This window comes from Novosphingobium oxfordense (genome assembly GCF_044029435.1).
GTDB lineage: Bacteria > Pseudomonadota > Alphaproteobacteria > Sphingomonadales > Sphingomonadaceae > Novosphingobium.
The window spans coordinates 3,504,251-3,619,593 of sequence record NZ_CP147005.1 but is presented as its reverse complement, the minus strand read 5'-3'; the positions used below and the strand labels follow the sequence as shown (position 1 = coordinate 3,619,593).

General features: G+C 65.9%; 90 protein-coding genes and 3 tRNA genes (1 of these 93 cut by a window edge). 41 read left to right on the top strand and 52 right to left on the bottom strand.

What is annotated here, in order from left to right; all coding sequences use genetic code 11:
- Positions 1-33 precede the first annotated feature (33 nt).
- Entirely contained in the window at positions 34-1,023 is a 990-nt protein-coding gene (locus WBP07_RS17195; protein ID WP_395392839.1) for an ROK family protein, read from the top strand.
- A gap of 57 nt (positions 1,024-1,080) precedes the next feature.
- On the opposite strand, the gene WBP07_RS17190 is transcribed toward WBP07_RS17195, so the two are convergent.
- From WBP07_RS17190 to accD, 7 genes are all read right to left on the bottom strand, one after another.
- Positions 1,081-2,544 carry a carboxylesterase/lipase family protein gene (locus WBP07_RS17190; protein WP_395392838.1) on the bottom strand — a complete coding sequence of 488 codons (1,464 nt, stop codon included), beginning with the start codon at positions 2,542-2,544 and terminating at the stop codon, positions 1,081-1,083.
- Positions 2,541-3,329: a GDSL-type esterase/lipase family protein gene (locus WBP07_RS17185; RefSeq protein ID WP_395392837.1), complete on the bottom strand. Its 789-nt coding sequence runs from the start codon at positions 3,327-3,329 to the stop codon at positions 2,541-2,543. Before WBP07_RS17185 ends, WBP07_RS17190 begins: the two co-directional genes overlap by 4 nt.
- Positions 3,330-3,331: 2 nt before the next feature.
- Positions 3,332-6,718 (bottom strand): glycosyl hydrolase 2 galactose-binding domain-containing protein, encoded by a 3,387-nt coding sequence (locus tag WBP07_RS17180; RefSeq protein ID WP_395392836.1) that lies wholly within the window; start codon positions 6,716-6,718, stop codon positions 3,332-3,334.
- Positions 6,719-7,113: 395 nt separating this feature from the next.
- Positions 7,114-8,061 (bottom strand): acetyl-CoA carboxylase carboxyltransferase subunit alpha, encoded by a 948-nt coding sequence (locus tag WBP07_RS17175; protein ID WP_395392834.1) that lies wholly within the window; start codon positions 8,059-8,061, stop codon positions 7,114-7,116.
- Between the two features lie 32 nt (positions 8,062-8,093).
- Positions 8,094-9,443 (bottom strand): acetyl-CoA carboxylase biotin carboxylase subunit, encoded by a 1,350-nt coding sequence (gene accC / locus WBP07_RS17170; protein WP_395392833.1) that lies wholly within the window; start codon positions 9,441-9,443, stop codon positions 8,094-8,096.
- A gap of 13 nt (positions 9,444-9,456) precedes the next feature.
- Positions 9,457-9,912 (bottom strand): acetyl-CoA carboxylase biotin carboxyl carrier protein, encoded by a 456-nt coding sequence (accB, locus tag WBP07_RS17165; protein WP_395392831.1) that lies wholly within the window; start codon positions 9,910-9,912, stop codon positions 9,457-9,459.
- Positions 9,909-10,757 (bottom strand): acetyl-CoA carboxylase, carboxyltransferase subunit beta, encoded by an 849-nt coding sequence (accD, locus tag WBP07_RS17160; protein WP_395392830.1) that lies wholly within the window; start codon positions 10,755-10,757, stop codon positions 9,909-9,911. Before accD ends, accB begins: the two co-directional genes overlap by 4 nt.
- A gap of 478 nt (positions 10,758-11,235) precedes the next feature.
- Here accD and WBP07_RS17155 point away from each other — a divergent pair, with 478 nt between their 5' ends.
- From WBP07_RS17155 to WBP07_RS17140, 4 genes are all read left to right on the top strand, one after another.
- Positions 11,236-11,652 carry a secondary thiamine-phosphate synthase enzyme YjbQ gene (locus WBP07_RS17155; RefSeq protein ID WP_395392829.1) on the top strand — a complete coding sequence of 139 codons (417 nt, stop codon included), beginning with the start codon at positions 11,236-11,238 and terminating at the stop codon, positions 11,650-11,652.
- A 64-nt stretch (positions 11,653-11,716) separates the two neighbouring features.
- Complete coding sequence (locus tag WBP07_RS17150) at positions 11,717-12,589, top strand: cytochrome b/b6 domain-containing protein (protein ID WP_395392828.1); 873 nt, start codon at positions 11,717-11,719, stop codon at positions 12,587-12,589.
- Positions 12,586-13,350, top strand: coding sequence for a molybdopterin-dependent oxidoreductase (locus WBP07_RS17145; protein ID WP_395392827.1), 765 nt, complete (start codon positions 12,586-12,588; stop codon positions 13,348-13,350). The genes WBP07_RS17150 and WBP07_RS17145 overlap by 4 nt, the downstream gene beginning before the upstream one ends.
- Positions 13,351-13,472: 122 nt before the next feature.
- Positions 13,473-14,852: an L-serine ammonia-lyase gene (locus WBP07_RS17140; RefSeq protein ID WP_395392826.1), complete on the top strand. Its 1,380-nt coding sequence runs from the start codon at positions 13,473-13,475 to the stop codon at positions 14,850-14,852.
- 202 nt (positions 14,853-15,054) lie between these two features.
- Here WBP07_RS17140 and WBP07_RS17135 read toward each other — a convergent pair whose 3' ends face one another.
- Positions 15,055-15,666 (bottom strand): LON peptidase substrate-binding domain-containing protein, encoded by a 612-nt coding sequence (locus WBP07_RS17135; RefSeq protein ID WP_395392825.1) that lies wholly within the window; start codon positions 15,664-15,666, stop codon positions 15,055-15,057.
- 14 nt (positions 15,667-15,680) lie between these two features.
- A complete protein-coding gene (locus WBP07_RS17130; RefSeq protein ID WP_395395825.1) occupies positions 15,681-16,580 on the bottom strand; it encodes a tetratricopeptide repeat protein in 900 nt (299 codons plus the stop codon).
- 214 nt (positions 16,581-16,794) lie between these two features.
- Here WBP07_RS17130 and WBP07_RS17125 point away from each other — a divergent pair.
- A tRNA-Gly gene (locus WBP07_RS17125) sits at positions 16,795-16,869 on the top strand.
- Between the two features lie 48 nt (positions 16,870-16,917).
- Positions 16,918-16,992, top strand: a tRNA-Gly gene (locus WBP07_RS17120).
- Positions 16,993-17,175: 183 nt separating this feature from the next.
- On the opposite strand, the gene WBP07_RS17115 is transcribed toward WBP07_RS17120, so the two are convergent.
- Positions 17,176-18,333, bottom strand: coding sequence for an aminotransferase class I/II-fold pyridoxal phosphate-dependent enzyme (locus WBP07_RS17115; protein ID WP_395392824.1), 1,158 nt, complete (start codon positions 18,331-18,333; stop codon positions 17,176-17,178).
- A gap of 127 nt (positions 18,334-18,460) precedes the next feature.
- Between WBP07_RS17115 and WBP07_RS17110 the strand changes: the two genes are divergently transcribed.
- A complete protein-coding gene (locus tag WBP07_RS17110; RefSeq protein ID WP_395392823.1) occupies positions 18,461-19,525 on the top strand; it encodes an aldo/keto reductase in 1,065 nt (354 codons plus the stop codon).
- 424 nt (positions 19,526-19,949) lie between these two features.
- Here WBP07_RS17110 and WBP07_RS17105 read toward each other — a convergent pair whose 3' ends face one another.
- The 3 genes from WBP07_RS17105 to WBP07_RS17095 all read right to left on the bottom strand — a co-directional run bounded on the left by WBP07_RS17105 (position 19,950) and on the right by WBP07_RS17095 (position 22,794).
- Entirely contained in the window at positions 19,950-20,750 is an 801-nt protein-coding gene (locus tag WBP07_RS17105) for an SDR family NAD(P)-dependent oxidoreductase (RefSeq protein ID WP_395392822.1), read from the bottom strand.
- A 29-nt stretch (positions 20,751-20,779) separates the two neighbouring features.
- Positions 20,780-21,532 (bottom strand): SDR family oxidoreductase, encoded by a 753-nt coding sequence (locus WBP07_RS17100; RefSeq protein ID WP_395392821.1) that lies wholly within the window; start codon positions 21,530-21,532, stop codon positions 20,780-20,782.
- A 152-nt stretch (positions 21,533-21,684) separates the two neighbouring features.
- Positions 21,685-22,794, bottom strand: coding sequence for a helix-turn-helix transcriptional regulator (locus WBP07_RS17095; protein ID WP_395392820.1), 1,110 nt, complete (start codon positions 22,792-22,794; stop codon positions 21,685-21,687).
- A 124-nt stretch (positions 22,795-22,918) separates the two neighbouring features.
- Between WBP07_RS17095 and WBP07_RS17090 the strand changes: the two genes are divergently transcribed.
- The 5 genes from WBP07_RS17090 to WBP07_RS17070 all read left to right on the top strand — a co-directional run bounded on the left by WBP07_RS17090 (position 22,919) and on the right by WBP07_RS17070 (position 27,446).
- Positions 22,919-24,037 carry an LLM class flavin-dependent oxidoreductase gene (locus WBP07_RS17090; RefSeq protein WP_395392819.1) on the top strand — a complete coding sequence of 373 codons (1,119 nt, stop codon included), beginning with the start codon at positions 22,919-22,921 and terminating at the stop codon, positions 24,035-24,037.
- A 2-nt stretch (positions 24,038-24,039) separates the two neighbouring features.
- Positions 24,040-25,203, top strand: a complete 1,164-nt coding sequence (locus WBP07_RS17085; protein ID WP_395392818.1) for a sulfotransferase family protein — start codon at positions 24,040-24,042, stop codon at positions 25,201-25,203.
- Entirely contained in the window at positions 25,203-26,012 is an 810-nt protein-coding gene (locus WBP07_RS17080; RefSeq protein ID WP_395392816.1) for a sugar phosphate isomerase/epimerase family protein, read from the top strand. The genes WBP07_RS17085 and WBP07_RS17080 overlap by 1 nt, the downstream gene beginning before the upstream one ends.
- Before the next feature lie 4 nt (positions 26,013-26,016).
- A complete protein-coding gene (locus tag WBP07_RS17075; RefSeq protein WP_395392815.1) occupies positions 26,017-27,252 on the top strand; it encodes a DUF1214 domain-containing protein in 1,236 nt (411 codons plus the stop codon).
- Positions 27,253-27,370: 118 nt separating this feature from the next.
- Positions 27,371-27,446 (top strand) — tRNA-Thr (locus WBP07_RS17070).
- Between the two features lie 136 nt (positions 27,447-27,582).
- On the opposite strand, the gene WBP07_RS17065 is transcribed toward WBP07_RS17070, so the two are convergent.
- The 11 genes from WBP07_RS17065 to WBP07_RS17015 form a co-directional block, all read right to left on the bottom strand.
- Complete coding sequence (locus tag WBP07_RS17065) at positions 27,583-28,782, bottom strand: HlyD family type I secretion periplasmic adaptor subunit (protein WP_395392813.1); 1,200 nt, start codon at positions 28,780-28,782, stop codon at positions 27,583-27,585.
- Positions 28,779-30,950 (bottom strand): type I secretion system permease/ATPase, encoded by a 2,172-nt coding sequence (locus WBP07_RS17060; protein WP_395392811.1) that lies wholly within the window; start codon positions 30,948-30,950, stop codon positions 28,779-28,781. The genes WBP07_RS17065 and WBP07_RS17060 overlap by 4 nt, the downstream gene beginning before the upstream one ends.
- Positions 30,943-32,379: a TolC family protein gene (locus WBP07_RS17055; protein WP_395392809.1), complete on the bottom strand. Its 1,437-nt coding sequence runs from the start codon at positions 32,377-32,379 to the stop codon at positions 30,943-30,945. The genes WBP07_RS17060 and WBP07_RS17055 overlap by 8 nt, the downstream gene beginning before the upstream one ends.
- Positions 32,380-32,450: 71 nt before the next feature.
- Positions 32,451-43,124, bottom strand: coding sequence for an Ig-like domain-containing protein (locus WBP07_RS17050; RefSeq protein WP_395392807.1), 10,674 nt, complete (start codon positions 43,122-43,124; stop codon positions 32,451-32,453).
- A gap of 598 nt (positions 43,125-43,722) precedes the next feature.
- Complete coding sequence (locus WBP07_RS17045) at positions 43,723-46,119, bottom strand: TonB-dependent receptor (protein ID WP_395392806.1); 2,397 nt, start codon at positions 46,117-46,119, stop codon at positions 43,723-43,725.
- Entirely contained in the window at positions 46,031-47,011 is a 981-nt protein-coding gene (locus WBP07_RS17040; protein WP_395392805.1) for a FecR family protein, read from the bottom strand. The genes WBP07_RS17045 and WBP07_RS17040 overlap by 89 nt, the downstream gene beginning before the upstream one ends.
- Positions 47,008-47,643 (bottom strand): RNA polymerase sigma factor, encoded by a 636-nt coding sequence (locus tag WBP07_RS17035; RefSeq protein WP_395392804.1) that lies wholly within the window; start codon positions 47,641-47,643, stop codon positions 47,008-47,010. Before WBP07_RS17035 ends, WBP07_RS17040 begins: the two co-directional genes overlap by 4 nt.
- A gap of 391 nt (positions 47,644-48,034) precedes the next feature.
- The gene (locus tag WBP07_RS17030; protein WP_395392803.1) at positions 48,035-50,416 is read right to left on the bottom strand and encodes a GH92 family glycosyl hydrolase; all 2,382 of its coding nucleotides are present in this window, start codon (positions 50,414-50,416) and stop codon (positions 48,035-48,037) included.
- 132 nt (positions 50,417-50,548) lie between these two features.
- A complete protein-coding gene (locus WBP07_RS17025) occupies positions 50,549-51,235 on the bottom strand; it encodes a response regulator (RefSeq protein ID WP_395392802.1) in 687 nt (228 codons plus the stop codon).
- Positions 51,232-53,883, bottom strand: a complete 2,652-nt coding sequence (locus tag WBP07_RS17020; protein WP_395392801.1) for a DUF4118 domain-containing protein — start codon at positions 53,881-53,883, stop codon at positions 51,232-51,234. Before WBP07_RS17020 ends, WBP07_RS17025 begins: the two co-directional genes overlap by 4 nt.
- A 296-nt stretch (positions 53,884-54,179) precedes the next feature.
- Positions 54,180-54,464 (bottom strand): hypothetical protein, encoded by a 285-nt coding sequence (locus WBP07_RS17015; protein ID WP_395392800.1) that lies wholly within the window; start codon positions 54,462-54,464, stop codon positions 54,180-54,182.
- A gap of 141 nt (positions 54,465-54,605) precedes the next feature.
- Between WBP07_RS17015 and WBP07_RS17010 the strand changes: the two genes are divergently transcribed.
- The gene (locus WBP07_RS17010; RefSeq protein WP_395392799.1) at positions 54,606-56,489 is read left to right on the top strand and encodes a potassium transporter Kup; all 1,884 of its coding nucleotides are present in this window, start codon (positions 54,606-54,608) and stop codon (positions 56,487-56,489) included.
- 203 nt (positions 56,490-56,692) lie between these two features.
- Here WBP07_RS17010 and WBP07_RS17005 read toward each other — a convergent pair whose 3' ends face one another.
- Entirely contained in the window at positions 56,693-57,703 is a 1,011-nt protein-coding gene (locus tag WBP07_RS17005; RefSeq protein ID WP_395392798.1) for a bile acid:sodium symporter family protein, read from the bottom strand.
- A 32-nt stretch (positions 57,704-57,735) separates the two neighbouring features.
- Positions 57,736-58,758 (bottom strand): aldo/keto reductase, encoded by a 1,023-nt coding sequence (locus WBP07_RS17000; protein WP_395392797.1) that lies wholly within the window; start codon positions 58,756-58,758, stop codon positions 57,736-57,738.
- Between the two features lie 387 nt (positions 58,759-59,145).
- Between WBP07_RS17000 and WBP07_RS16995 the strand changes: the two genes are divergently transcribed.
- The 9 genes from WBP07_RS16995 (at position 59,146) to WBP07_RS16955 (ending at position 71,038) form a co-directional block, all read left to right on the top strand.
- Complete coding sequence (locus WBP07_RS16995) at positions 59,146-61,575, top strand: TonB-dependent receptor (RefSeq protein ID WP_395392796.1); 2,430 nt, start codon at positions 59,146-59,148, stop codon at positions 61,573-61,575.
- A gap of 254 nt (positions 61,576-61,829) precedes the next feature.
- Positions 61,830-62,402 (top strand): hypothetical protein, encoded by a 573-nt coding sequence (locus WBP07_RS16990; RefSeq protein WP_395392795.1) that lies wholly within the window; start codon positions 61,830-61,832, stop codon positions 62,400-62,402.
- Between the two features lie 169 nt (positions 62,403-62,571).
- On the top strand, positions 62,572-63,849 hold the full coding sequence (locus WBP07_RS16985; protein WP_395392794.1) for a CynX/NimT family MFS transporter: 1,278 nt from the start codon (positions 62,572-62,574) through the stop codon (positions 63,847-63,849).
- 113 nt (positions 63,850-63,962) lie between these two features.
- Positions 63,963-65,165 (top strand): SRPBCC family protein, encoded by a 1,203-nt coding sequence (locus WBP07_RS16980; protein WP_395392793.1) that lies wholly within the window; start codon positions 63,963-63,965, stop codon positions 65,163-65,165.
- A 336-nt stretch (positions 65,166-65,501) separates the two neighbouring features.
- The gene (locus WBP07_RS16975; RefSeq protein WP_395392792.1) at positions 65,502-65,987 is read left to right on the top strand and encodes a VOC family protein; all 486 of its coding nucleotides are present in this window, start codon (positions 65,502-65,504) and stop codon (positions 65,985-65,987) included.
- A 277-nt stretch (positions 65,988-66,264) separates the two neighbouring features.
- Positions 66,265-67,047 carry a 4,5-DOPA dioxygenase extradiol gene (gene ygiD / locus WBP07_RS16970; protein ID WP_395392791.1) on the top strand — a complete coding sequence of 261 codons (783 nt, stop codon included), beginning with the start codon at positions 66,265-66,267 and terminating at the stop codon, positions 67,045-67,047.
- Between the two features lie 40 nt (positions 67,048-67,087).
- Positions 67,088-68,200, top strand: a complete 1,113-nt coding sequence (locus WBP07_RS16965; protein ID WP_395392790.1) for an acetamidase/formamidase family protein — start codon at positions 67,088-67,090, stop codon at positions 68,198-68,200.
- Between the two features lie 78 nt (positions 68,201-68,278).
- The gene (locus WBP07_RS16960; RefSeq protein ID WP_395392788.1) at positions 68,279-69,091 is read left to right on the top strand and encodes a TauD/TfdA dioxygenase family protein; all 813 of its coding nucleotides are present in this window, start codon (positions 68,279-68,281) and stop codon (positions 69,089-69,091) included.
- Between the two features lie 171 nt (positions 69,092-69,262).
- On the top strand, positions 69,263-71,038 hold the full coding sequence (locus WBP07_RS16955) for a bifunctional metallophosphatase/5'-nucleotidase (protein WP_395392786.1): 1,776 nt from the start codon (positions 69,263-69,265) through the stop codon (positions 71,036-71,038).
- Here the strand turns inward: WBP07_RS16955 and WBP07_RS16950 are convergent, their stop codons facing one another.
- The 4 genes from WBP07_RS16950 to WBP07_RS16935 form a co-directional block, all read right to left on the bottom strand.
- On the bottom strand, positions 71,039-71,752 hold the full coding sequence (locus WBP07_RS16950; protein ID WP_395392785.1) for an SDR family NAD(P)-dependent oxidoreductase: 714 nt from the start codon (positions 71,750-71,752) through the stop codon (positions 71,039-71,041). It lies immediately after the preceding gene.
- Positions 71,745-72,956, bottom strand: a complete 1,212-nt coding sequence (locus WBP07_RS16945; protein ID WP_395392784.1) for an MFS transporter — start codon at positions 72,954-72,956, stop codon at positions 71,745-71,747. The genes WBP07_RS16950 and WBP07_RS16945 overlap by 8 nt, the downstream gene beginning before the upstream one ends.
- 179 nt (positions 72,957-73,135) lie before the next feature.
- Positions 73,136-74,215 (bottom strand): PLP-dependent cysteine synthase family protein, encoded by a 1,080-nt coding sequence (locus tag WBP07_RS16940; RefSeq protein ID WP_395392782.1) that lies wholly within the window; start codon positions 74,213-74,215, stop codon positions 73,136-73,138.
- A complete protein-coding gene (locus WBP07_RS16935) occupies positions 74,212-76,245 on the bottom strand; it encodes a M3 family metallopeptidase (RefSeq protein ID WP_395392781.1) in 2,034 nt (677 codons plus the stop codon). The genes WBP07_RS16940 and WBP07_RS16935 overlap by 4 nt, the downstream gene beginning before the upstream one ends.
- Positions 76,246-76,467: 222 nt before the next feature.
- Between WBP07_RS16935 and WBP07_RS16930 the strand changes: the two genes are divergently transcribed.
- On the top strand, positions 76,468-76,860 hold the full coding sequence (locus WBP07_RS16930) for a hypothetical protein (protein WP_395392779.1): 393 nt from the start codon (positions 76,468-76,470) through the stop codon (positions 76,858-76,860).
- A gap of 7 nt (positions 76,861-76,867) precedes the next feature.
- On the opposite strand, the gene WBP07_RS16925 is transcribed toward WBP07_RS16930, so the two are convergent.
- Positions 76,868-77,926, bottom strand: coding sequence for an LD-carboxypeptidase (locus WBP07_RS16925; RefSeq protein ID WP_395392778.1), 1,059 nt, complete (start codon positions 77,924-77,926; stop codon positions 76,868-76,870).
- Between the two features lie 97 nt (positions 77,927-78,023).
- Here WBP07_RS16925 and WBP07_RS16920 point away from each other — a divergent pair, with 97 nt between their 5' ends.
- Together WBP07_RS16920 and WBP07_RS16915 are read left to right on the top strand one after the other, a co-directional pair.
- Positions 78,024-78,899 (top strand): TIGR00730 family Rossman fold protein, encoded by an 876-nt coding sequence (locus WBP07_RS16920; protein ID WP_395392776.1) that lies wholly within the window; start codon positions 78,024-78,026, stop codon positions 78,897-78,899.
- Positions 78,900-78,903: 4 nt separating this feature from the next.
- Positions 78,904-79,410 (top strand): GNAT family N-acetyltransferase, encoded by a 507-nt coding sequence (locus WBP07_RS16915; RefSeq protein WP_395392774.1) that lies wholly within the window; start codon positions 78,904-78,906, stop codon positions 79,408-79,410.
- 104 nt (positions 79,411-79,514) lie between these two features.
- Here WBP07_RS16915 and thiD read toward each other — a convergent pair whose 3' ends face one another.
- The 3 genes from thiD to glmM all read right to left on the bottom strand — a co-directional run bounded on the left by thiD (position 79,515) and on the right by glmM (position 81,912).
- Positions 79,515-80,279: a bifunctional hydroxymethylpyrimidine kinase/phosphomethylpyrimidine kinase gene (thiD, locus tag WBP07_RS16910; protein WP_395392773.1), complete on the bottom strand. Its 765-nt coding sequence runs from the start codon at positions 80,277-80,279 to the stop codon at positions 79,515-79,517.
- A 65-nt stretch (positions 80,280-80,344) separates the two neighbouring features.
- Positions 80,345-80,572: a DUF1272 domain-containing protein gene (locus tag WBP07_RS16905; protein ID WP_395392772.1), complete on the bottom strand. Its 228-nt coding sequence runs from the start codon at positions 80,570-80,572 to the stop codon at positions 80,345-80,347.
- The gene (gene glmM, locus WBP07_RS16900) at positions 80,572-81,912 is read right to left on the bottom strand and encodes a phosphoglucosamine mutase (protein WP_395392771.1); all 1,341 of its coding nucleotides are present in this window, start codon (positions 81,910-81,912) and stop codon (positions 80,572-80,574) included. The genes WBP07_RS16905 and glmM overlap by 1 nt, the downstream gene beginning before the upstream one ends.
- A 134-nt stretch (positions 81,913-82,046) precedes the next feature.
- Here glmM and WBP07_RS16895 point away from each other — a divergent pair, with 134 nt between their 5' ends.
- Both WBP07_RS16895 and WBP07_RS16890 read left to right on the top strand, forming a co-directional pair.
- A complete protein-coding gene (locus tag WBP07_RS16895; RefSeq protein ID WP_395392770.1) occupies positions 82,047-83,339 on the top strand; it encodes a dicarboxylate/amino acid:cation symporter in 1,293 nt (430 codons plus the stop codon).
- Positions 83,340-83,395: 56 nt separating this feature from the next.
- On the top strand, positions 83,396-83,953 hold the full coding sequence (locus WBP07_RS16890) for a flavin reductase family protein (RefSeq protein ID WP_395392769.1): 558 nt from the start codon (positions 83,396-83,398) through the stop codon (positions 83,951-83,953).
- Positions 83,954-83,981: 28 nt separating this feature from the next.
- On the opposite strand, the gene WBP07_RS16885 is transcribed toward WBP07_RS16890, so the two are convergent.
- Positions 83,982-84,590: an HNH endonuclease gene (locus tag WBP07_RS16885; RefSeq protein ID WP_395392767.1), complete on the bottom strand. Its 609-nt coding sequence runs from the start codon at positions 84,588-84,590 to the stop codon at positions 83,982-83,984.
- A gap of 298 nt (positions 84,591-84,888) precedes the next feature.
- Between WBP07_RS16885 and gluQRS the strand changes: the two genes are divergently transcribed.
- From gluQRS to WBP07_RS16860, 5 genes are all read left to right on the top strand, one after another.
- Positions 84,889-85,734, top strand: a complete 846-nt coding sequence (gene gluQRS, locus WBP07_RS16880; protein ID WP_395392766.1) for a tRNA glutamyl-Q(34) synthetase GluQRS — start codon at positions 84,889-84,891, stop codon at positions 85,732-85,734.
- The gene (locus tag WBP07_RS16875) at positions 85,731-85,964 is read left to right on the top strand and encodes a hypothetical protein (RefSeq protein WP_395392765.1); all 234 of its coding nucleotides are present in this window, start codon (positions 85,731-85,733) and stop codon (positions 85,962-85,964) included. The genes gluQRS and WBP07_RS16875 overlap by 4 nt, the downstream gene beginning before the upstream one ends.
- Positions 85,965-85,968: 4 nt before the next feature.
- Complete coding sequence (locus WBP07_RS16870; RefSeq protein ID WP_395392764.1) at positions 85,969-86,538, top strand: cob(I)yrinic acid a,c-diamide adenosyltransferase; 570 nt, start codon at positions 85,969-85,971, stop codon at positions 86,536-86,538.
- A 64-nt stretch (positions 86,539-86,602) separates the two neighbouring features.
- Positions 86,603-87,472, top strand: a complete 870-nt coding sequence (locus WBP07_RS16865; protein WP_395392762.1) for a 3-hydroxyacyl-CoA dehydrogenase family protein — start codon at positions 86,603-86,605, stop codon at positions 87,470-87,472.
- A 97-nt stretch (positions 87,473-87,569) separates the two neighbouring features.
- Positions 87,570-87,890 carry a hypothetical protein gene (locus WBP07_RS16860; RefSeq protein WP_395392761.1) on the top strand — a complete coding sequence of 107 codons (321 nt, stop codon included), beginning with the start codon at positions 87,570-87,572 and terminating at the stop codon, positions 87,888-87,890.
- Positions 87,891-88,062: 172 nt separating this feature from the next.
- Here WBP07_RS16860 and WBP07_RS16855 read toward each other — a convergent pair whose 3' ends face one another.
- Both WBP07_RS16855 and mutS read right to left on the bottom strand, forming a co-directional pair.
- Complete coding sequence (locus WBP07_RS16855) at positions 88,063-88,281, bottom strand: hypothetical protein (RefSeq protein WP_395392760.1); 219 nt, start codon at positions 88,279-88,281, stop codon at positions 88,063-88,065.
- 23 nt (positions 88,282-88,304) lie between these two features.
- Complete coding sequence (gene mutS / locus WBP07_RS16850; protein ID WP_395395824.1) at positions 88,305-90,899, bottom strand: DNA mismatch repair protein MutS; 2,595 nt, start codon at positions 90,897-90,899, stop codon at positions 88,305-88,307.
- 151 nt (positions 90,900-91,050) lie between these two features.
- On the opposite strand from mutS, the gene WBP07_RS16845 reads away from it, so the two are divergent.
- A complete protein-coding gene (locus WBP07_RS16845) occupies positions 91,051-93,315 on the top strand; it encodes an NADP-dependent malic enzyme (protein ID WP_395392759.1) in 2,265 nt (754 codons plus the stop codon).
- A gap of 222 nt (positions 93,316-93,537) precedes the next feature.
- Here WBP07_RS16845 and WBP07_RS16840 read toward each other — a convergent pair whose 3' ends face one another.
- From WBP07_RS16840 to hisN, 10 genes are all read right to left on the bottom strand, one after another.
- Positions 93,538-94,287 carry an SDR family NAD(P)-dependent oxidoreductase gene (locus WBP07_RS16840; protein WP_395392758.1) on the bottom strand — a complete coding sequence of 250 codons (750 nt, stop codon included), beginning with the start codon at positions 94,285-94,287 and terminating at the stop codon, positions 93,538-93,540.
- An 11-nt stretch (positions 94,288-94,298) separates the two neighbouring features.
- Positions 94,299-95,180: an aldose 1-epimerase family protein gene (locus WBP07_RS16835; protein WP_395395822.1), complete on the bottom strand. Its 882-nt coding sequence runs from the start codon at positions 95,178-95,180 to the stop codon at positions 94,299-94,301.
- Positions 95,181-95,233: 53 nt separating this feature from the next.
- On the bottom strand, positions 95,234-97,642 hold the full coding sequence (pheT, locus tag WBP07_RS16830; RefSeq protein WP_395392757.1) for a phenylalanine--tRNA ligase subunit beta: 2,409 nt from the start codon (positions 97,640-97,642) through the stop codon (positions 95,234-95,236).
- Positions 97,643-97,662: 20 nt separating this feature from the next.
- Positions 97,663-98,778 carry a phenylalanine--tRNA ligase subunit alpha gene (gene pheS / locus WBP07_RS16825; protein WP_395392756.1) on the bottom strand — a complete coding sequence of 372 codons (1,116 nt, stop codon included), beginning with the start codon at positions 98,776-98,778 and terminating at the stop codon, positions 97,663-97,665.
- A 235-nt stretch (positions 98,779-99,013) separates the two neighbouring features.
- Entirely contained in the window at positions 99,014-99,886 is an 873-nt protein-coding gene (locus WBP07_RS16820) for a helix-turn-helix domain-containing protein (RefSeq protein ID WP_395392755.1), read from the bottom strand.
- Between the two features lie 208 nt (positions 99,887-100,094).
- Positions 100,095-100,454, bottom strand: coding sequence for a 50S ribosomal protein L20 (rplT, locus tag WBP07_RS16815; protein WP_395392754.1), 360 nt, complete (start codon positions 100,452-100,454; stop codon positions 100,095-100,097).
- A gap of 13 nt (positions 100,455-100,467) precedes the next feature.
- Positions 100,468-100,671 (bottom strand): 50S ribosomal protein L35, encoded by a 204-nt coding sequence (rpmI, locus tag WBP07_RS16810; RefSeq protein ID WP_021232722.1) that lies wholly within the window; start codon positions 100,669-100,671, stop codon positions 100,468-100,470.
- A 206-nt stretch (positions 100,672-100,877) separates the two neighbouring features.
- Positions 100,878-101,651 carry an SDR family oxidoreductase gene (locus WBP07_RS16805; RefSeq protein WP_395392753.1) on the bottom strand — a complete coding sequence of 258 codons (774 nt, stop codon included), beginning with the start codon at positions 101,649-101,651 and terminating at the stop codon, positions 100,878-100,880.
- 10 nt (positions 101,652-101,661) lie between these two features.
- Positions 101,662-102,096: a gamma-glutamylcyclotransferase family protein gene (locus WBP07_RS16800; RefSeq protein WP_395392752.1), complete on the bottom strand. Its 435-nt coding sequence runs from the start codon at positions 102,094-102,096 to the stop codon at positions 101,662-101,664.
- 10 nt (positions 102,097-102,106) lie between these two features.
- Positions 102,107-102,889, bottom strand: coding sequence for a histidinol-phosphatase (gene hisN, locus WBP07_RS16795; RefSeq protein ID WP_395392751.1), 783 nt, complete (start codon positions 102,887-102,889; stop codon positions 102,107-102,109).
- Between the two features lie 173 nt (positions 102,890-103,062).
- Between hisN and WBP07_RS16790 the strand changes: the two genes are divergently transcribed.
- A complete protein-coding gene (locus WBP07_RS16790; protein ID WP_395392750.1) occupies positions 103,063-104,007 on the top strand; it encodes a helix-turn-helix domain-containing protein in 945 nt (314 codons plus the stop codon).
- A gap of 103 nt (positions 104,008-104,110) precedes the next feature.
- Here the strand turns inward: WBP07_RS16790 and WBP07_RS16785 are convergent, their stop codons facing one another.
- Together WBP07_RS16785 and glpX are read right to left on the bottom strand one after the other, a co-directional pair.
- The gene (locus WBP07_RS16785) at positions 104,111-105,046 is read right to left on the bottom strand and encodes a ribose-phosphate pyrophosphokinase (RefSeq protein WP_395392749.1); all 936 of its coding nucleotides are present in this window, start codon (positions 105,044-105,046) and stop codon (positions 104,111-104,113) included.
- A gap of 199 nt (positions 105,047-105,245) precedes the next feature.
- Positions 105,246-106,220, bottom strand: a complete 975-nt coding sequence (glpX, locus tag WBP07_RS16780; RefSeq protein ID WP_395392748.1) for a class II fructose-bisphosphatase — start codon at positions 106,218-106,220, stop codon at positions 105,246-105,248.
- Positions 106,221-106,287: 67 nt separating this feature from the next.
- Between glpX and WBP07_RS16775 the strand changes: the two genes are divergently transcribed.
- Positions 106,288-106,794 carry a hypothetical protein gene (locus WBP07_RS16775; protein ID WP_395392747.1) on the top strand — a complete coding sequence of 169 codons (507 nt, stop codon included), beginning with the start codon at positions 106,288-106,290 and terminating at the stop codon, positions 106,792-106,794.
- Between the two features lie 271 nt (positions 106,795-107,065).
- Here the strand turns inward: WBP07_RS16775 and WBP07_RS16770 are convergent, their stop codons facing one another.
- Together WBP07_RS16770 and WBP07_RS16765 are read right to left on the bottom strand one after the other, a co-directional pair.
- Positions 107,066-108,373 carry a homoserine dehydrogenase gene (locus tag WBP07_RS16770; RefSeq protein WP_395392746.1) on the bottom strand — a complete coding sequence of 436 codons (1,308 nt, stop codon included), beginning with the start codon at positions 108,371-108,373 and terminating at the stop codon, positions 107,066-107,068.
- Between the two features lie 86 nt (positions 108,374-108,459).
- Complete coding sequence (locus tag WBP07_RS16765; protein WP_395392745.1) at positions 108,460-109,332, bottom strand: hypothetical protein; 873 nt, start codon at positions 109,330-109,332, stop codon at positions 108,460-108,462.
- A 367-nt stretch (positions 109,333-109,699) separates the two neighbouring features.
- Between WBP07_RS16765 and WBP07_RS16760 the strand changes: the two genes are divergently transcribed.
- The 5 genes from WBP07_RS16760 to WBP07_RS16740 all read left to right on the top strand — a co-directional run bounded on the left by WBP07_RS16760 (position 109,700) and on the right by WBP07_RS16740 (position 112,924).
- The gene (locus tag WBP07_RS16760) at positions 109,700-110,368 is read left to right on the top strand and encodes a TonB family protein (RefSeq protein ID WP_395392744.1); all 669 of its coding nucleotides are present in this window, start codon (positions 109,700-109,702) and stop codon (positions 110,366-110,368) included.
- A gap of 71 nt (positions 110,369-110,439) precedes the next feature.
- Complete coding sequence (locus WBP07_RS16755) at positions 110,440-111,213, top strand: MotA/TolQ/ExbB proton channel family protein (protein ID WP_395392743.1); 774 nt, start codon at positions 110,440-110,442, stop codon at positions 111,211-111,213.
- 109 nt (positions 111,214-111,322) lie between these two features.
- Positions 111,323-111,856 (top strand): ExbD/TolR family protein, encoded by a 534-nt coding sequence (locus tag WBP07_RS16750; RefSeq protein WP_395392742.1) that lies wholly within the window; start codon positions 111,323-111,325, stop codon positions 111,854-111,856.
- Positions 111,857-111,879: 23 nt separating this feature from the next.
- On the top strand, positions 111,880-112,314 hold the full coding sequence (locus tag WBP07_RS16745; RefSeq protein ID WP_395392741.1) for an ExbD/TolR family protein: 435 nt from the start codon (positions 111,880-111,882) through the stop codon (positions 112,312-112,314).
- Between the two features lie 187 nt (positions 112,315-112,501).
- On the top strand, positions 112,502-112,924 hold the full coding sequence (locus WBP07_RS16740) for an ExbD/TolR family protein (protein ID WP_395392740.1): 423 nt from the start codon (positions 112,502-112,504) through the stop codon (positions 112,922-112,924).
- A 45-nt stretch (positions 112,925-112,969) separates the two neighbouring features.
- On the opposite strand, the gene WBP07_RS16735 is transcribed toward WBP07_RS16740, so the two are convergent.
- Positions 112,970-115,343, bottom strand: the 3' portion of a protein-coding gene (locus tag WBP07_RS16735) for a ligase-associated DNA damage response DEXH box helicase (protein WP_395392738.1). It continues 122 nt past the right edge of the window; 2,374 of the gene's 2,496 nt are visible here — the last part of the coding sequence; the start codon falls outside the window, past its right edge; the stop codon is at positions 112,970-112,972.

Genomic DNA, 115,343 nt, shown 5'->3' with positions numbered 1-115,343 from the left:
ATGCCATGATAAGGCCCTAAGCGGCGCGCACCGATGGGGAAGCGCGCACGCGACTGGAGAGGGTTCTATGACGCGCACCTCGCGCAACGGCCGGGCAGCAGCGTGAGCTTGCGCATCGGTATCGATTTCGGCGGCACCAAGATCGAGGCGGCCGCCCTCGACGAGCAGGGTACGGTCATCCATCGGCAGCGGACGGAAACGCCCGACCGCTATGACGTGGCGCTGTCCACGCTGCGCGACCTTGTCGCCGCCGTGGAAGGCCACCTTGGGCGCCGCGCGCTCGTCGGCATCGGCACCCCCGGTTCGGCGGTGCAGGGCACCGGGCTGATCCGCAATGCCAACTCCGTCTACCTCAACGGTCAGCCCTTCCAGCGCGACCTTGAGCAGACGCTGGGCCGCGAAGTGCGGCTGGCTAACGATGCCAACTGCTTTGCCCTTTCCGAAGCCGTGGACGGCGCGGCCGCGGGCAAGGCATCGGTGTTCGGCCTGATCATCGGCACCGGCTGCGGCGGCGGACTGGTGATCGACCGCAAGGTGATCGGCGGCGCACACGGCCTCACCGGCGAACTGGGGCACATGCCTCTGCCCGATCCTCAGCCCGACGAACTGCCCGCGCCCGCCTGCTGGTGCGGGCTGCGCGGCTGCTTCGAATCCTGGGTTTCCGGCACCGGCTTCCGCCGCGCATTCGTGGTTGCAACCGGGCGCGACCTCAGTTCACCGGCCATCGTCGAGGCCGCGCTGAATGGCGATCCGGACGCGAGAGACGCGCTGGACCGCTATCGCGACCGACTGGCGCGCGGCCTTGCCGTTGTCGCCAACCTGATCGATCCGGATACGATCGTACTGGGCGGCGGCATGTCGAATGTCGCGCCGATCTATGAGGGGCTTGCCGAGGGCGTGCGCGCGCGCAGCTTCTCCGGCGCGTGGACCGGCGACGTGGTGCAGGCGCGCTGGGGCGACAGCTCCGGTGTGCGCGGCGCGGCGCTGCTGTGGACTGTCGAGGAAGCCGCGGCGGCTTTATGAGCTTTTCACACGGAGGCTCGGGGGAAGACCGCCGCGCCTCCGTGTGAAATCCTTAAGTCAGGGCGCCGCGCGCAAGGCGCAAGTCTGCGCCGACAAACCGTTCACCCGCCGCGCGCCGGCCGCCGTCAATTCAAGGCTCGTCGCCTGCGCACCAAAGCCCGGCCATGCGGGTAGCCCCGGCCCATTCGGATCGCCGGTTTTCGCGAAGTTGGTCCAATAGGCCGCCAGCGGCGCCACGGCATCCGGCGCGGCCCCATCGTCCGCCAGCACGAAGCGGATCTCCGAACCGTGGGTCACCGGCTTATCCCCAGGGCCATCGATATCGAACTGATAGTGCCATGTCGCACCGCCCGTCCGCACGCGCTCGGCAGCGACATGCAGCGAAGGACAGCGGAAAGTAAGGTCGTTGGCCAGCCGCAGGTCAAGGTCCGCTGGCGGCGTACCGCCCGGCGCCAGCCCATAGGCCGCCATCGCCTTCTGGGCATTGGCGCCGAACCCCTGCTCGATCGCGCGCTGCGGCGTACCGTAGAGGCCGAGTTCGAGCCGGTTGTTGCCAAGGATCAGCGGAATGTCGCTGCCCACCCCACGCGCAAGCGAGGCGGCTGGAGTTTCCTTCAGCACGACACCATCGACCACGGCCTGAAGCCAGATGAAGCTGTCATCGTCGAGCCCGGGCACGTCGGCATGCTCGCTCGCCTCGATCAGCGCCTTCGCCGGCAACGCGCGGAGCTGTGCGGCGGTGGCGTGGGTGGGCGCACCAGCGGCCGTGGCGATGATCTCGCCCAGCGCCTCGCTCTCCTTCAGCGAGCGCGGGGGCAAGCCAAAGCCGGCCGTGCCGCTTTCCTCGATCGCCTTGTGAAACAGGCCCTTCGCTCCGGGCGAGAGCAGTTGCAGCCCTACATCCTGCGCACCGGCGGATTCGCCGAAGATCGTGACGTTCTTGGGATCGCCGCCGAAGCGCGCAATATTGGCCTGCACCCAGCGCAGCCCGGCTTGCTGATCCATCAGCCCGTAGTTGCCCGAATGCGCGCCCAATGCGGCGTGCGATAGGAAGCCGAGTGCCGAGAGCCGGTACTGCACGCTCACCAGCACCACGCCGCGCGCGACGATCGGGGAATCTCCGGGACCGGGCCCGCCACCTGCACGATTGCCGCCGCCGTGGATCCACACCATCACCGGCATCGACTTGGCCGGGTGCAGTGAGGGCGTCGCCACGTCGAGGTAGAGGCAGTCTTCCGACTGGTTCACCGCCGCATCGTGGTTCCAGCCGTAATCGATCTGGAGGCAGGCCGGCGCCGACTTCATCGTCTGCCGCACGCCCTGCCAGTGCTTCACCGGCTGCGGCGCGCGCCAGCGCAAGTCACCCACCGGGGGTGCGGCGAAGGGGATGCCCCGGAATACCGCGCGGTCATCCGGGCCGGTTTCGCCCTGGATCGTGCCGGCATCGATCTGGACAACCGGCGACGTCGCCGCCGCCGGTGTAACAGCCGTCAGCGCCAGCGCCGCGAACGCCAAACTCATGGAATATTCGCGGCGGGAAGCGGGCGCGGGGCGGGCTTCAGCATGGCCGCCTTGAACGCCGCCTCCGCCACCTTATTCATTACTTCATATCCGGCAACCGTGGGGTGCACGTGGTCAGACGTCAGCCCGTCGCGCGCGCCAAGGCCGGACCCCTTCATGGCCGTCCAGTAATCGGCGTAGACCGATCCCGTCTTCGCCGCATAGCTCTTCAGCCAGGTGTTGAGCTTGACGATATGCATCCCCGTTTCCAGCCCCGGCCGCCACGGAAACTGGTCCGCCGGCGGGATCGAGGCGAGGATCACGCGAATGCCGTGCGCCTGCGCCAGTTCCACCATCGAGCGGTAATTGCCCTGAATCGCCTCGTCGCTGATCGGGCCGGTGTTGCTGGCGATATCGTTGGTGCCGGCCATGATCTGAACGACATCAGGCTTCAGGTCGATCACGTCCTGCCGGAAGCGCAGCAGCATCTGCGAAGTGGTCTGCCCGCCGATGCCGCGCCCGATCCGACCGGGCGTAAAGAACGCGCGGTTGAGATCGTACCAGCCCTGCGTGATCGAATCGCCCATCAGCACGATGCGCGGACGCGGCGCCTTGGCGGCATCCACCGCATTGGCATCGCGATAGCGCGCGGTCCACGCCCAGTCGGTATGCAGCCGATCCTCCGCCGCCTGCATGCCTGCCTGCGCGTTTGCGGCGGCAGGCGCGGTGGGCGCGGGCTGGGCCCTGGCCGATACCGGCAGAGCCAGCGCGGCCAGGGCGAGAAGCGAAGCGGATTTCAGATTCACGATCAGTTTCCTACGGCAAGGGTCCGGGGCTCAACGTTCCAGCCGCGCAGCTTGACCGACGGTGAATTGCCCGCCGCATCCTTCGGCGCGGTGATCGTCACGCTACGGGTTTCGCCCGGAAGCAGCGAGACATAGTTGTCCGAGAAGTAGGCCGGAAGCACCTGCTTGCCCTTGGCATCGAACAGCGTGAGCTTGGTCTGGATCGCGGCGATCTTGCCGGGATTGGTCAGCGTGACCTCGATCTTCGTGTCGTTGCCATCGGTGCTGACCTTGGCCGCGCCGGTCAGCGGCACCGGCGCCATCGCGCTCAGCGCCTGAAGCGCATCGTCGCTGGCGGCCTGCCAATAGAAGTTGTCCGAAAGCCGCGTGCCCGCGCCGTCCAGCGCTTCCAGACGCACCAGCACCGGCCCCGAAGCCATCAGCGGGGCGAGGTCGAGCGTGAAGGCCTCCGCCACCTTGCCGGCCACCGCGTCCACCCTGGCATCGCGCGTGGCGAGCGTACGCCCATCCAGCGCCTGCACCGTCGCCCGCACCGTCACGCCCGGCAGTGCGGCCATGCGGTTGTTGACCAGGATCACCTTGTGGTCAGGCAGGTTCATCTGCACGTGCACCGGCTCCGACGCCTTCTTCATGCCGTAGAACGCGCCGTGGGTGTCGTAATCGGACGAGAACACCTGCCAGGCCGAGCTGGGCCAGGCCGGCTGCGTCATCCACAACATGCGGCCCGAATTCTGGGTCCAGAGGCCGGCATTCATGCCTTCGAAGATCGCGCGGTAGCTTTCGTATTCCAGCATCTGCGCCTTGCGCTCGAAATCGGGCAGGCTGGTGGCCTTGCCGAATTCACGGTCCATAGCATCGGTGAAGCTCTTCACCGCGCCGTTCCCGGTCTGGTGCCAATCGTGATAGGCCCAGGTATCGCTGACCGGCCAGCGCTCACTCGCCGGGATCGCGCGTTCCCACGATTCCAGCGTGGGGAACGAAGGCGTGCCGACTTCCACCGCGAAGCCCTTCGAATATTCGGTGAAGTACTTCTCCGGCTCACGCCAGTTGTACGGCCCGGAATCGTGCAGGTTGATGCGGTTGGAAGAGGCCATGTAGAGCCGCGTGCCGTCTTCCTTGCGGAGAAGCTCGTCCAGCCCTTCGTTGAGGATCGGCTGCGGCACGCCTTCGTTGCGGCCGAACCACAGGACGATCGAGGGGTGGTTGCGGAAGCGTGCAACCACGTCCTTCGCATTGTCCAGGAACAGCGTCGGGTCCTGCGCCTCGATATTGTAGTCCTGCGTCGATTCCCAGAAATCGCTCATGACCATCAAGCCGTATTCGTCGGCCAGATCGAAGAAGCTGGCCTGCGTGTTCTGGCCCACCCAGTTGCGGATCACGTTGACGTGCGCGTCCTGGTGCAGCTTGAAGTAGGGCTCCAGATGCGCGCGATCGACGCGCTTCATGAAGTCGTCCATGCCCACCGAGCCGCCGCGCGCGGCGATGCGCACGCCGTTGACGCGGATGACGAGGAAGGGCGAGAGGCCCTCATCCCCGGCGATCGGAGTGACGGCGGGCGACTTTTCCGCACCCGGCGCGAACGAATAGGCCCAGCCACCCGGCACCTGCCGGATCGCGTCGTGGCGCTCATCGACGATGTGTTGGCCCAGCTTGCGGGCCTTCTCCAGGTCCACGGTCACGCGGTCGAGCTTGCCCTCGCCGTCCACCAGCGACATTTCGTAAGTGACCTGACGCATGCCGAAGCGCACGTCCTTGCTGTCCGAAGGCTGGCCGTCGATCGCGGTTGTCAGGTGCAGCATGTGCAGCGCCGGGGCGCCATAGCCATTCGGCCACCAGAGCTTCGGGTTCTTCACCGCCAGCGCGGCGTCGGTCTCCGGCGAGAAGCGCACGTCCATCGACTGGCGCGCCGGCACGGTCACGCTGCGCTCGACCGTTACGTCGTCGAACGCGGCGCGCACGGTGGCGTTGACCGGGCGGTCGGACAGGTTGGCGACCGGCACGGTGATTTCGATATCGGCCACGCTGTTGTCCGCATTGGGGAGCGTGGTGACGACTTGCGGATCGCCAATCCGCGCATCTCCGCTGGCGAGCAGTTGCACGTCCTGCCAGAGGCCGGTCTGGCGATCGCGGATGGTCGGGATCCAGTCCCAGCCTTCCGATGCACCGAAGGTCGGGCCGTCCAGCATCATCATGCCGCCGTTCTCACCGACGCCGGCGGTCAGCGATTCTTCATGGGCAACGCCGGGGCGCGGCGGCGACGAAACGCGCACGGCAATCGCGTTGCGGCCCGGCTTCAGCAGCGGCGAGACATCGAACTTGCCGCGCACGAAGGCGCCCTTGGTGGTGCCGACTTCGATGCCGTTGACCCATACCTGCGAGGCGAAGTTGACGCCGTTGAGCAGCAGTTCGAGGTGGCGGCCGGAAGCACCGGCAGGAAGATCGAACTCGGTGCGGTACCAATAGTCCTGATGCGCCAGCTTCTCGGGGATGACCAGGTTGTTGAGGCCATGCGCCGGGTCCGGATAGACGCCGCGATCGACCAGCGTGGTCAGCACCGTGCCGGGAACGGTCGCCGCGTACCACTTGGCATCGCCGAAGCCGGGGCGCGAGATTGCGGCGGCATCGCCGTTCACATCCGGCGCGGCGGCGAGCGTCCATTTCTGGAGCGTCCACTTGCCCGCGCCTGCCTCCGCCAGCGGCGCGACTTGCGGCACCGGCTTGGCGACCGGCTTGTCCGGCGCGGCACCGCGCGGCAGCGTCGATGCGGGCTGCGGGGTAACCTGACCCTGCATCTGGCGCACCTGCAATGGCCAGCGCGGGCTGGTTTCCGCGAACTGGATCAGCGCCGGATTGGGCGGCGTGGCAGCAGCGGCATAAGTCCCGGCATCGAGACGCAGGCCGGCAATGTGCGCAGCAGGCGCCGGAGCCGATCCGACCAGCAGGCGCGCGGGCTGCGCGTTCAGCGACTGCGCGAGCGTGGCGACAGCTTTGCCATCGACCGAAAGGGTCAGGCCCTTGGCCGTGCTGACAAGTGCGAAACGATGCCATCCGCCACTGCGCAGCGCAGCGCCTCCGGCGGTCTGGCCATTGGCGCTGAGCACCGGCTTGCCGCCGGTCACTGCAACCGAGACGAGCGCGGTATCGCTGTCCTTACCGGCCAGGGCGGCCAACGTGCCGCCTTCATTGCCATCCAGCGATGCCCAGAACGAGAGCGTCCAGTCGCCCGCCGGCACGGTCACGTCGCGCGACCATACGGGGCTGGCAGGAATCACGGCGAGATCGAAAGGCCCGGCGACTTGGGCGGTTGCGGCCTGCGATGTGGCCAGCACCGCCATGGCGCAAGCCGTCATCCATACCGTGCGCGCACGCAGTTTCGCCCCGTTTCTCATCCTCTTCCCTTTCAATGTCGCAGCCCGTTTCGGGCTTTCGCGGACACCAAACACGTCCCTGCGCAAAAGCCAAATGTTTTTATATAATCGGTTGCGGATAGATGGGTGTTTCGGTTGATCGCGCGGCGCTCTCGCATCGTCACCCGTGACCGCCCACCAAACAACTCTCTCGCTCAAAGCCGCCCGTCATCCCCGCGAAGGCAGGGATCCCGCTTTTCTTCGCGGCGTGGAGAAAAAGGAAGCGGGCACCCGCCTTCGCGGGGGCGACGAGGTATGTGTTGAACGGGAGTGCCTGACGCGCAACGTCGAACAGTCCACCCGGCCAAAAACGCAAACGGCGCGGAAAGAGCCCTGCTCTTTCCGCGCCGTGCGAAGTCTTGGATCGAAGCCTGAACTCAGGCCCGGCCGATCTTCAGGAAGCGTTCCTCGCGGCGGGCCAGCAGTTCGCTGGCCGGCAGTGCGCGCAGCACGTCCAGTTCCTGTTCCACCGCGTCGAGCAGCGCCTTGGCGGCCCGCCCTGCGTCGCGATGCGCGCCGCCGGTCGGCTCGGGCACCACACGCTCGATCACGCCCAGCGAGAGCAGGTCCTGCGCCGTCACCTTCATCGCCTCCGCCGCGTCGGGGGCCTTGTCCGGCGTGCGCCAGAGGATCGACGAAGCGCCCTCGGGCGAGATCACCGAATAGATCGAATGTTCCAGCATCAGCACGCGGTCGGCCGCAGCCAGCGCCACGGCGCCACCCGAGCCACCCTCGCCGACGATGGCCGAAACCATCGGCACCGGTACGCCAAGGCATGCCTCGATCGAACGGGCAATCGCCTCGGCCTGGCCACGTTCCTCGGCCTCGACGCCGGGGAAGGCACCGGCGGTATCAACCAGCGTGATCACCGGCAGGCCAAACTTGCCGGCCATTTCCATCAGGCGGATCGCCTTACGATAGCCTTCGGGCTTGGCCATGCCGAAGTTGTGACGGATGCGCGAAGTGGTGTCCGAACCCTTCTCGTGGCCGATCAGCATGACCCGGCGGCCGTTCAGACGGGCCAGGCCGCCGATGATCGCCTGATCCTCGCCATAAAGACGGTCGCCGCCCAGCGGCACGAACTCGGTAAAGCCCAGCGCGAGGTAGTCCACGAAGTGCGGACGCTGCGGATGGCGCGCCACTTGCGTCTTCTGCCAGGGCGAGAGCTTGGCATACGTGCTGCTCAGCAGCGCCGCGCTCTTCTTTTCCAGACGGCCGATCTCGGACGCGATGTCGAGTTCGCTGCCGCTGGCGGTGGCGCGCAGTTCGGCGATGCGCGCTTCCAGCTCTGCAATCGGCTTTTCGAATTCAAGAAACGAGATCATGCTCTATCCGTTCAGGCCTGTTGTCGCGCGCCTCAGGAGGCGCGCTTCGCCAGCCAATCTTCCAGCCACTTGATGGTATAGTCGCCGCTTTGGAACTCGGGATCGTCCAGCAGCGCCTGGTGCAGCGGGATCGAGGTTTTCACACCGTCGATCACCATCTCCTCCAGCGCGCGCTTCAGGCGCATGATCGCGCCCTTGCGGGTACGGCCCGAGACGATGAGCTTGCCGATCATCGAATCGTAGTACGGCGGAATGCGGTAACCGGTGTAGAGCCCCGAATCGACGCGCACGTTCATGCCGCCCGACGCGTGATAGCTGGTCACCTGGCCCGGCGAAGGCGTGAAATTCCACGGGTCTTCGGCGTTGATGCGGCACTCGATGGCGTGGCCCTTGAACTCGATCTCTTCCTGGCGGAACGAAAGCGGGTTGCCTTCGGCCACGCGGATCTGTTCGCGGACAAGGTCGACGCCGGTGATGGCCTCGGTCACCGGATGCTCCACCTGCAGGCGGGTGTTCATCTCGATGAAGTAGAACTCACCGTTTTCCCAGAGGAACTCGATGGTGCCGGCGCCGCGATAGCCCATGTCGGCCATCGCCTTGGAGACGATGCCGCCCATGCGGTCGCGCTCTTCGGGGGTGATGACCGGCGAAGGCGCTTCTTCCAACACCTTCTGGTGGCGGCGCTGCAGCGAGCAGTCGCGCTCGCCCAGGTGAACCGCTTCGCCCTTGCCGTCGCCAAAGATCTGGAATTCGATGTGGCGCGGGTTGCCGAGGTACTTTTCCATGTAGACGGTGGCGTCGCCGAAAGCGGCTTTCGCTTCCGACCGGGCCTGGCCCATCTGGCTTTCAAGTTCCTCGGCCGAATTCACGACCTTCATGCCGCGACCGCCGCCGCCCGAAGCGGCCTTGATGATCACCGGGTAACCGATCGTCTCGGCCAGCGCGCGCGCTTCCTCGAACTCCTCGATCGCGCCGTCCGAACCCGGAACCAGCGGCAGACCCAGCGCGCCGGCGGTGCGCTTGGCTTCCACCTTGTCGCCCATCGTGCGGATGTGCTCGGGCTTGGGGCCGACCCAGATCAGGCCATGCGCCTCGACGATCTCGGCGAACTGGGCGTTCTCGGACAGAAAGCCGTAGCCGGGGTGGATCGCGTCGGCGTGGGTGATCTCGGCCGCGGCGATGATCGCCGCGACATTGAGATACGAATCCTTCGCCGCCGGCGGGCCGATGCAGACCGCATGGTCGGCAAGGCGCACATGCATGGCGTCGGCGTCGGCGGTGGAGTGCACTGCGACGGTTTCGATGCCCATCTCGCGCGCGGCGCGGTGGATGCGCAGCGCGATCTCGCCGCGGTTGGCAATCAGGAGGCGCTTGATGGCCATCAGATTACGGTCCTCAGGCGATCACGACGAGCGGCTGGTCGAATTCGACCGGCTGCTGGTTCTCGATGAGGATCGACTTGATCGTGCCGGCCTTGGGGGCGACGATCTGGTTCATCACCTTCATGGCTTCCACGATCAGCAGGATGTCGCCCGCCTTGACCTGCTGGCCAACGCTGATGAAGTTCGGGGCGCTGGGCTCCGGCGCGAGGTAGGCGGTGCCCACCATCGGCGACTTCACGGCATCGACCGGAGCGGCCGGGGCCGCTTCGGCGGCAGGAGCGGCAGCGGCAGCCGGGGCCGCTGCGGGGGCGGGATAGCCCATGGCCGGGGCGGCAGCGGCGAAGACCTGCTGCGCGACCTGGCGCGTGACCTTGATCTTGCGTTCGCCGTCCTCGACCTCGATCTCGGTCAGACCGGTTTCAGCCAGGAGCTCGGCGAGCTCGCGTACCAGCGCGCTGTCGATGTTCACGCAACTTCCTTTCGTTCAAGATAACCGAGCAGCGATGCCAGCGTGCCTTTGAGGTCCTTGCGGTGGACCACCATGTCGACCATGCCGTGGGCATGGAGGTACTCGGCGCGCTGGAAGCCGTCGGGGAGTTTCTCGCGGATAGTGTCCTGGATCACGCGCTGGCCGGCAAAGCCGATAAGCGCGCCCGGTTCCGCAATGTGGATATCGCCCAGCATCGCGTAGCTGGCGGTGACGCCGCCGGTGGTGGGATCGGTCAGGACGACGATGTAGGGCAGGCCCGCGCGCGCCAGGCGGCGGATCGCGACGGTCGCCTTGGGCATCTGCATGAGCGAGAGGATACCCTCCTGCATGCGTGCGCCGCCCGCGGCGGTGAAAATGACGTAGCCGCAGTTCTCGGCAATGGCGCGTTCCGCGGCTTCGACGAAGGCCTCACCCACGGCCATGCCCATCGATCCGCCCATGAAGGCGAAGTCCTGCACGCCGAGGACGACCTTGCGGCCCTCGATCGTGCCCAGCGCATTGGTCAGCGCATCCGGGAACGGGTTGGCGGCGCGAGCGGCCTTGAGGCGATCCGAATACTTCTTGGAATCGCGGAAATTCAGCGGATTTTCCGGCACGCGCGGCGCGGCCAGCACGCCGTAGCCGGCGTCGAGCAGCTGGTCGAAGCGCTGCTGCGCGCCGATGCGGCCATGATACTGGCAGCGCGGACAGACCGAGAGGTTGTCCTCGAACTCCTTGGTGAAGAGCATCTCGCCGCAACCGGGACACTTGGTCCACAGGTTGTCGGGCGTATCCCGCTTCTTCAGGTTCCCTAGGGAATTGCGTACTTTGCTAAGCCAACTCATGACCAACCCTTGCGTGAGACCCGAGCGGCCCGGTGATTGTCCGGGCTCATCTCGCGGCCGTCCGGAAGCCGTGTGAATGCGCCGATTTCCGGCATATCCTGCGACCGAACGATCCTTGCGGACGACAGACACCGTGCCGGTCTGCCGGCCCGTCGCCGAGCGCGGCAATACGCGGCAGATATGGGTAGATCAATCGCCTGCGCGACCGGACATGGACAAAAAGTGCCATGCGGGCGCAAGGTTCCCACTGTGGGACAGTGCTGAAGGGCGCAGGAATCCGGGATTTCCATGGTCCTGACGCCGCCCCTGTAAAGTTACATGGTAGCCCTGAATCTTTGCTGCATCCCACTGCCTTCCCATTACGTCAAGTGAGAAATTTTCCGTCCTTGGAAGCCCCCGCTGTTGCTCAAATGAGACATATTTGCTCACCGATCTTCGGGTTGATCGGGGGAAGTCCTGCGATCAGGATGGCTTCCGCATGAAACAGGCAACCACGATCCTTACCTTCGACACCCCAGGCCGGGGCCTTACCGATATCACGCGGGCGATTGCCGACTGGCAGCGAGACAGCCGCATCGGCGAGGGTCTGCTGACGCTGCTGTCTCGCCATACGTCCGCCTCGCTGCTGATTCAGGAGAATGCGGCGCGCGAGGTGCGCGGCGATCTGGTGGCCTGGCTGGACCGGCTCGCGCCCGAAGGCCCCTATTATGCGCACGACGACGAAGGGCCGGACGATATGCCAGCCCATCTGAAGGCCACGCTGACCGGCGCGAACCTGTCGATCCCGGTGATCGGCGGACGCATGGCGCTGGGCACATGGCAGGGCATCTATCTGGCGGAGCATCGCCGCGCGCCCCATCGGCGGCAGGTGGCGCTGCATCTTTCCGGCCAGTAACTAGTACCCCCCTGCCTGTAACTTCGCGCTGTAACCGGCTGACCGCACGGGACGAACTGAAAGCATGAGCGAGATCGCCCCACCCGCCGAATCGGCCCCTCTCGCCAAAGAGGTCCCGCAGGCCGGCGATCTGGTGAAGCGCCACCGGCTCTCCACGCGAATCTGGCACTGGACCAACGCGGTCACGCTGCTGATCATGCTGATGAGCGGGCTGATGATCTTCAATGCCCATGCCCGCCTCTACTGGGGCGAATACGGCGCAAATTTCGATAGTCCCTGGCTGAAGATCGGCTCCGCCCGGATCGGCGCGCGCGAATATGGCTATCTGCAAGTGGCGGGGCAGCGGATCGAGACGACCGGATTGCTCGGCTATTGGAAGGACCCGGACGGCACCCCGCACCGCCGCGCCTTTCCCTATTGGGCAACGATTCCTTCCAACTACAGCCTGGCCGATGCGCGAACCTGGCATCTGGCCTTTGCCTGGGTGCTATCACTCGGGCTGGCGGGCTATCTGATCTGGTCGCTGATCAACCGCCACCTTCAGCGCGACATTCACATAAGGCGCGGCGAGTGGCGGCTTCGGCATATCTGGCAGGAAGTGAAGGATCATGCCCGCCTGCGCCTGCCCACCGGTGCGGCGGCGCTGCACTACAACACGCTTCAGAAGATCGCCTATGCCGGGGTGCTGTTCGGCCTGCTGCCGCTGATGATCCTGACCGGGCTCGCCCTCTCGCCCGGCACCGACGCGTGGCTGCCGCTGGTGACGGAAGTGTTCGGCGGGCGGCAGACGGCGCGGTCGATCCACTTCCTCTGCGCCTTCGCGCTGGTGGCGTTCTTTATCGTCCATATCGCCATGGTCGTGCTTGCCGGGCCGTTCAACGAACTGCGCTCCATGGTGACGGGCTGGTATCGCCTGCCGAAAGAGCGAAACCGATGAGCAAGCTGATCCTCTCCAGAAGGCGGCTGATTCAGGCGGGCGCCGTTGGCGCGGGCGGATTGCTGCTCTCCGGCTGCGACCGGCTGACGCGCGATCCCAAAGTTCTCGATTTCCTCGGGCAAGCGGAGGACCTGCACCGCGTCACCCAGCGTGGCCTCGCCGGCGACGCCCTCGCTCGCGAGTTCGCCGAATCGCAGATGTCGCCCACCTTCCGCGCCAACGGCAGCCTTGCCGTCGCTGATCCGGTCTACCGCGCCCATTTCGCACAAGGCTTCTCGCAATGGGCGCTACGCCTGGACGGCATGCTCGAACGGCCGCTCATGCTGCCGCTGACAGCGCTGAAGCAGTTCCCCCAGCGTACCCAGATCACCCGTCACGACTGCGTGGAGGGCTGGAGCGCGATCGGCAAGTGGACGGGCCCGCGCCTTGCCACCTTGCTCGATCTGGCACGACTGCGGCCGGAGGCGCGCTACCTCGTGTTCCACTGCGCCGATCTCTACGGCGGGCGCCCTTACTACGAATCGATCGATCTGGTGGACGCGTTCCATCCGCAGACGATTCTGGCCTGGGCCATGAACGGGCGCCCGCTGGAAGAGCAGCACGGCGCCCCGCTGCGCCTGCGCGTGGAGCGCCAGCTGGGATACAAGCACGCCAAGTTCGTCACCCGCATCGAAGCAGTTGCCGCGCTCGACGGGATCTACGGCGGCAAGGGCGGGTACTGGGAGGATAACGGCCGCTACGCGTGGTATGCCGGGATTTAGTCGGCTGGACCCCAGCATCCCCCATTGCATCCCGGCCTATCTGGCCTATCCACGCTGCTTCAAAAAAATATCGCGAGAGCGTGCCCCCCCGTGACTTCCCCCCTCAATCGTGAGTTTCCGTCGTGATTTCCGCGCTCGATCTGTTTCGTATCGGCCTTGGCCCCTCCAGTTCGCACACCGTAGGCCCGATGCGCATCGCCGCGCGCTTCCTTCAGGGGCTGGAGGCCACCGGACAGTTCGACGCCATCGCCCGCGTCCGCGTGGACCTGCAAGGCTCGCTGGCGCTGACGGGTGAAGGCCACGGCACGCCCGACGCCTGCCTGATGGGTCTGATCGGCTTCGAGCCCGAAACCGCCGAGCCGGCCGAAGCCCACGCCGCCGCCGCTGCTGTACGCGAAAGCGGTCGGATCGTGCTGCTGGGCCGCCATGAAATCGCGTTCGACTGCGCGCGCGACCTGATCCTCGACTTCGATCATATCCCCGATCTGCACCCTAACGGCATGGTGCTGACGGTGTGGGACGCCGCTGGCGAAGAACTGGCGCGGGGCGAGTATTTCTCGACCGGCGGCGGCTTCTATTCCAGCCGCCACCAGCTGGAACAGCCTGCGCCGGACGATCAGGTGGTCAACGGCCCGCCGGTCCGCTTTCCGTTCACCTCGGGCGCCGAGCTGCTGGAAGTCTGCGCGACAAGCGGTCTCGATATCGCCGAAGTCATGCTGGCCAACGAAGCCGCGCGCCGGCCTGAGGAGGAGACTTTCGCCGGGCTCGACATGATCGCCGATGCCATGAACTTGTGCATCGATCAGGGGCTGACCAAGGAAGGCCATCTGCCCGGCCCGCTCAAGGTCCGCCGCCGCGCCCGCGCCATCCACCAGAAGCTGATCGCGCGCCCGCAGGACAACCAGGCGGAAACGCTGATGGACTGGCTGAACCTCTACGCCATGGCGGTGAACGAGGAGAATGCCAGCGGCGGCCGCGTCGTTACCGCGCCCACCAATGGCGCGGCGGGCATCGTCCCCTCGCTGCTGCGCCAGTATTGCAGCGACGGCAACGTGGCGATTCCCGTGAAGGCGCGCCGTTATCTGCTCACGGCGGCCGGTATCGGCCTGCTCTACAAGCAGCGCGCATCGATCTCCGGCGCGGAGATGGGTTGCCAGGGTGAAGTGGGCGTGGCCTGCTCGATGGCGGCGGCCGGTCTCGCGGCGGTCTGGGGCGGCACCCCGGTGCAGGTCTGCGCGGCGGCGGAGATCGGCATGGAGCACAACCTCGGCCTCACCTGCGATCCGGTGGGCGGGCTGGTGCAGATCCCCTGCATCGAACGCAATGCCATCGCGTCGGTGAAGGCGGTGAACGCGGCCAAGCTGGCTTTGCATGCGGGAGAGACGCCGCGCGTGTCGCTCGATCAGGTGATCGAGACGATGCGGCAAACCGGGCTCGACATGTCGAGCAAGTACAAGGAAACCAGCCAGGGCGGATTGGCGATCAACGTCGTCGCCTGCTGAGCCGGGTCTATTGAGGCGCGCCTGCTGAACCTTCAGCTGCCAACGACGCACCTATCCCAAAACTCCCCGTCATCCCCGCGAAGGCGGGGATCCCGCTATTTGCGACGGGGAGAAAGGAAGCGGGGCCCCCGCCTTCGCGGGGGCGACGAGGTTCGGTGATGCAAGGGTTGTGGCAGCACAAGTCCGACCGGACGGCTGCGCCCTACTGCAACGTCGCCCCACCCTCATCGTCGTCATCCGCGCGGCGGCCGAAGAACTGCATCAGTTGCACCAGCAACTCGCACCGCTCCGGCAGGCTGGACGCTTCCAGCAGCGCCTGCTTGGCCGCCGCATCGAACGGCGCGATCTGCGAGACGCCGTTGATCAGCGAGCGATCGTCCAGCCGCGCCACTTGATCCCAGTCCACCGCATAGCCCTGCGCATCGGCGAACCGACGCGCCTCGCGCTCGAAGCTCGCGCGCTCGACAGCGGCCAGCACCTCATTGTCGTCATCGACCAGCAGTTCCGCCTCGATCTGGCGGAACGGGGTGGAGACATCGAGTTCGCGCAGCAGGCGAAAGCGCGATTCGCCTTCGAGCAGGATATTGAACCGGCCATCCTCCAGCGCCTCGACATCGCCGATGCGGCCAAGGCAGCCCACGAAGTAGAGCGGCGCGCCCTCCGCCGGGCGCTGCGGCTGGATCATGCCGATGCGGCGATCCCGCGCCAGCGCATCGCTGATCATCGCGCGATAACGCGGCTCGAAGATATGGAGCGGCAATTGCAGCCCCGGATAGAGAACGGCGCCCGGCAGGGGAAAGATGGTGATCCGCACGGGCGCCGCTCCGATCAGCCGAACAGCACGGTGGAGAGCTTGCGGCGCGTGGCGGCAACCCAAGGATCTTCCAGGCCGACCGCCTCGAAGATCTGGAGCAGCTTGGCGCGCGCGGCGCCTTCGTTCCACTCGCGATCGGCAGCGACCATGCGCAGCAGCGTGGCGGCGGCATCGTCGCGCTCACCCGCCGCGAACGCCGCGTTGGCGAAAGCAAGCTGTGCGTCCATGTCGGCCGGACGTTCGGCAGCGGCGGCGCGCAGTGCGGCCAGTTCGCTGTCCTCCGGCTTGTCCTTGGCCAGTGCCAGCGTCGACCGCGCACGCTCCAGATGCGGATCGGCGGCGAGTTCCGGCTCAAGGCTGGAAAGCACCTGCTCCGCTTCCTCGATTCGCCCGGCGAGGACGAGGCCGCGCACGAAGCCCGCGATCACTTCCGCATTGTCCGGCGCGATCTCCAAGATCTGCATGAAGATCGACGCGGCACGCTCGCCATCGCCGCCGGCCAGCGCTTCCTCGCCCATGGCGATCAGCGGCGCGATGTCCTGCTGCGGCTCGTCGCCCGCCTGGACGGGAAGCTGCGCCAGAAGCTGATCCAGCATCTGCTTCAGCTGCGATTCGGTGCGCGCGTTGGTCAGGTCTGCCACCGGCTGCCCCTGGAAGATCGCGTAGACCGTGGGGATCGAGCGAACCTGGAACTGCCCGGCGATGAACTGTTCCTCATCGACATTGAGCTTGGCCAGAATCACGCCCTTGTCGGCATATTCGGCGGCGACCTTTTCCAGAACCGGGGTCAGCGCCTTGCACGGCCCACACCATTCCGCCCAGAAATCCAGGATCACCAGCTTCGTCATCGACGGTTCGGCAACGGACTGGCGGAAGCGGTCCACCGCCTTCTGTTCGTCGAGGTTGAGACCCATGCTGGCCAAGATTCTTGCTCCCATGAATGCGTGCGTAAATGCTTTCGAGGGCCCTAGATCGGCCTTCGCGACCGATTTGTGAAGGGTTTATGGGCTTGTTGCAGGGCTTCGTACGATTCTTTCAATTTTGCTCTTGCCGACCCCAAAAAGCACTGCTAGTGGGCCGCCTCCACCCCGGACCTGCCGGTTAATCCAGCGGGTCTCGAACGTCAGAGCGGGCGTAGCTCAGGGGTAGAGCACAACCTTGCCAAGGTTGGGGTCGAGGGTTCGAATCCCTTCGCCCGCTCCAGTTCACATACGGGAATTCCGGTTTTTCCGGAAGGTCTCGAACGCCAGAGCGGGCGTAGCTCAGGGGTAGAGCACAACCTTGCCAAGGTTGGGGTCGAGGGTTCGAATCCCTTCGCCCGCTCCAGTTCGACAATCAGCGAAATCGAACCCTCGCTTTGTAGAGCGTTACGCGGCAAGCCGCTTCACTTGGCGGTTCGAATCCCTTCGCCCGCTCCAGTTCGACAGTCAGCGAAATCGCAGAAGACGAAGCGCAAAAGCGCTTCGCTCGGCGTTTCGCCTCCCCACGATCAGACGCGATTCGCTGCCCTCATCCCCGCGCGGCGAACCATTCGGCCATGCGTTCGATCGCCTGCTCGATCAGCGGCGTCGAAACCGCGAAGCTCATGCGGAAATGGCGGTGGCCGTCCACGGGATCGAAATCGATCCCCGGCGCAGTAGCAACGCCCGTGTCGCGCAGAAGCTGGCGGCAGAAGGCCAGGCTGTCATTGGTCAGGTGGCCGATGTCCGCATAGATGTAGAACGCCCCGTCCGGCGGCGCGATCTCGCTGAGGCCCAGACGCGGCAGCGCCGCCAGCAGCAGTTCGCGATTGCGCGCATAAGTATGCAGGTGGCCTTCCAGCTCCGCCGTCTCATCCATGGCGATCAGGCCGGCATGCTGTGCCAGCACCGAAGGTGTCAGAAACAGGTTGTTCATCCGCGCGCGCGCCGGCGCCACGACCTCAGGCGGCACCACCAGCCAGCCCAGCCGCCAGCCCGCCATCGAATAGTATTTCGAGAAACTGTTGACGATCACCGCCTCGGGCAAATGCTGCAAGGTGGACTGCGCAGCATCGCCGTAGGTCAGCCCGTGATAGATCTCGTCCGACACCACGCGGATGCCCTTGCGGCGGCACACTTCGGCAATGGCGGCCAGTTCCTCCGCCGCGATCACGGTGCCGGTGGGATTGGCCGGGCTCGCGAGGATCAGTCCATCCGGCACTGGGTCTAGCGCATCCAACGCGGCGGCCGTCACCTGATAGCGCTCGGCCGGGCCGCACGCCATTTCCACCGGCTCCAGATAGAGCGTCTTCAGCGTGTTGCGGTAAGCGACGTAGCCCGGCCGCGCCAGCGCTACCCGCGCGCCGGGCGCGAACAGGCTGGTCAGCGCCAGCACAAAAGCGGGCGAGGCGCCGCAGGTCAGGATCACCTGCTCGCGCTCCACTGCAACGCCATAGGCATCGGCGTAGTGGCGCGCGATGCGATCCAGCAGTTCGGTGCTTTCCCAATAGCCGCCCGGATCGCTGTCCAGCACCTGGTGCGCCGCGGCGATCGCCGCTGCTGGCGCCCCGGTGGAGGGCTGCCCATATTCCATGTGGATGACGTCGCGCCCCTTCGCCTGCAATTCATAGGCAAGGCAGCCGATCGCCATGGCATGAAAGGGATCCACCTGGGCGATCTTGCGGGCAATCTTCTGCGGGGCGTTCATAATCGCGTGCTAGGCCGCTTGGAACTTGCAGGCAATCCCGCTTGCCCGTGACCGCAGACCCGCTCCATTCCTGTGGCCCGCCACCCCGGCAAGCGCCACATACCGCCGCGCACCAAGGAGAGTACACTTGCCTACTCAGCTCGATCACTATCGCCTGCTTGGCCGCTCGGGCCTGCGCGTCTCCCCCCTGTGCCTCGGCACGATGACTTTCGGCGTCGGCCCCGGCGGCTGGGGCTCCACCGACGAGGAAGCGGCGCGGATGCTGGACATCTACGCCGATCGCGGCGGCAACTTCGTCGATACCGCTGACTTCTACGGCCAGATGGGCGGTTCCGAACGACTGCTGGGCCAGATCGTGGGCGACCGGCGCGAGAAGCTGGTGATCTCCACCAAGTATTCGATCACCACCAGCCCCGGCGATCCCAATGCGGCGGGCAATTCGCGGCGCAACATGGTCCGTTCGGTCGAAGCCTCTCTGAAGCGGATGAAGACCGACTGGATCGATCTGCTCTATCTGCACATGTGGGATTTCCGCACGCCGGTGGATGAGATCCTGCGCGCGTTCGACGATCTCGTCCGCAGCGGCAAGGTGCTCTACATCGGCCTGTCCGACACGCCGGCATGGCAGGCGAGCCGGATGCAGGCCATTGCCGAAGTGCGTGGATGGACGCAATTCTGCGCCTTGCAGATCCAGCACAACCTGATCGAACGCACGGTCGAGCGCGAACTGATCCCGATGGCGCGCGAGATGGGACTGGGCGTTTGCCCATGGTCGCCGCTGGGTGGCGGCGTGCTGACCGGCAAATACACCAATGCCGATATTGCCGCGCCCGCTGGCGAAATGATGGGATCGCGCAAGGCCATCAACGTCGCGACCGGCCGGTTGAGCGAGCAGAATCTGGCGATTGCGCAAGTCACGGTCGAAGTGGCGAAGGATATCGGCTGCACGCCGGCGCAAGTGGCGCTCGCCTGGCTGCTGGCCCATCCCGATGTCGATTCCCCGGTGCTGGGGGCCCGCACGCCGGCGCAGTTGGAAGATAACCTTGGCGCGCTGGATGTAACGCTTTCCGAAGAGCATCTTGCGCGTCTCGAAGCCGCGAGCGCGGTGCCCCCGGTCTTCCCGATGGACATGCTCAGCGGCCCGGCGGAGCATATCATGACCGGCGGCGTAACCGTCGAAACGCGCCGCTGAGGGGGCTTCGGATACCGACTAAACGGAGCGTGATCTTGCTCACGGATTTCGCACCGGTGAAGTGCCATAAGCGGGCATCCGAAACGGCGCCGTGAACCACCGTTTCGGATTCACCCCATGCCTGCCAGCCGGCAGCGTATGCGGGTGAGCTAGCGGTATATTGGCGGCACCGATGCCTGTTTGCGCCCGATACTTGGGGTGGGGGTTGCGCGGCGGAGGAACTGTCTGGCTGGACGACCGGCCATCCGGCACTGCCGGAACGCGGCATCGGCCCGCATCGCTTGCGGACGCGCGACGAATCCGGGGGGAATTCGTCGCCCCGCAGCGATTTCTCACCGGGGGGTTTTGTCCGCAAGGACGGGTGAGAGCGGGCCGATGCTGCGTCTAGGCTACTGCTGGACGCTGGCAATCGGCCCGCCAAGGCCTAGCCCGGATTGGCGCTGGCGATGCCGGGACGCTCTGCCCCCATCCCCGAAAAACCGATCGAATATCCGCCGTCCACCGGCAGGACCACGCCGGTCACGTAGGCGGCCTCATCGCTGGCGAGATAGAGCGCGGCCTGCGCGATGTCCTTCGCCAGCCCCCAACGCCCCATCGGAATGCCTGCCAGCACCGGAAACTCTGCCGGGGGCTCGGCATGGGTGCGCGAGGCCTCCACCAGCCCCGTCCACATCGTGCCGGGCGCGATGGCATTCACGCGGATGCCCTGGTCCGAATAGTCCAGCGCCGCCGCCTTGGTCAGCTGGTTCACGCCCGCCTTGGCCGCGCCGTAGACCGAATGGTGCTTCCAGCCGATCACGCCCGAGGCCGACGTGGTGTTGACGATCGCCCCGCCGCCGGTCTTCAGCATGGAGATTATGCCATACTTCATGCCCAAGAACGCGCCGCGCAAGTTGGTGGCGTGAACCCGGTCCCACGTCTCCAGCGATTGCGTGTGCAGCGGCGCCATCGGCCCGCCGAATCCGGCATTGTTACAGAGCACGTCGAGCCGGCCGAAGCGATCCTCTGCCGCGAGGATCATCGCCTGCACTTGCGCCTCGTCGGAGACATCGCACTGCACACCCACCGCGTCGCCGCCGAGCGATGCCGCCACTTCGTCCTGCTTGCCCGAGATATCGGCCAGCACCAGCTTCGCGCCTTCCGCGTGGAACAGTTCGGCCATCGCCCGGCCCATGCCCGAACCCGCGCCGGTGACGATGCAGACTTTATCCTGAAGCCTTCCCATGATCTTTCTCCCTCTTAAGCTCCGGATTCTCAGGCGCTGGTGTCGATAGTCGGACGGATCGAGATCTCGGAGATGTTCGTCCGGCGCGGCATGGCGAGGATGAAGACCAGCGCCTCGCCGATATCGCGCGGCTTCACGGCGCCTTCCTTGCTGACATGCGCCTTGATCGCGGTGCGCCACTGCGGGTCGGAGATCGAATCCGCCACTTCCGTCTCGGTCGCGCCGGGCATCAGCGTGGTGACGCGGATGTTCTTGCCGCCCAGTTCCTGCCGCATGCCGTCGGTCATCATGTTCACCGCGTGCTTGCTGGCCGAATAGGCGCTGGTCATCGGACCGCCCTTGCGCCCGGCGAGCGAGGAGATGGTGATGATGTCGCCCACGCCCTGCTCCAGCATGTGCGGCACGGCGGCGGCGCTTGTGTAGACGGTGCCCATCAGGTTGATGTCGATCACCCGGCGGTAGATCGCGGTATCGCAGTTCTCGATCCCGCCGGCTTCCATGATCCCGGCCGAGTTGATCAGGATGTCGATCCGCCCGAATGCGGCGACCGTCTTCTCCACCGCCCCGCGCGCGTCTTCTTCCAAGGTCATGTCACCGGGGACTGCCAGCGCCTTGCCGCCAGCCGCCTCGATCTGGGCGACCAGCCCCGAGAGCCGCTCCACCCGGCGCGCGCAGACGACCACGGTCGCCCCCGCCTCGGCAAGGCAGAGCGCCGCCGCCTCCCCGATCCCCGACGACGCGCCGGTTACGAGCGCGACCTTTCCTGCAAGCTGGCCCGACATGGCTTCTCCACTCTCCCAACGCGGCGCCTTGCGGCCGCTTTCGTATCCATTGGCTGGAGGGTGGCGGGTGCGAAGTCAACGGAAAATGCTGAACATCTGTTCAAATCGCTGCTGCGGGGTGAAGGAAATGTATCCAACTGCCGTATTGTAGCTCAAGCGATCGCCAGCACACTGCGATGAATGAACCGCACCAGATCCGCCTGCCCCCGCGCCCCGGTCTTGGCATAGATCCGCTTCGAATAAGTCCGCGCCGATTCCACCGTCAGCCCCACTTCCGGCCCCGCCTCGGCAATCGACAACCCGCGGCTCAGGGCCAGTGCCAGTCGCGCCTCACTCGCGGTAAGGTCGAACAGTTGCGCAAGCTGCCCGCACCTATCCGCCGAAGACCAGTGATCGGCATGCAGGTAGCAAAGCACCGCCGGCGCCGCCCGTGTCGTGCCTGTACGCCGCCCCGAAGGCACCAGCAGCAGATCGAGCCAAGGCTCCCGGCACAGGACCAGCGCACGCGGCCGGGCGTCCGGATCGCGCGCAAGGTCACCGATCGCCTCGGCAAGCTGCCGCCGCAGCTTGGTATCGTGGGCACTCAACCGGCCGTCCCGCGTCCGCGTCAGGCCGTTCGAACCCGCCAGCATTCGCGTACCCAAGGGATCGGCATCGAGCACCCGCCCCTCGCCATCGAGCGTCACCCAGCCGAAGTTCATCCGCCGCACCGCCTCGCGCTCAATCTCGGCCCCCATGCGCTCGCGCTCCAGCGCCACGAAGCTGCCCAGTGCTGCACGCAGATGCGGGGCAAGGTCTTCCAACAGGCCGTCGATATCCGGCGCGAACTCGCCATCGCGCCGGGTAATCGTGATCCAGCCGTTCACTCCGCCGGCCTCCGCAAAGCGGATCATCCGCATGTGATTCATGCCCGATGGCGCGAGAAGCTGGTCGAGATAGGCATCGTGGCGCGGATCGCCGAAGCGCAGCAATTCGTGCAGCGCATGGGTCCGACCCTCCTGCATCGCGTGATAGGGCATCGGATCGCGCAGATAGAGGCTCTCGCGATAGAGCCGTGAAATCGGCGGCGGAGAGGGCTGGCCGGAATAGAGATGGATCACCCGCGCCTCCGGCGTGCCCAGCGGCAGCGGACGAAACACCAGGCTGGCATAGTCCGCCGCGACACGTGCGCGCAGAACATCGAGGAAGCGCCGCCACGGCGGGTCTTCCACCAGTCCCTCTATCAGCGGCACAAGCAGCGCCGCGTCCTCTCCTTGCAGCATTTTCGTGATCCCCAAATGGGAATTTGCCTTGGGCGAGGGCTAACCCACAACCGGCCCCGGAGACAACGAGCGGCGCCGAACCATCACCCCAGCGGTGCGGACGCTGCCTGAGAGGGATGAGCCAATGAAAGTGCAGCCCGCAGCCTTCCTGCGAACCACCCTGCCACTCGGCATCGACATGGCGCAAGACTACGATTCGGGCCGCTACCACTCGATCTGGCTGCCCGATCACATGGTCAGCTTCTGGCCCGATTCGATCTGGACGCCGGAGTTCACCGATCTCGCCAAGGCATCGCCCAGTCCGCACCGCCATCTCGACGGGCTGGCCGTCGCCGCTGCCACCGCCGTGCTGACGAAGAATACGCCGCTGGCGACCACCGTGGTCGATACCGTGCGCCGCCACCCCTCATTGCTGGCGCAGACGGCGCTGACGATCAGCCACTTGTCGAAGGGCCGCTTCATCCTGGGCCTCGGTTCGGGCGAGCTGGAAAACACCGTCCCCTACGGCTTCGATTTCGACAAACCCGTGGGGCGGCTGGAAGAAGCGATCAAGGTCATCAAGCTGCTGTGGCATGCGGACGGCCCGGTCGATTTCGAAGGGCAGTTCTTCCACCTCCACCACGCGCGGATGGACACGGAGTTTTATGACGGCAAAGCCCCGCCGATCTGGCTGGGCGCGGCGGGGCCGCGCATGCTTGCGATCACCGGGCGAGAGGCAGATGGCTGGTGGCCGGCGGGATCATGGACGCCGGAGGACTATGCGGCGAAGCTGAAGGTCATCCTCGACGCGGGCGACGCGGCGGGGCGCGACATGAGCCACTTCACCCCCGCAATCACGCAAATGTGCCTGATCGGCGAGCCCGACGAAATCGACGAAATGCTGCGCGCGCCGATGGTGAAGTCGATCATCCTGATGATGACCGCGAAGGACCTTGCGCAGTTCGGTTACGAGCACCCGATGGGCGTGGACTGGCGCGGCATCATGGACTTCGATCCCGTCCGCCTCAGCCGCGAGAAGATGCTGAAATTCTGTGACGAGATGAACCCGCAGGCGATCCGCGACGTGCTGCCCACCGGCACGCCCAAGGAAGTGGCACGGAAGATCAAGGGCTTCGCCGATGCCGGGATGCGCGTCTACAAGCTGATGGAATATGGCGCGATGGGCGGCATGAAGTTCTCCGCCACCAGTGCCGCCAAAGTCCGCGAGACCGAAGACGAAATCGCGCGTCTGGTGGAGGCTTGAGCATGGCCGATCTGAACGCGCAGCAATTGCTGCGGGAAGCGCGGCAACGCACCGGCCTGTCCGACTGGGCAGATGAAGGCTTTCCCGAACGCTTCGCCCTCGCCGTGGACCACATCAACGGCATCGCCATGGATGCGGCAGGGCGCGCCGCAGCAGCGGAGAACGTGCTCTGGCTGCTGACAGACCGCCTGCGCTTCTTTGAGGACCGCAAGCGCTTCCCTCTGGCGGAGGAAGTGATCGACCGCCCCATGTTCGTCAGCGGCGAACCCCGCTCCGGCACGACCTTGATGCACGCTCTGCTAGCGGTCGATCCCGGCGCGCAGGCGCTGCGGTTCTGGGAGGTCATGCACCCCTCGCCTCCGCCGGGCACGATCGAGGGCACGGATACCCGCATCCCGCAGGCCGATGCCGAATGGCGCGAGATCAACGCCAAGATGCCGCGCTGGCTGCACTGCCACCCCTACAACGACATGCTGGGCAACGGCCTGCCGGAGGACGAGCGCACCTGGGCCTTCGACTTCCGGGTGATGACGCCCACCGCATGGTGGCGCGTGCCGATGCAGAACCTCTCCTTCGGCCTGCCCACCGATCCGCCCGCGCAATACCGCATCCACAAGGCCATGCTGCAGGCGCTGCAATACCGGCGCCCGCCGCGCCACTGGGTGCTGAAGGGCTTCCATACCACGCGGCTGGACGCCTTCTTCGACACCTACCCCGATGCTTCCCTCGTCTGGCTGCACCGCGACCCGGTGATGGTCGCCGCCAGTTCGACGATGATGATGGCGGACATCATGGATGGGATCGTCGGCAAGATCGATCTGGTGAAGGAAGCCCGCGCCCATCTGGAGCGCGTGCGCTGGTCGATCGGAAATACGATGGCCCATCCGCTGGCGAACGATCCGCGCATCCACCATGTGCGCTATCGCGATTTCGTGGCCGATCCGATCGGGACCATCCGCGACTACTACGCCTTCGCCGGCCGCCCCTTCACGCCCGAAGCGGAAGATGCGATGCGGCGCTACCTTGCCGAGAACAAGGGCGATCGCCACGGCAAGTTCCACTACTCGACGCAAGTGCTGGTCGATGCCGGCTACGACATCGACGCATTGAACGCAGAGTTCGCCCCCTTCCGCGCCCGTTTTGGCGTAGAGATCGAGCAGCGCTGATGCACCCCCGCGTCAGCCTGCATCAGGTGGCGATGGTGGACCGGGAGACCGGCCCCTTCCTCCAGTTTTGCTGCGAGATCGGGGTGCAGCATGCCACGCTCGTTTCGCCGCGACTGTTACAGGCAAGCGAGCTTCGTGCTGCGCGCGAAGCGGTGCAGCATGGCACGATCCAAATCGGCTGCATCAACCACCCCTTCGCGCTCCAGCCCGACCTAGAACGCCACACCGAACGCGCTGCCAATGGGCTGATGCAAGTGATCGACATGGCCGCCGAACTCGGGGCGCCGTCGATCTACCTCATCACCGGCGGACGCGGCGCGCTGCTTTGGGAACAGGCGGCCGAGCGCTTCGCGGACCTGCTCGCCCCCTGTCGCGAACACGCTGCGCGGCAAGGGGTCGCGCTACTGGTCGAGAACGCCTCACCGCTGACAGTGGACATCCACATCGCCCACACCCTGCCCGATGCCCTGCGCCTCGCGCGGCTCGCCGAGATAGGCCTCTGCGTCGACCTCCATGCCTGCTGGTTCGAGGCGGACTTGCGTGAGAAGCTGGCCGAAGCCTTGCCGCTCACCGGCCTCGTGCAAGTCAGCGACCATGTCCCCGGCGATCGCACCACGCCCTGCCGCGCCGTGCCCGGAGACGGCGCGGTGCCGCTGGAAGCGATCCTGCGCGACGTGCTGGACCTTGGCTATACCGGCCTGTTCGACCTCGAACTGCTCGGTCCGCGTATCGAGGCGGAAGGCCCCGCCAAAGCCTGTACCCGCGCGGCACACACCCTTTCCAACCTCCTCACCCAGCTGGGAGCCTGACACGATGGCCTATGGCGACGGAACAGACGACGCAGCCCTCAAGACCGCATGGGACACCTTCTGCGAACAGCTGAAGCACGCGGGCATGTCTGCCTTCAAGGACGCCAACCCGGCAAACCCGCTCCAGCGCGCCGATGCCTTCCGATTCCTTACCCAAAACCTCGGCCAAGCCTTCGACCTCGCTCTGGAAACGCACGATCCGGCCTTCCCGCAGATCCACTGGTTCACCACACCGACGATGAAACTGGGCGGCGACCTGGCCGACTTCACTTATCGTCAGGCATGGATCTCCGGCGATCACGTCTACCGCCTCAGCGGCCGGCGCGGCACCGCCCGTTGGCTCAACGTCACGGTGCAAGGCGCCCGCCCGGACAAGATCCCCGGCACCGACTGGCCCAGCCTGCACGAACCCTTCGGCGACATTCCCGAGGCGAACCTGTTCGGCCACCAGATCGAAACCGACGCCGATGGCCGCTTCGAAGTAATCATCGGCGGCCAGCCGCAGGAGAAGAACTGGCTTCCCACCACGCCCGGCTCGCGCAAACTGTTCATCCGCGAAGCCTTCGACGCCTTTGGCGAGACGCCCACGACGCTCACCATAGAGCGGATCGGCATGGCCGCCCCGCGCCCCCTGCCCTCGCCCACACAGATGGTGGAAGCAATGGATTGGGCAGGCCAGTTCGTCACCGGCCTGATGCGCGACTGGCCCGAACATGCCTGGCTCACCTCGCGCGGGGTCTGCGATCCGGCCAGCCTCAACACGTTCCCCGCAGACAAGGCCGCCAACGACGCCAGCGACGCCAAGCGCGGACGCATGGCCGCGCACATGGTCTGGCACCTCGAACCCGAAGAGGCGCTGATCGTCGAGATGGACTTTCACGAAGGCTTCTGGCTGTTCGGCATGGGCGGCGCGCTGATGGGATCGATGGACTTCCTCCACCGCCCCGTCAGCCACACCCCTGCGCGCACGAAAGTGGACGAAGACGGCGTGGTCCGCCTGATTCTCGCGCATCGGGACCCAGGGCTCCACAACTGGCTGGACACGCAGGGCTTTTCGGACGGAAACCTCACCTACCGCAACCTGATGAGCCAGCAACCGGCGACATTCCGCACGCATCTGGTGAAAGCGGCGGACTTGGCCGACCACCTGCCGAAATCCACCGCAAAGGCCGATCCCGACGCCCGCGCGGCCATGCTGCGGGAGCGATATCGCGCCATCAAACTACGCTACGGCCTGTGACCGGAAAGAAATCCGAAAAAGTTCATCGCCTGTGGTTGCAAAGCCCCTTGCGCGATCCTGCGGCGCTCGGTAAAGGCGCCCCCTGCCCATGGCCGGCTTGCCGGTTCACATCAGGCATGCCGCTTTAGCTCAGTTGGTAGAGCACATCATTCGTAATGATGGGGTCACGTGTTCGAGTCACGTAAGCGGCACCACTTTCCAATACGATCAGACGCTCAAACCGCCGTCTAGAGCAGTTTGTAATCCGATTGCATCGGATCAACTGCTCTAAGTTTTTGGCTTGCCGCGTTTTCCGAGTCATCAGGTGATTCCACCTGATTAGAAAACGCTCTAGCGCTCGCGCATGGCTTCGCGGGCTTTGTTGATCGGCTTCATCAGGTATTCCAGCACGGTCTTGCGGCCGGTGCGAACTTCCACCGTGGCCACCATGCCCGGCATGATCGCGTGGCTGCGGCCGTCGCGCGTGGTCAGGCTGGACTTCGCGGTGCGCACGTAGACGCGGTAGTAGACCTGATCGCGATGTACTTCGTCCTGCAGCGTGTCCGGCGAGATGCGATCCACCGTGCCTTCCAGCGTTCCGTAGATGGAGGGATCGTAGGCGGTGATCTTTACCGTCGCGGTCTGGCCGGGGCGGATGAAGGCGATATCCCGCGGGGACATGCGTGCTTCTATCAGCAGCTGTTTTTCCAGCGGCACGATCTCCATCAGCGTGCCGCCGGGCTGGACGACGCCGCCGATCGTGGTGATCTCCAGATTCTTGACGATGCCGCGCACAGGGGAGGTGAGCGTCGTGCGGTCCAACTGGTCGCGCCGGCCGCCGATCACCTGCACCACCTGATCCAGTTCGGCGCGGGTCTTCGCATAGTCCGCGCTGGCGTCGATCACGAACTGGTTGCGCAGTGAATCCAGTTTGGCCTGAATCTCGTTTTCCTGCCGGCGAAGCTGGATGATCTCCACCTGATTGGCCGCCCCCAGTTCGACCAATGGCGCAGTCATCGCCAGTTGCCGGCGGGTGAGCGCCAGTGACTGGCTGAGGCTGGCCGTCGCCACTTCCAGATTGCGCCGGCGGGAGTGCATCAGTTCCATTTCGCGCCCGACAAGGCCGGGCACTTCCTTCACGTCCGGCGGGAACTGCGGTTGGCCGCCGCTGATTTCAGCCTCCAACCGGGCCGAGGCGGCTTCCAGCGAGCGGGCCTTGGCCTCCGCTTCGCCCAGCATCGAGCTGAAGCGGGCGCGGTCCAGTCGGGCCAGCTTCTCACCGGGGCGGACGATATCGCCTTCGTGGACGTAGATGCCGTCGACGATGCCGCCTTCCAGGCTCTGGATCGTTTGCGATCGCGATGGCGGCGTCACTTTGCCGGGGCCCGTCGCCACCTCGTCCAGCACGCCGAAATAGGCCCAGACGAAGAAGGCCAGCACCCCGGTCGAAAGGATCGGGATGATGCGCAAGCGTTCGAGCGCGTGCAGCCACCGGCTCTCGCCCTCGCTGCCGGGTGCATCGAACGCATCGCTGGCGGTAAGGCTGGTCATGCCCGCTTCTCCTGTCCCGCCCCTGCACCTGCACCTGCACCAGCTCGGCCAGCCCCGGCGAGCACCGGCAAGACTGCGCTTTTCGGCCCGTCCAGCGTCACCCGGCCGTTGTCCATCAGCACCACCCGGTCCACCAGATCGAGCAGGCCGGGGCGATTGGTGGTGACGATCAAGGTGCGGCCACGCAGCCATTGGCCAAGGTTGGTGACGAGGCTGCGTTCGCTGATCTCGTCCAATGCGGCCGAAGGCTCATCCAGCAGCAGGATATTGCTCTTGCGCAGCAGCACACGGGTCAGCAGCAGGGTCTGGCGTTGACCACCGGAAAGCCCCACGCCGCCTTCCTGCAACAGCAGGTCCAGACCCTGCGGCTGGTTCTGGACGAGGCCGATGCCACCAGTGACGGCGAGCGTCCGCAGGATTTCCTCGTCACTGACGCCCGGGGATCCGACCACGAGGTTTTCGCGGATCGTGCCGAGGAAAAGCTGGGCATTCTGGCCCAGATAGGCGGTATCCCGGCGAACGTCCGCCGGACTGATCAGGGGCAGGCCGGTGCCGTCCAGCAGCGCCTCTCCCGCAGTCGGCAGGGCCAGTCCCGCCAGCAGGCGTAGCAGGGTGGACTTGCCAGCGCCGATCCGGCCCAGCAGCGCAACCCGCTCCCCGGCGGCGATCGACAGGTGCTCGATCTTCAGCGCGACCGGGGCTTCGGGATCGTAGGCGTAAGTCACATCGCGCAGCTCGTAATGGCCGCGCAGCGACGGACGGCGCAGCAGCCCGCGTTCGGGATCGTGGTCGACCGGCTTGGTGAACAGCTCCTCCAGCCCGGCCAGCGCGATCTTGGCGTTCTGCCAGCGGGTGAAGATCTGGCCGAAGGGAACGAACAGCACCAGCGCGCGGCTGGTCAGGATCGAACAGGCGATCAGTGCGCCCATCGTCATTTCGCCATCCATCACGCGGAACGATCCGGCGACGATCACCACCGTGTAGGCCAGCTGTTGCAGCGTCTGCGTCCAGTTCACGAACAGCGCGGCCAGAAAGCGTTGCTCGGCACCGATGCGGGTGCCGGTAAGCGTCAGCCTTTCCCACATGGACTGGAAGCGCGCCTCCGCCTGCGCAGCCTTGATCTCATCTATCCGTTCGATCGATTCGACCAGGATGGCGTTGCGCAGCGCCGCATCGCGCATGCCTTCGGTGGCCAGACGCGAGAGCGGCCGTTGAAGCAGAAGGCCGGGGATCACGATCAGCAGCGCCGCCCCCACCAGCACGAGGGTCAATTGCCCCGCCAGCAGCGAAAACAGCACGAGGAACATGGCGATGAACGGCAGGTCGATCAGCGCCGAAACCGTGGTGGAGGTGAGCATCTCCCGCAATTGCTCGATATCGCGGAGCTGCGCGATCAGCGCTCCGGTGGAGCGGGGCCGGGCATCGTTACGCAAGTCCAGCGCACGGGCGAACACGCGGGAGGAGATCGCCAGATCGGCGCGGCGTCCGATCCGGTCCACCAGTTGCACGCGCGCGCTGCGCAGCAGAAGCTCCAGCACCAGCGCCATCGCCGTGCCCAGCGCCAGGACCCAAAGCGTGGGGATGGACTGCGCCGGTATCACCCGATCCCACACCTGCATCGCGAAAAGCGACGTGGCGAAGGTCAGCAGGTTGCCGGTGAAGGAAGCCAGCGCCACTTCGCCATAGCCGCGCCGATCGCCGGTGATGATGTCGCGCAGCCATGTCTTTGCAGGCTTGCGCAGGAATTCGTCCAGCCGGGCATCGCCCGATCGGGTGGAGAGCGGCTCCACGAAGCCGACGCGGCCGGTCACTTGCGCACGCAGGGTTTCCAGCGGTAGTTCCACCGGCGCATTGCCACCGGCGCCCGGCAGCGTGGCCTGCACATGATCGGCATGGCGGGCATGGACGATGGCGGCGCCGTTGTCGTTCAACTCGAAGATCGCGGGCAGCAGCATCGCCGGCACTTCGTCTATGCCGGTCTGCAAAATCTCGAAATGGAGGCCGGACAGGCGCGCGGCATGGGCCAATGTAGCCTCGCTGCCCTGCCCGTCGCTCCAGTAAAGGCGGCTGACCAGTTCCGGTTCGCCCACCGGCACCCCTTTCAGCCGCCCCAGCGCCGCGATGGCGGCGATCCAGGACTTGTTCGCGATCGCGGGGCCATCAGCCATTCGGGTTTTCTTCCTCGCTGAGATGGGCTGGCAGGCCGAGTGACGGCCGCAGGTTGCCGCACAGGTTCTCGAACCGGACGCGGGCTTCCATGATGTCATGCTCCGCCACGATGCGGGCGCTCGCGGCGCGGTAGATTTCCAGCTGGGTGTTGAGCAGTTCGGTCAGGGTGCGCTTGCCCAGCTTGTATTCCTCCAGGAATATCCGACTGGCCGTCTCCGCCTGCTCCTCCTGAAGCGCATAGGCGGAGATCCGGGCATTGCCTGCGCGGATCTCCTGCTGGGCGGAGAGCGCGCGGCCGCGCGCCTCTATCACCGTGCTGTCGTGCGCCGCCTCTGCCGCGCGGCGATCTTCCTCCGCCGCTTCGACCAGATAGTGGTCGCTGCGGCGATAGAGGTTCCCGGAAACGGTCATCAGCGCGGTCACCGAATTGTCGCGCGTGTTGTAGGTATAGTTGTTGCGCGTGTAGCCCAGCTGCAGGCCCAGCCGAGGATAGCGCTCCGCCTTGGTTTCCCCGATCTTGGCGGAGGCGGCATCGGCGGCTTCCTTGGCGGCGGCGACCGTGGGCAGCTTGTCGTAGTCCGGCTCCTGATCGGCGGGTTCGAACCGCGAGATCAATGCGGAGGCATCGGCCAGTTGCTGCGGCATCCCGCCGATCAGGTTGGCCAAAGCCGCGCGCGCCATGGCCGCCGAAGTCTGCGCCTGGATCGAATCGCCGCGCGCGCTTTCCACCCGCACATCCGCCAGCATCAGGTCCGACTTGTCCGAAATCCCGGCGTGGACGCGCATGCCGATCAGTTCGCGAAGGTGGGCCAGATCGCCGAGCTGTGTTTCCGCCGCCTGCGCCAATGCCTCGAACCGGCGCACTTCCAGAAAGGCCATCGCGCTCTGTTCGGCCAGCTGGTCGGCCGCGGCCTCCCGCTCATACCAGCGCTGGTTCGTGGTGGAACGCGCCGCGCCGATCTGGCCCTTCGAACGGCCGAAATCCCAGACCTGCTGCTCAAGATAGACCGTAGGCCCGGCCATGTTCTCGTTCAGGCCGGAACTGTTGGAGCCGGACAGCATGTGCGGCCCAAGATTCGCCTGATAGGCCACTTGCGGCGTCCAAACCGATCGCGCCGCGCCCAGATCGGCGCGCCCGCGTGCAAGGGCGGCGTTGGCCCGCGCAATGTCCGGATGCCGTGCCAGCGTCAGCGCGACCGCCGTTGCCATGTCCAGCTGCCGTGGCACGTCGCCGGACAGGTCGCCGGATGCCTCGCCAAGTGGCGCATCAGTTACCTGGCCGGATTCCGGCACAGGCATCCGGCCTTCCATCGCATTCGGTGCCGTGACCGGGGGCAGTTCGCCTTTTTCGGCCCCCGCCTGCCCCGCCACGATAGCCAACCCCATAAAAGCACCCGTCATGACAATCGTGCGGAACGTCAGCGTCATGCACCCTCTTCATTTGCGACCCGTATCTTCAGGCTTCGTCTTCGACAGTGCGACCCGTCGGGGCTCATCGGTCAAACGACCACCATCACCGCATGCTCGACGTAGATGTCCGTCGAACCGAGCGTGAAGTGGTTGTAGGCTTCTCCGTTGATCTGGGTCTGACCAGTCAGCACCGCGCCGGTCATCGTCACCGAATCGTTGCCGTCGCCCAGGATCGTCAGCGTATGGTTGCTGTCCGTGGCGCGCAGCACGCCGGCTTCCGTGAGGGTGATCTGGCGGCCGGCATCGCCGGTGCCGAGGTCGATCCGCTCGATATTATGAATGTTGGTCACCGTGTTCAGGTTCAGCACGGGGCCGGTGCCGCTGGCGATCACCAGCGTATCGGTGCCTGCACCGCCATCGATCGAGGTGTCGTTGGCGTCATAGATCAGCGTATCGTCGCCGTTGCCGCCGTTCAGGATATCCGCGCCGGCGCCGCCGCGCAGCAGGTCGTTGCCATCGCCGCCGTTCAGCGTGTCGTTCCCGGCATAACCATAGAGCCGGTCGTTCCCCGCCGTGCCGGTCAGGATATTGCCACTGGCATCGCCTTCGAAGATGTTCGACGGCACGCCGGAATTGAGCAGGCTGAGATCGAGCAGCGATCCCACCGCAGAGGTCGACGTGAGGTTCCCCGTGTCGGTCGCGGTGATCGACGTGGCATTGAGCACGTTCAGCGCCAGCAAGGTCAGGTCCTGCTGGAAATGGACGGTGGCCAGCAGCTCGTTCGCGGCAAGGTTGTCGATCGCACCGCCACCGATCGCGGTGATCGTCAGCGTGGAGCTGGGCGCGATAATGCCAAGGATACCGGAATTGTTGCTGATCTGGATCTGCAGGCCCAGCTCCGCCGCCAGCGCCGCCGAAGCCGTGAGCGTATAGGCGCCCAGGTTCACCGACAGCAGCGGCGCGTATTTGACCTGCACGCTCTTGAGGTTGTTGTTGACGTCCATCGCCGTCAGCGATTGCGAGCTGAGGTCCAGCAGACCCAGCGCCTCCACGCCGATCAGCCCCAGCAGCGCCGTGCCGCTGGCCTGGACGATAGGCGCCTGCTGGGTGACGGCGGCAATGGTGAACGTCTGCGACGTGCCGTTGCCCAGATTACCGGCCGCATCGATGATGCGCGCGGCGACCGTATGCGCTCCGACCGAGAGCGTGCCCGGCCCGTAGAACCAGCTGGTGCCCGCCGATGTGGCGTTGACCCACGTGCCGCCGTCGATCTGTACCTGCACTTGCTCGCCGGTGCCCAGCGCCGTGCTCAGCGTGCCGCTGATCGTCGGGCTGTTGTCCTGCGTGATCCAGTCGCCCACCGTGCCCGTGTCGACGAACAGCGTGGTGACGGCGATCGTCGCGGTTGGCGGCACGCGGTCCAGCGTCATCGCATAGGCATTGGACGCCGCGCTGGCATTGCCGGCCGTATCCACTGCCACAGCCGTGAAGCTGTGCGCCCCGTCGACCAGCAGGGTGGTGGGCGTGAAGGTCCATGCTCCGGAACCGTTCGACGTGGTAGTGCCCAGCGCCGTGGCACCATCGTAGATCACGATCGTCGTATTGGCGACGGCGGTACCGGTCAGCGTGGGCGAGGCATCGTTGCTGGTGCCGCCGCTGGCGATCAGACCCAGGTTCGGCGCGACATCGTCCGTAATGCTGGAAATGGCCGGTGCGGCGGGCGCCGTCGTGTCCACCGTGATCGTGAACGCGGTGGAGGCCGGGCCCTGGTTGCCGGCGGCATCCGTGGCCCTTGCCGTCAGCGCGTACGTGCCTTCGGTGAGCGGCGTGCTGGGGCTGAAGCTCCAGTTGCCGCTCTGGTCGGCCAAGGCGGTGCCGATCGAGTTTCCATTGGCATAGACGGTCACGGTCGCGCCGATCTCCGCCGTGCCCTGCAACAGCGGGACGGTGTCGTTGGTGACGCCGCCAGTGGCCACGGGGCCCTGCACGCTGCCCACATCGTCGGTAACGCTGACGATGGCAGGCGCAAGCGGCGCGGTGGTATCCACGCGCACCACGAAGGGAGAGGATGCGGCGCCCTGGTTGCCCACCGCGTCGGTCGCCCGCACGGTCAGGCTGTGGTCCCCGGTTCCGAGGGCAGCCGAGGGTGTGAAGGTCCAGGCCCCCAAGGCGCTTGCCGTGGTCGTGCCGATCAGCGCGCCGTTGTCATAGACCGAGATCGTGGCATTGGCCTCCGCCGTGCCGGCCAGCGTGGGCTGGGTATCGTCGGTCACGGCGCCGTTGGTCAGCAGGCCAAGTTTCGTGCCCACATCGTCGGTCACCGTGGCGATGAGCGGCGCGGCCGGCGCCGCGGTATCGACCGTGATGACGTAGGACGCCGAAGTGGCCCCGACATTGCCCGCCGCATCGCGGGCGATCGCGGTCAAGGCATGCGACCCATCCGAAAGCTGGCTGAGCGGCGTGAACGTCCACGCGCCCACCCCGTTGGCGGCGGCCGTGCCGATCAAGGCACCATTGTCGTAGATATAGACGGTCGAACCAGCCTCCGCCGTGCCTGCCAGCAGCGGCGTGGCATCGTCCGTACGGCCGCCGCTGGCCACCAGACCCAACGTGACGCCTACGTCATCGGTGGCCGAAACGATGATCGGCGCGGCCGGTGTGGCGGTGTCCACGGTCAGGTTGAAGGCGCCGGTCGCCAAGCTCTGGTTGCCGGCAACGTCGCTGGCGATCACGGTCAACGCATGCGCGCCGGTGGCGAGGCCGGAGGACGGCGTGAAGGTCCACGCGCCCGCCAGGCTGGCCGTGGTCGTGCCCAGCAACGTGCCGCCGTCATAGATCGAGATGATCGCGCCCGCGTCGGCGGTTCCGGCCAGCGTCGGGCGGGCGTCGTCGGTCACCGCGCCACTGGCCAGCGTGCCGACGATGGTGCCGATATCGTCGGTAACCGAAAGCAGCACGGGAGTCGCCGGCGCGCTGATATCGATCGTCAGGCCGAAGCCGGCCGAAGCCAGGCTGGCATTGCCCGCCGCATCCGAAGCGACGGCCGTGAAAGTATGCAAGCCGGCGCCAAGCGCAGCAGGCGTAAAGGTCCACACCCCGGCGCCGTCCGATGTGGTCGTGCCCAGCAAGGCAGCGCCCTCAAAGATCGAGATGGTGACATTGGCCGCCGCCGTGCCGGTAAGCGTCGGCGTGGTATCGTCGGTCACGCCGCCCGCGATGAGGGGCAACTGGATCGACCCCACATTGTCCGTCGCGCCGGTGATCGCGGGCACCGCCGGTGCGGTGATATCGACCGTGACCAGATAGGGCGCCGAAGTCAGGCTGACATTGCCCAGCGTGTCTGTGGCCGTGATCGTGAAGCTATGGCTGCCCTCGATCAGCGGCGTTACCGGGGTGAAGCTCCAGGCCCCTGAGCCATCGGCAGTGACGCTGCCCAGCAGCACGCCCCCGTCATAGACGGCAACGGTGGCCCCTGCCTCGGTCGTTCCCGAAAGCGTGGGGGTGGTATCGTCGGTGGAATCGCCGCTGGCGACCGTGACCTGGATCGTCCCGACATTGTCGGCCACGCCGGCAATCGATGGAGTGGCCGGGCCATGCCGATCGATCGTGGTGGTGCTGGAAAGCGAATGATTCCCCGCCGCATCGACCGCGGAAACCGATACCACCGCACCGTCGCTGAGCGGCAAGACTGGCGTATAGGACCAGTTGCCCGATGCGTCCGCCGTCAACGTGACGTCGGTGGTGCCGTTGTTGTCCAGATCCAGCAGGACGGAGGCGCCGGCTTCCGCCGTGCCGGTCAACGCCGATCCATTGCTGGCATTGATCACTGGCGGGGGCGGCGCGACCGTATCGACGGTGAAGGTCACCGGCGCGCTGTTCAGGCTGGTCAGCCCTCCGCTGGATGCCGTTGCCGTGATGCTGTGCGGACCGTTGCCCAGACCGACCGAGATACTCCAGTTGCCGCTGGCGTCCGCCGCGGTGGTCGTCAGAGGGGTCACACCGTCGTAGATCGTGATCGTCGTGAAGGGATCGGCCGTACCGCTGAGCAGCGGCGTATCGTCGTCGGTGATGCCGCCGCTGGCGATCGATCCCATGGTCGTGCCGACATCGTCCGAAATCGTCGGCACGCTTGGGACGGCCGGCGGCGTGGTGTTGACGCCGGTATCGACGATCACCGTCGCCAAACCGCCCACGTTGCCGGCCGCGTCCACGGCATAGGCCCTGACCGTCGTGCCATTGGCCAGCGGGGAACCGAGCGTGACGCTCCATTTCCCGAAACTGTCGACCGTGGCGCTCGTATCGGGCGTAAGGTCTCCGTTGATGTCCAGCTGGATCGTGGTGCCGGCTTCTCCGGTGCCGGAAATTGTGGTGCCGTCGGTCGGGTTCAAGCCGGGCAAACCGGGCAGGTCCGTGTCGACGGTGATGGTATATCCGGCAGAGGGCAGGCTGACGTTGCCGGCGGTATCGGTTGCCGTGACAGTGAATGTGTAGGTATGCGTGCCGCTGGCCAACGGCGGGGTGAACGACCAAACACCGCTGCCATCTGCTACCGTGGTCAACGGATAAGCGACGCCATCGATATAGAGCGTGACGGTGGATCCCACTTCCGCCGTGCCGGAGATCGTCGGCCCCGTATCGTTGGTGGAACCGCCGCTCGGCACATTGCCCACTTGCGGGGCAACCACGTCGGCAACGCCGGTGATGGCCGGCATTCCGGGCGCAGCCGTATCCACCGTGAAGTTGAACGCGCCCGAGGCAATGCCGGTATTGCCGGCCTGATCGGTTGCCGTCAGCGTGATGGAATGCGGGCCTGTTCCCAGCGGATTGGAAGGCGTGAACGTCCAGCCCCCAAGGCTGTCCGCCACCGTCGTCCCGATGGAGACGCCGTTATCCAGCACGGTGACGGTGGCGAATGCTTCCGTCGTACCTGAGAGCACCGGCAGAGTGTCGTCGGTAAACCCGTTGGTGGGGATCTGCCCAAGGATGGCCCCTTGATCGTCGATCGTCGACACCAGTACCGGCGCGATGGGCGCGGATGTATCGATCGTTACACTGGCAGCGTTGGAGGCGTTGCCCGCCGCATCGATCGCGGTGACCGAAACCACGGTCCCACCGCCCGGATTGCCGACGAAGTTATAGGTCCAGACGCCGGAAGCATCGGCCTGCACCTGACCGTCGACCGAGCCGTTGTTGCCGATATCGATCGCGATCGTCGCATTGGCTTCCGCCGTGCCCGTCAGCGTAATGCCGTTGGAGGCCTGAACCAGTGGCGCCGTGGGGGCGGCATTGTCGATCGTGAAAGTATAGGGCGAAGACAGCGTGCTGACATTGCCGGCGGCATTGGTCGCGCTGACGGTGATGCTGTGCGCGCCCCCGCCCAGCGTCGGCGTATAGTTCCACGCACCGCTGCCATCGGCCGCAACGGTGTTCAGCAGCACACCGTTGTCGAAAATCGATACCTGCACATTGGCCTGCGCAGTGCCGGCCAGCGCCGGCGTCGTATCGTTGGTCAGTCCGCCATTGGGAACGTTGCCCGTTATCAGCGGCGCATTGTCCGTGACGGTGCCGATCTGCGGCGTCGTCACCGCGCTGGTATCCAGCGAGATCGCATAACCCGCCGACGTCGCGCCCGAATTGCCCGCGCCATTGGTGGCGATTGCCGTGAAGACGTGTGACGTACCGGTCAGCGGAGTGGTGGGAGTCAGGCTCCACGCCCCGCTGCCATCGGCCGTGGTCGTGCCGATCAGAGTGCCGTTATCGTAGACCGAGACTTGCGCATTGGCCTGCGCGGTGCCGCCGATCGCCGGCTGTGCATCGTCGGTGGTGGTGCCGGCGGCCACATTGCCCTGGCGCGTGCCCACATCGTCGGTGACCGTCGTGATGCTCGGCGCGCCGGGCGTGCCGACATCGACGGTGATGTTGAAGGCGGCCGACGCCGGGCCAAGGTTGCCGCTGGGATCGGTGGCCGTAGCCGTGATGGCATGCGCGCCCGGCGTGAGCGGGACGGTTACCGATATGCTCCAGACGCCGCTGCCGTTGGCAACGGCCTGCCCGATCAGGCTGCCGTTGTCATAGACCAGAACCGTGGATCCCGGCTCCGCCGCGCCAGAGATCACCGGCTGGGTGTCATCGGTCGTCCCGCCATTGGCCACCTGGCCGACGACCACGCCGACATCGTCCACCACGCCGGAAATCGACGGCGCCCCCGGTGGAGTCCGGTCGATGGTCAGGCGAGCGGCGGCGGACGTATTGCCCGCTTCGTCGCGCGCGGCCACCATGACCGTATCGCCATTGGGAAGCGTGCCTGCGGGCGTATAAGTCCACTGGCCCGCCCCATTCGCCACGGTGGTGGCGTCCTGCGTCCCATCACCGTCGAGATCGAGCAGGATCGTGGCGTTCGCTTCGGCCGTGCCGGTCAGGATCGTCCCGTTGCTGGGATCGATCGTCGGCGTTGGCGGAGGCGCAATGTCGATGTTCAGCGTGAATGCGGCCGACGCAACGCTGGTATTGCCGGCGGCATCGGTGGCTGTCGCCGTGAAAGTGTGCGGACCCGAAGACAGCGCGGTAGTGGGGGTGAAATTCCAGATGCCGCCGATGCCTGCTACTGCAGTGCCTATCGCGGTTCCATTGTTGAGGATCGTCACGGTCGCCCCGGCGGCGGCCGTTCCGGACAGGGCCGGCAGGATGTCGTCCGTCACCGCGCCGCTGGCCAGCGGCCCGGTGATGCTGCCCGCATCGTCCGCGGCGCCGGTGATCGCGGGCGCGGCAGGGGCAGTGGTATCGACGACGATCACGAAGTCGGCCGAAGCGAGACTGTCCGTGCCGGCGGCATTGGTGGTCACCGCCGTGAACGTGTAGGATGCGTCGGCCAGCGGCGTAGTGGGCGTATAGCTCCAGTGGCCCAGTGCATCGGCGGTCACCGTGCCGACTTCCACGCCGTTCCTCAGCACCGTCACTTCGGCATTGGCCAAGGCAGTGCCGGTGAGCGTGGGCTGGGTATCGTCGGTGGACCCGCCATTGGCGATCGACCCACGAACAGCACCCACATCGTCCGTCGCGCCGCCGATCGATGGCGCTGCCGGGATGCCGGTGTCGACGGTGATCGTCCAACCGGTGGAATCGGCGCTGACGTTGCCTGCGGCATCGGTCGCGGTCGCCACGAAATTGTGGCTACCCGGCGCAAGGACGGATGCAGTCGGGAAAGTCCAGGTGCCGGTGCCATCGGCTGAAGTGGTCCCCAGCAGCGCCCCATTGTCATAGATGGTGACGACCGCGTTGGCTTCTGCGGTGCCGGACAGCACGGGCAGGGCATCGTCGGTAACACCGCCCTGCGCCACCGGCCCCTGCACCGCGCCCGCATCGTCGGCGATGGTGACGATGGCCGGTGCCAGCGGCGGCTGGACATCCAGAGTGAGCGTGAAGGAAGAAGACGTAAGGCTGACATTGCCTGCCGCATCGATCGAAACGGCCGTAAAGGCGTGGCTACCCGTTCCCAGCGCTGCCGGTGTGAACGTCCAGACCCCGCCCGCGTCCGCCACGGTCGAGCCGATCAGCGTGCCGTTGTCATAGATCCTGATGGTGGAACTGCCCTCGGCGATGCCGGTCAGCAACGGTTGCCCGTCATCCGTGGTTGCGCCGCTGAAGATGGTCCCCTGGGAGGCACCGACATCGTCCTGCGCGAACACGATCGCCGGTGTGAACGGCGCCACGCCGTCGACGACGACGGTTGCCGGCGACGAGGTATTGCCCGCCGCATCGCTGGCCGTCGCGATAACTACGCTACCATTGGCAAGCGGCGTGGCCGGCGTATAGCTCCAGACGCCCGATGCATTCGCCTGGACTTGCGCATCGACCGAACCGTTGCCGTCCAGGTCGAGATTGACGATCGCGCCCGCCTCCGCCGTGCCCGCGACCACCGTGCCGTTGGAAGGCGCGAGCACGGGCGCGGCCGGGATCAAGGTATCCACCGTCACGGCAAAGGCGGCCGAAGGCAGGCTTTCGTTGCCCTGCGCGTCGGTCGTCGTCGCTGACAGGCTGTGCGGGCCTTCGGTCAGGGTCAGCGCGAAGCTCCAGTTGCCGGAGCCATCGGCGGTCGTCGTCCCCAACAGCGCGCTACCGTCGTAGACGGAGACCAGCACCCCTGCCTCGGCCGTGCCGTGAAGCACCGGTGCGGTATCGTCGGTCGCCGCGCCAGCGGTCAGCGGCCCCTGTATGGCGCCGACATCGTCCTGCAGGAAGAGAACGTCCGGAACCGGCGGGGGCGTGCTGTCGATCGTGCCGTCCACCGCCACGGTCGCCGGCGCGGAGACATTCCCGGCCGCGTCGGTGGCGGTCACGCTGATCTCCGTGCCGTTCGCCAGCGCGGGAGAGAAGGTCATGCTCCAACGCCCATCGGCGTTTGCGGTCGTCACCGCGCCATGGATGCCGCCATCGCCGCCGGCATTGACGGTAACGATGGCTCCCGCCTCGGCAATCCCGGACAGGGTCGTGCCGTCGGAAGGATACAGCGTGGGCGCGGGGGGCGCGGTCAGGTCGATGGTGACGGCATAGCCGGCAGTCGGACCGCGCGTGATGCCGCCATCCACGGTCGAAGTCGCGGAAAAGCTGTGCGCGCCTTCGCCCAGCGCCGGCGCATGGAACGTCCACGCGCCCGAGCCGTCGGCGGTTACCGTCCCCAGCAGCACGCCATTGTCGTAGATTCGGACCGTCGCTGCGCCTTCGGCCGTGCCGGTGATCGTGGGCGTCGCGTCATTGCTGATGCCGCCGCTGGGAATCGTGCCCGTCCCGCCCGCCACATCGTCGACGACCGCCGTAATGGCTGGCCCCGCGATCAAGCCGGTATCGACGACCACACTCGTCCCCAGGGACGTATTGCCCGCGCCATCGGTGGCATGGATGGTGATCGTCGTCCCATCCGGGATCGGCGCGGAAGGCACATAAGCCCAGTTGCCGTTATCACCCGCCCGAACCGTTCCGTCGACCGTGCCGTCGCCGTTGATGTCGATCGTGACAGTCGCGCCGGGTTCGGCCGTGCCGGTCAGGCCCAGCCCCGCCGTGGGAGCCACTGCGGGCGCATCGGGCGGCGTGGTGTCCACGGTGAAGCTAAGCGGAGCCGATGCGGCGCTGGTATTGCCGCTGCCGTCCGTCGCCGTGAAAGTCAGCGCGTGGCTGCCCTGGCCCAGCGGACTGGTGGGGGTGAAGCTCCAGTTGCCGCTGCCGTCCACCGTGGCGCTGCCGATCGGCTGGCCATTGTCGTAGACGGTGATGGTAGAGCCCGGCTCCGCGCCGGCGCCGTCGATCCGGGGCGTGGTATCGTCCGTGGTCGCGCCGTTTGCCAGGTTGCCCTGCACGGGGCCGACATCGTCGTGCACCGTTCCGGGCACCGGAACCGGCGGCGGCGTCGAATCCACGCCGACATCGACCGTCACCGTGCCGTCCGGCGACACGTTGCCCGCGGCATCGACCGCGACGGCGTGCACAGGCGTGCCATCGGCCAGCGGCGGATCGAACGTCACGGTCCAGGCGCCGCCAGCATCGGCCACGACCGTCACGTCGGCGGTACCGTCGCCATTCGTGTCGATCTCTATTGTCGCGCCGGGCTCCGCCGTGCCCGACAGCGTGGTCCCGTCCGATGGGTTCAGCACCGGCGCCGCCGGTGCCGCCGTGTCGACGGTAACCGCGTAGGGCGCGGAAGCGGCGCTGGCATTGCCCAGCGCATCGGTGGACGTGACCGTGAAGCTGTGCGTGCCGTCAGCCAGCGCGGTGCCGGGCGTGAAGCTCCAGCTGCCGTTGCTGCCCGCCACCACCGTGCCGATAAGCGTGCCGCCGTCGAAAATCGAAACGGTCGCGCCGGCTTCCGTCGTCCCGCTCAAGGTCGGCCGATTGTCGTCGGTCGCGCCGCCACTGGCTACGGTCCCCTGCACCGCGCCCACATCGTCGGTAATCGTGATCGCGGGAACGGCGGGTGGGGCGCGATCGATCGTGATCGTGGTGGGATTGCTGACGTTCCCGGCCGCGTCGACCGCCGTGACGCGCACCGTGGTGCCGTCCGTCAGCGGCGTGCCGGGGGTGTATGTCCATTTGCCATCGGTGCCGGCGGTAACCGTGGCGTCGACCGTGCCGTCGCCATTGACGTCCACCCGCACGCTGGAGCCGGGTTCGGCCGTGCCGTGCAGGGTGCCGCCGTTGCTGGGATCGACCACCGGCGCGGCTGGCGGCGTGGTATCGGGCGGTGTCGTCGGCCCTCCGCCGTTGCCGCCACCGCTGCTTCCCCCGTGCCCGCCGCCGCTGGCGGCCAATCCGATGCCGCCGGCCAGACCGGCCACGCCAAGGCCGATCAGCGCGGGGCTGATGCCGCCGCCAGCCGCCGCCGCGCTTGTGGCAGCAGCCGTTCCGGCCGCCGTGGCGTCCAGCGGGGTGAGGCTGTAGTTCAGTGCCTCGCTCGTCGCGTCGGTGGGGGTGAAGCAGGCCGCCTCGCCCAGATGCGCCACCCATTGCCCGGCACTGGTGGGATCGGCAAACGTGAGTTGGCCGATATCCTCTGGTGGGCAGGAGAAATAGCCGCCCAGCCGGATGCTCGACCCGTCATCGAAGGCGATAAGCAAGTCGTCCCCCTCGCGAACCATCGACACTACCGACTTGGGAGACGCAAAGACCTTTATGGACGATCCCGGCTGGACCGGCAGGTCTGTCCTGCCCCCGTGTGCGACGGCGGTATTGACCGCCTTGGTGGCACGGTTGGTAACGTCGACGCGGGTATCCATCGCATGATCTCCCACAGAATTGCCATCGCCTGGCAGGTCGTCATGGGCTTCCGCTGGGGGGAAGTCGGCTCATCGAACACGGGAAATTGAAAGGCACGGATTGAACGGCCCGCCCTCCGCCAGCGGATCGCGGGGCAAAGACATCGGATGCAACAACAAGTAACCCGGCGCACAGGTGGCGCCCGAAAGATCGGCAGGGTGACCGCCATTTGACGCCCCAGCCCGTCGATCGCGACGGGTTGCCCATCGGGGCATGCCGGTTCAGTTCTCCCTCAAGGGGCAATTAGCGTTATTATTCGAAGAGATAGATCGACCGCTTGGAGACGAACAGCGCTATCGTCTCCGCTTTGAACGTAAGCAAAAGGTTCCCGGATTTTGTGCAAGACGGCAAATTTCTTGTCGAAAAGCTTGCCAATCCGGCGGCTTGCTTTGGGGGATACTCAAAAATCGGCGGCCGGGATGCCGTCGCCGCGGCTATGCATTTTCACAAACTGTGCCAAGTAGAAACATCCGATCTGAACCGAACTCTCGGCAGGCCGTTTCCACCCTTTCGCATCGTGCGTACAACAGTAGACACAAGGACTTGGGCGCCGCCGCCTCACATCGCCAATGAGGCGGAAAGGAACACCGTGGTCGGGCCCTGCGGCGTGAACTGCGGCATCGTGCGGTAGCGCAGGGCATTGCCGAACGCGAAGACATTGCCCTTGTCGCCCAGCAGGTTCTGCGCCGTCAGCGCCACCTGCCATGCCCCATGCGCAAGGTGCATTTCGACATTGCTCTCCACATAGTCGCCCATGCGCCGGTCCAGGTCCGGATCGAAGCTCATGCGCGCCGGGCCGACGTAGCGCAGGCCCAGCTTCACCCAGGCGGCCAGCGAAGCCAGCGTGAAGTCATGCCGCAAGGCGCCGCGCACGGTATATTTGGGAACGACCGGCAGGCGCCGGTCGTCCAGCCGATAGCCCAGCGCATTGCGGGTGAGCTGCGCGTCGGTAAGGTTGCCGCCCAGTTCGGCATGCCAGCCATGCGCCACCGGCAGGGCAAGGCTGCCTTCGACGCCAAGGATGCGCGCATCGCCGGCCGTCGTCGTGGTGATCAGGCCATTGTCCTCCAGCACGTCTGACTGGACATCGTCCCAGTGCGAATACCAAGTGCCGATATCGATCTGCGCGCCGCCGGGCAGTTCCTCACGCCAGCCGGCTTCGACCGAGGCCAGTTCGTCTCCCTTCAGCGTCTGCACCGCGCCGTTGGAATCGATCATCGTCCCGCCCTGCCGGAATGCAGATCCGTAGCGCACATAGAGCAACCGCCCCGCGCGTGGTTGCCAGGAAAGCGCCAGACTGGGCGTAACGCCCGCCTTGTTCTGCTTGCTTTCCGCCCGGCCGCTATCCAACCGCCGCCGCTCCCGGATCGAGGACGCGAAAAGCCGCGCGCCGCCATCCAGCGATAGATGCCCGATCAAGGGAACCGTCACGTCGAAATAGGCAGCGGTATCGTGGCTGTCGCGGTGGTCCTGATCCACCAGCAGATCCTCGCCCGCCCCGCCCTGCAATGTGGTGTCGATCGACTGGCGCGCATCCAGGTGGGAAAGGCCGGCCAACCAGTCCAGCCCGGCCAGATGGCCGCGCAAACGCAGCTCGCTGTCCCACGTGCGGTAGCGGCGTTGGTCCAGTAGCAGCCGGGGATCGGCCATGCCGAAATCCTCTGCGCCGATGGTGGCATCCAGCGTATCGTCCACCTCGTGCCAGGTCATGGCGGTGGCCAGCATCACGTCGACGCTGCCCAGCTTGCCGGTCAGCCGGCCGGCAAGGTGCGTCAGGTCGTTGTCGTGCGGTTCGGCCAGCTGGGCATCGCGGCTGTAGCTGCGCGGCGCGTAGACATAGCGGCTGTCGCGCGATTCGATCCACTGGCCCAGCCCGGTCACATCGATCCGCCAGCCGTTGACCGGCTCCACGCCCAGCAGGACGCGCCCGCCCGCCACATGGGTGGTATTCCCGTCCTTGCGCGTGCCGGTGTCGACCCAGCCGGGCTCCTGCGCGATATAGCCCACCAGCCGCAGCCCGGCGGTGCCCGGCAGCACCGGAACGTTGGCCACGGCCGATCCCGAATAGCCCATCTCGCCATGCGCGGCGATGCTGCCGCCGCCGGTAAGCGCAAGGCTCAAGTTGTCGAGGTCGGCCGGATGCGAAACCATGTGGTAGATGCCGCCCAGCGCACCGGTGCCGTACAGCGATCCCTGCGGCCCCTTCAGCACTTCGACCCGCTGGATATCCACCAGCCGAAGATCGGGATCCGGCGCGGCATAAGTCAGGCGCGCCTCATCCAGCACGACTGCGACGGTGGACTGGCTCTCGCCCCCGAAGGCGCTGTCGGCCACGCCGCGCAGGAACATGCGGTTGCGTCCAGGGCCCAGCGCGGTCAGCGCCAGCCCGTCCACCTGCCCGGCAATCGTGGCGCTGGAGCGGCGCGGATCGTCGCGCCCGATGTTCTCGCCCGACACCACCGAGACGGCGGCGGGCAGCACCGAAAGCTCAAGCGGCTGCTTGGTCGCGGTGACGATGATCGGCTTGGAATATCCCTCTTCGGGCGGCGTCGCCGGTACCGGGGCGTGCGGGGCCGGCGGTGGCGGAGCAGCGGGTGCACGCTCGATCCGCCAGGCGGTATTGCCCACCTGCCGCGCCCGATAACCGCTGCCGGCCAGGAGCCGGGCCAGCGCATCGCCAACGCTCAGTGCGGCATGGATCGGCCGCGTGTGCAGCGGGGGCAAGGGTCCGTCGGTACCGATCGAGACATGCGCCTCACGCGCCAGTTCGGTAATCGCATCGGGCAACTGGGTGGCGGAAATATCGAGGCGGGCGGCCGCTCCCGACCCTGGGCCAGCGCCCAATCCAGCCTCCCGCGCGAAAGCCTCAGGGCTGCTCCAGACGCCAAGCGCCAGCGTGGCCGCCGAGACGCAGCCCCATGAGCTGGACCAGATCGCGCAACGCCGCATCGCCATTGTCGACAATCAGGGTCCCCGAAAAGCGCCGGTCCCGCAAGGCGGGCGGCACGTCCACCGTCACCCCCGCATAGCGTTGCAGATCGCCGACGACCAGAGCCAGAGTCGCATTGTCGTACGTAAGCCGCCCATCCTTCCACGATCCGACGTCACCCGCGTTAACAGCGGCGACCGTCGCCGTCCCGGCCCGGCCGTCGTAGGACAGACCCTGCCCGGCCGGCAGCCGCACCGGCGCGTCCATCGACTGCGCGTTGACCTGCACGTTGCCTTCCACCACCGCGACGCGCACCAACCGGTCCTGCGCCTGCACATCGAACCGCGTGCCGATGTCGCTGATCGAAAGATCGCCCGCCGTCACCGTCAGTTGCCGGTGGGGATCGTGGCGAATCGCGAACAGCGCGCCGCCGGAAAGGTCGATATGGTCCTGCCCGCGCCCTTCGATGGTCAGCTTGCTGCGCGGCGCCAGCAATACCGTGGAACCATCGGCCAGCGTGATCTGCTGCGACGATCCGCCGGTGGCATAGGCCTGGACGGCCGGATTCATGAACTGCGGCACCGCGATCACCGCCGCCAGCGACGCGGCTACGGCAACCCCGGCCCAACGCCATGCCCGGCGACGCGGCGGCATTTCCACAACCCTGGCGTCTTCGGCAGGCGCAACGTCCACTTCCACGGTTTTCGCCAGTTCACCGCGGTGTTCCAAAAGCGCTGCATCGGTCAGCGCGATCTCGTCGAACGCGCGGCGGTGCCGGGGATCGCTTTCCAGCCAGAGCGTGAAGGCATCCCAGTCCATCGCATCGCTTTCGCTGGCGAAATGCCAGCGCGCGGCTTCGGTCCATATCTCCTCGGGCAACTCCTGTCCGGACAGGAGCGCATGATCGTCGCGGTTCATTGTCCCTGTTCCTTTTGCGCGCGATCGCCTCTTGTCCGATCCGCGCTTTCCGGTTCCTGCAGGGAAGACGGCGCCCCGCCGAAACATCCGCAGTCCGCCAACGCCTGCCGCAAGCGTTTCATCGCCAGCGCCAGGTGTTTTTCCACGCCGCTGCGGCTGATTCCCATGACCCGGGCGATCTCGCTCTGGCCCAGACCGTCGAACCGATAGAGCCGCAGCGCCTTGCCCGCCCCTTCCGGAAGCGCCGCGATGGCGCTCCGCAGGATCTCCGCCTCCTGTTGCCGGGCGATCGCCTCGTCGGCGGGTTCGGAAAGATCGGGCCGATCCTCGGGCACGGTGGCGGTTCCTCCGCTTTCCGTCTCCAGCCAGATCCGTTCGCGCCGCATCGCCCGCTGCCGCCCGCGCACGCGATCTAGCACGAGGTTGTTGGCCATGCGGAAAAGATAGGCGCGCGGCGTGGCGATCGGGCCGGTGGCTTGCGCACCCACCTTGATCCACAAATCCTGCAGAAGATCGTGCGCCTCATCCACCGAACCGCAACGGGCGGCGAGGAATTGCAGCAGGGCGCCGCGATTTTCTTCAAGCACGAGCGCCAGACCGGACGCGCGCGGCGGCTGCGGCGAGGGGGGCATCTCTGTCTCCGCCTGGAACATCATCCGCGTCTGCCCCGGGCTTGCGGCCTTTCGGCAGAGCGCATCACCGCCACTTCATGCACTTCGCCGCACTCCCTTGCAAACCCTGCCGGAGAAGGACCGCGCAAGAGATTTCGCGCGGCCGTGGTCTGGGAAGACGCCGCGCGCTGAAACGATCCTCAGTGGGTGGTGCGAAAAAAGTTCAATGAACGACTGATCGACAAGGAAAGCTCAAGTCCAACGGCAAAACTCTTAAACCGTCGCCCCCGCGAAGGCGGGGGGCCCGCTGCCTTCTGCCACGCTCGCCGGAAAAAGCGGGATCCCCGCCTTCGCGGGGATGACGAGGTTCATTGTGCCATTGAGTATGGGAGGAACGTGAGAACTACCGCCCTCACTCCTTCGCGGTAGACATCGAATAGGGCCGCGCCGACCGCGCCGTGCCCCATTGGCGATTGGGCGTCGCCTGCATGGTGAAGCGCAGTTCCCCACCCGCGCGAATTTCCGCATCGCGAAGGAAAGTGCGGTCCAGCGGCACGCCGTTCAGCGTGACCGCGCCGACATAGCGGTTGGCATCCGAAAGCCCGTCCGCAACCACGGTGAAGCGCTTGCCGTTGGGCAGGTTCATCACCGCGCGGTCCACGAAGGGACGCCCGATCACATATTCATTCGACGCCGGTGCCACCGGATAGAAACCGAGTGCGGTGAACACCAGCCACGCCGACATCTGGCCAAGATCGTCGTTACCGGCAAGACCGTCGGGCGCCGGCTTGTACTGGCTCTGCACGATCTGGGCGAGGCGTTCCTGCGTGCGCCACGGGGCACCCGCATAAGTGTAGAGATAGGCGACATGGTGGCTGGGTTCGTTGCCGTGGATGTACTGGCCGATCAGCCCGGCAATGTCCTCCGCATGGCTGTAGTCCAGCTTGGAATTGTCGAAGTCGAACATCTCGTCCAGCTTCGCCACGGCCTTGGCATCGCCGCCCAGCACGCGGAACAGCGCGGCCTGGTCTTGCGGCACGAACCACGAATATTGCCAGGCGTTGCCCTCCGTATAGTCGGAGCCATAGTTGATCGCGGTGGGATCGAACGGCGTGCGGAAGGCCCCGGTGGAAAGCCGCGCGCGCAGCCAGCCGGTCTTTGTGTCGAAGCTGTTGCGCCAGTATCCGGCACGCTTGTCGAAGCGCTCGGCGATCTGCTTGTGGCCCATGGCCTGGGCCATCCGGGCGATGGTCCAGTCGTCGAACGCGTATTCCACGGTCTTCGACGCCGCTTCCGGTTCCTTGTCGATGGGCACGTAACCGCGCGCCATGTACTCGCCAAGGCCTCCGTACGGGGCATGTTCGGCACTGGCCACCATCGCTTTCAGCGCGGTTTCGGCATCGAAGCCGGGAATGCCCTTCATATAGGCATCGGCGATCACCGGCACCGCGTGATAGCCGATCATCGTCCAGGTTTCCCGCCCGGCGAACTGCCAGACCGGCAGGATGCCGTCCGGGCTGTGCTTCTGGCTGGCGACCAGCGAATTGACGACATCGGCGGTCACTTCGGCGGGCTGCACCAGCGTCAACAGCGGATGTTCGGCGCGGAAGGTATCCCACAGCGAAAAAGTGGAGCGGAACGTGAAGCCCTGCGCCTTGTGGACCTGATCGTCCGGCCCGCGATACCGCCCGTCGGCATCGCTCCAGACGCTGGGCGCCAGCAGCGCGTGATAGAGCGCGGTGTAGACATTGCGGCGCATCGGCTCCGCCGCGTCGATCTCCACGGCGGACAGAGCCTGCCGCCACGCCGCGTCGGTCTTCGCATGGATCGCATCGAAATCGCCGGGTTCGGATTCGAGATTGGCGACGGCTGCATTCTCATCGACGCCCGAAAGCGCGACTTTCACTTCCAGCGGCGCGTTCAGCACGCCGAAGTCCAGTCGCGCCTCTAGCGCCTTGCCCAGTTTTTCCGCCAGCGCATCGCTGCCGCGCCCGGGGCCCTGGAACCCCTTGTAGGCCACGTTCGCATCACGATCGATCAGCGCATGGTCGGTCAGCGGCGCGGAAAAGCGCATCGCGAAGTACAGCTTGCGCCCCGGCGCCCAGCCGCGCGTCTCGCGAAAGCCGGTCAGCGTGCCGTCCGGCCGCAAGTGCAGGCCGGACCACAGGATCTTGCCCGGATAGTCGTAGAGCGAGGTGCGGAAATCGAGCAGCAGATGCGCCGCCTGCCCCGCCGGAAAGCGATAGCGATGCACGCCCACGCGCGTTCCCGCCGTCAGTTCGGCGGCAATACCGCTGTCGGCCAGCGTGACCGCATAGTAGCCGGGCCGCGCTTTCTCGCTCGCGTGGTCGAAGCGGGAGCGATAGCCGGAGCCGGGCTTGGCCGGATCGCCGGGATCGAGCCGCACGGCATCGCCGGCTTGCGGCATGACCAGCAGGTCACCCAGGTCCGAATGGCCCGCGCCGGAGAAATGGGTATGGCTGAAGCCCTGGATCGTCGGGTCTTCATGGCGATACCCGGCGGCGTGACCATAACACTTGCGAATCTCGCAGGTGGCGTCCGTATCGGGCGATAGCTGGACCATGCCGAACGGCGCGGTGGCGCCGGGGAAAGTGTGGCCCTCTCCGCCGGTGCCGATCATCGGATCGACGGCGGCTACCGGATCGGCGGCTACCGGATCGGCGGCTACCGGATCGGCGGCTATCAGATCACTGGCGGCCGCCTCACTGGCAACCGGGACCTGGGCAATAGCGGTGGAGGACAGCAGGACGGCGGGCAGGATCAGGCATCGCATGGTCCTGCTATGACAGGCCTTCCCTGCCGCTGTCCACGCCTGCGCGCCGCGCAACGAACAAGCGGGTGACGGGTCTTTGGGTGGAGGTTGATGGTTGAAAGGCGCGCGAGGGAGGGTTGCAGGGGGCGCGGGTCAGTCCTGGCTGACCAGCCGGTAACCGACGCCCGGCTCGTTGCGCAGCAGCGTCGGGTGGGCGGGATCGTCCTCCAGCTTGCGGCGGATGCCCCGCGCGGCCACGCGCAGATATTCCACGTCGCTCTCATGCCCCGGTCCCCAAACCGCGCGCAGCAGCTGCGCATGGGTGATGACCCGGCCCGGATTGCGCGCCAGTTCGGCAAGGAAGCCGTATTCCTTGGGCGTCAGGTGCACTTCGGCGCCGGCCTTGCGCACCAGCCGGGCGGCAAGGTCAATCTCCACCTCCCCGCGCCGCACCGGGCGCTCGGCCGCTTCGGCCGGGATGCGATGGCGCAGCGCGGTGCGGATGCGGGCGAGCACTTCCTCGCTATCGAACGGCTTGGCCACATAATCATCCGCGCCAAGGTCCAGCGCCGCCACTTTCTGCTCGGTCGCCTCGCGCGCGGAAACCACGATCACGGCCGCTTGCCCGCGCATCAGCGGGATCAGCTCCAGCCCGTCGCGATCGGGCAGGCCAAGGTCCAGCAGCACCACTTCCGGCTTGTCGATGGCCATGGCGTTCAACGCCTCTCGCGCGGTGCCCGCCTCCACCACGGAATAGCCGGCGCGGGCCAGCCCGGCGTGGAACAGCCGGCGAATGGCAGGCTCGTCATCGACGACGAGGATGGTGATGCTTTGCGTCATGTTTCTGGCCATTCCCTGAGATGGGCCCCATCGAACCGGATAGTGAAGCGCGCGCCCGGCCCGTCATCGCGATTGGCGGCGGTGACGGTAAGGCCCATGGCCATGGCGAAGCCCTTGACGATGGCAAGCCCCAGCCCGGTGCCGCCCTTGCGATCGGACCCTTCGATCCGCGTGAAAGTCTCGAAGATGCGTTCTTCCTCCCCCGGCGGAATGCCCGGCCCCCGATCGCTGACCGTCAGCGCCAGCCCTTCGCTCTCCCGCACGGCGCAGATCGCGATGGGTGAATGGGGATCGCCGTACTTGGCCGCGTTCTCGATCAGGTTGGTCAGGCAGTGATGGAACAGGTTGGGGTCCACCAGCACCATCGGCACATCGTGCGCGACCTCGATCTCCACCGCATGATCCGCCAGCAGCGCGCGCAACTGGTGCAGAGCCTCCCCCACCGCTTCGGCAAGGTCCACCGGCTCCACTTTCCCGTGCAGCGCGCCCGCCTCGATCCGGGCCATGTCCAGCAGGTTGGTGACGAAGCGGTGCAACCGCTCCGCCTCACCCCGCGCGGCAGCGATGGGCGCGGCCTGCTGCGGTTCGCTGGCCTCGATCGCCGCCAACGTGCCCATGATCGTGGTCAGCGGCGTGCGCAAGTCATGGCTGACGGAGGAGAGCAGCGCATGGCGCAGCCGGTCCCGCTCACGCACTTGCGACAGCTCGGCCATCTGCGATTCCAGCGCCATGCGCTCCAGCGCAAGGCCGGCCTGGTCCAGCAGGCTCAATAGCAGTGGCAGCTGGTCCGGCCGCACGGCGGTACGCGCATCGCTGCGGGCCAGCCCGAAGACGCCGGTCACCGCGCCGCGCGCGGCCAGCGGGTGAAACAGCCATTCGGACGCGGTCAGCGTGTCCGATCCCTGCCCGGCCGGCGTATTGTTGTCGAAAGCCCAGTTGGCGGCCGCAAGGTCCAGCGTCTCCAGCCGCGCCGGACGGGGCCAGCTCCAGCGGCGCGACAGGCCCTCGTCCCCCGGCATCAGCAGCACGGTATTGCCATCGAACAGGCGGCCGACTTCGCCGCAGAGCACGTGCGCCAGTTCGTCGATCGTGCTGATCCCGGTCAACTGGCGGGCGAAACCGGCCAGCGCGCTGTTCTGCGCTGCGCTCGCTTGCGCCTGCAGGGCATGTTCGCGCACCCGGGCCGCCAGCTGGCTGCTGACCACGGCCACGCCCAGCAGGACGAGCACCGTGATGAAATTGCGCGGATCCTCGATGGTCAGCGTATGCGTGGGCGGCAGGAAAAAGAAGTTGTACGCCAGCGAGGATGCCAGCCCCGCGGCAACGCCCGTCCGCAACCCGAAGCGCGTCGCCGCGACCATGACGGGCAAGAGGTACAGCAGCCCGAGATCGGTGATGTTGCCGCTGGAAAGAATCAGCGTGCCCACCAGCGTGACCGCCGCCGTCAATCCCAGCGAGATCAGGTAACCGGCCGGCGATCCCCATTGTCCGGACGGCTTGCGCCCCGCGTCCCGCCCCACGCCGGGGGTCGTCGGCACGACCTGGATCGAAAGCCCCGGCATCTCGCGCACCAGCCGGTCGACGATCGATCCGTGGCGCAGTTCGAACCAGCGCGAACGGGCGGATTTGCCAACGATCAGCTGCGTCGCGCGGGCCTGCGCGGCAAAGCTCTTCAGCCCGTCGAACACCGTTTCGGCGGGCACGCTGGCCACTTGCCCGCCAAGCTGCGTCGCCAGATGCAAGGCATCGGCAAGCTGGGCATTCTCGACATCGGTAAAGCCGGCGGCGCGCGGGGTTTCGATGTGCACCGCCGTCCACGGCGCGCGCAAGGCATCGGCCAGCCGCTTCGCCGCGCGCACCAGTTCCAGCGCGCCGTGCTGTTCGCTCACCGCCACCACCAGCCGATCGCTCGCCGCCCAGATCCCTTCGATGGCATGGGCGCGCACATATTCCAGCATCTGCGCGTCGACCGTCTGCGCGGCGTAGCGCAGCGCCATCTCGCGCAGGGCCGACAGGTTCGACTTGGAAAAGAACGCCCCCAGCGCACGCGTCGCCTCGTCGGGAACGTAGACCTTGCCCTGCCGCAGCCGCTCGATCAGCTCGTCCGGCGGAATGTCGACGACCTCTACCTCGGCATCGGCCAGCACTTTGTCCGGCACCGTCTCGCGCACACGGACCTTGGTGAAGGAGGCGACGACGTCGTTCAGGCTCTCGATATGCTGGATGTTCAGCGTGGACCACACGTCGATCCCCGCTTCCAGCAGTTCCTCCACGTCCTGCCAGCGCTTGTCGTGGCGGCTGCCGGGCGCATTGGTGTGCGCCAGTTCGTCCACCAGCACCAGCGTGGGCCGCCGCGCCAGCACAGCGTCGATATCCATCTCGTCAAGGACATGGCCCTGATAGGTGACCTGGGCGCGCGGTATCGTTTCCAGGCCGCGCAAGCGGGCAGCCGTGTCCGCGCGGCCGTGGGTTTCCACCACGCCCACCACCAGGTCCACCCCGGCATCGTGCCGCGCAAGGCCTTCGCCCAGCATCTCGTACGTCTTGCCGACGCCCGGCGCCGCCCCAAGGAAAATCTTGAGACGGCCACGGTGCTCGCGCGCTGCGGCGCGCAGCAGGGCTTCGGGGTCAGGGCGCTGGTCGTTCACGGTTGCGCTTGTGCGCCGCGGTCAGCCGCGCTGTCGAGAACAAGATTGCATTCCGCCACCGCGCGCGCGGAAAGATCCGCCCCGGGCCGAACGCCGGGTACATCCCGGACATGCGTCCCGAGGCGGAAGTAGTCGCCAGGTCGGAAGGAACACGGGAACCTGGGGATTTCGGGAAATCGGCAGTGCCGATCCGGCATCGCGGCATATCCATCGCGGCTCGGGAAGGGTGGACGCCAGAAGTGCGCCGGCGTTCAAGTGACTGGCTTAAAGGGGACTGGCCCTAGAAATGACCGACCCTAGAAATGACCGGGAAGCTCGACCTCCCTGGCCAGCCTCGGCCCCCAGACGGTCAGCGCCAGACCAAGGCTGAGCAGCAGGATGAACAGCGCGCAAAGGCCCAGATCGGCCACGGTGGGCGCATGGAGCACCGGCGTAATCGCCATCCGGTGCTCGGTCAGAAGCACCCGCGCGGCAACGAAAAGGATCAGCAGGCCCAGGGCGCGCATCCCGATTTCGGCCGGCCACCAGCGCTTTCCGGCACGCAGCGCCGCCAGCCGTTCGGGCGAGGGAAATCGGGACATGGCACCAAGCTCCAGTCGTGGGGTGACAGGAGCGAGATGGCCCCTCAGGCCGTTAAGGTTCCACGGGGAATTGCCCCTGCCGCATAAAGAAAGCATAAAGTGGATGGCGCCTTCGCGCGCGCGAGACTAGGCGCCCGAACCATGAGCGAATCCTCAGGGCACCACGCCCCCAATGAAAGCCTTGCCGCGCTGGCCATCGGCGCCATCGGGGTGGTCTTCGGCGATATCGGCACCTCGCCGCTCTATGCCCTGAAGGAAAGCTTCATCGGCCATCACCCGCTGGTGGTGGACCGGATGCACATCTTCGGCGTGATCTCGCTGATGTTCTGGACGATGATGCTGATCGTCACCGTCAAGTACGTCTTCATCATCCTGCGCGCGGACAACAACGGCGAAGGCGGCAGCCTGGCGCTGCTGGCGCTGATCGGCCGCAAGCTGGGCAAGAGCCGCTGGACGCCGCTGATTGCCATGCTGGGCGTGATCGCAACCGCGCTGTTCTATGGTGACGCCATCATCACGCCGGCCGTCTCCGTCCTCTCCGCCGTGGAGGGGCTGACCGTGGTGAACGAGGAATTTGCAGAGTTCGTGCTGCCGATCGCGGTGGTCATCCTGATCGGGCTGTTCTCGATCCAGTCGCACGGCACCGCGACGATGGGCAAGCTGTTCGGCCCGGTGATGATCGTCTACTTCCTGGTGCTGGCCGGCCTTGGCCTCCACTCGATCGCCAAGGCGCCCGAAGTGGTCTGGGCGCTGAGCCCGCACCACGCGCTGCAATTCTTCCTGATCAACCCGAAGCTGGCCTTTCTGGCGCTCGGCTCGGTGGTGCTGGCGGTTACCGGCGCGGAAGCGCTCTATGCCGACATGGGGCACTTCGGCCGCAAGGCGATCTCGATCTCGTGGCTCTACGTGGCGTTCCCGTGCCTGCTGCTGAACTATCTGGGGCAGGCCTCGCTGGTGCTGCGCAATCCCGATGCGATCCAGAACCCGTTCTTCTTCATGGCGCCGGACTGGGCCCGTCTGCCGCTGGTCCTGCTGGCGACGATGGCCACGATCATCGCCAGCCAGGCCGTGATTTCCGGCGCGTTCTCGGTCTCGCAACAGGCCGTGCAGCTGGGCTTCCTGCCGCGCCTGAAGATCCTGCACACCAGCGCCAAGGCGGCCGGGCAGATCTACGTGCCGCTGGTGAACTGGGGCCTGCTGGTCATGGTCGTGCTGCTGGTGTTCGGCTTCCGCAGTTCGGGCAATCTGGCGGCGGCTTACGGTATCGCGGTGACGGGCACGATGCTGATCACCGCCTGCCTGCTGGGCGTGCTGACCTTCACCGTGTGGAAATGGCACCCGCTTCTGGCGGGCAGCGTCACCGCAGGCTTCCTATTCATCGACGCGCTCTACTTCTTCTCGAACGTCACCAAGATCCCCGACGGCGGCTGGTTCCCGCTGCTGGTGGCCGCCGTGGTCTTCACCCTGCTGACGACCTGGGCCACCGGCCGCCAACTGATGCGCGACCGTATGCGCGAGGATTCGATCCCCTTCGCCACTTTCATCCGATCGGTGGGTGAACGCGTGCGGCGCGTGGCAGGCACCTCGGTATTCCTCGCCTCTTCGGTGGAAGGCGTGCCGCCCGGCCTGCTGCACAACCTGAAGCACAATCACATTCTGCATGAGCGCGTGGTGATCCTGACCGTCGCGGGACAGGGCGTGCCCCATGTCGCGCCGGAAAACCGCGCCGAAGTGGAGGACCTGGGCCAGGGCTTCTACCGCGTGGTCCTACGCTACGGCTTCATGGACGAGATCGACATCCCCGCCGCCCTGGCCGAGGAAGACCGTGCCGGCGGCCCGTTCAAGCCGATGGAGACCAGCTACTTCCTCTCCCGCCAGACGCTGATCCCCTCCAGCCGACCGGGCATGGCCATCTGGCGCGAAAAGCTGTTCGCCACGATGGTGCGCAATGCCGAAAGCGCGATGGAGTTCTTCAAGCTGCCCACCAACCGCGTGATAGAACTGGGCAGCCAGCTGGAGATTTGAGGGAGTGGGCCTTCATTGCCCCCTGACCCCCACGTCAAACTCTCACCAGACCTCGCATTATCAAAACCGTCGTCGCCCCCGCGCAGGCGGGGGCCCCGCTTTCTTCTGCACCCTCTCGTCCAACCGCAAGAAAAGCGGGATCCCCGCCTTCGCGGGGATGACGGGTTTTGTGAGGCTAGCGGGGTTGGTGGGAATTCTTGGCCTCAGCGCGCTTCGACAAGCTCAGCCTGAACGGGTTGGGCAGACTTTTGCGCCTCCCCCTGCGCCGCCAGCCGGCGGGCAAGCACCGCACAAACCATCAATTGGATCTGATGAAAGAACATCAGCGGCAGGATGATCGCGCCCACTTGCGCAGCCGGGAACAGCACGCCGGCCAACGGCACCCCGGTAGCGAGGCTCTTCTTCGACCCGCAGAACAGGATGACGATCCGGTCCTCGTGATTGAAGCCCAGCATCCGCCCCAGCACATTGCCGATCACCATAATGACCGCCAGAATCCCCAGCGACAGCGCCGCGATCAGGCCCAGTTCGGCCAGCGTCACCTTGTGCCACAGCCCTTCAAGAACCGCCGCGCCGAACGCCGTATAGACCACCAGCAGGATCGATCCGCGATCGGTATAGCCCAACAGCTTCTTGTGGCGGCTGACGAAGCCGCCGATCCACGGCCGCAGCAAGTGCCCGGCGATGAACGGCAGCAACAGTTGCACGGCAATCGCGATGATTGGATCGGTCGAGAAACCCTGCGTTTTGCCGGTGATGAACAGCGCCGTCAGCAGCGGTGTAATGAAGATGCCCGCCAGATTCGAGAACGAGGCACTGCACACCGCCGCCGCCACATTGCCCCCGGCGATCGCGGTGAAAGCGATCGACGACTGCACCGTCGATGGCAGCAGGGTCAGATAAAGCACGCCCATCGCCAAAGAAGGCTCCAGCCCCGGAATCGCGCTGACGCCAAGGCCGACGATCGGGAACAGCACGAAAGTAAGGCAGGCGACCGTCAGGTGCAGCTTCCACGCCTTCGCGCCATCAAGGATCGCCTCTCGCGAAAGCTTGGCGCCGTGAAGGAAGAACAGCAGCGCAATGCCCGCATCCGCCACCCCGCCCGCGATTCCCGCCCATGCCCCGCGCGCGGGCAGGATCGAGGCAAGGCCCACGGTCGAGATCAGCAGCAAAAGGTAGGGATCGATGTTCAGGCGGGCGAGAAGGCGAAGCATGGGCAGTCCTGATCTGGAAAAGAGCGTCTGGGTCAGTCCGGAATCGGGCCGGAACCCGCGCTGCCTTCGCGAATGGCAGCGGCAATCCCGGCGCGGTCCTCGTCGGTGAGGGCAAGGTTCGCGCCGGACACCCAGCCGTCGACTTGCGCCGGGCTGCGCGCGCCGACGATAGCGCCGGTCACCCCCGGCACCGCCAGTACCCATGCCACCGCGACCGCCGCTTGCGAGACGCCGTGCCGCTCGGCCACCGGCTTCATCGCCGCCGCCACGGTCAGATTCCGCGTCAGATTTTCGCCCGTGAAGTCCGGGTGGCGCGAGCGCCAGTCGTCACCGGCCAGCCCGGCCACCCGCTCGGCCGAGAACGCGCCGGAGAGCAGGCCGGACTGCATCGGGCTATAGACGATCACCCCGGTATCGTGGGCCAGGCACCAGGGCAGTTCGCGCGCCACCGCATCGCGTTTCAGCGCGGAAAGCGGCGGCTGCAGCGTATCGACATGACCCATGGCCTCCGCCGCCGCGAGTTGATCGGCATTGTGGTTGGACAGGCCCACCGCGCGCACTTTGCCCGCCGCCTTCAAGTCCAGCAGCGCGCCCCAATATTCATCGAGCGCGGTGCCGTCCTCCGCCGGCCAGTGCATCTGCAGCAGGTCGATCCGCTCCACCCGCAAACGGCGCAGCGACGCCTCACACTCGGCCACGATCGATTCCCGCCGCCCCATGCGCAGCTTAGACTGGCGGTCGTTCGGGGCCCACACCTGCCCGCACTTGGTGAAGACATAGGGCCGCTCGCCCTCCGGCATCTCCGCCAGCGCCTTGGCGACGACTTCCTCCGAATGGCCAAGGCCGTAGATCGCGGCGGTGTCGATCCAGTTCACCCCGCGCTCCACCGCGTGACGGATCGCGCGCACCGAATCGGCATCGTCCTGCGCACCCCATCCCACCGCCCAGTCCGGCCCGCCGATTGCCCAGGCGCCAAAGCCGACGCGGCTGATCTCCATGCCGGTGGTGCCCAGCGGGCTGGTCATGGGCGGGGTATCGAGAGCGGCGGTGTTCATCGGGTATCCTCCCTGGGGCCGGCACGATCAAATCCGGCCTCCTGTCCTGCCCCCATGGCAGGGGCATGGAAAGCGGTCTTGTCGCTGAAAGCGCCAATGGCTTGACGCGAGACGCCCCTGTCCCCGCCGACACACCGACCTGCGCTGCAACGCAAAATGGCAAAAACGGTTCCAGAGCGCCGCGCACCCACAAAAACAGCGGATTTGCGCGAGTTCTGAGGCTTCACTCGGAGCCGGCCGGGTTACGGCGGTCAACTACTTATTCGCAACCGCACAAGACCGGACTGTCATCGAACCGCCAAGTTCCCCTTCAAGCGGCCACCCCAGCAGCAAGCATGAGCCGCAAAGCCCGGGAATCGATCTTACGACCTGCTTCGGGGAGCTGACATGAGAACCAAGTCCACTTTCGCCTATGCCCTGGCCACGGGCATATCCCTGCTTGCCTTCACTTCCGCCTCTGCCCATGCCGCTGATGGAAACGCGGAGGGCGCGGCTCCCGCAGCAGCTGCCGCAGACCCTGCCGCAGATCCCGCCGGCGGCACCCTGACCGACATCGTCGTGACGGCAGAGCGCCGCGATGTCAGTCTGCAGCAGGCCCCGCTTTCGGTCAGCGCGATCACCAGCGATACGCTGAAGGCAGGCAACATCACCGACATCACCGGCCTCAACGGCACCGTGCTGGGCCTGGTCATCGCCAAGAGCGGCGGCGGGGAGCGCGTGATCTCCATCCGCGGCATCGGTTCGGAAACGCCGGAGAACACCAACACCCATCCCGGCGTCTCCTACCACATCGACGGCGTCTACATCTTCAACTCGATCGCCGCGAGCGCCGCCTTCATCGACGTGGCACAAGTGGAAGTGCTGCGCGGCCCGCAAGGCACGCTGTTCGGCCAGGGATCGACCGGCGGCACCATCAACGTCGTTTCGATCGAGCCCAGCACCGATGCGCTGAAGGGCAACGTCAGCGCCGGCATCGGCAATTACAACTACATGGAAGGCTCCGCCGCCTTGAACGTGCCGGTTACCGACACGCTGGCGATCCGCGGCGCCTTCCAGTTCACCAAGCACGACGGCTATGCCCACGCCACCGAAGTGCCCGGCTTCAAGAAGTACGACCTGGACGATCAGGATGAAACCGGCTGGCGCCTGGGTGCCAAGTGGCAGCCGCTGTCCAACCTGTCGATCACGCTGAACACAATCCAGTTCAATTCGAACACCAATGGCCCGGCGCAGAAGAACATCCTCGACCCCAACCCCGATCCGCGCGAACTGACGCAGGACTATCCGGGCCGATCGAAGGTGAAGACCCAGCTCTACACCGGCGTCATCAAGTGGGACACGCCCTTCGCCACGGTCAAGTCGATCACCGGCTACCAGAAGCTGCATTCCGAACAGGCCTGGGATGCCGACGGGCTGGACACCACGCTGTTCTACCAGAACACCTACAACCCGATCAGCTACACCGGCGTCACTTACGACCACGTGCCGCTCTGGGCGTCGGACACCAAGAGCTGGAGCCAGGAACTGAACCTCACGTCGAACGGCAACGGCCCGTTCCAGTGGGTGCTCGGCGGCGTCTACCTGCACTCCGAGAACAGCCAGTACGTCAACGAATACCGCAGCGACGACGACAACTTCCTGCAGCAGGCGCTGCCCGAAGACACCGCCTGGGACGATCCGCTGGTCGGGAACCTGACTTATGCGGAGCTGTCGTCGATCAAGCGCGAACTCTATGCCGCCTTCGCGCAGGGCACTTATGCCGTGACGGACAAGCTGAAGCTGACCGCCGGCATCCGCTACAACCACGACAAGTCATCGGGCATGTACGATTCGATGTCGGGCGGCGTGTCCAGCCAGACCTCGGGCGCCTACCTCCAGCCGGCCTCCACCGGATCGGTCAGCGACCATGCCTGGACCGGCAAGCTAGCGGCGGACTATCAGTTCACCCCCAGCAACATGCTCTACGTAAGCTATACGCGCGGTTTCAAGCCGGGCGGGATCAACAGCTCGTCGGCAGCGTGCGGCGGTGCCTACTGCATCTTCGGCTGGGAAGATTCGATCAAGCCCACCTACAAGAAGGAAACCGTCGATTCCTTCGAGATCGGCTCCAAGAACCGCTTCCTAGACGATACGCTGCAGATCAACGCCTCCGCCTTCCTCTACAACTACAAGAACATGCAGTTCCTTGAGGAAGACCCGGTGCTCTACGGCGAAGGCATCAGCAACGCGCCCAAGGCGCGGGTCTACGGCCTGGAACTGGAAAGCACTTACGCGCCGACCGAGCACTTGCGCTTCGACGCTTCGATGTCGTGGCTGGAGGGTGAATTCACCTCGCACTACTACGCGCTGGATCCGAATGCGGCCGCCAATGCCCAGAACGCCGCCGGTTTCCCCGATTACCTGTTCTGGACCAACTTCTATGCCGCCTCCGCCGCCCGCGACGCGGCGCGAGAGGACATCAAGGGCAACCGCATTCCCAAGCTGCCGCGCTGGCAGGGCAATATCGCCGCCACCTGGAACGGCGAAGTCGGCCCGGGCACGCTGACCGCCCGCGCCCAGCTGATCTATCGCGGCAAGTACCAGTACCGCCTGTTCAACGACGGCGCGGTGGACCTCACCCCCTCGTACACGCAGGTCAACACCATGCTGAAGTACGAACCGAAAGGCACCAACACCGACATCACCCTGCGCGTGATCAACCTGTTCGACAAGAACGGCATCAACTCGCGCTTCTCGGACCCTTACGGTTCGGCGCAAGTGATGGACACCTACATCCCGCCGCGTCAGGTGATCCTCTCGGTCGGGTACAAGTTCTAAGAGGGAGCCGATCGGGTCGCACCGTTGGTTTTTATGGGAACGCGCCGGTCGCAAGGCCGGCGCGTTCTTGCGCTTGGGTTACCCCACAACCGATCCAGGCTGCCTCACGTCCACAAATACCCCCGTCGCCCCCGCGAAGGCGGGGGCTGGCTCGCAAATGTCGCGCCCCTCCGAAATGATTCCGAACGCCGTCCCCAGACTTCAATCAAATTTTAGCGGAGAATCGATAACTTCTGACTTGAGGGAGATAAGCGATGAATCGTCTGACTGTGCTTGGAGCGATCGGGTTACTCGCAGGCAGTTCATTGCCGGCAAGGGCGGCTGACAGTCCCGATCTTGCCATTCACTTTTTAAATGCCATCCCCGACGTCTGTTTTCAAACGGCCAGAGGCAAGCCGCCAACCCGCGAGAATCCCGCAGGCCTTCTTCCCGTATCTGCATCGGACGTGCCGCCAACGATCAAGACGCATTTCTATCGCGTTCCCACGTGGTTCCGGCTGAAGTCACAACCTGACGAAATTTTCATTGGCGTGGGCGATAGTCCGGGTGCTTGCCATATCGTGTTAGCCAATACGGTTCGAACGACCGAGGTCAGCGGCAAGGTTAGCGTGGTTCTCAAGGCCACCGGATTTCAGGTTCTTTCCCAAAACACCACTCCGGGTTCGGACATCGACGTGCTTTTCGTTTCCAAAGCGCCCGATGGCTACATGCTTGTCTCCCTACAGGCCCCCCGAAGCGTAGTTCGCAATGGCGTTGGCGATCAAGGGGCTGTTCACGTCAAACTCATGCCAACGGCAATGTTCGAAGCCATGACCCATAAGCCATGACTCACAGGCCATGACCCTCAGGCGATGACGAACAATCCTGCCCCTTGCCCCAGCGTCGCGATCAACTATTGAGTCGCGCACCATCAAGAGTGTGCAGGTGCAGCATGTAAGCCTGCAAGGCATGATGGTCCCGCGATTCCGTGCGGACCGAAAGCCCGCAGGAGTTGCCATGCCGTCCGGATTGTCCATTCCGCGCCGCGTCCCCCGCAGCGCCCTGGTCATGTTCGCCGCATCGCTCGGCTTCTTCTTCGTGACCGCGACGACGTTCACCTCGCTCGGCTACGTGCTCTACACGATGATTGCCGAACTGGGTTGGTCGAAGGCGGCCGCCGGGCTCAGCTTCTCCCTGCTCGGCCTCGCCTGCGGACTGGCAAGCCCGCTGCCGCCGATGCTGATGAAGGCGATCGGCACGCGGCTGACGGTGTTTGCGGGCTGTCTGGTGCTGGCCATCGGCTTCTTCATCGCCTCGCAGATCCATCATCTGGAACTGTTCTTCGTGGCGACGACGCTGATGGGCGTGGGCTTCTCGCTCGTGGCGCCCTCGCCCGCAGTCTACCTGCTGGCGACGTGGTTCCCGCGTACCTCATCGCGGATGATCGGCTTTTACTTCATGACCGGTGCGGCGGGCGGCATTGCCGGGCCGCTGATCGTCGGCACCATCGTCGGCCTCACCGGCAACTGGCGCCTGCACTGGATGGTCATGGCCGCCAGCGCGCTGGTTCTGGGCGTGATCTCGCTGCTCTGCATCCGCGATGCGGTGAAGGTGGAGAGCGTCGATCAGGTGAAGGGCGCCGGGCATGAGGGCGACGGCCCCGCAGCCAGCCCGTGGACCGTAAGACAGGCGTTGATGACGCCCAGCTTCGTGATCCTGGCCCTCGCCATGACCGTGGTGCAGACCGTGGTCACCACCACCCATTCGATCCTTGTCGCGCATATTGCCCAGCTCGGCCAGGGCGCGGCGCCGGGCGCCATCGCGATGAGCCTGCTGGCTTTCGCGGGCACCGGCGCCAAAGGCGTGACCGGCAGCCTGTGCGAGCGGGTGGACCCACGCCGCATCTTCATCGCCGGCCTTGCCGTGCAGGCGCTGGCCATGGCGCTGCTCTGGTCGGCCAGCCATGTGCTGGTCGCCACCGTCGCCGCCGCGCTGTTCGGCATGGGCTGGGGTATGGCCTGGCTTTCCGCCCACATCCTGCTGCTGCGCTACTTCGGCGCGGGCATCGCCGGGGACATGACGGCGATGGCGACCACCGTCACCACGCTGGCCGTGTTCGGCCCGATCGGCGCCGGTCGTATTGCGGACGTGACCGGAAGCTACGCGCCCGCGCTGCTGGTTTTCGCGCTGATGCTGGTAGCGGCGACGGCGATGTCCATGCTGTTCCTGCGTGCGCCAACGCGCACTGAGGAGCCGGAAGCGCTCGAACCCGCTGAACTGGTCCCCGCCGAGTAAAATCCCGCGTGGAACTTGCCAAAAGTCCCTTCGCCCAGCGCAAAGAGACTACGGCCAAGGCCCGCTAGGGTCATCCTGTAGCAAGCGCAGTTTGCATGAGACGGGAAGCCGAAATGACCATTCTCACCGACAAGTTCATCGACAGTCTGGAAAGCTCCACGCTCGACACGCTGGAAGCCGAGACGCTGCCGGCGGAATGCTATGTCGACGAGGAATTCTACCGGTTCGAGAAGGCCGCGCTGTTCGAACATGAATGGCTCTGCGTCGGCCGGACCGAGTGGTTGGAGAACCCGGGCGACTTCTTCACCGTCACCCGCGCGGACGAGCCGATGGTGATCTGCAAGACGCGCGACGGATCGATCAAGGCGCTGTCCTCGGTCTGCCAGCACCGCGCGATGCTGGTGGCCGAAGGGCACGGCAATGCCCGCGCCTTCGTGTGCCCCTATCACCACTGGACTTACGATCTCGACGGCACCCTGGTCGGCGCGCCGGCGATGAACCGCACCTGCAATTTCGACAAGAAGGCCGCCAGCCTGCCGGTGATCCGGCATGAGATCTGGCACGGCTTCATCTTCGTGAACTTCGATGCCGATGCCGCCCCGCTCACCCCGCGCCTGGCCGGGCTGGAAGAGGTCGTCGCCAATTATGACTTCGCCAACCTGCGTGGCCCCCGTCCGGAGGAACCGACCGTGTTCCCGTGGAACTGGAAGGTCATGCTGGAAAACAACAACGACGGCTATCACGCCAGCCGCCTCCACGCCGGCCCGCTGCACGACTTTATCCCGAGCGGGCTTGCCAGCTTCCCCGAAGTGCCCACCGATTCCGCCGGCTATTACCGGCTGAACGGCACGCTCCATAAGAACGCGGCCTTCAACGCCACGCAGAGGGCGGTCTTCCCGGTGTTTCCGAAGCTGACCGAGGAAGAGCAGAACCGCCTGCTGTTCGTGAACCTGCCGCCCAGCCTCTCGCTGGTGGTGCTGAACGATACCGTACTCTACCTGATCATGGACCCGCGCGGGCCGGAGAGCCACGCGCTGACCATCGGCACGCTGATGGTGCCCGAGGCGATGGACGATCCGCTCTACGAACTGAAGATGAAGATGAACGACACCGCGGTCGAGGAGATCGTGGGGCAGGACTTCCACGTTGACGAGCTGGTCCAGCAGGGCCTGCGATCGAAGTTCGCGCCCCGCGGCCGCTATTCCTGGCAGGAAGGTGCGCAGCGGCTGCTCAACGTCTGGCTGGTCGAACGCTACCGCGCCGAATGGGATCGCCGTCGCGGTCCGTCCGCTCCGGTCACGCGCCTGCACGCCTGATTTTACACGTTTACCGTCACCCATTCCCGACGGCTGCGGCGTCCGACTTCGGTCGGGCGCCGCCTTTTTTAGTGCGCTCTTCACATCCGTGACGAGCTTGCGGCACCAGCCCACTCCCCCACCCGACCTCCCAGATTCTACCTCGTAGAGGAGGTCGGGTGGGGGAATGGGCTGGCGCCGTGAGAGGTCAGCGCCGATTTTCGCGTCGGTGTCGTTCAGCTACTCTTAGGTGCACTTCAGCACTGGCGCTCAAGATCAAGGATTCGTGCGCCCCGTGCCGCGCATGCAAACTCCCTCCGGCTAGGCCTTGGACAACCACCAAGGGAGCCTTCTGCAATGACCAACACGCTCATCTTCGTCGATTTCGCGACCGACGATCCCGCCAAGGCCGGCGAATTCTACGCCGAAGTCTTCGGCTGGGAGAACGATGCGCGCCCGCACGGGATCTACCACCGCATGGTTCCCGGCGGCTTCTTCCAGAACAAGGATGGCACCGACAGCCAGATCGGCAACCTCCACCTCGGCGTGTTCGACGCGAACAACGCACGCCCGCACCCGAACCCTGAAGGCGTGGAACCGCGCACACTGGCGACCGAAGGCCGCAAGGCCCGCATCTGGGTGCTGGTAAGCGACGACGACAGCTATGAACGAATCCTCGAAACCGCCGAAAAGCTCGGTGGCAAAGTGCTCTGGCGTGACCACTACTGGGCCGAGTTCAACGGTTACAACCATGCCTTCGCCGACCCTTGGGGCAATGAGATCATCCTGTGGGGCAAGGCGGGTGAGAACCCCGAGATTCCTGCGGATTACACCAAGGAATAAGGCGGTTTTCCGGGCCTACCAAACCCACGCCCCCGGAAACTGCAAACCTATCCTCGCCAAACCTCGTCGTCCCCGCGCAGGCGGGGATCCCGCTTTTCTTGCGTCGTAGCAAAAGGCAGCGGGGCCCCCGCCTTCGCGGGGGCGACGGAGTTTGGTTGGAAGGGAACTGCACTCACCACCCGCTCCTCCGCCAACAAGTTCTTGTGCGCTTGCCCGCAAGACCATCCGCCCCCGCCCTCCCTAGCCTTGAACCACTGAGCAACGGAGCAATACGCGAATGAGCCGTCTTCCGATCGTCTTCTACGGTCACGGCAGCCCGATGGTGGCGCTGGAAAAGAGCGACGTGACCAGAAGCTGGAACGCGATCGCCGGCCGCATCGGCAAACCGCGTGCGATCCTGTGCATCTCCGCCCACTGGCAGACGCGCGGCACCGCCGTCACCGCGATGGCCCAGCCGCGCACGATCCACGATTTCGGCGCATTCCCGCAGGCCTTGTTCGACGTGCAGTACCCCGCCCCCGGCGATCCGGAGCTGGCCGAGCGCGTGCGCGAACTGCTGGAACCGATGCCGGTGAAGATGGACGCCAACTGGGGCCTGGACCACGGCACCTGGTCGGTGCTGGTCCACGCCTATCCGGAGGCCGACGTGCCGGTGATCCAGCTTGGCATGGACCTGGCCAAGAGCCCCGCCGAGCACTGGCTGGTCGGCCGCATGCTGCGCCCGCTGCGTGACGAAGGCGTGCTGATCATGGGCACCGGCAACATCGTCCACAACCTGCCGGCGATGGACTGGGCCAACCCGCTCGCCACGCCCTATCCCTGGGCCGAGCAGTTCAATTCCACCATGTGCAAGGCCATTGCCGAGGACGACCCCAAAGTGGTGATCGACTATGAGGCACTGGGCGAGGCAGCGCGGCTTTCGGTGCCCAGCCAGGACCATTTCCTGCCGCTGCTCTACGTGCTCGGCGCCCGCCACGAAGGCGAGCCGGCCGAGTTCGCGCCCCACTTCATCCAGCACAAGTCGCTCAGCATGACGAGCGTGCTCATCGGCGCGGAATAAGCGCGCCCTTCCCCGATTTCCCTGCGTAACAGGAGTTTCGATGGCACTGATCAGCCTTAAGCCCGCGCTTGAAAAGGACCCCGTCCAGCCCAGCGCGCTGCACCACCTGAGGGCCACGCCCGAAACGGTGCACTGGGGCTATTTCTCGCCCGAGATCAAGCCGGCGCTCACCGTGAAGAGCGGCGACCTGATCATGGCGCAGGCGGTCACCCACCACGCCGGCGACGATCCAGACCTGATGTTCGACGAGGACATCCGCCGCATCTTTACTGAGATCGATCCCGCCACCCGCGCGCCGGGCTGCCACATCATGACCGGCCCGATCTATGTCGAGGGCGCCGAGCCGGGCGACATGCTGGAAGTGCGCTATTTCCAGATGAAGCCGCGCTTCAACTACGGATCCAACCTCGCGGCCAACTGGGGCCATCTCTACGAGGAATTCGGCCAGACCGAACGGGTGACGATCTACAAGCTGGATCCCACCGCCAACACCGCCGCCGCGCTCTACGCCTATGACGTGGAGGAAAAATACGTCGTTCCCGGCCGCATCACCCATTGCCCGGAATGCGACCGTTCGACCGCGCTGCCTGGCATCACCATCCCGGCGCGCCCGCACCTCGGCACCGCCGGCGTGGCGCCCGCCGTCAACGATCCGGTGAGCACGATTCCCCCCGGCCTCCATGGCGGCAATATCGACAACTGGCGCATCGGCGCCGGCGCGACGATGTATTACCCGGTGCAGGTGAAGGGCGGCCTGTTCTCGATCGGCGATCCGCACGTTTCGCAAGGCGACGGCGAGATCAGCGGCACCGCGATCGAAGCCTCGCTGGACGTGCTGTTCCAGATCGTGCTGCGCAAGGACTTCTCGTTCCCCTCGCCGCTGCTGGAAACGCCCGATTGCTGGATCGTCCACGGCTTCGGCGAGAATCTGGACAAGGCGATGAAATCCGCCTCCACCGACATGCTGCACCTGCTGACCGAGCATCAGGGCCTGTCACGCAACGATGGCTATTCGCTGATGAGCGTCGCCGCCGACTTCGGCGTGACGCAAGTGGTGGACGGCACGCAGGGCATCCACTGCCGGATCGAGCGCCGCATCTTCCCGCACAAGGGCAGCGTGGCCGATCCGATCATCAAGGACAGCGAAGCTTGAGAGTGCGTTCGTGCCGGGCGAACCTTCCCCCGCCCGGCACGGACAAATTCTGCCAGATTAACCGGAGCCGCCAAGCAAATGGCCTATGAACTGATCGACGTGCGCCCGATGACCAAGCGCATCGGCGCAGAAATCTTCGGGGTGGACCTGACCAAGCCGATGGGCAATCAGGCCTTTGCCGAGATCCACGACGCGCTGATGCAGCACCAGGTGGTGTTCTTCCGCGACCAGCCCATGGACCATGATGCACACAAGGCGCTCGGCCGCGCCTTCGGCCAGCTCGCCATCCACTCGGGCGTCGCCGGGCTGCCCGATCATCCCGAAATCGTTGCCATTCATGCCGACGAAAACTCGAAGTTCGTCGCGGGCGAGAACTGGCATTCGGACCTGTCCGCCGATGCCGAACCGCCGATGGGATCGATCCTGACGCTCCACACGCTGCCGGAGGACGGCGGCGACACGCTGTTCGCCAGCATGTACGCCGCCTACGACGCGCTTTCGCCGGCGATGAAGGCCTTCCTCGATCCGCTGACCGCCGTGCATGATGCCAATCCCGTCTACAAGGCGATCTTCCCGGATTCGACCAAGACCTATCCCTGCAACTCGCACCCGGTAGTCCGGACCCATCCGGTGACCGGCGGCAAGCTGCTGTTCGTGAACTCGTCCTACACGACGAAGATCAACGGGCTTTCCGGCCCGGAGAGCAAGGCCGTGCTCGATTTCCTGTTCGAGCATGTGAAGGATGCGAACTTCCACGTCCGCTTCCGCTGGGAAAAGCACTCGGTGGCCTTCTGGGACAACCGCTGCACCCAGCACTTCGCGGTGTGGGATTACTTCCCCGAAGTCCGCTCCGGTTTCCGCGTCACCGTCGCGGGCGACAAGCCGTACTGATCTGGCCCTACTGATCTGTTTGCCGCCACGGTGCTTGCCCTCACGAGCCCGGCGGCGGCAACCGCGCCTGTGTCGCCCCCCAGCAAGGCGGCACAGGCGCTCCGCCAATCTTTCTCGCACATGCAAAAAACGTCCTTGGCGCGTCATCTTGCAATCCGATAGAGCGCGGCCATGACCAGTTTCCGCATCGCGCGCATCACGCCGCTCGTCGCCGCACTTCTCGTTTCCGCCTGCGCCACGCCGCAGGGGCATCATCAGGCTTCCGATCAGCCGCCTGCCGCCGCGAAGGGCCCGATCGAGATCGGCGTGATCGCCATCAACGACTTCCACGGCGCGCTGGAACCGCCCAAGCAGACGGTCGACGCGCCCGACGGCAAGGGCAACGAAGTCTCCGTCCCGGCCGGCGGCGCGGCGTGGCTGGCCTCTGCCGTGGATGCGCTGAAGGCGGAGCATCCCGAACATGTGGTGGTGGCCGCGGGCGACCTTACCAGCGCCTCTCAGCTTGCTTCCTCGCTCTATCTGGACGAGCCTTCGGTGGGCGTGATGAACCGCATCGGGCTGGAATTCAACGCGGTGGGCAACCACGAGTTCGACCGGGGCTGGCAGGAACTGAAGCGCCTCCAGAACGGCGGCTGCGCGAAGAACACCCGCTTTGAGCCGTGCCAGCTGGAGCAGTTCGAGGGCGCACACTACAAGTACCTCGCCGCCAGCACGGTGATGCCGGATGGCTCCACGCTGTTCCCCGGCACCGGACTGAAGACCTTCGGCACGGGTGACCGCAAGATCACCATCGGCTTCATCGGCCTGTCGCTGAAGACGATCCCCACCCTTGTGGCGCCGGACCGCGTGGCGGGCCTGAAGTTCGAGGATGAGGCCGAAACCATCAACCGCGCCGTCCCCGCCCTGAAAGCGGCCGGCGCCGATGCCGTGGTCGTGCTGATCCACCAGGGCCTGCGCACCAAGGGCGTGGCCGATCCCAACGGCTGCAACGAAGCGGCGGGCGACATCCAGCCGATCCTCGATCACCTGAACCCCGGCGTGGACGTGGTCGTCTCCGGCCACACGCACTGGGCCTATATCTGCAACTACACCGCCAATGCCGCGGCGGGCCCGATCCTGCTGACCAGCGCGGGCGTCTACGGCAAGCTGGTGACCGACATCACGCTGGATTTCGATCCGGCCACGCACAAGCTGGTGAACAAGCAGGCACACAACGTGATCGTGCAGTCGGAAGCCTATACTTCCGGCAAGGGCCCGGTGCCGACCACCACGGCCTTTCCGCAGTTCCAGCCGCGCGCGGATGTGTCCGCCTATGTGAAGCGTTATAAGGACGCCTCTCTGCAATTGGTGGAGCGGCCGATTGGCCATCTCTCCGGCCCGATGGAGAAGGAAGGCGAAGGCGGCGTCGGCAACGGCGGCTCGCTGGGCGCGCTGATCGCGGATTCGCAGCTCGCCGCCACCCGCAAGTCCGGCGCGCAGATCGCTTTCGTCAATCCGTTCGGCATCCGCACCTCGCTGGTTCCGGCGGCCGACGGCACGGTGACCTTCGGCCAGATCTACGCGGTCACTCCGTTCAACAACCAGATGGTGACGATGACGCTGACCGGCGCGCAACTGCGTGCCACCATCGAACAGGGGCTGGACGATAGCGGCGACAAGCAGATCCTCTCGCCCAGCCAGGGCATGAAGATTGCCTTCGACATGCGCCGGCCTTCCGGTTCGCGCATCACCGCGATCTCGCTGGACGGCAAGCCGATCGATCCGAAGAAGAGCTACCGCGTCTCGGTCGTGAACTTCCTGGCGGAAGGCGGCGACGGCTTCGCTGGCTTCAAGGACGGCACCGATCGGGTAAACGGCCCGATCGATATCGAGGCGTTCGAGGACTGGATCGCCGCCGTGCCGGTGCGTCAGGTCCCGGCCGAGGACCGGACGCCGCAGGCGAAGTGATTACCAGGCCGTAGCGCCGGCATCGATGGCGATGTCGGCGCCGGTGACGTAGCGGGCTTCCTCGCTGGCCAGCCAGCAGGCGGCCCAGGCGATATCCTCCGGCTCGCCAAGGCGTTTCAGCATGTTCTTGGCGAGCACCTGCTGCTCGAAACCCGGATCGGCGGCCAGGTGGCGCGCGGTGGCGGCGGTCTTGATGAAACCAGGCGCGATGGTGTTGGCGCGGATGCCGTGCGGCGCGCCTTCCATCGCCAGTTGCCGCGTCATCGCGAGTACCCCGCCCTTGCCTGCGCAATGCGCCAGCGCCGGCGATCCTTCCAGCGCATGGCGCGCATTGGCCGAAGCGAAGTTGATCACGCTCGCCGTGCCGCCCACCTTCAGCCACGGCCACGCGGCGCGGGTGGCGAGATAGACGATGTCCAGTTCCCCGATCAGCGTCTTCTTCCAGTCCGCGTAGGACAAGTCCTCTATCCACGCGAAGACGGCGAAAGCGGCGGCATTGACCAGCACGTCGATACGGCCATGCGCTTCGCCGATGCGCACGAAGAGGGCCTGTGTCTGCGCCTCGTCAGTAAGGTCGCAATCCTCATCCGCGCCGGAAAGGTCGACGCCGATCACGGTCGCGCCTTCCGCACGGAAAAGGCGCGCAATGCCTTGGCCTATGCCGTTGGCCGCCCCGGTGACGACGGCAACGCGGTTCTTCAGGCGATCAGCCATGGGCCACCTCCATCTTGCCCGCACCGCGCAGGCGCGAGGCGACGAGCGCGATCACCACGCCGCCCAGCGCCGCGATCGAAAGCACCATGAACGCGCCCAGCAACCCGCCGTTACGCTGCGCGGCAAAGGTCACGACGACGGGCGAGAGGAACTGGCCCAGCGCGAAGGCCGATTGCCAGAACCCAGTGCCGCGCCCGCGAAATTCGAAGGACAGGATCGACATCGACCAGACCAGCAGCGTCGGCAACAGCAGCCCGGCACCGATCTGGTTGACGAAGCAGCCGATCAGGAAGCCCGGCACGTTCCCCGCCTTGCCCATCAGCGCGAAGCCGAGCGAGAGCAGCGCGAATTCCACCAGCAGTAATCGGCTGACCGGCCACTTTCGGCTGAGCCGCGAATAGAAGAACGTCCCCAGCGGCACGCCCAGACTGGCCGCCGCCGTCAGGATGCCGCGCAGCGGGTTGTCGATACCCAGTTCGGCAAGGCCGCTGGGCGCCTGAATCTGCACGGTATAGAAGAACACCGAACCGTAGATCGTGATCAGCACGATCATCGCCATCGTGCGCCAGGGAAAGCCCGCCCAGGACAGGTTGCGCGGCGGCGCGTCCGCCTCGTCATCCGGGTGCGCGGCGCCGGCCGGCTCCCACGTGAACTTCAGCACCAGTGCGAACATCAGCAGCGCCGAGATGTAGACCGCAAAGGGAATGCGCCAGCCGAAGCTGCCGAGGAATCCGCCCATCACCATGAACAGCAGTGCCGAGACGGAGGCGAAGGCAGTCTGCGCCGCCAGCCAGCGGTCGCGCGCGGCACCCTTGTAGTAGTCGCCGATCATCGTCGTCGACAGCACGTAGATCAGCGCTTCGGCAATGCCCACGCCCACGCGGGAGATCAGGATATGCGTCAGGTCATGCAGGAACACCGGCAGCACGCCGACCGCCGCATAGAGCACGAACGAGAACAGCAGCAACCGCCGCCGCCCGAAATAGTCCCCTAGCATCCCCGCCAGCGGGCAAAGCAGCGCCACGCAGAGCGAGGGCAGCGTCAGGATCATCGGCACCCAGTATTCGTGATTGGGCACCGAGGAAAACTCGGCCATCAGGTTGGGCAGAACCGGCGTCAACAGCACGATCGCCATCGTCGTCAGCGTGATCGGCAAGAGCAGCGATACGCCGGTCATCCAGCCGGCCTGGTGATGTCGAACCATTCTCTCCTCTTCCCGACCCGAAGTGCTTGGAGCCCGGTCTATCCGGGTCTCCACAATGTTATTGCGCGGATGCGCGTGTGCGGACCTTCGGGCCAACGTTGTCCGCGCCCGGCGTGCCAAGTCCAATCGATTATGCGGAACTGTTCCTATCGGCGGCGCAGGTAGGCCGCCGGACCGCCTTACGCCGCGCCCAGAAGTCCGGCGATCCGCGCCTCTGCCGCGCGCCAGTCCAGCCCGCGCCCGGCCAGCCAAGCCTCGTCGTAATAGGTGCAGCCGTAGCGTTCGCCGCCGTCGCAAAGCAGCGTGACGATGCTGCCCTGCTGGCCGGCCGCGTGCATTTCCTCGACGATCCGGGCGCAGGCCCAGAGGTTGGTGCCGGTCGATCCGCCCACGCGCCGCCCCAGCCGCGCCGAAAGCGCGCGCATGGCGCCGATGCTGTCCGCATCGGGCACGGCGATCATGCGATCGACCACGCCGGGCACGAAGCTGGGCTCTACGCGGGGGCGCCCGATCCCCTCGATCATCGCCGCGCAGCCTTCGGGAAGCGTGGTCTGGGACCGGTCTGCATAGTGGCGGTGGAAGATCGAATGCTCCGGATCGGCCACGCAAAGTTGCGACGAAAGGCGGCGATAGCGCAGGAAACGGCCGATCGTGGCGGAAGTACCACCGGTGCCCGCGCCGCAGACGATCCAGCTCGGTTCGGGATGCTCTTCTTCCGCCATCTGGTGGAAGATGCTTTCGGCAATGTTGTTGTTGCCGCGCCAATCGGTCGCCCGCTCGGCATAAGTGAACTGATCGAGGTAGTGCCCGCCGGTCTGCCGGGCGAGGTCGTGCGCCACCTGATAGACGGTGCGCGGATCGTCCACCGCGTGGATTTCCCCGCCGTGGAAGCGGATCTCGTCCAGCTTGGGCTGCGCGGTCGTGGCCGGAACCACGGCGATGAAGCGCAGGCCCAGCATGCGCGCGAAATAGGCCTCGCTTACCGCCGTCGAGCCGGAACTCGCCTCGATCACGCAAGTATTCGGGCCGATCCACTCGTTGCACAGGGCATAGAGGAACAGCGATCGCGCCAGCCGATGCTTCAGGCTGCCCGTGGGGTGCGAGCTTTCGTCCTTCAGGTAGAGCGTGATGCCCGGATAGCGCGGCAGGTCCAGACGGATCAGGTGGGTGTCGGCGGACCGGTTGTAGTCCGCCTCGATACGCCGAACCGCCTCGCGCAGCCAGGCGCGCCGGTCTTCCGCTACTGGGCCCCCGCTCACGCCAGTAGGCCACGCCGTTCGAGCAGGGCCGTCACGTCCGCGTCACGCCCGCGGAAGGCGCGGAAGCTGTCCGCCGCCGGGCGCGTGGCCCCGCGCGCCAGCACTTCGTCGCGGAAGGCATCGCCAGTCGCGCGGTCGACCACGCCGGCCTCAACGAACTTGCGGAAGCCGTCCGCCGCCAGCACTTCGGCCCAGAGGTAGCTGTAATAGCCGGAGGCATACCCGCCAGAGAAAACGTGGGTGAACGAGTGCGGAAAACGGTGCCATTCGGGCGGAATGACCACGGCCACTTCCTCACGCACGGCGCCGATCACTTCCATCGGATCGCTGCCCATCGTGCCCAGGTGGAGCAGCAGGTCGAACAGCCCGAACTCGATCTGGCGCAGCACGAACAGGCCGGATTGGAAGCGGCGTGCGGCCAGCATCTTCTCGAACAGGTCCGCCGGCAAAGGCTCGCCCGTGCGGTGGTGGCCAGACATGCCGGTCAGCACTTCGCGATCCCAGGCGAAGTCCTCCATCAACTGGCTAGGCAGTTCCACCGCATCCCACTCGAAGCCGCTGGTGCCGGCCACGCTCGGCCGGTTCACGCGGGTGAACAAGTGGTGGAGGCAATGCCCCGTCTCGTGCAGCAGCGTCTCCACTTCGGTGTGCGAGAGCAGCGAAGGCGTTTCGCCGCCCTTGGGCGCGAAATTGCAGGTGAGGTAAGCCACCGGCACGCGGGCGCTGCCGCCGTCCGCCAGACGCGGGCGCGCCTGCGCCATCCAGGCCCCGCCCTGCTTGCCCTGCCGCGCGTGGAGGTCGAGATAGAGCCCGGCGATCACCGCGCCATCCTCGTCCGCCACGTCGTAATACCGCGCATCCTCGTGCCAGAGGGCAACGTCGGTCCGCTCCTTCAGCGTGATGCCGAAGAGGCGGCCCAGCAGCACCTGCCAGCCCGCCAGCACGCGCTCCACCGGGAAATAGGCGCGCACTTCCTGCTCATCGACAGCGAAGCGCGCCAGCTTCATGGCATTGGCGGTGTAAGTCAGATCCCACGGCTGAAGATCGGCGATGCCAAGCTCCTGCGCGGCAAATTCGCGCGCATCGGCCAGATCGCGCTCCGCCCCCGGACGCGCACGCTTGGCCAGATCGCGCAGGAAGTGCAGCACTTCGCCGGCATTGGGCGCCATCTTGGTGGCCAGAGACAGTTCCACCGGATCGGCGAAGCCCAGCAGCGCAGCGGATTCGCGCCGCAGTTCCAGGATGCGGGTGATGCGCTGCGTATTGTCGAACGCGCCCGCGTTCGGGCCCTGGTCGGAAGCGCGGGTACCGAAAGCAGTATAGACACGCTGGCGCAGCCCGCGATCCTGCGCGAAGGTCAGCACCGCGTTGACGCTGGGCCATTGCAGCGTGACCACCCAGCCTTCCAGCCCCTTTGCCTTGGCATTGGCGGCGAACATGCCCATCGCCGCATCGGGAATGCCGGCCAGCAGCGCCGCATCGGTAACATGCTCGCTCCAGGCGTCGGTCGCGTCCAGAACGGCGGCGGAGAAGGCATTGGCAAGGCCGGCCAGTTCCACCGAGACTTCGGCAAACCGCGCCCGCTGCTCCGGCGGCAGCGCCACGCCGGACAAGCGGAAGCTGCGCAGCATGTGCTCGACAGCGGCGCGATCGGCGGGGGAGCGCTGGGCGAAGTCCGGGCTGCTCTCCAGCGCGGCGATCACTTCGTAAAGCTCGTGGTCCTGGAACACCGCCGTCATGGTTTCGACGATGCGCTGCTCGCCGGCGGCATGCGCCTCACGCAGTTCGGGGGTGTTGGCCACCGATTTCAGGTGAGAGACGGCCGACCACAGCGCATCCATGGCGGTATCCGCCTGTTCCAGCGGCAGCCAGGCGGTATCGAAATCGCGCGGCTTTTCCGCCACGATCCGCGCCACCACCGCCTGCATGTCCGCCAGCGACTGGTCCAGCGCCTTCCCGATCGCCTCTGGCGTGAGCGCGGCATAATCGGGCAGCGACAGGGGATCGAGCAGGGAGGAGGTCATCGGCATGCTTTCAGGTAGTGTCGTTGCCCCAGACCTAGTGGCTGGCAGGCCGGGGTTAAACCCCTTCGCACCGATTGCACCGCAATAGCCCCCGGATAAGCCCCCTCCCTGCACCCATTTCGGCGCCGATATCCGCAACGATCCCTAGCCGCACGGAAGCCCGCGACAAGGATTGGTTAGCTATCCTGACGATGCAGACAGATTTTCACCTCGTTCGGATTGGAGTGCATGGACGACCCTCGGATCGCCTCACGGATCGACGGCCAGACCGCCCTGCCCGGGCAAACGCCCCGCCAGCCGCGCGAGGATGTGGAAGTCATGGCAAACTTGCGCAGCGCCTTTTCGACATGGACCGTGGTCTTGAAGGATCTTACCCGCTTCGGCGCCAGGATCGAGGGGATAGAGGGGCTTGAGATCGACGAGGCGGTCAATCTCGGCCTGCCCGGCCATCGTCCGGCCATGGCCTTCGTCAGCTGGAACGGCGCGCACGGCACTGGGCTGGAATTCGCCGAACCGCTGGCCGAGGCGGTTTATGAAGACCTTGTCGAACGGCACGGGCTGGGCCGGCAAAACGATCCGATCCTGAGCGTGCGCCCTGCCGGCGGATCGACCGTCAGCTGACGCACTATCAACTGACGGCTGGTTCCAGCAGGCGCATGGTCCCGGCATCCGCATCGATTTCAACCGGCAAGCCCACCGGCACGCTGATCTGCGCGGCGATGTGGCCGATCTGAAGGCCCTGGAACGCCGGGACTTTCAGGGTGTCGAACTGACGGCCCAGCACTTCGTAGATGGTGAAGTTCGAAAAGCCGCCATCGGGGTTGGTGCAATTGGTGCACTGGCCGAAGACCACGCCCGCCACTTTGTCGAACACGCCTGCCAGCGACAGTTGCGTCAGCATCCGGTCGATGCGGTATTCGGATTCGTTGGTGTCCTCCAGGAACAGCACCGCGCCGCTGAAATCAGGCAGGTAAGGCGTGCCGACCAGCGCCGACAGTACCGAGAGGTTGCCGCCCAGCAGCCGCCCACGCGCCTTGCCGCCGTGGAATGTGCGCACGTCCCTGCCCCGCCCGGCCAGGTTGACGCCCGCACCTTCAGGCACCTGCCAGGTCGGCGTCGCCCCCTCGAACGCCAGTGCGTGGAAACTGGCCCATGCGGCCGGCGGCCACGATGCGCTGGCATTGGGGCCGTGAATGCTGGCGACACCGGTGCGCGCCGCGAAGGCGAGGTGGAGCGCGGTATTGTCGCTGAAACCCACGAACAGCTTCGGATTTCGCACAATCTTCGCATAGTCCAGCAGGGGCAGGATGCGCGCGCAGCCCCAGCCGCCCCGCACGGACATCACGCCGCGCACGTCGGGATCGGCGAACATGGCCATGAGATCGTCCGCCCGCGTCCGGTCCGACCCGGCCAGATAGCCCTCCCGCTCCAGCATATGCGGCGCAGGCTTGGGGACTAGGCCCATGGCCCGGACCGTCGCCATCACCTCCTCCAGCCCAAAGCGATCGCCGATGAAGCCGGCCGGCGCGACCAGCCCCAGCACATCCCCTTCACGCAGGCGCGGCGGCTTCACCAGCCGGGGCGGAGCGGGCGCGGAAAATGCCGGCAGCGCGGGCACCGCCGCCGAAGCCGCCGCGATGCCCAAGCCCGCCAAAGCGGTACGACGCGTAAGGATCATATTCGTCATGGAAACGAAACTAGGCGCGCCCATCTCTTGCATGCAACCGCAAGCATCCTAGATATTTGTGCTTTCTCACGCCGCGTCCTGCGGCCATGGTACCCCGATGAGCGATACTGAAGACACCAACGTCACCAAGCGCCGGTTCTACAAGGCCGAGCAGGAAGCCTCCTTCGCAGATGCCCAGCAGGGCACGCTGCAAACGCAGAACCCCTCCTACCGCCTGGCCTTCCAGGACACCGAATTCCTGCTGCGCGACGAACTGCGCCCGGTCCGCTTCCAGCTTGAGCTGCTGAAGCCCGAAATGCTGCTGGAAGAAGCCAACATCGGCTCCACGCTGGTGATGTACGGCTCTGCCCGCATCCCCTCGCCCGAACAGTGCGACGCCGTGCTGGCCCGCGCCACCACCGATGAGGAAAAGGTGGTTGCCGAACGCCTTGTCGCCAAGGCCAAGTATTACGAAGTGGCCCGCGAGCTCGCCCAGATCGCCAGCAAGTGCGCGGTCGTGGAAAAGGGCATGCGCCAGTTCGTGGTCTGCTCGGGCGGCGGCCCCTCGATCATGGAAGCGGCCAATCGCGGTGCGCGCGAAGTCGGCGCCGAGACTTTGGCGCTGAACATCGTGCTGCCGCATGAACAGGCGCCGAACCCCTACGTCACCCCGCGCCTCTCGTTCCAGTTCCACTACTTCGCGCTGCGCAAGATGCACTTCCTGCTCCGCGCCCGCGCGGTGGCGGTGTTCCCGGGCGGCTTCGGCACGTTCGACGAGTTCTTCGAACTGCTGACGCTGATCCAGACCGGCAAGATGAAGCCGATGCCGATCCTGCTCTACGGCCGCGAGTTCTGGGAACGCGTGGTCAATTTCGAGGCGCTGGCCGAGGAAGGCGTGATCAACAAGAGTGACCTCAAGCTGTTCCATTGGTGCGAAACCGCCGAGGAAGGCTGGAAGGTCGTGCGCGACTTCTACGACCTCGACTGCGGTTGACGGGATGATGGGGGCGCAGCTTCGCACCGAAAGGCTGCTGCTGCGCCCCGCCCTTCCGGCCGATGCCGAAGCGCTCCACGCGATCTTCGTGCAGCCGGATGCCATGGCCTACTGGTCGCGGCCTCCCCATTCCGACATGGCCGAGACGCGCGACTGGCTGGACGGGATGATCGCCATCCCGCCGGATCAGGGCGAAGACTTCATCGTCACGCTGGACGGCAAGGTGATCGGCAAAGCCGGGCTCTGGCGCTTTCCCGAGATCGGTTTCATCCTCGATCCTGCCTACTGGGGGCAAGGGTTTGCGCGGGAGGCCCTGGCAGCGGTGATCGACAATGCTTTCGCGGTCCACCGCCTGCCGCATATCACGGCCGATGTGGATCCGCGCAACCGGCGCTCGCTGGCGCTGCTCGCCCGGCTGGGCTTTCACGAAACCGGCCGCGCCGCCCGGACCTGGCAAGTGGGCGAGGTCTGGTGCGACAGCGTCTACCTCAGGCTCGACGCGCCCCGATAACCTAGAGCAGTTTCCGATCCGATCGCATCGGATCAACTGCCTTAAGTTTTTGGTTTTCCGCGTTTTCCGAGTCATCAGGTGATTCCACCCGATTAGAAAACGCTCTAGCGGATCGCGTGATGCCCCAGCGGCCCGTGCCCGGCCCCGAAGCCCGGCGCAGCCAGCAAGGCGGCGCGCACGAAATCCCGCGCCTGCTCCACCGCCGATACCAGATCGTCGCCACGGCCCATGCAGGTGGCGATGGCGCTGGAAAAAGTGCAGCCGGTGCCGTGGCTGTGGCGGGTTTCGATGCGCGGAGCCGTCCAAATCAGCGGCGCTTCGCCAGGGCGCACCAGCCGATCCTCTACCTCCGGCCCATCGGCATCGCCGCCCTTGGCGATGTAGGTGACGCCGCGCGCCGCCATGCCTTCGTCCCCGCCCAGTACGGCCAGTTCGGGCACGTTGGGTGTCGTCAGCGTGGCCAGCGCCATCAGGCGCTCGAATGCGGCAATCGTGACCTTGTCCGCCAGAACCGAACCGCTGGTGGCGATCATCACCGGGTCGAACACTACCGGCACGTCCAGCGCCTCCAGCCGCTCGGCCACGACATGGGCGATTTCCGGGCTGCCGAGCATGCCGATCTTCACCGCATCGACGCCGACATCGCTGACGCAGGCATCGATCTGTGCCGCCACCACCTCCGCCGAAAGCGCCACCACGTCCGTCACCCCGCAAGTATTCTGCGCGGTGATCGCGGTGATTGCCGTCATGGCGTAGCCGCCCAGCACGGTGATCGTCTTGATATCGGCCTGAATACCCGCGCCGCCCGAGGAATCGGAACCGGCGATGGAAAGGATGCGGGCCGGGGCTGATCTGGGCGCTGTGGTCATGGGCTGGCTGATGGCAGCGCCAGCCTTGCTCGGCAAGTGCTGCCTTGGGCGCTACCGCCTGCCTGTTACCCCTTGAAACGCCGTTCCTTCGAGGGCGGGGCGGAATCGAAATGCCGCTTCGCCCGCGTCGGCCGGTCGACCAGTTCGCCGCCGCAGTTGGGGCAAAGGTCATCCAGCGCGTCGGTGCACTCGACGCAGAAGGTGCATTCGAAGCTGCAAATGAACGCGCCGGGGGCATCGGCCGGAAGATCGGTGCCGCAGCGTTCGCAATCGGGGCGCATTTCCAGAGCCATCAGGCAGCAGCCTCTTCCACGGCGGCGCAGATCGAGGCGACGGCCGCCTCGACATCGCCGGCATTATCGCCTTCGGCCATCACGCGGATCACCGGTTCGGTGCCCGAAGCGCGGATCACCAGGCGCCCCTTGCCATCAAGCGCGGCTTCCGCCTCGGCGATCACCGCCTTCACGCGGTCTGCCTCCAGCGGCTTGCCGCCGGCAAAGCGGACGTTGCGCAGAAGCTGGGGCACGGGATCGAAAAGGTGCAGCACCTCGCTCGCCGGCTTGCCGGACTGGACCAGCGCGGCCAAGACCTGAAGCGCAGCGACAGTGCCATCGCCGGTGGTCGCGTGGTCCAGCAGGATCATGTGGCCCGACTGCTCGCCGCCCACGTTGAAACCGCCCGCACGCATGCGTTCCAGCACATGGCGGTCCCCGACTTTGGTACGCTCCAGGGTCAGGCCCTGTGCGTTCAGGTATCGCTCCAGGCCCAGGTTCGACATGACCGTCGCCACCACGCCGCCGCCCCGCAGCGCGCCGCGCGCGGCAAGCTGGGTGCCGATCAGTGCCATGATCTGGTCGCCGTCGACCGTCTTGCCCTTCTCGTCGACCACAATCAGGCGGTCCGCATCGCCATCGAGCGCGATGCCGATGTCCGCGCCGCAAGAAACCACGGTTTCCTGCAAGGCCTCGACATGGGTGGAGCCGCACTTGGCGTTGATGTTCTTGCCGTTGGGCGTCACGCCGATCGATACGACTTCGGCGCCCAGTTCCCAGAAGGCGGAAGGGGCCACCTGATAGGCCGCGCCATTGGCGCAATCGACAGCGATCTTCAGCCCGTCGAGCCGCACCGCTTCGGGCAGCGAGCGCTTCACGGCGTGGATGTAGCGGCCGCGTGCGTCGTCGATGCGGCGGGCCCGGCCGATTTCCTCGGACGCGGCGAGCGGGATGTCCTGCGCCAGCATCGCCTCGATCGCCAGTTCATCCTCGTCGGAAAGCTTGAAGCCGTCGGGGCCGAACAGCTTGATGCCGTTATCCTCATAGGGGTTGTGGCTGGCGGAGATCATCACGCCCACGTCGGCGCGCAGTTCACGGGTCAGCAGGGCGACGGCCGGGGTCGGCATCGGGCCCAGCAGCACAACGTCCATACCCACGCTGGTGAAGCCGGCCACCATCGCGTTTTCCAGCATGTAGCCCGAGAGGCGCGTGTCCTTGCCGATCACCACGCGGTGCCGGTGACTGCCGCGCAGGAAGCGGGTGCCGGCCGCTTGGCCGACCTTCATGGCGATGGCGGCGGTCATAGCGCCCTGGTTGGTGCGGCCGCGGATGCCGTCGGTGCCGAAGTACTGTCTGCTCATGACCTGCCCCCTTGGAGACCATTTCGTGAATGGCGAATGACGCGCGCTCTTACTCAAGCCGCGATCAAATTGCCATGCGCCACAGTGCTCATTATGGAGAATGAGGACGAAGGTCGCATTTCCCCAGGAGCCAAATGGATACGTCGAGCGAAAGCCCAAGAGACAGCGGTGCCTCGCGCATTCCCGAAATACGCGTCCCCGGCAAGCTGACTCTACTGGGCCTTATTGCCGGGCTAGTGATCGGCCTTATGCTGGCGGGCAATCCGGCTGCGGAACCGATCCTGAAAGTGGCCGGCCCGGTCGGCTCGCTCTGGCTGCAAGGCCTGCAAATGACGATCCTGCCGCTGGTGGCTGGCCTGCTGTTTACCGGCATCGTGGAAACCATCGCGGTTGCCCAGGCCGGCGCCATGGCCCGGCGCACGCTGGGCGCCATTGTCGGTTTTCTCGCTTTCAGCGCCACGCTGGGCGCGATCGCCATGCCCGCACTGCTGAAATTGTTCCCGATTCCTGCCGGCGTGCAGTTCCCGCACCCGAACGATCCGGGCAAAGTGCCCGACATCGCGGACTTTCTTTCGTCCCTGATCCCCGGAAACGTGATTACCGCCGCCGCCGCCAATGCGATACTGCCGGTGATCGTTTTCATCGCCCTGTTCGCCATCGCCTCTACCCGCCTTGCCGACGAACCGCGCCGCCTGCTCGCGCTGCTGTTCGAGGGGCTGGCAGGTGCGATGATGGTGATTATTGGCTGGGTGCTGATGCTTGCGCCCATCGGCGTTCTTGCGCTGGGCTTCAGCCTTGGGGTGCGAAGCGGCAGCGCGGCCTTGGGCACATTGGCGCATTATATCCTGCTCGTCGTATCGACCGGCGCCGTGATGATGATCGCGGGCTATCTGGTCGCGGTCTTCGCGGGGCGCCGCTCTCTGCCGGCATTCGCCGCCGCCGTGCTGCCTGCGCAGATCGTCGCGATCTCTACCCAGTCCTCCATGGCAACGGTCCCTTCGATGCTCGCGGCCAGCCGCAAGCTGGGCGTTTCGGCAACGACGGCGGAGTTCGTCCTACCACTCGCCGTCACGCTGTTCCGCGCAACCGGACCGGCGATGAACGTCGCCGTCGCCGTTTACGCCGCAAAGCTTGCGGGCATCGAACTGACGACCGGCGCCCTCATCGCCGGCGTGCTGGTGGCGTTCGCAACCACGTTCGGCACCGTCTCTCTTCCCGGTACGATCAGCTTCGTCTCCTCCATCGGCCCGATCGCGGCGGCCATGGGCGTACCGCTCTGGCCGCTGGGCGTACTGGTGGCGGTGGAAGTGCTGCCGGACCTGATGCGCACGGTCGGCAACGTGACGATGGACGTCGCCCTCACCACCGCCGTCGATGAAGGCGTGGAGGCGGTTCAGGCCGAAGCCGAACTGGAAACCATCCACTGAGGGAACCCACACCCTGCCTGACGCGCTCCTGACCCGATCCGGCAAAGGAACACGGCATGGTGAAGTGGCACGACGTTCCCCCCTCTCACGCACGGCAGTTCCTGGAGCCTGGCCCGGTCGTTCTGCTCGCCACGCACGACGGCGGGCGGGACAACGTGATGACCATGGGCTGGCACCAGGTGCTGGAATTCACGCCCGCGCTGATCTCCTGCCTCGTCTCGCGCGGCAACCATAGCCACGCCATGCTGCGCCGAAGCGGCGAATGCACGATGAACGTGCCCACCAGCGCCCTGCTCGATACCGTGGTGCGGATCGGCAATTGTAGCGGGGCCGATCTCGACAAGTTCGCCGCGCTCGACATCGCGCGAGAGCCGGCCCGGCACGTCGCCGCGCCGCTGCTGCCGCAGTGCCACGCCCAGCTTGAGTGCCGCATCCACGACGATGCGATGGTCGCGAAGTACGACCTCTTCATCCTGGAAGTCCTGCGCATCCGCGTCGCCACCAGCCCCAGGGAGCCGGAATTCGTCCACTATATCGGAGACGGGAAGTTCATGCTGTCCGGCAGGCGAGTATCGCGCAAGCGGCTGTTCCGGCCGGACATGCTGGGAAACTGAGGTCTGGGCGCGATCGCCCGCCGCAAATTCAAGCCTCCAGCTCGATGTCCCAATAGAGCCAGTCGCGCCAGGTTTCGTGGAGGTAGTTCGGCGGAAAGGCCCGGCCGCGTTCCTGCAATTGCCAGCTCGTGGGCCGGATCGGCGCCACCAGCGGCGGCATGTTCGCCTGCTTCGGGGTACGGCCGCCCTTGCGAAGGTTGCAGGGCGCACAGGCAGTGAGGATGTTTTCCCAGCTGGTCCGCCCGCCCAGGCGGCGCGGGATCACGTGATCGAACGTGAGGTTATGGGGAGAGCCGCAGTACTGGCAGCTGAACCGGTCGCGGAGGAAAAGGTTGAAGCGGGTGAAGGCCGGAAACTCGGAAGGCTTCACATATTGCCGAAGCGCAATCACCGAGGGGATCTGCATAGACCAGCTGGGGCTGTGGACCACCCGGTCGTAGCTGGAAACGATGTCCACCCTTTCGAGGCAGATCGCCTTGATCGCGGTCTGCCAGGGCCAGAGGCTTAGGGGATAATAGGAAAGCGGCGTGTAGTCCGCATTAAGCACTAGCGCAGGGCAGTCTGAAAGACTTCGGGAGGGGTCATCCTCCGCGCTGCGGAACCGGGCCGCGCGCTCGATCAGCTCCGATCTGAGCATGGCCTCCTGTCGCAGGCTGTCATTGCGGTTTCATGGCAACGCATGGGTTTCTTTGCAGCATCTACACGAGTCGGCGTCAAGCCGAGACGGGGGTGGCTCCATACAACAATCCACAGCTTCGCCACAACGATTCCACAAGCTATCCTCATAAAGCCAACAGGCACCGCACAGGTTATGCAGGCTTTATCCACACACTGCCCCACACGTCGCCCCCGGCCGCCACACCCCTGCTCCGGCCCGAAAGCCCAGCCCCACTTCGTTATTGCGACACCCGGCGGCGGGGCTAGGAGCAGGAGTGATGATCCGCACCCGCTTCGCCCCCAGCCCCAACGGCCCGCTGCATCTGGGCCACGCCTTCGCCGCCGTGGTCGCGCACGATCTTGCCCGGACGCGCGGCGGCGCATTCCTGCTGCGGGTCGAGGATATCGACGGCGAACGCAGCCGGCCCGAATTCGTCGAGGAATTTTTCCGCGATCTCGAATGGCTCGGTCTTGTCTGGGACGGTGAGGCGCAATTCCAGTCCCATCGGCTGGAAAGCTATGCGCAGGCTGGCGAACGGCTGAAGGCCATGGGACTGCTTTACCCCTGCCGCTGCACCCGCGCCGAGATTGCCGCGGCCGCGACCGCGATGGGGCCGGACGGCCCCATCTATCCCGGCACCTGCCGCCACAAAAACGTCGATAGCGAAGGCGCGGCTTGGCGGCTTGACGTCGCCCGCGCGCTAGACATGGCCGGCCCGCTAGAATGGACCGACGAACTGGCCGGCATCCAACGCGCCACGCCCGAGATATTCGGCGACGTCGTATTGCTGCGCAAAGACCTGCCCGCCAGCTATCACCTTGCCGCCACGCTAGACGATGCGGCGGACGGCATCACCCTGGTCACCCGCGGCATGGACCTGTTTCCGGCCAGCCATGTCCACCGGCTGCTCCAAGCACTGCTCGGCCTGCCGGCGCCCGTCTGGCACCATCATCCCCTGCTGGTGGAGGCTGACGGGCGTAAGCTGGCCAAGCGGCGCGGCTCGCCCTCGCTGGGCGACCGGCGCCGCGCGGGAGAGGACGGCAAGGCCATCGCCGAGGCGCTTCGGCAGGGCCGCTTCCCCGCTGGCATTTCGCTTTCCATGGGCTTACACCAAAGCCCATGAGCACCATTCTCATCCCCATCATCATCCTGCTGATGATCATGGTCGTCATCAGCCTCGTGCGCGGCATCGTCGCCTTCATGAAAAGCACGAAGGAAGATCTGCACCGCGATCCAAGCGCGACCGGGCCGACCGCGAACCAGCTGCTGCAGAACAAGATGATGTTCAACCGCATCAAGTATCAGGCGGCCGCCGTAGGGGTCTGCATAATCCTGCTGGCGATGGCGCGCTAAAGCTTTGGTACGTCTCAACAAGATCTACACCCGCACGGGCGACGACGGCACCACGGGCCTTGTCGATGGCTCGCGCCTGCCCAAGAACGCCGCGCGCATGGAAGCGATCGGCGCGGTGGACGAGACGAACTGCGTTATCGGCCTCGCCGTCTGCGCGCTGACCGATACGCCGCACGCCGCCACGCTGATCCGCATCCAGAACGACCTGTTCGACCTTGGCGCCGATCTCGCCACCCCGGGAGACGATTTCACCCCCGGTGAGATGACGCTGCGCGTGGTGCCTTCACAGGTGACGTGGCTGGAAACGGAGATCGATGCGATCAACGTCCATCTCCAGCCGCTGAAAAGCTTCATCCTGCCCGGCGGCAGCGAAGCGGCCGCGCGCGTCCACATCGCCCGCGCCTCCGCCCGCAAAGCGGAACGCGCCGCCGTGGCCATGGCGGCCGAAGTGCCCGCCAATCCGGCCGCGCTGGGCTACCTCAACCGGCTCAGCGACTATCTCTTCGTCCTCGCCCGGGCGGTGAATGCCAACGGGGCCGACGACGTGCTTTGGGTACCCGGCCAGAATCGCTAGGTTCCCTCCCCGCAAGCCGGTGATAATCCTTCCGGCGCAACGGGATCAGCAGAGGAGTTTGGCAGTGCGGAAAGTCGGAATTATCGGCGCGGGCATTATGGGTTCGGGCATCGCCCAGACCGTGGCCAGCAAGGGCATGGACGTCGTCCTGTCCGACATCTCGGTCGACATCGCCGAGAAGGGCAAGGCCGGCATCGCCAAGGGCCTGGCCCGGCTGGTGGCCAAGGAAAAGATCGCGCAGGCCGATGTCGACGCGCTGCTGCCGCGCATCACCACCGCCGGCGACTACTCCACCATGGGCGATTGCGACCTGATTATCGAGGCCGCTACCGAGCGGGAGGATATCAAGCTCAAGATCTTCACCGCCGTAGGCGAAGTGCTGGGCGCGAACGCGATCCTCGCCTCCAACACCAGTTCGATCCCGATCACCCGCATGGCGGCCAGTTCGCCCGATGCGACGCGGTTCTGCGGGCTGCACTTTTTCAACCCGGTGCCGGTGATGGGCTTGGTGGAAGTGATCCCCGGCCTTGCAACCTCGGCGGAGACCACCGCGCGGATGAAGGCTTTCGGTGAAGCCCTTGGCAAGACCGTGGTTCTGGCCGGCGATGCCCCCGGCTTCGTGGTCAACCGCATCCTCTGCCCGCTTCTGAACGAGGCGATCTTCGTGCTGGGCGAAGGGCTGGCCTCGGTCGAGGATATTGACGCCGGCATGCGGCTGGGCGCGAACCATCCGATGGGTCCGTTAACCCTGGCCGATTTCGTGGGCCTCGACACGCTGTACGAGATCATGAAGGTGTTCCTGGCGACCACCGGCGATCCCAAGTACCGCCCGGCGCCGCTGCTCCAGAAGTACGTGGAAGCCGGCTGGTACGGCCGCAAGTCCGGCCGCGGGTTCTACGACTACTCCGGCGAAGTGCCCGTGCCGACGCGCTGAGGGAAATTCGCGACGGGAAGGTTCTTTCCCGTCGCATCCCTCCAATACCGGAACCCGCATGATCCCTTAGCCGTTAACCCGGCAAAGGAGACACGCCATGATCGAACGTCCCGACGATTCCGCGCCCGAAAACTTCAACCCCGAACAGGAGGATGAAGAGGCGCAGGCCCAATCCTTCGCCGAAGAAGCGCAGGACCGCGCCACCACCCCGTTCGGCCTTGAAGACAGCGAAAAGGTGAAGGGCGGCATCGACGATGAGGATGACGTCGAGGATCTGGTCGATCACATGAACCAGATGGACACCAGCGGCATCATCGACATGTCCGCCTATCGCGGCGAGGAGACGATGGACGATCTTGAAAACCGCTATGGCCGCGAAGGCGTGGCCGACGAGGATTTCGAGGACGACGATAGCTAAAGATTGGCGGGCGGCGGTTGAAAACCAACCCCGCCCCCACCAATCCCGTCATCCCCGCGAACGCGGGGATACCGCTTCTTCCTTCTACCACGCGCGACGTCGCCAAGAGACAGCGCGGCCCCTGCCTTCACGGGGGCGACGAAGCGTGTTGGGAAATCAAAGGGCGTCGAAATCAGTTCGGCGCCGGGTCCTTAGCCCACGGGTTCTTGTGCCCAGCGTTCTGCTCGCCCGCATGCGCCGCCACGTTCGTGGCGAACTGCGTGACCGCGTCGTCGCTGCCGCCATCGTCCGCCGAGGGGATCGAGCAATAGGCCGTTACCAGCATGCTCGCCGCCCAGAACAGCGCGTGCCAGCGACTCTTGAAGACATTCCTGATCTTGGGCCCGAACATGCCCGCAGGCTAGCGCGCCCTGGTTAAGACTCCGTGCCCGCCTCACGCTTCAGATCGTAGAGGATTTCCAGAGCATCGCGGGGCGATAGCGCGTCGATGTCCATATCCCGCAGCTTGTCGCGCAAGGCGTCGCACTGTTCCTCATGCGCTTCGTGCGCCGCCGCAAACAGCGGCAGATCTCCAAGCCCGGCAGCGAGGCCGCCGGTTTCCGCGCGGCCCTTCTCCAGCTTTTCCAGCACCGACTTGGCACGGCTGATGACCTTGGGCGGCACCCCGGCAAGGCGCGCCACGGCCAGGCCATAGCTGCGATCCGCCGGTCCCTCGGCCAGTTCATGCAGCAGCACCAGATCGCCCTTCCACTCCCGCGCGCGGACGTGGTGGAGCGAGAGCGCCTCGCAGGTTTCGCCCAGCCGCGCCATCTCGTGATAGTGCGTGGCGAACAGGCAGCGGCAGCGATTGGTCTCGTGCACCGCTTCCGCCACCGCCCATGCCAGAGCAAGGCCGTCGTAGGTCGAAGTCCCGCGCCCCACTTCGTCGAGGATCACGAAGCTGCGGTCGGTCGCCTGTGCAAGAATGGCAGCGGTTTCCACCATCTCCACCATGAAGGTCGAACGGCCGCGCGCCAGATTGTCGGAGGCGCCGACCCGGCTGAAAAGGCGGTCCACCATGCCGATCCGCGCCGACTTGGCCGGCACGAAGCCCCCCGCCTGCGCCAGCAGCACGATCAGCGCGTTCTGGCGCAGGAAGGTCGACTTACCACCCATGTTGGGGCCGCCGATCAGCCAGAGCCGGTCATGGCTGGCAAGGCGGCAGTCGTTGGCGACGAAGCGCTCGCCCTGAACCTTCAGGGCCGCCTCGACCACCGGATGGCGGCCGCCTTCGATATCGAGCGAAAGGCCATCGACCACTTCGGGCCGCGCCCAGCCACCTTCGGCGGCTCGCTCGGCCTGCCCGGCAGCCACGTCGAAACGGGCAAGTGCGGCAGCGGTGCGGGCGATGGCGTGACGGGCGGCGACGGCTTCCGCCACCAGCTCTTCGAAATGCGCTTCTTCGGCGGCGAGCGCATGGGCGCCCGCCTCGGTGATGCGGCTCGCCTCCTCATGCAGGGCGAGCGCGTTGAAGCGCATGGCCCCGGCCATGGTCTGGCGGTGCGAGAAGCCGCTGTCCGGCTCCAGCAGCTTGTCGGCATGGCGCTGCGGCACTTCGATGAAGTAGCCGAGCACGTTGTTGTGCTTGATCTTCAGCGCCGCAACGCCGGTCTCCTCACGGTACTTCGCTTCCAGCGCGGCAATGGCGCGGCGGGCATTGCCCGAGGTGACGCGCAGTTCGTCCAGCCCGGCATCGTAGCCGCTGGCGATATAGCCGCCCTGCCCGCGCTCGGTCGGCGGGGTTTCCACCAGTGCCTGCGCGAAGTGATCGACCAGGGCACCCCAATGATCTTGGCTCCCGCCGAGTTCGGGCATCAGGCGGTCCAGCAGCACCGGAAGCCCGTCCATCTGCGCCAGCCGCGCACCGATCCGGCGCGCACCCGAAAGGCCGTCGCGCAACTGGCCGAGATCGCGCGGAGAGCCACGCCCCGCCACCACGCGGCCCAGCGCACGGCCGATATCGGGCAGGGCCCGCAGTGCTGCACGCATGTCCTCGCGCAGCAGATGATCGTCGTGCAGCCATTCCACCATTTCAAGGCGCTCGGCGATGGCATGGCGGTCGGTGAGCGGTGCGGAAAGGTCTTCCGCAAGCTGGCGCGCACCGGCGCCGGTGACGCAGCGGTCGATCGCCTCGACCAGGCTGCCCTTGCGGCCGCCCTGAGAGGATTCGAGGATTTCCAGGCTGGCGCGCGTCGCCTCATCCATCGCCAGTGCGGCATCGCCGGCCCGCGCTTCAGGCGGCAGCAACAGCGGCAGCTTGCCTCGGCCCACATGGTCGAGATAGGCGATCAACCCGCCCGCCGCCGCCAGCATGGCGCGGGTGAACGTGCCGAAACCATCCAAAGTGGCAACGCCGTGGACAAGCTTCAGCCGCTCGTCGCCGCCATCGGACGAGAATTCATGGCCAGAGCGCGGGATCGCCCCGTCGGGGGCCAGTTCCCAACCATCCGGCACCACCAGTTCGCGCGCGCCAAGGCGGGCCAGCGCCGCGCCCAGCCGGTCCGGCGGGCACTCTTCCAGTTCCATGCGCCCGGTGGAGATGTCGCAGGCCGCGATACCGACCGTGCCGCGCAGATCGCAGGCCGCCGCCAGCACATTGGCGCGGCGCGGTTCCAGGAGCGATTCCTCGGTCAGCGTGCCCGCCGTGACGAAGCGCACGATATCGCGCCGAACCAATGCCTTGGACCCACCGCGCTTCTTCGCCTCGGCCGGGGTTTCGGTCTGCTCGGCTATTGCGACGCGGCAACCCGCCTTGATCAGGCGGGCAAGGTATCCCTCGGCCGCATGCACCGGCACGCCGCACATCGGGATCGGCTGGCCGCCATGCTCGCCGCGCGTGGTGAGTGCAATGTCGAGAACTTGACTTGCAGTTTTTGCATCTTCGAAGAAAAGCTCGAAGAAATCGCCCATTCGATAGAACAGCAGGCAGTCCCCCGCCACCTCACGCAAGGCAAGGTACTGCGCCATCATCGGGGTTACGCCGGCGGTATCGGAATTGCTGCTCATGGGGGAGAGCGTTAGCGCCCCGGCTTGGTTCTTGTGAAGCGGCAGCCACGCGCCTTTCCCCTATCGCGTCGTGCAAACATTCGATAGGGCCCCTCCCAAATCCGGGAGAAAAAGCTTGTCCGAGAAGCCCAAGGTCCAGTTTACCGAGCGCGAGGCGCTGTTCTACCACTCCACGATCCGGCCGGGTAAGATCGAGATCATCGCCAGCAAGCCGATGGCGACGCAGCGCGATCTCAGCCTCGCCTATTCTCCCGGCGTTGCCGTGCCGGTGCAGGCCATCGCCGACGATCCCGCCACTGCCTATGACTATACCGCCAAGGGCAACCTGGTCGCGGTGATTTCCAACGGCACTGCCATCCTGGGCATGGGCAATCTGGGCGCGCTCGCCTCGAAGCCGGTGATGGAAGGCAAGGCCGTCCTCTTCAAGCGCTTCGCCGACGTCGATTCGATCGACATCGAACTCGCCAGCGAGGATACCGACGCGCTGATCGAAGCCATCGCCATGATGGAACCCAGCTTCGGCGGCATCAACCTTGAGGATATCAAGGCCCCCGAATGCTTCATCATCGAGCAGGCCCTGCGCGAACGGATGAAGATCCCCGTCATGCATGACGACCAGCACGGCACCGCGATCATCGCCGCCGCCGGCCTGATCAACGCCTGCCTCATCACCAAGCGCAAGCTTGAGGACATCAAGGTCGTCGTCAACGGCGCCGGCGCCTCCGCACTGGCCTGCACCGCGCTGATCAAGTCGATGGGCGTGCGGCACGAGAACGTGACCGTCTGCGACCGCAGCGGCGTGATCTATCGCGACCGTCCGGGCGGCATGGACCAGTGGAAGAGCGCGCACGCGATCGACACCACGGCCCGCACGCTGGAAGAAGCGCTGGTCGGCGCCGACGTGTTCCTTGGCCTGTCGGCCAAGGGCGCGCTGAAGCCCGAATACGTGAAGAAGATGGCGGAAGAGCCGATCATCTTCGCGATGGCGAACCCCGATCCCGAGATCACCCCGCCCGACGCCAAGGCCGTGCGCCCGGATGCGATCATCGCCACGGGGCGTTCGGACTATCCGAACCAGGTGAACAACGTGCTGGGCTTCCCCTTCATCTTCCGCGGCGCGCTGGACGTTTCGGCCACCGCGATCAACGAAGAGATGAAGATCGCCGCCGCCAAGGCCATCGCCGAACTCGCACGCGAGCAGGTGCATGAAGACGTTGCCGCCGCCTATGGCGAAGCGCAGCAGTTCGGCCGCGACTACATCATCCCCGCCCCGTTCGATCCGCGCCTGATGGAAGTGGTGTCGATGGCCGTCGCCAAGGCGGCGATGGATTCCGGCGTTGCCGGTCGCCCGATCGAAGACTTCGAAGCCTATCGCGACCAGCTGAAGGCACGCCTGAACCCGACCACGTCGGTGCTCACCCGGGTCTACGAGCAGGTTCGCGCCAACCCCAAGCGCATGATCTTTGCCGAGGCAGATAACGAAGTCGTGCTGCGCGCGGCGATCCAGTATCGCGATTTCGGCTATGGTGAACCGATCCTGGTGGGTCGCACTCAGGTCATCCTCGACAAGATGGCCGAACTGGGCGTGCCCGATCCGGAAAGCTTCCATATCGAGAACTCGATGGTGTCCGATCACGTCGGCCCGATGGTCGAGATGGTCTATGAGCGCCTGAAGCGCCGCGGTTTCCTGCAGCGCGACGTGCAGCGCATGGTCAACACCGATCGCAACATCTTCGCCTCCGGCCTGCTGAAGCTGGGCGTGGGCGATGCGCTGATCACCGGCATGACCCGCCCCTTCGCACAGACCATCAAGGAAGTGCGCCGCGTGCTGGATCCGGCCGAGGGCAAGCTGGCGTTCGGCATCCACATGCTGGTCGGTAAGAACCACACGGTGTTCATGGCCGACACCACGATCAACGAGCGCCCGACCGCCGAGCAGCTTGCGGTGATCGCCAAGGAAACCGCCGCCGTCGCCCGCCGCCTCGGCCATGAGCCGCGCGTGGCCTTCCTCAGCTACTCCACCTTCGGCAATCCGTCGGGCAAGTGGCTGGAGCAGACGCGCGAGGCGATCCACATCCTCGACGAGGAGCAGGTGGACTTCGAGTACGAGGGCGAAATGGCCCCCGATGCCGCGCTGAACCCGAAGATCATGAAGCTCTATCCGTTCAGCCGCCTTTCGGCGCCTGCCAACGTGCTGATCATGCCGGGCCTGCAGTCGGCCAATATCTCGGCCAAGCTGCTCAAGGAGATCGGCGGAACGACCTCGATCGGGCCGATGCTGATCGGCGCGGAAAAGCCCGTGCAGATCGTACCGATGACCGCCATCGCGCCGGACGTGCTGACGCTGGCCGTGCTGGCCGCAGCGGGCATCACCGGCTGATTTTTGTCGGACTGGTAAAATGAAGACGGGGGCTTGCGGACATCCGCAAGCCCCCGTTTTTCGTTTGGGCTTTCAACAGGCTGCCCGAGCTTGAGCCCACCTCACACAATCCACTCCGTCGCCCTCGCGAAGGCGGGGCCCCGCTTTTCTTTGCGACCTCTCAGGAAGAAAGCGGGATCCTCGCCTTCGCGGGGATGACGAGGAATTATGGGGCGTGAGCCTTTATCCCTGACGCGCGACCTGGAAGCCAGCGAAGGACTGGCTGACCGGCATCAGTTCCAGCGTGTTGATGTTGAGGTGCGCCGGCAGCGTCGCCACCCACAGCACGGTTCCGGCAATATCTTCGGCCGTCATCGGGTTCGCACCGCCGTAGAGGTTGTCCGAAGCCTGCTGGTTGCCGCCGGTGCGCACCAGCGTGAATTCGGTCTCCACCATGCCCGGCTCGATCGAGGTGACACGCACGCCGGTGCCCGCAAGGTCCGAACGCAGGCCCAGCGAGAACTGGTGCACGAACGCCTTGGTGCCGCCGTAGACGTTGCCGCCGGTGTAGGGATAAGTCGCCGCAACCGAGGACAGGTTCACGATCGCGCCCTTGCGCTCCACCAGCGCGGGCAGCAGCTTGTGGGTGAGCGAGACCAGTGCAGTGACGTTGGTATCGATCATCGTCTTCCACGCGTCGAGCGAGGCGCTCTGTGCCGGCTCGGTGCCAAGCGCGAGGCCGGCGTTGTTCACCAGGCAATCGATCTGCGCGAACTCGGCCGGAAGCGAGTCCAGAGCGGTATCGCGCGCAGCTTCGTCACGCACGTCGAACACCGCGGCGTGGAACTTGTCTGCGCCCAGTTCGGCCTTCAGCGCGTCCAGACGCTCGGCCCGGCGGCCGGTGCCGATCACGCGCCAGCCCGCCGCGATGAATGCGCGGGCGCAAGCCTCGCCGATACCGGACGTGGCGCCGGTTACGAGTGCGGTCTTCATGGGGATCTCCTTCAGTCGGCAGTAAGGACGGTCACGTCCATGCGGAAACGGCGGTTGGCGCCGGGGGCGAGCGAGAGCATGCCCGGCTTGGCGCGGAAATCGCCCGAATAGCCCAGCGGATCGGCGTGGCCCTGCCACGGCTCGATGCAGAGGTAGTTAGCGCCGGGCTTCTGCCAGATGCCCAGCATCGGCAGGTCGGGAAAGGCCACGGCAAGCTGGCCGCCGCCGGGCGCGCCGAACGTCAGCGCACGGCTGGCAAGGCGATCCCAGATGACCGCGTCCTCCACGAAGTGCGCGGCATCGGGGCGATAGAGATGGCCCTCCACCAGCGTCGGCACCGGCTCGGGCAGGACAAGGCCGGTGGCAGGGTCGATCCGGCGGATCGGCTGCGGCTCGGCCTGTTCGAAGGCGATGGTGTGCTCGGCCTTGGGCGCGCCGCCGGGCAGCGGCCACGCGAAAGCCGGGTGATAGCCCAGGCTGAACGGCATCGGCGCATCGCCGGGGTTGGAGACTTCCGCCTCCACATGCAGCGTCGCGCCCTCGATCCGGAAAACGAGGTCCAGCACGAAGGCAAAGGGGTAGACCTTGCGGCTCTCCGCACTGTCGCGCAGGCGCAGGCGGACCATATCGTCCGTCGCCTCCGCCACTTCGAACGCGGAATGGCGGGCGAAGCCGTGGCGGGGCAGTTCGTAGTCCTGCCCGTCCAGCCGGTAGCGATTGCCGGCAAGCCCGCCGACGATCGGGAACAGGATCGGCGCATGGCCGCTCCAGAACGCCGGATCGGCGTCGGTCATGTATTCGCGGCCGGTCCGGTCGGTCAGCGACCAGAGTTCGGCCCCGAACGTGGCAATGCGCGCGGTAAGATCGCCGGCGGAGATGGTCACGAATTCCATGTCAGTCACCGGCGATCTTCCCTTTTTCCTCAGCAGCCTCTTCAGCCGCCCTTTTAACCGCGAAGCACGGCTCCGAGCTTGGCGGCGGCGGCGGTCACCTTGTCGCTGATCGCCTTGAGGTCTTCCTCCTTGTAGCTCTTTTCAAGCGGCTGGAGTGTGACTTCGAGCGCGAGCGACTTCTGGCCTTCAGGCACGCCCTGGCCGCGGAAGTCGTCGAACAGGCGGGCGGAGACGATGTTCGCCTTGTCCGCGCCCGCCACCATGCGGACGAGGTCGCCTGCCGGAAGCTCGGCCGGAACCAGGAACGCATAGTCGCGCGTCACCGCCTGAAGCGCCGGGGGCGCATAGCGGGTGCGGGCGAAAGTGGCGGCGCCCTTCTTGCCGGGGATCGCGTCGAGATAGATCTCGGCCACGGCCACCGGGCCTTCGATGTCGAACTGCTTGGCGACCGTGGGGTGCAGCATGCCGAAGCGCGCCAGCACGTTCTTGGGCCCAAGGCGCAGCGTGGCCGACTGGCCGGGGTGGAACTGCGGGCCAGCCTCGCCCATCACTTGCAGCTTCTCGACCGGAGCACCGGCCTCGGCCAGCAGCGCGGTGACTTCGGCCTTGGCGTCGTAGGCGTCGAACGCGGTCGCCTTGCCCGTTGCCCAGCCGCGCGAGACCTTCTCACCCGCCAGCACGAAGCCGAGCGCCAGACGCTCGTCGCTCGCACCGCCCGCGCCGCGCAGATAGCGACGGCCGAGTTCGAACAGGCGCAGCGACGAAGCACCGCGATCGAGGTTGCGCTTGGCCGCCATCAGCAGGCCCGGCAGCAGCGAAGGCCGCATCACCTTCATGTCCTCGCTGATCGGGTTCGCAAGCGACCACAGGTCGTTGCCGTCCGCAAAAGCATCCGCCTCGGGAGTGGGCAGGAACGACCAGGTAACCGCCTCGTGCAGACCACGCGCGGCAGCGGCGCGGCGAACGCGGCGTTCCAGCGCCTGTGTCGGCGTGGCCGTCGGACGGGCAACGCCATCGGCGCGCGGCAGGGCGACACTGGTCACCTTGTCGAGACCGTTGATGCGGACCACTTCCTCGACGATGTCGGGCGCGCCGTCGACGTCCGGACGCCAGCCGGGAACGGTGACCGCCCAAGCCTTATCGAAACCGGCTTCCTGCGCGACGACCGAGAAGCCCAGGCTCTCCAGAATGCGCTGCTGCTCGCCGGGCTCGATCGCCACGCCGCCCAGCTTTTCGGTCAGCGCCGGATCGAAGTGGACGATCTTCGGCGTCGCCGGGGCCGCGCCGCTGCGCACCGCCTGCGAAGCTTCACCGCCGCAGAGCGTCTGGATCAACTTGGTCAGGTGGTCGAGGCCGGTGTCGAGGAAGTTCGGATCGATCCCGCGCTCGAAACGGCTGCGTGCATCCGAGGTAAGGTTGAGCTTGCGGCCGGTCTTGGCGATGCGTTCGGGATCGAAGTAGGCGATTTCGAGCAGGACGTCGGTGGTTTCGTCACCGCAGCCCGAATGCTCGCCGCCCATGATGCCGGCAATATCGTGCACGCCCGAATCGTCGGCGATCACAGTCATCTCTGCGTCGAGCGTGTAGGTCTTCTCGTTCAGCGCGACGACCGTCTCGCCGTCCGTCGCACGGCGCGCGACGACCGCGCCGTTCAGCTTGGCAAGGTCATAGGCATGCGCCGGGCGGCCATAGGCCAGCATCAGGTAGTTGGTGGCATCCACCAGCGCCGAGATCGGGCGCTGGCCTGCCGCCTTCAGGCGATCCTGCAGCCACTGCGGCGAAGGGCCGTTCTTCACACCCTTGATCACGCGGCCATAGAACGCCGGGCAACCCTCTGCATCGTCGGTGCGCACTTCCACTGGGCAGGGGAAGCTGCCGGGAATGTCCAGCACTTCGATCGGCTTCAGCGTGCCGATGCCGACGGCGGCGAGGTCGCGCGCGATGCCGTAGACGCCCATGCAGTCCGGACGGTTCGGGGTGATCGCCACCTCGATCACCGGATCGGCGCCGTGGTAGTCCGCGAAAGGCGTGCCGACCGGCGCGTCCTCGGGCAGTTCGATGATGCCGTCGTGGTCTTCGCCCAGTTCCAGCTCACGCGTGGAGCACATCATGCCGTTCGATTCGACGCCGCGCACGGCCGCGACCCTCAGCACCATGCCATTGGCAGGCACCGTGGCACCGGGCAGGCCCAGCACGCCGACAAGGCCCGCACGCGCATTGGGTGCGCCGCAGACCACCTGGAGCACGCCCTCACCCGTATCGACGGTCAGGACCTGCAGCTTGTCCGCCTGCGGATGCTTGTCCGCCGTCAGCACCTTGGCCACGCGGAAGCCGGCCAGCTTGGCGGCGGGGTCTTCGATGCCTTCAACCTCAAGCCCGATGGCGTTGAGCTTCAGCGCGATATCCTCAAGCGAGGCGTCGGTCTCAAGGTACTGCTTGAGCCAGGAAAGCGAGAACTTCATTTTCTAAATCCTTCCCGCGCTCAAGCCGGAGTGCCAACGCCGCCCGAAAGGGTCGGCACGTCGAGGGCGGAGAAACCGTAGTGGGAGAGCCAGCGCACATCGCCGTCGAAGAAGGCGCGCAGGTCGTCCATGCCGTACTTCAGCATGGCAAGGCGATCGATGCCGATGCCGAAGGCAAAACCCTGCCATTCGTTCGGATCGAGCCCGGCGAATTCGATGACGCGGCGGTTGACCATGCCCGAGCCGAGCACTTCCATCCAGCCGCCCTCGCCCTTCGACGGATCGCCGCCGATCACGCGCTTGCCGTCGATCAAGGTGAAGCCGATATCCGCTTCCACCGAGGGTTCGGTGAAGGGGAAGTAGCTGGGGCGCAGGCGCAGGACGATATCCTCACGCTCGAAGAATGCCTTCAGGAAGGTTTCCAGCGTCCACTTGAGGTGGCCGAGGTGGACGTCCTTGTCGATCACCAGGCCTTCGACCTGATGGAACATCGGCGTGTGGGTGGCGTCGCTGTCCGAACGGTAGACGCGGCCCGGCGCGATGATGCGCAGCGGCGCGCCCCCAGGACTTTCCTTAACAGTCGCGAGCATCGTGCGCATCTGCACCGGCGAAGTGTGCGTGCGCAGCAGCATCTCGCGGTTTTGGGCGTCGCGGTCCGGGAAGTAGAACGTATCGTGCATCGCGCGCGCCGGGTGGCTTTCCGGCATGTTGAGTGCGGTGAAGTTGTGCCAGTCGTCCTCGATCTCCGGCCCGGTGGCGACGGAGAAACCAAGGTCGGCGAAGATCTCGGCAATCTCGTCCATCACTTGCGAGATCGGGTGAACGGTGCCGCGCGGCGCTTCGGGTGCGGGCAGTGACAGGTCGATCGTCTCGGCGGCGAGGCGGGCGTTCAGCGCCGCCGTCTCCAACGCGTCCTTGCGGGCGGTGAGCGCGTCGCTCACGCTTTCGCGCAGAGTATGGATCTTCGGCCCTTCGACCTTGCGCTCTTCGGGATCGAGCTTGCCCAGCGTCTTCAGCAGGCCGGAGATCGAACCCTGCTTGCCCAGAAACTCGACACGCAGCGCCTCCAGCGTATCGAGATCGGATGCTTCCGCAATCCGCGAAAGCGCCTCCTGGCCGGTTGCTGCGTAGTCCACTGGTGTCTGCCTGACTGTTGCTGATATCTGGAAGCGCGGTCCTTAGGGCGCGCGGGCAAGAATCGCAACGGCGCGCGATGGTTGAGAGTGTGTTTCGGGAATGCCCGGATCGGCATTTTCGAGTGTGGCGCCAGCCCTCTCTCCCAACCGACCTCCCACAGGGTACTATCGTCGGTAGGGGGAGAGGGCCGGTGCCGCAAAAATCCGCCTGCTGCGGATTTTCAAATAGTCGCCATCATCCCGCCGCCAGCCGCAGGGCATTGGCCTGACGGGCCAGACGCGCGCGTTCGCGCAGCAGCGGTTCGGTCAGCGGCTTGTCCAGCGCGGCGTATTCGCGCGGGGTCATGCCCATGAAGGCGCGGAAGTCCCGCACGAACTGGGCCTGGTCATGATAGGCTTCATCCATGGCGCCGATCCATTTCAGCGCGGGCATCAACGTGAACTGCTCCACGCTGCGCAGAAAGCGCTGGCGCCGCAGCAAAAGCTTGGGCGGGAAACCGAAGGTGGCGCGGCAGACGCGCTCCACCATGCGCGGATGGGCATCGACGGCGGCGGCGAGATCGGCCACTGCGCGCAGTTCGGGATCGATCAGCGCACGGCCAATCGCGCCGATCAGCCCTTCATGGGCCACCGGACGGGGCTCTACCGCCGAAAGAAACGTCACCAGGCGTTCGAACTGGTCGCCGGGCGACAGCGCATCTTCTGCCAGCAGATCGTGGAGCGGCCGGAAGCGGGCGAACGCGTCGTCCAGATCGCCATCGACCATCCTGTCGGCATAACGATCAGCGGGAACCTCGGTCAGCGCTGCCCATCCCAGCGGGCTGAGGCGGAAACCCCACTGCCGGGCCGGGCCCATCGAGAAGCGCACTTCCTGCGAACGCGGGCCACCGACCGAAAAGCGGCACCCTTCCAACTGGCTGCCCGTTCGCATCGATGCACGGATGGGCGCACCGTAGTGGAACCGGAACGTCGCCCAGTCCGGGCAGAGAACATCGTGCAGACGTTCACCCTCACCGATGCCTACATCGCAATAGAACAGGGTCGATACGTAGCGTTCGAGCCCCGAAGGGACAGGGCAGTACTGGATGATTACCCGCCTGGCTGTCATTCCCTGTTTCTTGTCTCCGTGGCGCCGCCACGCCCCCAGTAAAGAGTACTGGCACTTCGGCGGGCGCGCAAAACAATTCGGCCGAAATGATCCAAAATGAAACAATTCCGAAACGAAACGACAAAGGGCGCGAGTGTCGCAACACTCACGCCCCGTATCGGTTTCGCTGATCGCGAGTTCCGGTGCCCAAAAGCACCGGCGCTGTGGCTTACGCCGGCAGCGCGGCCTTCGCCTGAGCGATCACGGCGGTGAACACCGAACCCTCGTTCATGGCGAGATCGGCCATCGACTTGCGATCGAGTTCGATGCCGGCGAGCTTAACGCCGTGCATGAACTGCGAGTAGGTCAGGCCCTCGGCGCGGACGGCAGCGTTGATACGCTGGATCCACAGAGCGCGGAAGGTCCGCTTCTTGATCTTGCGGTCGCGGTACGCGTACTGGCCGGCCTTTTCGACGGCCTGACGGGCAACGCGGATCGTGTTCTTGCGACGGCCGCGGTAACCCTTGGCCTGTTCCAGAATACGCTTATGCTTGGCGCGGGTGGTAACACCCCTCTTGATACGGCTCATCGGTCAGTACTCCTCAGTTGAGCCCGTAGGGCGCCCACTTTTTGATCGTCTTGGCATCGGCGTCGGAAATGACTTCGGTGCCGCGATTCTGGCGGATGTACTTGCCGTTATGGCTCATCAGGCGGTGGCGCTTGCCGGCAACGCCGTGCTTCACCTTGCCGGTGGCGGTGAGCTTGAAGCGCTTCTTCACACCGCTCTTGGTCTTCAGCTTGGGCATTTTCGTCTCCTTTCACAGGGACACGTCCGGTCAGCCATGGCAGCCCTTTTCGCCAGGCGGACGCGCGAATCTCTTTATTCAAGACTCAACCGTGTCGATTGAAGGGCGCGCCTTTAGTGGGAGAATGGCGGGAACGCAAGGGGGAGGAGAGTCTTTGCCTGGTACGGTGCAGGCATCCGCCTGCACCTTGCGGCACCAGCCCGAAATCAAACATAGATCATCTTGCGGGTCATCCCGCCATCGACGACGATCTGCTGCCCCGTAACGAAGCCGCCGCCCTCGCCCGCCAGCCATTCGACCGTGGCGGCAATATCCTCAACCACGCCAATACGGCCGACCGGATGCTGGGCACGATCCGCGTCCGAATGGTGCACTTCACGACGCTTGGCCGCCTTTTGCCATGGCCCGGTCTCGATCCAGCCCGGCAGCACTGCGTTGACGCGTATCTCCGGCCCCAACCCGATTGCCATCGCATGAGTGAGCGCGCAGAGCCCGCCCTTCGATGCGGCATAGGCATAGGAGTCCGGCTCTGACTGCAAGGCCCGGGTCGAGGCGATGTGCACCACACTGGCCGGCGCCGCGGCGCGCAGCAGGCCCAGCGCCTCCTTCGTGCAGAGGAATGCAGAGGTAAGGCTGGAATCGATCCAGCGCTGCCAGGATTCCAGCGTCAGGTCCTCCAACGGCCCAGCGTTCGGATTGGCGATTCCGGCATTGTTGACCAGCAGGTGGACGGCATCGGTCCATTCCCCGATCCGGGCGAAAGCCGCCTGCACCGCCGGTTCACTGCCGACATCGCAGGTGATCGGCAGGAAACGATCCGCCGGCAGCAGGCCCGCCAGTTCGTCCAGCGCCTCCCCATCAAGGTCCAGCGCGGCGACCCGCCAGCCCAGCGCCGCGAAATGCGTCGCCAGCCCGCGTCCGATACCCGCACCGCCGCCGGTCACGATTGCCACCTTGCCCGTCCTCATTGCTTCCGTCATCGCCGCCTCCTCACGCGCCATTGCGCAGAGTGGTAAAAGCCTGCCGCCCCGTCCGTTCCAGCCAGCCGAGATAGTTGCCGTCGCGGATCACCAGCGCCGCATCGGGCAGGGCCACGCGCCAGCAATAGACTTGCGCCCGCGCGCTGCGGCCAGAGGCAGTGCGCACCGGCAGGCTGACGCGGCGATATTCGCGCCCTTCATAGCGGTCCAGCTTGGCAAGCTCACCGGGACGCAGCACCAACCGGCAAAGCGTGCCCTGAACCCGCGCGCCGGAGCGCGGGGAGACCAGCGCCGGAAACCACCCATTGCCGCCCTTCACCGCCCGGATACGCCCCGGCACCCGTGCCGGTTCGGCGCTTTCAAGGCGATCCGCGATCCACTGCCCCATCCGCGTTCCCGCGTGGGGCTGGAGCGTGCCGTAAACGAACAGGCTGACCCGGCGCACCGGCCGTCTGTCAGTGATCGCAGGCCATCGCCTCGACCACGTCCTCCAGTCGTGCCGGATCGCCGATCGCAAGGATATGGCCTTCGGAATCGATATGGAGCGGCTCTCCATTCCAGTCGCACATCGTACCGCCCGCGCCTTCGACGATCGGCACCAGCGCCGCCCAGTCGTGCAGCTTCAGGCCCGCCTCGCACACGAGGTCGATCTGGCCGGAGGCAAGCAGGCCGTAGTTATAGCAATCGCCACCCATCATCATGCGCTTGTGGTCGGTCTTGGACGCCAGCGACATGAAATGCTCGCCCTCGTGATCGTCGAAGTACTGCGGGCCGGTGGTCGCCAGCATCGCTTCCGACAGTTCGCGGCAAGGGCGCGTGCGCACTTCCTTGCCGTTGAACGTCGTCGCCATGCCGCTGGCGCCCACCCAGCGTTCGCGCAGGATCGGCTGGTCTATCACGCCCAGCACCGGCCAGCCATCGACCAGCAGCGCGATCAGCGTGCCGAAGATCGGACGCCCGGCGATGAAGGAGACGGTGCCGTCGATCGGATCGAGCACCCAGGTCCGGCGCGAGGTGCCTTCCTCTGTCCCGTACTCCTCGCCGATGATCCCGTCGCGCGGGACTTCGGCCTTGAGGATGCGCCGCATGGCTTCCTCCGCCGCCTGGTCCGCGATGGTGACGGGGGAGGCATCGGACTTGCGCTCGGCCACCAGGCCGGAACGGAAGTGCGGCCGGATCGCCTCGCCCGCCGCATCGGCGAGTCGCAGGGCGAGAGCGATGTCCTGATCGAGTTTCATGGCGGACCTCCTGCCTGTTCGGGCCCGGCAAGGTCAAGCACCCCCCGAAAATTCCCAAGGCTGGCAGAATATTGCATATGCCCGGAACCCTTATGTGTTTTTCTCACATTGCGGGAAGTTTCCGGCCATCCTATTCCCGTAGCGGGGGGCATATCTTCTGCAAGAGTAGGGGCATGCTGCGAAGGAAACTCCCGGCCGTCGATCCGGCGATCGCGCCGGAACAGGGATATACGAGGGACGGGCAACCGCTTTCCTACAACCGTGCGCCGGCCGCAGACATCGCGCCGTGGATCGCCCGGGTGTATGTAACGCGGGTATCGGCGCCGGCGGACTACACGCTGTCGTGCGGGCTGTTCAACGACACGGCTATGCTGCGCATCCAGACCGAAGGGCGCTGGACGGCGGAGACGGCCGACGGCAGCCGACGGCTTTGCAATGCTGCGCTGTTCTTCGGCCCCCAGTCGCGCCGCATGCCCGTGTCCGTTACCGGCAGCTTCACCAGCGTGGGCGTGGCACTGCGCCCCGGCGCCTGCACGGCGATGCAGGGCCCGCGGGTGGGCGACTTCGTGGACCGGCTGATCAGCACCAATGCCGTGGGCATGCCGTCCGAACGGTTCATGGCCCTGCTCGAACCCGGCGCGCCGATGGAAGAATGGCTGCAGCAGCTGGAACAGGCCTTCCGCAACCGGATAGAGCAGATGGCCTGCCCGCCGCCCGACCCGGTGACCGCGCGCTTCGAAGCGATCTCCTACCGCGACCCGTCGATGACGGTGAGCGAGGCGGCGCGCGAATGCGGCGTGGACCGGCGCACGCTGGAACGCGTGGTCAACCGGGATTTCGGAATGCCGCCCAAGCAAGTGCTGCGCCGCGCCCGCGCCCTGGACATGGCCAGCTATCTACGCGGCGTGGCCGACAGCGACGAGGCGGACGAGATCGCGCTGCGCTATTACGACGAAAGCCACCTGATCCACGAATTCACCGAGTTGTTCGGCATGTCGCCCAGCCAGTTCGTGAAGCGGCCGCAGCCGATCCTGACGCTGGCGCTGGAATCGCGGCAAGCCCGGCGGCTGGAAGCGCTCAACCGGCTGGTGCCCGGGCAGATCCGCCCCTGGGAATGACGGCCTGAATCGGGGAGCCTGAATCACGGGGCCTGAACGAAAAAGGCCGGGCGCCTTGCGGCCCCGGCCCTTTCCAATTCCCGTGGGCTTGCGCCCGTCAGCCTCAGTCGAACAGGCTGGAGACCGAGCTTTCGTCCGCAATGCGGCGGATTGCTTCGCCGATCAGCGGGGCGATGGTCAGGATGCGGATCTTGTCCGAAGCCTTGGCCGCCTCGGTCGCCTGGATCGAATCGGTAATCACCAGTTCCTTCAGCGCCGAATTGGTGACACGCGAAACCGCCGCGCCCGAAAGCACGCCGTGGGTGATGTAGGCGGTGACGCTGGTGGCGCCCTCGTCCATCAGCGCCTGCGCGGCGTTGCACAGGGTGCCGCCCGAATCGATGATATCGTCGATCAGGATGCAGGCACGGCCCTTCACATCGCCGATGATGTTCATCACTTCCGACTGGCCGGGCTTGTCGCGGCGCTTGTCGACGATGGCCAGCGGCGCATTGTCGAGACGCTTGGCGAGCGAGCGGGCGCGGACCACGCCGCCCACGTCGGGCGAAACCACCATCAGCGACTGGTCGCCGTAACGGGCCTGGATGTCGGCAGCCATGACCGGCGCCGCGAACAGGTTGTCGGTCGGAATGTCGAAGAAGCCCTGGATCTGGCCGGCGTGCAGGTCGACCGAGAGGACGCGGTCGGCGCCGGCCTCGGTCAGCAGGTTGGCGACCAGCTTGGCCGAGATCGGCGTGCGCGGACCGGGCTTACGGTCCTGGCGGGCATAGCCGAAGTAGGGGATCACAGCGGTGATGCGCTTGGCCGAAGCACGGCGCAGCGCGTCGATGCCGATCAGCAGCTCCATCAGGTTGTCGTTCACCGGATAGCTGGTCGGCTGCACGACGAAGACGTCCTCACCGCGCACGTTCTCGTGGATTTCGACGAAGATTTCCTCGTCGGCGAAGCGGCGCACCGCCGCGTCCGTCAGCGGCAGCTCAAGATAGGCTGCGATGGCCCGCGCGAGCGGAAGGTTGCTGTTGCCGGACATGATCTTCATGGCGAATCCCCGAGACGGCTGGTGGTGATGGGTGGCTGAACGCGCCCGCCTCTACTCATGAGTCATCGGATTGCAACAGAAAGCGTCAGCCCGTCACGGTGACTCGAACGCGAAAAGGCCGGTGTGGAGTGGTCTCCGCACCGGCCTTTCTCTATTCAAGCTCTTGATTTTTCGTGTGGGCGTTGCCCCGGACGAAACCTCAGCCGCGAACGCGGTGTTCGCCCTTGATCCAGCGGACGGTGCCGGAGCTGGCGCGCATCACCACGCTCTCGGTCGTCATCTTGCCGCCCTTCAGACGCTTCACGCCCGAAAGCAGCGACCCGTCGGTCACGCCCGTCGCCGCGAAGATGCAGTCGCCCTTGGCCAGGTCGCGCAGCTTGTAGATCTTGTCGAGGTCCTGGATGCCCCACTTGCGGGCGCGGGCGCGCTCGTCTTCGTTGCGGAACAGCAGGCGGCCCTGGATCTGGCCGCCGACGCAGCGCAGTGCCGCCGCCGCCAGCACGCCTTCCGGCGCGCCGCCCGAACCCATGTACATGTCGATCGTGGTGTGCTCGTCGGTCACCGCGATCACGCCGGCCACATCGCCATCGCCGATCAGCACGACACCGCAGCCGATGCCGCGCAGTTCGGCGATCAGTTCGGCATGGCGCGGGCGGTCCAGCACGCAAACGATGATCTCTTCGGGCTTCACGCCCTTGGCCGCCGCCACCGCGTTGACGTTTTCGGTCGGGCTCTTGGTCAGGTCGATGATGTCTTCGGGATAGCCGGGGCCGACGGCCAGCTTTTCCATGTAGACGTCGGGCGCGTTCAGCAGGCCGCCTTCTTCCGCTGCCGCCAGCACGGCCAGCGCATTGGGGCCGGCCTTTGCGGTGATGGTGGTGCCTTCCAGCGGATCGAGCGCGATGTCGATCTTCGGGCCGCGACCGGGGGCGCCGCCCACCTTCTCGCCGATGAACAGCATCGGCGCCTCGTCGCGCTCACCCTCGCCGATCACGACGGTGCCGTCCATGTACAGGGTGTCGAACGCCTTGCGCATCGCCTCGACCGCCGCATGGTCCGCCGCCTTCTCGTCCCCACGGCCGACCAGTTCGGATGCCGCGATGGCCGCTGCCTCGGTTACGCGGACCATCTCGAGAACGAGGACGCGATCGAGGACTTTACTTGCTTCGGGCATGATCACTCCGCATTAAGGCGTGGAGGGAATAAGGTTCGGGACGGGGGCTTAGACAGAGGAATACCAATTGTCGAGGACATGGCGCGCCCTATTTGCAATCGCGACCTTCTATCCATTAGCCGCGCCTGTTGCCGCCATCGCGCAGGATGCTTCAAGCACCAAGACCACCGCATCCACCGCCGCCCAGGCGGGCAGTTCCGTATCCGACGCGGACCGCGCGGTGGCAGAGAAAATGATGTCCGGCGGCGGCCGGGTCGTGCCCGATACCTCGCACCGCGCCTGCGTGCGGCAGGGCCGTCCGGGCGAAATCGTCGTCTGCGCGCCGGACCAGGATCAGTTCCGCGTGGAATCCTCTGCCGACAGCGATCCCACCGGCAAGGCCGGCACCAATGACGGGCGCCTGCATCCACCCAATTTCGAAAAGAACATCGGGGGCGTCACCGCGGCACGCGGCTGCTTCGTGCCGCCCTGCCCGCCCGCGCAACCGCTGATCATCGACCTTTCGCAGATCCCCCAGGCGCCGGCCGGATCGGAAGCCGATCTTGTCGCCAAGGGTGAACTGCGAGCGCACTAGAGCGTTTTCTAATCAGGTGGAATCACCTGATGACTCGGAAAACGCGGCAAACCAAAATCTTAGAGCAGTTGATCCGATGCAATCGGATCAACTGCTCTAGTTTGTCGGGCGCGCCTTCGACATCCGTCGAAGGCTTGCGGCTCCGCCCACACCCCTACCGGACCTCCCGCAAGCATATCCTGATGGGAGGTCGGGTGGGGCGTGGGCCGGTGCCGCTCAAAATAGGCAGATGCCCGTTTTGCCCGACCCTAAGGTCGGACAAAGGCTGCTATTACCGTTCGATGATCTGCATCACCAGCGGCGCGGCGGTCAGGCTGTCGGAGCCTTCAAGAACGCGCACCGCTTCGCGCACCGCCGATTCGGGCCCTTCGTGGGTGACGATGGCCAGGATCACCTCGCCCTCTTCGCCCGCATCGCCCTTCTGAATCATGCTGGCGATCGAGACCCCCGCATCGCGCATGGCGGCGGTGATGTCGGCCAACACGCCCGGACGGTCCGGCACGGTGAAGCGAATATAGCTGCGGCTGCGACGGTGGCCGGTCGCGGCCGGCTCCATCGCTTCCAACTCGCCCGCCGGCATGGAGAACGCCGCGCCCTTTTCGCCGCGCGCAATGTCGATGATATCGGCAACCACCGCGCTCGCGGTCGGGCCGTCACCGGCGCCGGCGCCCTGGAACAGCAGACGGCCCATGAAATTGCCCTCAGCCACCACAGCGTTGGTCGCGCCATCGACATGGGCGAGCGGATGGTCGAACGGCACCAGGTGCGGATGCACGCGCTGGAACAGGCGCGCACTGCCGCCAGTACGGTCGATCTCGCTCATACCGATCAGGCGGATCACATAACCCAAGGAGCGGGCCTGCTCGATATCCGCCGCCTTCACGCGCGAGATGCCGGTGGTCTCCACCGCATCGAAGCGAAGCCGCGAACCGAAGGCGATGGCGGCCAGGATCGAAAGCTTGTGCCCCGCGTCGATCCCCTCGATATCGAAGGTGGGATCGGCCTCGGCATAGCCCATGCGCTGCGCTTCGGCGAGAACGTCGCCGAAATCGCGGCCCGTGTCCTCCATGGTGGAGAGTATGTAATTGCAGGTGCCGTTCAGGATGCCGTAGACGCGCTCTATGGCATTGGCGGCAGCGCCTTCGCTCAGCCCCTTGATGACCGGGATGCCTCCCGCGACGGCGGCCTCGAACTTCAGCGCGACGCCGGCTGCTTCGGCGGCGGAGGCCAGCTCAAGGCCGTGGTGCGCGATCATCGCCTTGTTGGCGGTAACCAGTCCCTTGCCCTGCGCAATGGAGTTCCTCGCCAGTGCCAATGCCGGACCGTCCGAACCGCCGACCATCTCCACCACCACGTCCACATCGGGCCGGGCGGCCAGGGCTGCGGTATCGTCCACCCAGTCGTACCGGGAAAGGTCGACCCCGCGATCCTTGGTGCGATCGCGCGCGCTGACGGCGGCGATGCGGATGGGGCGGCGCGCGCGCCGGGCAATCAGTTCGGCATTGGTCTCGATAAGACGGACGACGCCCGCCCCGACCGTGCCGAGACCGGCTAGCGCAATATTCAGCGGTTCAACCATGGAGTTCCCTTTCGCGAGCGCGCCCTAAGCGAGCCCACCGGGAAATTCCAGTACCTTCGCGCCGAGACAGCTTAATAAACGAACGCTCAGCGCCCGCCGAGATTGTGGGTGCAGGGCCCCAGCTGGTTCAACACCATCCGATAGTCCGCCGCGGCCTGGCGCATGGCATCCATCCCCTCCGAAACATTCGCGCGTGCCGGCGGATTCGCGGGCAGGAAGCAGGCCAGGCGATACCATTCCAGCGTTTCGGGCTGGGGCGGATGACCGACTTCGGCGATCAGCTCGGAGAATGACACCCCCCAGGCCGGCGCGGCACCGGGCTGGTGAACGACCGTGATCGAGGCGGCCGAGCCATCATGGGTGGAAAGGAAAATCTGCGTCTCGCCCTGTCCGGCGAGGTTGCCGGGCACGTAGAGCAGTTCGCGTACGCCGGTGATTCGCGCCGGGGCATTGGGCGCGACCAGCGCCTTCAGGATGCCCCGCAGCCGTGCCTCGGCAGGTTCGCTCCAGAGCTGCTGGGCGGTCGGCGTCACCAGTTGCAGCTCACCTGGGCGTCCCGCAACGGGACGGGCGAACAGCAGCACGTCCACCTTCTTCAGCGCCGGCGGCTTGCCCTTGGCATCGAGCGGAAGGTCCACGAGATAGGCAAACGATTGCCCGATCGGTGCAGAACCGGTGAGCAGCGCGCGCGTTTCGGCATTTACATAGAAACGGCCCATGCCGGGGGTCAGCCCCGGCGCGCGCTCGTCCTCCACACGGGCCATCTTGCGGATCGTTGCCCGCACCACGATTCCCGCCGATTCGGACAGCGCGGCAAGGTCGGCAAACGTGGCCTCGCGCAGCGCTCCCACCTGCGCGGCGGCATTGCCCTGCCCTGCCTGCGCATGGGCCGGAAGCGCCTGTGCGGCCAAGGCAACGCACGCCAGTTTCAGGGCCAGGCGGGGCAGATTCGCAGACATCGTCAATACTCTCCGGGAAATGCGGGGCGAAGCCTTAGCGCCTCGCGCCAGGCAGTACAAATCGCCCCCGTCTGCTTGGAACTTAACACCCCTGAATCAAGTGTTAACGATGCGATTGCCGATAAGGCGTTGCACAGGGGCAACGGTGTCGCTAATGAAATCGGCAAAATGGGGCAAAAAAACGAAAATGCCTCACGGTTCGCCAACCCGTTTCATCGTTTACGGATAGGCAGACTGACAGCCGTCAGGGTGGGTAATTTAGAGTTTCGTCATGGACCTTTCCCCCCGGGGAATGGGCCATGGGCGCCTTTGGGCTTGTCCGCACCCGGGTTGGGTCCAGGGCTTGGTAATGGAGTGATGCGTTTGAATGGCTTACGCTGACCAGCAAATGAGCGGTAACAAGATTACCGCGCTTGTCATTGTCGCGCTGATCCACGTCTTTGTAGGCTATGCACTCGTCACGGGGCTGGCCTACTCAGCGGTGAAGCAGGTCATGAAGAAAGTGACCACAGTCGACATCAAGGAAGAGAAACCGAAGGAGGAAGAGCCGCCGCCGCCGCCTCCCAAGCAGGATACGCCGCCGCCGCCGATCGTGGCACCGCCGCCGCCTATCAATATCGCACCGGCTCCGCCGCCGGTGACCACGGTCACCACGCCGCCGCCGGTTCCGATTCCCGCGGTTCCGGTTCCGGCTCCCCCGGCCGCACCTCCGGCTCCCCCGGCTCCCCCGGCTCAGTCGAAGGCGCGTGGCGCAACTGCAAAGAATCAGAACAGTTGGGCTGCCCGCATTCAGGACAGCTACCCGCCCAAGGCCGCTCGTGAAGAGCGTGAAGGCCGCGTCGGCGTACGCGTCTCGATCGGTCCGGACGGCAAGGTCACGTCTTGCTCCGTCACCAGCTCGAGCGGCAGCCCCGATCTCGATGCTGCGGCTTGCGACGGCATGACCCGTTATGCGCGCTACAACCCCGCGCTTGACGATGCCGGCAATCCGATTGCGGGCAGTGCCGCTACGGCAATCGTCTACAGGCTCAACTAATTCTACGGTCTGGCCGGAACCCGATCGATGGATCTGGCCACATCCTGCATTCTTCTTGAGAGGTAAATCGCATGCTTATCGTTGACATCCTTGCCGCCGCTGGCGAAGCCGCGCCGCAGAACAAGTTCGGCTTCGTGGAAGCTCTCCAGGCCGGTGGTTTCATTTCGTACGCCACCGTGATCATCATGGGCATCATGTCGTTCGGCTCGTTCTACATCCTGTTCACCAAGTGGTTCGAGCAGGCCAAGATCATGCGCCAGTTCGGTGCCGTTCGCACCCAGTTCTGGAAGGCTCCGACCCTTCGCGAAGGCGCTGCCAAGCTGGAAAAGAACAGCGCATGGCGCCAGCTCGTCGACGACGGCATCGCCGCTGAAGACCAGCACTCGAAGATGACCGACTCGCTCGAAGCCCACGACTGGATGCACGCTTCGCTCGCCCGTTCGGAAGCCTCGATCAACTCGCGTCTGGCCCAGGGCCTGCCGTTCCTCGCCACCGTCGGCGCGACCGCACCGTTCATCGGTCTGTTCGGTACCGTCGTCGGCATCTACCGCGCCCTGATCGCCATCGGCATCGCCGGTTCGGCTTCGATCGACAAGGTTGCCGGCCCCGTCGGTGAATCGCTGATCATGACCGCGCTCGGCCTGATCGTCGCCGTTCCCGCCGTTCTCGCCTACAACTACCTCCAGAGCCGCAACAAGCGCATCGCCGAACTGCTGACCGGCTTCTCGAGCGATCTGCTGGCCAACATCAACTCGAAGGGCGCTGTGAAGCCCGCCGTTGCTGCTGCCCCGGCGAAGCCCGCCGCTGCTCCGGCCAAGCCGGCTGCTGCTCCGGCCAAGCCGTAAGCAGCACGGGACGCGCTGCCTTTCGGCGGTGCGTCCATGGGGAACCCAGGCGGCGGTGCCAACCGCATCGGCCGCCTCCCCAGGGCAACGCAAGGAATAGGATAAGACTATGGCGATATCCTCGGGCGGAGGCGGTGCCGAAACACCGATGTCCGACATCAACACGACGCCGCTCGTCGACGTCATGCTGGTGCTTCTGATCATCTTCCTGATCGCGGTTCCGGTCGCGATCCAGACGATCGAAAAGCTGAAGATCCCGGTCATCAAGTCGGAAGAATCGAAGGACAAGGTGGAGAACCTCCTCCTGACTGTCACGACCACCGACGACTCGGGTCGCAGTGCGGGTGAACCCGGCTACCAGGGCGCGTCGCGCAACGGTGAATGCCGCGTCTACTTCAACAACATCACGCCGGTTACCTCGCAGGAACTCTACGACCAGGCCTTCAAGCGTCTCGATGCTATCGTGAAGCGTGCAGGCGGTCCGGAAGCCCTTAGGGACAACCCGGATCTGGTCCCGCAGGTCCACATCCGCGGTGACGTGAACGCCCCGTGGCGTTGCGTGGCCGGCGCGATCTACAACGTCCAGATTGCGGGCTATCCGACGGTTGGGTTCATCTCCAACCCGGTTGACCCCAACGGCTGACGGTCGAGAAGGAGTAACATTCCATGGCAATGTCAGGCGGCAAGGACGATGGCGCGCCGATGATGGAAATGAACACGACGCCGTTGATCGACGTCATGCTCGTTCTCCTCATCATGTTCATCATCACCATCCCGGTTGCGACCAACTCGATCGACATCGATCTGCCGGTTGCAACCCCTCCGACGAACACCCCACCGCCGGTGGACCCGATCAAGAACAAGATCGTGCTCACCGCGGATTCGAAGATCCTCTGGAACGGCAATCAGGTCGACCAGAGCACCCTGCAGAACCTGCTGGCGCAGTCGCTGACCTACAAGGTCGAGCCCGAACTGCAGTACCAGCCGGAACCGCAGGCCGGATATGAACTCTCGGCTCAGGTTCTCCAGCTCATCAAGGCTTCGAGCGTGACCAAGTTCGGCTTCGTCGGCAACGAACAGTTCCGCGACTTCGGCAAGTAAGCCGGGCAAGCGGACCGATCCTTTAGGGGATCAATGAAGGGGCGGAGAAATCCGCCCCTTTTTCTTTGCCTGCGGCCCGCGTGCTGGGCCGGCGGGCGGGGCTAGGCGCAAGCCCTTGGCACATCGCCGAATTCGGGTTAGATTTCACGGCAGTGCGGAAGAGATCCCAAGAGAGAGGACTTGCCCCATGACCACCGGAGAGGCCGTTACCCGCGAATCCCCGATCGGCACGATCAACACCACGCCGCTGATCGACGTCATGCTCGTGCTGCTTATCATGTTCGTCATCACCATCCCGGTCGCCACGAATTCGATCCAGGTGGACCTGCCCTCCGGCATCACCGATCATCCGGTGCAGCCGCTGCAGAACACCGTCTCGCTCGACGCCGATGGCACGATCCGCTGGAATGGGGACCGGGTGGACAAAGCCGAACTCGCCGGACTGCTCCATGGCACGACGCGCATGCCGACGGAGCCCGAACTGCGCTTCCGCCCCGACGCCAATACGGGCTATGCCCGGACTGCCGAAGTGCTTGAGACGATCAAGGCCTCCGGCGTCACCAATTTCGGCTTCGTGGACAACGAGCGCTTCCGGACTTTCGAGCAATAGAACACGCAGCCCGCGTCCACACGCGGGCAGGTGCACGCCGGGCGATCAGCCATCGTCGTCCGGCGGGTCCACCCGCATTGCCAGCGCGGCAAGGCTCTCAGCCTCCACCAGCAGATCCTCGTCCGCCGAGCCGGAGGGCAGCGATTCGCGGCCGATCATCGACAGCGCCGGCACCGACAGCGGGCTGATCCGATCCAGCCGGACATGGTCCACCTCGCGCGCCGCGCGATCGAGCACGTCGGCCACGCGCGCCACATCGGTCATCCGCGCCCGGGCATCGGCCCAGGCCGCCTCGATCAGCAGATGATCGGGTTCGTACTTGCGCAGGACGTCGTAGATCAGGTCGGTGGAGAAAGTGACTTGCCGGCCCGACTTGCGCGTGCCCGGCTGCTGGCGCTCCACCAGGCCCGAGATCACCGCCACTTCGCGGAAAGCCCGGCGCAGCAAATAGGATTGCTGCACCCAGTCGACGAATTCGTGCGTCAGGATATCGGGCGAGAGCAGCGCCGCCGGGTCCTCCACCGGCTTCAAGCCCCAGACCACCAGCGCATAGTCGGTGGCGACGAAGCCCAACGGGCCCAACCCGCGATCCTCCATGCGGCGGGTGATCAGCATCCCCAGCGACTGGTTCGCGGGCCAGCCCTCAAAAGTGTAATACGTCGTATATGCCGCGCCGTGGTGCGGAAAGCTTTCGACCAGCAGCCGCCCCGGCGCCGGCAGGTGTGAACGCCAGTCCTGCACTTCCAGCCATTCGCGCACATCGTCGGGAAACCGCCCCCAGCCCGCCTGATCGCAGAGCATCGCCCGCACCCGCTCGGCCAGATGCGTGGAGATCGGCATGCGCTGGCCCATATAACTGGGGATCGTGGCCGAGCGCTTCGCCGCGCGCACGATCAGTTCCAACTCGCGCAATGCCTCCACTTCCAGATCCATCCCGGCGAAGCGGAAGGTGTCTCCCGGCTTCAGGCTGGCGCCGAAACCTTCCTCCACTTTGCCCAGCGACCGGCCATTTCGGAAGCGGACCTCCAGCATTTCGGCATCGACGATGATCCCGGCATTGAGCCGGTGCCGCGCCGCATGCTCGGGGTGGGTGAGCCGCCATTGCCAGCCGCCCTTCCCGTCCTTTTCGCGCACGATGCGGCGGAAGCGGTCGTAGGAGCGCAGCGCGTAGCCACCGGTCGCCACGAAATCGAGCACGCGGGCAAAGATCACCTCATCCACCCAGGCATAGGCGGCGGAGGAGCGGACTTCGGCCAGCACCGCATCCTCGCGGAACGGCCCGGCGCAGGCAGTGCCCATCACGTGCTGGGCCAGCACGTCGAGCCCGCCGGGCCGAAATGCCTCGCCATCGCGTTGGCCTTCGCGCACGGCTTCCTGCGCGGCGAAAGCTTCCAGGAATTCGAAGCGGTTGCCCGGCACCAGCATGGCCTTGCTGGGCTGGTCGAGCCGGTGATTGGCGCGCCCGATGCGCTGGAGCAGGCGCGAGGATCCCTTGGGCGCGCCCATTTGCACCACCAGATCGATGTCACCCCAGTCGACACCTAAGTCGAGGCTGGCGGTACATACGAGCGCCCTGAGCCGCCCCTCTGCCATCGCGCCCTCCACCTTGCGCCGCGCCTCCTTGGAGAGCGAGCCATGGTGGATGCCGATCGGCAGATTGTCCTCATTCACGTCCCAGAGTTCCTGGAAAATGTACTCGGCCAGGAAGCGGGTGTTGGTGAAGATCAGCGTGGTGCGGTGCGCCTTGATCTGGTCGATCAGTTGCGGGATCGCCCATGTCGCCGCGTGGCCGCTCCAGGGGATGCGTTCCTCTTGCGGCAGCAGGATGGAGACTTCGGGTTCGGCACCTGGTTCGCCCTCCACCAGTTCCACTGCGTCGATATCGCCCCATGGCGCCAGCCAACCGCGAAAGGCATCGGGGTCGGCCAGTGTCGCCGAGAGTCCGGCACGTTGCAGCCCGGGGCTGAGCGCCTGCAACCTTGCCAGCGACAGCGCCAGCAAGTCGCCGCGCTTGCCGGTGGCGAAGGCGTGGATTTCGTCGATCACCACGCGCTTCAGGTTGGCGAACAGCGCCGGCGCTTCGGGATAGGTCAGCAGGAGCGAGAGCGATTCGGGCGTCGTCAGCAGGACATGCGGCGGGCGGGCGCGCTGGCGGGCCTTGCGGTCCGATGGGGTGTCGCCGCTGCGCGTCTCGATCCGGATCGGCAGGCCCATCTCCTCGACCGGGGTGAGCAAGTTGCGCTGCACGTCATGCGCCAGCGCCTTCAGCGGCGAGACGTAGAGCGTGTGCAACCCCTCCGGCATGTCCGCGCCCTCCCGGCGGGAAGGGCAGAAATCGGCCAGCGTCGGCAGAAAGCCCGCCAGCGTCTTGCCCGCGCCGGTATCGGCCACCAGCAGCGCGTGCTTGCCCCGGTCGGAG

What these genes read in the sequence shown, in the direction of transcription:
- WBP07_RS17195 (WP_395392839.1), top strand. Translation starts at nt 34, where the DNA reads ATGGGGAAGCGCGCACGCGACTGGAGAGGGTTCTATGACGCGCACCTC.
- WBP07_RS17190 (WP_395392838.1), bottom strand. Translation starts at nt 2,544, where the DNA reads ATGAGTTTGGCGTTCGCGGCGCTGGCGCTGACGGCTGTTACACCGGCG.
- WBP07_RS17180 (WP_395392836.1), bottom strand. Translation starts at nt 6,718, where the DNA reads ATGAGAAACGGGGCGAAACTGCGTGCGCGCACGGTATGGATGACGGCT.
- WBP07_RS17175 (WP_395392834.1), bottom strand. Translation starts at nt 8,061, where the DNA reads ATGATCTCGTTTCTTGAATTCGAAAAGCCGATTGCAGAGCTGGAAGCG.
- accC (WP_395392833.1), bottom strand. Translation starts at nt 9,443, where the DNA reads ATGGCCATCAAGCGCCTCCTGATTGCCAACCGCGGCGAGATCGCGCTG.
- accD (WP_395392830.1), bottom strand. Translation starts at nt 10,757, where the DNA reads ATGAGTTGGCTTAGCAAAGTACGCAATTCCCTAGGGAACCTGAAGAAG.
- WBP07_RS17155 (WP_395392829.1), top strand. Translation starts at nt 11,236, where the DNA reads ATGAAACAGGCAACCACGATCCTTACCTTCGACACCCCAGGCCGGGGC.
- WBP07_RS17150 (WP_395392828.1), top strand. Translation starts at nt 11,717, where the DNA reads ATGAGCGAGATCGCCCCACCCGCCGAATCGGCCCCTCTCGCCAAAGAG.
- WBP07_RS17145 (WP_395392827.1), top strand. Translation starts at nt 12,586, where the DNA reads ATGAGCAAGCTGATCCTCTCCAGAAGGCGGCTGATTCAGGCGGGCGCC.
- WBP07_RS17130 (WP_395395825.1), bottom strand. Translation starts at nt 16,580, where the DNA reads ATGGGTCTCAACCTCGACGAACAGAAGGCGGTGGACCGCTTCCGCCAG.
- WBP07_RS17115 (WP_395392824.1), bottom strand. Translation starts at nt 18,333, where the DNA reads ATGAACGCCCCGCAGAAGATTGCCCGCAAGATCGCCCAGGTGGATCCC.
- WBP07_RS17105 (WP_395392822.1), bottom strand. Translation starts at nt 20,750, where the DNA reads ATGGGAAGGCTTCAGGATAAAGTCTGCATCGTCACCGGCGCGGGTTCG.
- WBP07_RS17100 (WP_395392821.1), bottom strand. Translation starts at nt 21,532, where the DNA reads ATGTCGGGCCAGCTTGCAGGAAAGGTCGCGCTCGTAACCGGCGCGTCG.
- WBP07_RS17095 (WP_395392820.1), bottom strand. Translation starts at nt 22,794, where the DNA reads ATGCTGCAAGGAGAGGACGCGGCGCTGCTTGTGCCGCTGATAGAGGGA.
- WBP07_RS17090 (WP_395392819.1), top strand. Translation starts at nt 22,919, where the DNA reads ATGAAAGTGCAGCCCGCAGCCTTCCTGCGAACCACCCTGCCACTCGGC.
- WBP07_RS17085 (WP_395392818.1), top strand. Translation starts at nt 24,040, where the DNA reads ATGGCCGATCTGAACGCGCAGCAATTGCTGCGGGAAGCGCGGCAACGC.
- WBP07_RS17080 (WP_395392816.1), top strand. Translation starts at nt 25,203, where the DNA reads ATGCACCCCCGCGTCAGCCTGCATCAGGTGGCGATGGTGGACCGGGAG.
- WBP07_RS17075 (WP_395392815.1), top strand. Translation starts at nt 26,017, where the DNA reads ATGGCCTATGGCGACGGAACAGACGACGCAGCCCTCAAGACCGCATGG.
- WBP07_RS17065 (WP_395392813.1), bottom strand. Translation starts at nt 28,782, where the DNA reads ATGACCAGCCTTACCGCCAGCGATGCGTTCGATGCACCCGGCAGCGAG.
- WBP07_RS17060 (WP_395392811.1), bottom strand. Translation starts at nt 30,950, where the DNA reads ATGGCTGATGGCCCCGCGATCGCGAACAAGTCCTGGATCGCCGCCATC.
- WBP07_RS17055 (WP_395392809.1), bottom strand. Translation starts at nt 32,379, where the DNA reads ATGACGCTGACGTTCCGCACGATTGTCATGACGGGTGCTTTTATGGGG.
- WBP07_RS17050 (WP_395392807.1), bottom strand. Translation starts at nt 43,124, where the DNA reads ATGGATACCCGCGTCGACGTTACCAACCGTGCCACCAAGGCGGTCAAT.
- WBP07_RS17045 (WP_395392806.1), bottom strand. Translation starts at nt 46,119, where the DNA reads ATGGCGATGCGGCGTTGCGCGATCTGGTCCAGCTCATGGGGCTGCGTC.
- WBP07_RS17040 (WP_395392805.1), bottom strand. Translation starts at nt 47,011, where the DNA reads ATGAACCGCGACGATCATGCGCTCCTGTCCGGACAGGAGTTGCCCGAG.
- WBP07_RS17035 (WP_395392804.1), bottom strand. Translation starts at nt 47,643, where the DNA reads ATGCCCCCCTCGCCGCAGCCGCCGCGCGCGTCCGGTCTGGCGCTCGTG.
- WBP07_RS17030 (WP_395392803.1), bottom strand. Translation starts at nt 50,416, where the DNA reads ATGCGATGCCTGATCCTGCCCGCCGTCCTGCTGTCCTCCACCGCTATT.
- WBP07_RS17025 (WP_395392802.1), bottom strand. Translation starts at nt 51,235, where the DNA reads ATGACGCAAAGCATCACCATCCTCGTCGTCGATGACGAGCCTGCCATT.
- WBP07_RS17015 (WP_395392800.1), bottom strand. Translation starts at nt 54,464, where the DNA reads ATGTCCCGATTTCCCTCGCCCGAACGGCTGGCGGCGCTGCGTGCCGGA.
- WBP07_RS17010 (WP_395392799.1), top strand. Translation starts at nt 54,606, where the DNA reads ATGAGCGAATCCTCAGGGCACCACGCCCCCAATGAAAGCCTTGCCGCG.
- WBP07_RS17005 (WP_395392798.1), bottom strand. Translation starts at nt 57,703, where the DNA reads ATGCTTCGCCTTCTCGCCCGCCTGAACATCGATCCCTACCTTTTGCTG.
- WBP07_RS17000 (WP_395392797.1), bottom strand. Translation starts at nt 58,758, where the DNA reads ATGAACACCGCCGCTCTCGATACCCCGCCCATGACCAGCCCGCTGGGC.
- WBP07_RS16995 (WP_395392796.1), top strand. Translation starts at nt 59,146, where the DNA reads ATGAGAACCAAGTCCACTTTCGCCTATGCCCTGGCCACGGGCATATCC.
- WBP07_RS16990 (WP_395392795.1), top strand. Translation starts at nt 61,830, where the DNA reads ATGAATCGTCTGACTGTGCTTGGAGCGATCGGGTTACTCGCAGGCAGT.
- WBP07_RS16985 (WP_395392794.1), top strand. Translation starts at nt 62,572, where the DNA reads ATGCCGTCCGGATTGTCCATTCCGCGCCGCGTCCCCCGCAGCGCCCTG.
- WBP07_RS16980 (WP_395392793.1), top strand. Translation starts at nt 63,963, where the DNA reads ATGACCATTCTCACCGACAAGTTCATCGACAGTCTGGAAAGCTCCACG.
- WBP07_RS16975 (WP_395392792.1), top strand. Translation starts at nt 65,502, where the DNA reads ATGACCAACACGCTCATCTTCGTCGATTTCGCGACCGACGATCCCGCC.
- ygiD (WP_395392791.1), top strand. Translation starts at nt 66,265, where the DNA reads ATGAGCCGTCTTCCGATCGTCTTCTACGGTCACGGCAGCCCGATGGTG.
- WBP07_RS16965 (WP_395392790.1), top strand. Translation starts at nt 67,088, where the DNA reads ATGGCACTGATCAGCCTTAAGCCCGCGCTTGAAAAGGACCCCGTCCAG.
- WBP07_RS16960 (WP_395392788.1), top strand. Translation starts at nt 68,279, where the DNA reads ATGGCCTATGAACTGATCGACGTGCGCCCGATGACCAAGCGCATCGGC.
- WBP07_RS16955 (WP_395392786.1), top strand. Translation starts at nt 69,263, where the DNA reads ATGACCAGTTTCCGCATCGCGCGCATCACGCCGCTCGTCGCCGCACTT.
- WBP07_RS16950 (WP_395392785.1), bottom strand. Translation starts at nt 71,752, where the DNA reads ATGGCTGATCGCCTGAAGAACCGCGTTGCCGTCGTCACCGGGGCGGCC.
- WBP07_RS16945 (WP_395392784.1), bottom strand. Translation starts at nt 72,956, where the DNA reads ATGGTTCGACATCACCAGGCCGGCTGGATGACCGGCGTATCGCTGCTC.
- WBP07_RS16935 (WP_395392781.1), bottom strand. Translation starts at nt 76,245, where the DNA reads ATGCCGATGACCTCCTCCCTGCTCGATCCCCTGTCGCTGCCCGATTAT.
- WBP07_RS16930 (WP_395392779.1), top strand. Translation starts at nt 76,468, where the DNA reads ATGGACGACCCTCGGATCGCCTCACGGATCGACGGCCAGACCGCCCTG.
- WBP07_RS16925 (WP_395392778.1), bottom strand. Translation starts at nt 77,926, where the DNA reads ATGACGAATATGATCCTTACGCGTCGTACCGCTTTGGCGGGCTTGGGC.
- WBP07_RS16920 (WP_395392776.1), top strand. Translation starts at nt 78,024, where the DNA reads ATGAGCGATACTGAAGACACCAACGTCACCAAGCGCCGGTTCTACAAG.
- WBP07_RS16915 (WP_395392774.1), top strand. Translation starts at nt 78,904, where the DNA reads ATGATGGGGGCGCAGCTTCGCACCGAAAGGCTGCTGCTGCGCCCCGCC.
- thiD (WP_395392773.1), bottom strand. Translation starts at nt 80,279, where the DNA reads ATGACCACAGCGCCCAGATCAGCCCCGGCCCGCATCCTTTCCATCGCC.
- WBP07_RS16905 (WP_395392772.1), bottom strand. Translation starts at nt 80,572, where the DNA reads ATGGCTCTGGAAATGCGCCCCGATTGCGAACGCTGCGGCACCGATCTT.
- glmM (WP_395392771.1), bottom strand. Translation starts at nt 81,912, where the DNA reads ATGAGCAGACAGTACTTCGGCACCGACGGCATCCGCGGCCGCACCAAC.
- WBP07_RS16895 (WP_395392770.1), top strand. Translation starts at nt 82,047, where the DNA reads ATGGATACGTCGAGCGAAAGCCCAAGAGACAGCGGTGCCTCGCGCATT.
- WBP07_RS16890 (WP_395392769.1), top strand. Translation starts at nt 83,396, where the DNA reads ATGGTGAAGTGGCACGACGTTCCCCCCTCTCACGCACGGCAGTTCCTG.
- WBP07_RS16885 (WP_395392767.1), bottom strand. Translation starts at nt 84,590, where the DNA reads ATGCTCAGATCGGAGCTGATCGAGCGCGCGGCCCGGTTCCGCAGCGCG.
- gluQRS (WP_395392766.1), top strand. Translation starts at nt 84,889, where the DNA reads ATGATCCGCACCCGCTTCGCCCCCAGCCCCAACGGCCCGCTGCATCTG.
- WBP07_RS16875 (WP_395392765.1), top strand. Translation starts at nt 85,731, where the DNA reads ATGAGCACCATTCTCATCCCCATCATCATCCTGCTGATGATCATGGTC.
- WBP07_RS16860 (WP_395392761.1), top strand. Translation starts at nt 87,570, where the DNA reads ATGATCGAACGTCCCGACGATTCCGCGCCCGAAAACTTCAACCCCGAA.
- WBP07_RS16855 (WP_395392760.1), bottom strand. Translation starts at nt 88,281, where the DNA reads ATGTTCGGGCCCAAGATCAGGAATGTCTTCAAGAGTCGCTGGCACGCG.
- mutS (WP_395395824.1), bottom strand. Translation starts at nt 90,899, where the DNA reads ATGATGGCGCAGTACCTTGCCTTGCGTGAGGTGGCGGGGGACTGCCTG.
- WBP07_RS16840 (WP_395392758.1), bottom strand. Translation starts at nt 94,287, where the DNA reads ATGAAGACCGCACTCGTAACCGGCGCCACGTCCGGTATCGGCGAGGCT.
- WBP07_RS16835 (WP_395395822.1), bottom strand. Translation starts at nt 95,180, where the DNA reads ATGGAATTCGTGACCATCTCCGCCGGCGATCTTACCGCGCGCATTGCC.
- pheT (WP_395392757.1), bottom strand. Translation starts at nt 97,642, where the DNA reads ATGAAGTTCTCGCTTTCCTGGCTCAAGCAGTACCTTGAGACCGACGCC.
- WBP07_RS16820 (WP_395392755.1), bottom strand. Translation starts at nt 99,886, where the DNA reads ATGACAGCCAGGCGGGTAATCATCCAGTACTGCCCTGTCCCTTCGGGG.
- rplT (WP_395392754.1), bottom strand. Translation starts at nt 100,454, where the DNA reads ATGAGCCGTATCAAGAGGGGTGTTACCACCCGCGCCAAGCATAAGCGT.
- rpmI (WP_021232722.1), bottom strand. Translation starts at nt 100,671, where the DNA reads ATGCCCAAGCTGAAGACCAAGAGCGGTGTGAAGAAGCGCTTCAAGCTC.
- WBP07_RS16805 (WP_395392753.1), bottom strand. Translation starts at nt 101,651, where the DNA reads ATGACGGAAGCAATGAGGACGGGCAAGGTGGCAATCGTGACCGGCGGC.
- hisN (WP_395392751.1), bottom strand. Translation starts at nt 102,889, where the DNA reads ATGAAACTCGATCAGGACATCGCTCTCGCCCTGCGACTCGCCGATGCG.
- WBP07_RS16790 (WP_395392750.1), top strand. Translation starts at nt 103,063, where the DNA reads ATGCTGCGAAGGAAACTCCCGGCCGTCGATCCGGCGATCGCGCCGGAA.
- WBP07_RS16785 (WP_395392749.1), bottom strand. Translation starts at nt 105,046, where the DNA reads ATGAAGATCATGTCCGGCAACAGCAACCTTCCGCTCGCGCGGGCCATC.
- glpX (WP_395392748.1), bottom strand. Translation starts at nt 106,220, where the DNA reads ATGCCCGAAGCAAGTAAAGTCCTCGATCGCGTCCTCGTTCTCGAGATG.
- WBP07_RS16770 (WP_395392746.1), bottom strand. Translation starts at nt 108,373, where the DNA reads ATGGTTGAACCGCTGAATATTGCGCTAGCCGGTCTCGGCACGGTCGGG.
- WBP07_RS16765 (WP_395392745.1), bottom strand. Translation starts at nt 109,332, where the DNA reads ATGTCTGCGAATCTGCCCCGCCTGGCCCTGAAACTGGCGTGCGTTGCC.
- WBP07_RS16760 (WP_395392744.1), top strand. Translation starts at nt 109,700, where the DNA reads ATGGCTTACGCTGACCAGCAAATGAGCGGTAACAAGATTACCGCGCTT.
- WBP07_RS16755 (WP_395392743.1), top strand. Translation starts at nt 110,440, where the DNA reads ATGCTTATCGTTGACATCCTTGCCGCCGCTGGCGAAGCCGCGCCGCAG.
- WBP07_RS16750 (WP_395392742.1), top strand. Translation starts at nt 111,323, where the DNA reads ATGGCGATATCCTCGGGCGGAGGCGGTGCCGAAACACCGATGTCCGAC.
- WBP07_RS16745 (WP_395392741.1), top strand. Translation starts at nt 111,880, where the DNA reads ATGGCAATGTCAGGCGGCAAGGACGATGGCGCGCCGATGATGGAAATG.
- WBP07_RS16740 (WP_395392740.1), top strand. Translation starts at nt 112,502, where the DNA reads ATGACCACCGGAGAGGCCGTTACCCGCGAATCCCCGATCGGCACGATC.